The sequence below is a fragment of the Streptomyces sp. ISL-10 genome, from assembly GCF_018614575.1.
Taxonomy (GTDB): domain Bacteria; phylum Actinomycetota; class Actinomycetes; order Streptomycetales; family Streptomycetaceae; genus Streptomyces.
The window spans coordinates 230,687-346,029 of record NZ_JAGGOJ010000010.1; the positions used below are offsets into that span (position 1 = coordinate 230,687).

Sequence of the window (115,343 nt, forward strand, 5' to 3'; positions counted from 1 at the left end):
GGCCCGCTCGGCAGCTCCGGCCGCGGTGACGAGTTCCTCCACGCACGCCACGTCCACCTCGACCACACCGCGAACCAGCCCGTAGCCGTACCGGTCGCGCCTGATCACCGGGTTCGGGCACTCCCCGAGACGCAGGCTCTTGCGCAGCCGGTACACATAGACCGGTACGACGTTGCCGCCCGGCGACTCCATCCCCCATACGCCGTCCAGCAGTTCCTGCCGGCTGACCGACCGGTCAGGGCTCAGCGCCAGCGCCGCCAGCACTGCCTGCTGCCGGACCGGGCCGACGTCCACGGGCCGCCCGGCGAGCCACGCCCGCAAAGGCCCGAGCAGGGAGACCCGAAGCCATGGACCGGGTGCGGGGTCAGTCTGCCGACGGACAGTGATCTCGGGTGCCACCGCCTGCCTGCGCGGACCCTGTCCGGGCACGACCAGACCGCAGTCGAAGGCATGCACGATGGCAGCGGTCCGGTCAGGCAGTCCCAACTTCACCAGGATGCACCGTAGTTGTTCCGCCACCACATGTTCCGGAAGCGCGAGCCCGTCGGCGATCTCGGCGTCCCCCAGGCCGCATCCGAGTGCGTAGAGCACCTCTCGCTCGCGAAAGGTGAGGGCAGCGACGCTCGGGCTTCCCTGGAGTGCGGTTGTCGTCGGCATGGCGGTTCCCCGTTCTCCGGACCGGTTCGATCCACTCGATCCGGTCGATCCCGTCGATGCCGTCGACGGTCGCCGAGGTGGAGGAAACGTGGACAGGCCATTGAGGCGGTCATATGTGGCCGGTGACCGCGCTAGAGTCCCTCACCTGCGAAAAGTTGACATCTTGGGGGGAAGGGCCGTGACTTGTGGCCAGTGAGTTCGGTGAGGTGCTGCGGCGGCTGCGGGTCCAGGCGGGGATGACCCAGGAGGAGTTGGAGAGGCGTTCCGGGGTGAGCGTGCGCACCATCCGCGGTCTGGAGACCGGCAAGCGCCCCAACCCGCGCATGACGACGGTGCAGGAGCTGGCCAAAGCGCTGCCGCTACGGCCCAAGGAGCGCGAGGAGTTACTGAGCGCCGCCGTCCCCCGGAACGCGGACGACGGCCGACCAGGCGAACCCACCGACGAGCCCGCGACCGGCCGGCCGGATCCGAGGCAGCAGGCCTCGGAAGAGCCGGCTCCGGCACCGCCCGACGCGCCGACCGAACCCGCAGAGCAACTCGCGAAGCAGGTGGCCGCACGCTGGCGGCGCGAAGAGGAACAACGCCAGGTCCAAGACCCGTTCCCACTCCCCGTCCGCTGGCGGACAGCCCCCGAGACACTGACCGACCACTGGGCCAACATCCTGCGACTCCCCGCGCGAGCCACGGCCGACCCCCTCGACCTGGACGGCCAACTGCACGAGGTCACCGACACCTACCGGCGCATCCCCTCCGGACGGCTGGTGGTACTGGGCAGATCCGGCTCGGGAAAGACGATCCTGGCCCTGCGCTTCGTCCTCGACCACCTGAAATCGCGCAGCCCGCAGGAACCCGTGCCGGTGATCTTCAGCATCGGCGCCTGGAATCCCACCACCATCACCCTGCGCGACTGGCTGACCGCCCAACTGACTCGCGATCACCCCGGCTACGCCGCACGGGGCCCCGGCAGGGAAAGCCTGGCCTCCGCCCTGGTCGAGTCCGGCCGCATCCTCCCCGTGCTCGACGGCTTCGACGAGATGGCCGACGGACTGCGCCGCCCCGCGCTGGAAGCCCTCAACGCCACCACCCTCCCCCTCCTGCTCACCAGCCGCCCCGCCGAATACGCCGCCGCGGTCGCCGAAACCGATGTGCTGACCTCCGCCGCCGCGATCGAACTCACCGACCTCACCGTCGACGACCTGGCCGACTACCTGCCCCGCACCACCCGCAAAACCGGCCGCGCGAACCCCAGCGCGAACGCCTGGGACCCCGTACTGACCGAACTGCGCGAACAGTCGCAGGAACAATCCACGTCCCCCCTCGCCACGGTCCTGACGACCCCGCTGATGGTCGCGCTCGCCCGCACCATCTACAGCGACACCCCCGACCACGATCCGGCCTCGCTCCTCGACACCAAGCGATTCGGCAGCCCGGAGAAGTTGGAAGACCACCTGCTGGACAACTTCATCCCCACCGTCTACCGCCACCGGCTCCACCGGAGTTCGGCCGGCAGGCCACACCGCGGCTTCGACCCCGAACGCGCCCGGCACTGGCTCGGCTACCTCGCCCACCACCTGACCCGGCTCAAGACACCCGACCTCGCCTGGTGGCGACTCGGCAACGGCATGCGCCGCTCCACCCGCACGCTCGTCACCGCCCTCGTGACCGGACTGGCCATCGGCCTCGTCGACGGCACCGTCAGCGCCGCCTTCCACGGCTCGTTCACGGGCGCCACCGTGGACGGGATGCTCGTCGGGTTCCTTGCCGGCCTCATGTTCGGGCTCGTCCACTGGTTCACGTACTCGGTCAAGGGCAAGCATGTCAGGCCGTCCGCCGTGCGCCTGCGGATCCGCGGCAGACCAGGGCCCATCACATGGACGACCGGCCCCCGACTGGTGATCGGAACACTGGGCGGGGCGATCTTCGGCTTCGCCTACGGATTCGTGGTCGGCATGGTGCACGCGTACGCCTGGAAAGCCGGACTTTCGACCGGGCTGCACATCGCGATCGTCGACGGGACCGTCTACGGCCTGGTCTTCGGCGCCGGTGCCGGACTGACCTTCTGCCTCCTCGGCCTGCTCGAAACCCCGCTCGACCTCGACTCCGCAGTCAACCCACGCAGCCTCCTGAACACCAACCGCGGCACCGTGATCACCCAACTGCTGGTGTGGGCACCCGCCTTCGGCGCAGTGGTCGGATTCGGCAGCGAAGCAGCGGTCGACCTCCTGCAAGGGCCACTGGGCCCACTCGTCTGGCCGCCCGACGCCAGCCTCGTGCTCGGCATCATCAGTGGCCTCGGCGCCGCTCTCGGCTACGCCCTCACGCTGACCGCCTGGGGCCAGTGGCTCGTCCTCACCCGCATCTGGCTGCCGTTGACCGGACGTCTGCCCTGGGCGGTGACCACGTTCCTGGAGGACGCCTACCAGCGCGGCGTACTGCGCCAGGCCGGCGCGGTCTACCAGTTCCGCCACGCCCGCCTGCAACACCACCTCGCCCACGCTCACCGAACACTCCACGCTCCCGGCCGGCCGGGCCGTCGCAGCGAGCGCCCCCAACGCCTCGGGTTTCACGACGATTTCATCGCTCCTCCCTAGCGTCTGGCACCACAGCACCAGCCAGAAACTGCCATCGGACCCAGGGGGACACCCAATGCCGAACACCAACCGACTCATGCGCCGCGCCAAAACCGTGGCCCTCGCGGCGGCAATGACGGCCGCCGCCGCCCTCACACCCACCGCCGCGCACGCCGACGAGCCCCCTCGCCACTACTACATCGAACTCGGCGGCACCGGCTCCGCGGCAGACGCGCCCGGGTGCACCAGGACGTACTACTACGCCAACCAGCACCTGGACGGCGGAATCCCCGTCCCCGTCTGCTACCCGGCCAGCGCCGGCCCCTGGCTCAACGGCCAGAACACGCCGGACGTGGCCGCGCCGAGCTACGACAGCAGCGTCAAGCAGGGATACGACAACCTCCTGGCCGCCGCCGAGGAAACCCACCGCAAGGACCCGGCCGCACGCCTCACGATCGTCGGCTACTCCCAGGGCGCGCAGGCCGCCGACCACGTTCTGGAGACAATCGCCAACGGCGGCTCCGACATCCCGCGGGAACTGGTCAACGGCATGCTGTACGCCGACCCGAAGCAGCCTGACACCGGCCTGTGGGCCAAGGTCCCCAAGGGCTTGGGCGCCCTCGGCTTCACCTCCACCGGCCCTGGCCCCAAGGAGTTCCCGGGCGTCCCGGTCGCCCGCTTCTGCATCCGCGGCGACATGGCATGCGATGCCACGTCGCCCGTAGCCGCCTTCGACTTCTTCCTCACCGACAAGCACAGGCGCTACGCGAATGACGGAGACGTCATGACCCAGACCCTCGCCAACGACGGCGCCGACGGAATCTTCTGGTACTAGTCTCTGGTACTGGCCTCGATCTTTCGTGACGGCCCGTCGGTTCCTCCGGCGGGCCGTTTCCGTTGCTTGGGCCTGTCCACCGCCTGGAGGCCGGCCGGCCGCACGGCGGGGGTGCGCGGACGCACAACCGCCGGTCGGTCAGCCCCACATCCCGAAACCGAGCTCTTCGAAGAACGTGCTCCCCTTCCCGTCCTCGCCGGTCAACGGAGTGCCCTCGCCAAAGCCGGCCGGGCGTCGGTCGGCCCCGGCGGCCGGCCTGGAGGGCTCGTGCCCGCTCGGCGGCACGCAGCACCGGGCAGGCCGATCAGCGTACAGCGTACGCAGTGATGCGCAGCGATGCGCCTCGCTTGCTCCGAAGCAGGTGTGACCGAGCCGCCGCGCAGTGTGAACCGGTCCCCCGGTGCCGGACGGCGTGCCGTCGCCTCCTTGTCGGCGTAACGTCCCCAGTGGGACGGGGCCTGTGCACCCCCCGCTCCGCGGGGTGGACGAGCGGCGCCGGTGCGACCCGCCGGTGCTAGGTCACCGCTTGTGGCGCCCGGGCCGGCGCACCCGGTGGACCACCCGCCCCGGACAACGCTCCGCGCCGCTGGAGGTGTCTCGTGACCAGCACGGGTGGTCCGGCCACCTTCACCAAAGGGGTGGATGCCGCTGTCGCGGAGACGGTGCACAGAACCGGTGCCACCATCGGTGCCCTGTACGTGTGCGCGCCGGATGAGGCGGTGCTGTTGCTGGAAGTGCTGTGCGGGGCACCGGCCGACTTCGCCGCCCCGTGGGCAAGGGTCCCGGTGGCCTCTCCCGCCCCCGTGGCCGACGCCGTACGCGATGGCCGCCTCGTCTGGGTGGGCAGTCAGGAGGAGATGGCCCGCGCCTACCCGCGTACGGCGGTTGCCCTGCCGTACCCCTGCGCGGTGGCCGCCGCCCCCGTCACCGGCACACGGCGGTGGGGGTCGCTGCTGTTGATCTGGCCCGCCACCCGCCCGCCCCATATGAGCCGGCGGGAGCAGGGCCACATCGCTTCCAGTTGCCGAAGACTGGCCCGGCTCCTGGAGGAAGCCGTGGAGTCCGGGCAGGGACCGGTCCCCGGTGCACAGCCCCGCGTACTCCCCGTCGCCTCCGGCATTCGGGCCGGGCGACCGGCACCGGCCGCCGCCGACTTCGCCGAGCGGCTGCCCGGCGGATCCTGCGCACTGGACCTGGAAGGCCGTATCACCTTCCTCACCTCGGGGGGCGCCGAACTGCTGGACCGCGACGCCGATCAGCTGCTGGGCACCCTGCCCTGGCAGTCGCTGCCCTGGCTCGACGATCCCACGTACGAAGACCGCTACCGGGCCGCCGTGATCAGCCGCGAACCCGTGATGTTCACCGCCTGCCGACCGCCGGACCAGTGGCTGGACTTCCACCTCTATCCGGACGCCAGTGGCATCAGCATCCGCATCGTTCCCACCGGCGCGCAACCCCCGTCCTCCCCTGCGCCGCGGTGGTCCGCGCACACCGCCGCCGCACCGGCCCGTGCGGGGCAGCTCTACCAACTGATGCACCTGGCGGCCACGCTGACCGAGGCGGTCGGTGTGCAGGACGTCGTCGATCTCGTGGCCGACCAGATCATGCCCGCCTTCGGTGCCCAGGGTCTGGTCCTGTCCACCGCCGACGCCGGCCGGCTGCGGATCACGGGGCACCGCGGGTATCCGGCTCAGGTCATCGAGCGCCTCGACGGCCTGCCGATCGACACGCACTTCACCCCGGCCGGGCAGGCGCTCACCAGTGGCATCCCTTCGTTCTTCGCCACCGCGCAGGAGATGCGGCGGATCTACCCCGAGGCGCAGACGATCAGCGGCAAGCAGGCCTGGGCCTTCCTGCCCCTGATCATCTCCGGCCGCCCGGTGGGCTGCTGCATCCTGTCGTACGAACATCCGCACACGTTCTCTGCCGAAGAACGCGCCGTCATGTCCTCGCTCGCCGGGCTCATCGCGCAGGCCCTGGACCGCGCCCATCTGTACGACACCAAGCACCAGCTCGCCCACGGCCTCCAGCAGGCGCTGCTGCCGCACACACTTCCCGAGGTCGCCGGGCTGAACGTCGCCGCCCGCTACCTGCCGGCGACCCGCGGCATGGACATCGGCGGCGATTTCTACGACGTGATCCGGCTCGGCGACACCGCTGCCGCGGCCGTCATCGGGGACGTCCAGGGCCACAACGTCGCTGCGGCCGCCCTGATGGGACAGGTCCGCACCGGCGTCCACGCCCACGCCACCCTCGGCTCGTCCCCCGACGAAGTCCTCTCCCGCACCAACCGGCTCCTGAGCGATCTCGACCCCGGCCTGTTCACCAGCTGCCTCTACGCCCACATCGACTTCGCCCGGCACCGGGTTCAGCTCGCCAGTGCGGGCCACCCGCCACCGCTGCTGCGCCTGCCCGGCCACCGGACGCTGCCTGTCTCCGTCACCCCCGGCCCGCTGTTGGGCATCGTCCCCCGCGCGAGCTACCCCGTCACCGAGATCCCGCTCGTCCCGGGACTGCTGCTCGCCTTCTACACCGACGGTCTCGTCGAAGCGCCGGGGACCGACCTCGACGACTCCATCGCACAGCTCGCGCGCCGAATCGACGACGCCGGCGAGGGGGACCTGAATCGCCTCATCGAGAGCGTGCTGCGGCAATCCGGCCCCACCCGGCAGCGCACGGACGACATCGCGCTCCTGATGCTGCAGTCCGGGAACCTCCCGTCAGACGGGCCCGCCTGACGGCAGCCGAGTCGGACACTCACGCCCCGTGCGGGTGCGGGCACCCACGGACGGCGGCGAGCGCACCGCAGATCCGCGCGGCGGCGCGGCCTCGGACGACACCCGTGGCCGGCCCCGAGATCCCGCCCCGGGCCGGATCCGCTGTTTCGGCTCGATGCCCGTGGGCACCAGCGCTCAACAGGGACGCACCCGATACGGAAGAGGGAGTCGGCCCGATGTCTACAGGAACACTTCTGGCGATCATCATTCCCATCGCAGCGGTGGTCGCCCTGATCGCACTGGCCGTGGCAATGACCATGCGGCGACGCCGTCGCCTGCGTGAACGCTTCGGCCCCGAGTACGACCGCACCGTCGAGGAAGCCGGCGGCCGGCGGGCTGCCGAACATGAACTCACTGCCCGTGAGAAGCGCCATGCGTCACTCGACATCCAGCCCCTGGCCGAGGGTGCCAGGGACCGCTACGCCCGGGAATGGGTCGGCGTGCAGGAGGAGTTCGTGGACCGGCCCGTGGATGCCGTGCACGACGCGGACCGGCTCGTGACCTCCCTCATGCACGAGCGCGGCTACCCCACCGAGGGGTACGAACAGCAGATGAGGGACCTCTCGGTCCAGCACGGCCGCACGCTGGAGCACTACCGGGTCGCACATGAGATCAACACGCTGAGCACGGCGCAGCGCGCCACCACCGAGCAGCTGCGGGGAGCCATGGTGCACTACCGGGCTCTGTTCGACGAGCTGCTGTCCGACGGAGATCAGGCCGGGCCCGCCCGGGCCTGATCCGCACGCATTCGCACGGGAGAGATCATGCGGGACAAAGACGCGACAGGGCCCGCCGAGAGCGGACTGACCACTGAGGACATCGCCCGGGGCCCAGGCGGCGGAACGGGCGAGGGACAGGATGCCGGGCCACCGGTCTACCCCGGCGAGGAAACCGGCGGCACCGCCGACACCGGTGACACCGGCTTCACAGCCGACGCCGCCGGCACCGTCACCGCGCCGGAAACGGGCGGCGCGCCCGCACCGGCCGAGGAAGAAGCGGAGAGCACCTCTGCGGCGACCCCGGGCGACGCGGCGGAAGAGGAGTTGCTGGCACCTGAGGACAAGGAGAGTTTCCGTACCCGCTGGCAGGCGATCCAGAACGACTTCGTCGACGACCCCCGCGAGGCCGTGCACTCCGCGGACGCGCTGGTGGCGGACGTCATGCAGAAGCTGGCCGCGACCTTCGCGGAACGCAGGGAGGGCCTTGAGGAGCAGTGGAACCGGGGCGAGCAGGCGGACACCGAGAGCCTGCGCGTGGCGCTGCGGGAGTACCGCTCCTTCTTCAACCGGCTGCTGGCCACATGACGGCGCCGGCCGCTTTCGTGAACACCCCGGGCTCCGGCCGGTCCCCCGGCCGGAGCCCTCGTGGTCGCCCAGCCGGCTTCGGCTACCAGGCCTGCATCGGCTCCCCCTCGACGAGCTGCGAGACGAAGCCGGTCGGTCCCTTCGCCGGCTCGCCCAGGACCGTCACACGGTGCATGACGCGGTCGACGTCGAGGTGGGCGAAGTCGGTCGGGGCGAAGTGGCAGGTGCTGCGGTTGTCCCAGAACGCGATGGAGCCCGGCTCCCAGCGGAAGCGCACGGTGTACTCGGCGCTGGTCATGTGCTGGAAGAGCAGCTCCAGGAGATGGCGGCTCTCGAGCTCGGTGAATCCGGTGACGCGGGTGGTCGAGCCGGGGCTGACGAACAGGGCCTTCTCGCCGGTCTCGGGGTGGACGCGGACCACGGGGTGGACGGCGACCTGCGGGTCCTCGCAGTAGATCTTGAGGATCTCGCGGTCGCGCTCGTCGGAATGGCGCAGGTGGACCGCGGTGAAGAAGGCGTGCTCGGCGGTCAGCTGGTCCACGAACTCGCGCAGCGGGGCGGAAAGGGCCTCGTAGGCGGCGACCGTGTTGGTCCACTGGGTGTCGCCGCCGAAGGCCGGGGTCTTCTCGGCGCGCAGGATCGACATGTCGGGCGGGTTGACGGACTGGGTGAGGTCGCTGTGCCAGCCGGCGAGGGGGGAGAGCCACTTACGGCGGTAGTGCTCCTCGAAGTCGGCGCCGTAGCGCTCGGTGTCGGCCTTCGGGTCGACGGTGAGGATCTCCGGATGGCCCTCGGGGTGAACGCCGTGCTTCTTGCCGGCGCGCCGGGTGAGGGACCCGAAGCGGCGGCCGAAGGCTATGTGCTGGGCGTGGTCGATGTCCTGGTCGCGGAAGAAGACGACGCGGTGGGTGAGGACGGCACGGCGGATCTCGGCCACCGTGACGTCGTCGAGCTCCTGGCGCAGGTCGACGCCGGAGATCTCGGCTCCGATGCGGCCGGCCACCTGCTGGACGGTGATTCTGGTGGGCTGCACGGTCTGGGTCACGGTTCTGCCTTTCACGAGCGGTTTGCAGTGAGCGGTTGCAGGAGCGGTTTGCGCGATCGGTTCACACGGACGTTCACGGGAACGGTTCGCACGGACGTTCACGGAACGGTTCACACGGCACACGGACGGTTCACACGGACGTTCATGGAACGGTTCACACGGACGGTCGGTCTCGGACACGGATCTCAGGTGGCGTGGGCCACCCACTGCATCCACAGCGGGAGCAGGAGCAGCGCGACGACGGAGCTCTTGACGACGAGCGCGGCCGACATGTCGACGCTCACGTCGTAGCGCTGGGCGAAGATGAACAGGTTCTGCGGAGCGGGCATCGCGGCGATCAGGACGAGGTAGTTCAGCCAGTCGCCCTCGACGCCGAAGCCGTAGCGGCACACGGCGAAGGTCAGCAGGGGGAACGCGACGCACTTGAAGGCGATGATCCACATCTCCTCCACGGTGGTGCCACGCACCTTCAGGCCCGTCCCGCCGAGGTGCAGTCCGAGGGCGAACAGCGCCACGGGTGAGGCGCTGTCGCCCACGAAGGCGAAGCTGTCGAGGACCACCCCCGGCAGACGCACGGGCAGCAGGTTGAGCACGATGCCCGCGTTGCAGGCGATCACGACGGGGGTCATCAAAGAGGCGACGACGGCCGCCCGGAGGCGTCTGCCCCGGCTGCCGGTGCGGTCGGGGCGGCCCAGTTCCATGATCGAGATGATGATCAGGGACAGGACGCAGACCTGGAAGAGGAGCACTGGAAAGATCGGCGCCGCGTTCCCGAACAGCATGATGAACACCGGCACGGCGAAGTAGGCCGTGTTCACCTGGACGGCCGCCATGATCCGCAGGGCCACACCGCGGGGATCGCGTACGCCGAGGGCGAAGGCCAGCGCACCGGTCAGGACGACGGCGACGCCCGCGGCGGCCGCGTAACCCGTGATCGCCCGCCAGTCGAACAGGGCACCGAGATCGCTGCTGTAGATGTTGCCGAACAGGAAGCAGGGGACCGCGAAGAGGAAGGCATAGTCGGCGAAGACCTTGGAACTCTCGGCCGGCACCACCTTCCGCTTCGCGAGGAGGACCCCGCATCCGAAGGCCAGCAACACCGGTGCCAGCTTCTCCAGAGCCTCTACCGCTCCCATGCACGTGCCCTTGCTTTCACGGCTCCGTCTCAGGGGCCTTGTCCTGTGTGGCGCAGGTGATCAGGAGGCCCACGCATTCGGCACTTCCACATCGCTGCGGCCCTCAATCAGTTCCCGGTAGCCGGTGATCAGTCTGCGGATGATCTCGTTGCCGCTCAGGTCGTAGTGGTGCTCGTCGATCCGGGCGACGGGAAGGATCTCGCAGGCGGTGCCGCAGATGAACGCGCCGTCCGCCTCACCGGCGAAGCGGGGTGCGAGGTCGCCGACGGCGCAGGCGATGCCCTCGTGCGCGGCGATGGCCAGCACGCAGGCCCGTGTGATGCCCTCGATCGTGCAACGGGTCGTCGGGGTGTACAGGGCGTCGCCCTTGGTGAAGAACAGGTGCGCGCCGGTGGCCTCCACGAAGTTGCCGTTGTCGTCGAGCAGCAGCGCGTCGTCGAAGCCGGCCCGCAGGGCCTCGTTCTTGCTCACCGTCCCGATCATGTAGTTGCCGGCCGCCTTGCTCTTGACGGGCGCGTACTCGGGGGACGGTCTGCGGTAGCGCCCGGTGACCAGGGAGATGCCCTTGTCGAGCGCGTCCGCCGCCGCGTAGTAGCCCTCGGGCAGTTCCCAGGCGGCCACCGAGGTGTGCACGGACGTCTTGAGCGCGGCGGTCTGGATGATCTCCGAACCGCGCCAGGCGTTCATTCGGATGTAGCCCTCGGTGATGCCCGCGGCGGCCACAACGTCGAGGGTGGCCCGGTGCAGGGTGTCGTCGCCGTACTCGAGGTCGAAGTCGAGGATGCGCGCCGAGGCGCGCAGCCGCGCGATGTGCTCGGTCAGCATGAAAGGCCTGCCGCCGTAGACGCGGACGCCCTCGAAGATGCTGGAGGCGTAGTGCAGTCCGTGGCTGAGGACGTGCAGAGTGGCGTCGGCCCAGTCGACGAGGCCGCCGTCGTACCAGATCCTGCCGGTGCGCCGGTCGAAGGGGATCACGGTGTCCCCTTCACAGCGCGAGGTCGAAGAGCGGGTGCTGGAGATCGCCTACCAGGGCGACGAAGCGCCGCTGGTGCTGGGTCAGGCTGCGCACCGACACGCCGTGCAGGGCGAGGCGGTTGATCGGGTACATCACCAGGGTGTTGCTCTCGTACGGGACGGTGGTGACCTCCTCGACGTACTGCGGTTCGATGTCGAAGCGGTTGTCGCCGTACTCGGAGGCGCTGGTGTAGAACGTGTGCGCCTCGGTCCGGTACTTGTACAGCACCAGGTTGCCGCCGTCCGCGTCGTCCTCGGGCAGCCGCATGTAGAACAGGCCGCCGAAGAGCTTGTACGGCTTGTCGACATGCGGTCCGCGGTAGGCGGAGGGCTTGCCGGTGACCGCCGAGTTGATGACGGCCGTGCAGTCCATCAGGATGTCGTGCGTTTCGAAGGTGTCCCGGTGGCGGCGGCCGACGCGCAGGTCGCGCAGCGGGCCGAGCCGGTCCTCGGCCGTCGGCAGGTTGGCGAGCAGGTCCTCCTGGAACAGGTCGAGGAACTCCGCGTAGAAGGCGGGCGAGGAGTGGTAGGTGACGAAATCCTTCCAGACCTGCGCCATGTTCCCATCGCCGAGGATGAGTTCGGACATGTAGTTGTAGCGCTCGTTCGAGGTGATCGGCTTGCCGATCCGCTCGGCGATGTACTCCCCGGTCGGCATCGACTTCGCGAGGGCGTCGTACAGCTCCTGCGGCAGCGCGTTGCGCACCACGATGTGGGGGAACGGATCGCGGCGGATGTCGTCCTCGGTGACATGGGCCAGGAGCGAGGTGATGGCGGGCTGGGTCTCGGAGGTGTCGGTCATGGCCGGCTCTTTCCTAGAGTGTGCGGGGTGTGAGGTTGCGCGCGGAGAGCCAGGTCTCCAGCATCAGCAGCGACCAGAGGGGCTCGGCGGCGTGTGCCCCCGGGCTCTCGGTCTGCAGACGGAACAGGTCGCGGACGGTGTCCTGCCGGACGTAGTCGCGGCAGCGGGCTCCGGGGCCGAGGACGAGGTCGCCGATCATGTCGTACAAGGCCTCGCCCGGCTTGATCATCGCCACGATGGGCAGCGTGAAGGGCTGTTTGGGCCGGTTGACGACGCTCGCGGGCACCCAGCGGCGGGCGGCCTCGGCGACCGGCGCCTTCACGGTGTCGCCGGCCACCTTGATGTCGGCGGGCAGCGCGTGCGCCAGGCGCATCACCGACGGCTGGAGGAAGGGAATGCGGGCCTCCACCGAGTGGGCCATGCTCAGATGGTCGACACGGCGCAGGATGTAGTAGGGGAACCGCTCGAACTGGTCGTAGCGCAGCAGCGTTTCGAGTTTGCCGTGCTTCCCCGAGCGCACCCGGCGGTCGAGCTCGTCGCCGTTGCGGTCGCCGAAGAAGCCGCCTGCCGCGTTGACGTGCGCCAGGTATTCCGGGGTGTAGAGCCGCTGCAGGGTCGTCGTGTGGGCGGCTGCCATGGTGCCCTGGTACGCGCGGTGCCAGGTGGCTGACCCGTCCCGGTCGGCCTTCACGAAGCGGGCGTAGCCCGCGAACAGCTCGTCGGCCCCGTCACCGGTCAGCGCGACCTTGAACCCGGCGTCGTGGACGGCCTCGAACAGAGCGAAGGTGCTGAGGCTGTGCGGGGCGTTGTTGGGCTGGTCGAGGTGGCGCACGAACCGCTCGACGAGGGCGGGGAAGCCGGCCGGGTCGAGGAGCACCTGGTGGTGCGTGGTGCCGCAGTGACGTGCGACCTCCGCGGCGAAGTGGCGCTCGTCGGCGGGCCAGTCCCCCTCGTAGGCGATGTTGAACGAGGCGACGTCGGACACCAGGTGTGCGGCAAGCGCCGTCGTATAGCTGGAGTCGAGGCCGCCGCTGGTGATGACGCAGACGGGAACGTCCGCGTCGAGCATGCGGCCCAGTTCGCGGCGCAGCACGTCGTCGAGCATCACCGCCGCCGCTGCGACGGTCGGCACGCCGTCGGGCCAGTCCGGCTCGGCGGGCTCAAGCGTTGTGCGGGTGACCGATAGTCGCCCGCCGGCGAAGCGCAGTGTGGAGCCGGGCTCCAGGGTGCGGACCTTGGTGTAGACGGTGCCGGGACCCCAGATCGCCCTGCCGCCGAGGTAGCGGTCGACGGCGAGCGGGTCGATCTCGTCCGGGAAGTCGGGGAAGCGGCTGAGCGCCCCCAGTTCGGAGGCGAAGCAGAGGCGGCGGCCGTCGGCGGACAGGTGGTAGTAGAGCGACTTCATGCCGGCGTGGTCGGTGAAGAGCTTCAGGCACGGCTCGTCGCGGCGGTCCACGACCGCGATCGCGAACATGCCTTCCAGGCGGGAGACGAAGGCGTCGCCGTGCAGCTCGTACAGCGGCAGCAGTATGTCACCGTCGCAGTCGCCCTCGAAGGAGTAACCCTGCGTGGCGAGTTCGGCGCGCAGTTGGCGGTGGTTGTAGATCTCGCCGTTGAACACACAGGACAGTCCCTCGCGTGTGAAGGGCTGGTGGCCGTGCGCGATGCCCTGGATCGCGAGCCGGTTGTTGCCCAGCGCCCAGCCGTCACCGAGCTGCGCCGTCTGCTCGTCCGGCCCGCCCTCGCGCATCGCGCCGGCGACGGCGTTCAGCACATCGGGGGCGACGCGTTCGCCGCCGAAGCAGCCGTAGATGCGGCACATGGGTCACACCTCCGTTCGGGGGCGGGCGCCGGCCGGCGCGAGGGCGCGGTCGGCGGTGCTCTGGCGGGCTGCCGGGTAGTGGCGGCCGAGGAACTCTGTGACGATCTCGACCTGCCGCAGGATGTCGTCGAGCTGCGCCGGGGTGGGGCTCACGCCGTGTCCGTCGAGCGCGCTGTTGCCCGTCTTGAGGTAGACGGGAGCGGCGAGGCGGACGATGTCGGGCGCCTCGTAGGTGCGGATGAACCCGCCGGACATCCGGGGGTTGTCCACGTGGCAGTCCAGTGGGATCGTCACGGCCTGGCGCAGTGCGGCGATCATCGGCAGCGTCAGGTCCCGTACGGGGTTGAAGCTGTTCGCGCCGAGCATCTCCAGCATCTGGGCGGAGGCGGGATTGCCCTGTCCGCAGTGTGCGGAGACCTTCAGGTGGATGTCGTCGGGCAGGTCACCGGCGGTGCGCAGCCGTCCCAGCAGCCACAGCAGTCCCTCGTCGTAGACGACGAATCCGCGTACGCCCAGGTCGAGGCCGCGCTTGACGTCCTCGACGGCGCGCACGATCTGCTCCTGGCCGCGCAGCCGGTAGCCGATCCGGCTGCCTTCCGGTGTCTGGACGCTGGCCCCGATGTCGTAGCCGGCGCGGGGGCCGACGGACATGAGGATCTCTGCGCCGTACTCCTTGCCGAGGGCGACGTACTCGCCGATCTCGCGGGAGGTGTGCCGGTACATGCCTCGGGTCTCGGTGATGCGGTTGATGGTGAATCCGCGGCGGCGGCTCTCGCCGAGCAGTGTCTGGGCGGCCTGCACCGAATTGACCGTCGGCACCTCGATACGGAAGTGGCAGCCGTCGGCGAACGCGTCGCCGGAGCCGGTCGTGCACTGCAGGTCCCCTTCGGGAAGTCCGAGCCTGGCGAGCTGCGCCCGGGTCTGCTCGTAGAAGGCGGTCGTTGACGTCACCGGGTCACCTCGATACCGAGCCGGTCGGCCGTGCGGCCGACGATCTCCTCGGCGATGCGGATCGATGTCGTACGGTCTGCGTGCACGACCTGGACCTCGCCGAAGTTGCCGAGGTTGCCCCGGCAGGGAAGAAGCACATCGCCCTCGGGAAAGCGGACCGTGAGCGAGTGCAGGCTGTCGCCGTAGTCGGCGGCGGCCCAGTCCAGTTCGGGCACGTGGTCCGGCTTCGGTGTGGTGTCCGCGGCGCCGAACCACCGGACGGTCGCGTAGTGCGTGAAGGCGGTCGGGCCGCGCTCGATCTGCTCGTTCAGGTGGATGCGGACGAGAAGTTCGAAGATGTCGCCGCCGCCGGCGAGCCGGAAGAGGTTCGGCAGGCAGGAGCCCATGATGCGCGGGTTGAGCTCGATGAGCCGGGGCGTGCCGTCCGCGCCGAGCATGACCTCGACGTGGAAGATGCCGAGCTTCAGGCCGAGTGCGCCGACGACGGCTTCGGCGAACTCCATGACGCGGTCGTGGTCATCGGCACCGATCCCGGCGGGGATGGTCGTGCCGGTCTCGAGCGCCTCGTGCCGGTGCCAGGTGGACCGTTCGCTGACGGCCAGGCGCAGGAACCTGCCGTGCGAGAGGCCGAGTTCGGCGGAGAGGAACCGCCCGCTCAGGTATTCCTCGACGAGGATGCCCAGTTCGTAGGAGCCGCCTGGCGCGGCTTGAGCGATGATCTCGCGCAGCTGTTCCTCGTCCGCGACGACATGGGCGCCTTCGCTGCCCGAGCCCCGTGCGGGCTTGACGACGACGGGATATCCGGCGGCGGAGGCGAATGCGGCGGCCTCGTCGAAGCCCGCGACGATCGCGTGCCGGGTGGTGTCCACTCCGGCTGCCGCGAGAATCTCGCGGCAGCGGTTCTTCTGCTTGGCGGCGTCCGCCGCGCCGGCGTCCGTGAAGGGCACACCGATCTCTTCGGCGATCCTCGCGACCGGGACCACCAGTGCGTCGACGGTGGCGACGAATCCGTCGATCGGACGCTCCGCATGGACGCCGAGCACCCGATCGCGCAGGGCGTCGATGTCGGTGGCGTCCTTCAGGATGTGGACCGTGTCGACGAACCGGGCGTACGGGGAGGTGTCGAAGTCGACGTTCTGGGACTGCTCCATCAGCAGCGAGCGGATGAGCGTCACATGGTGGCCGAGCCGCTTGGCGGCCTCGAACGCCGGGGCGTTTCCGGTCTTCCAGGTCACGAACACCACGTGCTGGGCGACGGGTTGTCCCGCGTACGGCTCTGTCATCGCGTCTTCCTCGCGAATCGCTGGCCGATCCGGACGTAGCCCGGGATGTCGGTACCAGGTGTGGGGATGAAGGAGATGGAACCGGCGAGGATGTTCTTCTTCGACATGGAGCTGAACCCGCCCGCGCCGGACAGGACGAGGTCGCCTTCGTCGAGCCGCTGCCATGTGCCGTCCGAGCGGCGTTCGGAGTACTCGTACTGAAGATGGCCGGTGCCGCGCAGGACGTTGAGCCGGTAGCCGTCCGAGGTGTACAGGCCAGCGCAGTCGTCGAGTTCCATCTCGAACGGCCGCCCGGTACGGATCAGTCCTTCACCGGTGAGGGCCCGCAGCAGGTCCTCGTACAGGCCGAACGCCGGGTAGGCGTTGGCCAGCAGCAGCAGGAAGGAACGCTCTTCGGGGAAGATCTGGATGAAGTTGTGGTGGCCGCTGCCGTTGGAGTTGAAGCCGAAGGCGGACGGGCCGAACATCAGCCATCCCAGACCCCAGGCGTGCATGAAGTGGTGGCCGGGGACGGGGATCTGGGGGGTGCGCATCTGTTCGGCGAGCTCGGCGGACAGCAGCCGTTCACCGCCGGGTGCGACACCGTCGTCGATCGCGAGCAGGGCGATCTTCGCGAGTTCCTCAAGGGTGAGGCAGACGGAGAACGAGCCGGCGGCGTCGTCGGCGACGGTCTGCGGCGGCGGGTCGTGCCGCAGGTAGCTCTTCGCCTGTTCGTTCCACACATAGCCGACGGAGACGGTGCCCTCGTAGTGGCCTTCCTCGGTGAGGGTTTCGGGGATCTCCTTGATGCCGAGCGGGGCGAGCATGAGTTCGTTGACGGCGCGGCGCCAGGGTATGCCGAGCAGTCTCTCGATCAGGGCGGCGACGATGGAGGTGCCCACGGCCGAGTACGCGAAGACCTCGCCCGGCTCGAAGAGCTGGCCGTATCCGGCCAGCGTGCCGATGTAGGTGTCGAGGTCGGGCAGGTCGGTGTCGTGCCAGACCTCGTAGGAGTCGTCGACGCCACTGGTGTGGGAGAGCAGGTGCCGCAGCGTGACGTGCACGGTTTGGCCGTCGCGCCGCCGGAACGCCTGCGGCAGCAGCTCGTCGAGCGGCTGATCGAGCCCGACCAGGCCCCGGTCGACGAGGCGCAGTGCGACGAAGGCCAGCATGGGCTTGGTGATGCAGGTGACACGCTGCCGGGTCGCGGCTGTGCAGGCGGCGGCCGTGTCGGTGTCGGCGACCCCGTGGTACGTGAACTGAAGGGTGCCGTCCAGGAGGACGGCGGCTCCGGCTCCGGGGACGCCATGGCCGCGCCCCGATTCGCGCAGCGTCTCCGCGACGGCGCGCAGCCGCCCCGCGGCGCCGGTGGCGGCCCGGGGGTCGGGCGCCTGCGCGCGCTTGCGGCCCAGAAGTGCGGCCTGGTCGGCGAGGGTGCGGTGTTCGTAGATCTCGGAGACGCGTACGGACCGGCCCGCGGTGTCCGAGAGGCGGGCGGCCAGCAGGTTGGCCAGCAGGGAGTGCCCGCCCACGGAGAAGAAGTCCAGGTCACGGGAGATGTGTGCCAGGCCGAGGAGTTCGGACCAGACGCGTGCGACCGCGATCTCGTCGGGGTCGTCGCCCGTGAACGCCGCCGCGGCGTCCAGTCCCCAGTCGATGTCCCGGGCGGCCAGCGCCTTGCGGTCGACCTTGCCGTTGGGCAGCCGGGGCAGCCGGTCCTCGGCGATGATCTTGGCGGGCTGCATGTAGTGCGGCAGCTTGGCCCGCAGGTGGCCGCTCATGGTCTCCACGGCGACGGTGCCGCCGTCCAGGCCGACGTAGCACACCAGCCGGGTGTCGCCGCCGGTGCGTACCGCCAGGGCGGCGACGTCGCGGAGGCCGACGATCTCCCGCAGGACGGACTCGATCTCGCCGAGTTCGATCCGGAAGCCGCGCACCTTCACCTGGTTGTCCTTGCGGCCCAGGAAGCGCAGTTCGCCGTCCTCGGTCCAGCGGGCCAGGTCGCCGGTGCGGTAGAGCCGGCCCCCGGGCACCGCGAGGTGGGCCGGAGCGGGTACGAACGCGGCTGCGGTGCGCTCGGCGTCGTTGATGTATCCTCCCGCGACGCCGTCGCCGCCCAGGTGGAGTTCGCCGGCCGCACCGTGCGGCACCAGCCGTCCCTGGGCGTCCAGCAGGTACGCGACCGTGTTGTGGATCGGTACGCCGATGGTGGGGGCAGCGGCCGTGGGGCCGGTGAAGCACTTCCAGGTGGAGTACGTGGTGTCCTCGGAGGGCCCGTAGAGGTTGTAGAGCCGGTCGATGCCCGTGCTCTCGAAGGCGGCGTTGACGAGCTCCTTGGACAGCGGCTCACCCGCCACGTTCAGGACGCGGGTCGAGGCGGGCACCGCTGCGCGCTGGAGCAGGACGTTCAGCGCGCTGGGCACGGTGTTGACGAGGGTCGGCCGCAGCCCGTCGTCCTCGGTGAGTGCGAGGACGTTGTCCACGACGACGACGCAGCCGCCCCGGGTGAGCGGTGCCCACAGTTCGTACACCGACAGGTCGAAGTTGAGCGAGGTGGAGAACAGCACCCGCGCCAGCTCCTCGGGGCCGTACCTGTCCTCGGCCCAGGCGAGGAGGGCGACCACGTTGCGGTGGCTGATGACCACGCCCTTGGGCAGGCCGGTCGATCCGGAGGTGTAGATGAGGTGTGTGGTGGCACCCGGGTCGACGGTGAGGTCCAGGGGGCGGCCGTCCTCGGCGGCTGCCTTCTCCCACAGTTCCGTCCAGGGCAGCGCCACCACTCCCCCGCCGTCGAGCCAGCCGGGGGCGTCGCCGCCGTCGTGGACGACGGCAGCCATGTCGGCCGTCGCCGCGATGGCGCTCAGCCGGTCCGCGGGATAGGCCGGGTCGAGCGGGACATACGCGCAGCCCGCCTTGTGGACGGCGAGCAGAAGGGCGACGCTGCGATGCGTGCGGGCCACGGACAGACCGACGCGGGAGCCGGGGCGGATCCCGCCGGCGGCGAGCGCACGCGCCAATCGGTTGGCCTGCTCGTCCAGTTGACGGTACGTGAGCCGGGTGTCCTGCCACTCGACGGCGGGCGCGTCCGGGGTGCGGGCGGCCTGTGCCTCGACGAGGGCGTGCAGCGGGGTGTCGGAGGCGTACGGGCGAGCGGTGTCGTTGAGCCCGGACAGCAGGTGGCGGGTCTCCGGCTCGGAGAGCAGGTTCAGTTCGCCCACGGGCGCCTCGGGGCGGTGGGCGGCGTCGCGCAGCAGGGTGTCGAGGTTGGCGGCCATCCGGGCGATGAGTTCGCCGGTGAAGAGCCCGGTGTCGTAGTGCAGCGTTAACCGCGGTGCTGCGGAGGCCGGTTCGGCCACCAGGACCAGGGCGAATCCGTCGGGGACCGCGGCGGTGGTGCCGTCGTGTTCGACGTAGGCCGCGCGCAGGCCGGTGCCGAGGTCCGCGGGGACGCCGGGTGAGGCGCTCCGGGCCGCTTCGCGGTAGCGGGTGCCGAGGACGGATGCCAGTGCCGGGAACGTCAAGCACTCAGGGGCACATGAACGGACGGCGACGGGCCGGCCGACAGGAGCGCCCTCCGTGCCGCCCGCCCGGGCCGACACGATGTCGTCCTGGCCGCTGTAGCGGTGCAGGAGCACCGTGAACGCGGCGTGGCAGAGGTCCGATGCGCCGGACCGCGCCGGCGCGAGGCCGGCGCAGGACCAGGAGTGCGTACCCGTGCCCGCCGCTTCCGCGGAACCGCTGCCGGCGTCCCTGACGGGCAGCTGGAGGGCCGGCGCCGCACCCGCCGGCACGCCGGCGGATGGGACGGCGGAAATGTCGCCCACTGTCATGATTCCCCTCGTCGGATTTTCTGCGCTTGTCGTGCCGGGTGCGCAGCATCCGTGTGCGCGCACGCGTGCCGAATTCTTTTCCGGCAGAAGTGCTTTTCGATCCCCGCCACAGTTCCGCATGGCCGCAGCGGGATCCATTCATTTTTTCCGTACCACGCGCGGGCCGCATTAAGGGCCACGCGGGGAATTACGTCAGCCGAATGATGAGTCTGAAAAAGAGAGGCGCCGCATTTCCCCCTGACGCGGCAGGACCAGGCACTGAGTCGGCGGGGACCGCCCGCCCCTTCACACCGCGACGGGGTCGGGCGCCGGCTTACCGCTGCGCCGGGCCCAGTTCACGACGAACGGCATGGCGGCACCGACCAGGGCGAAGCCGACAGCCATGACCATCCAGCCGGCGGTGCCGTGCTCAATGGCGAGCCAGGTCAGCAGGGCGGGAGCGATCATCTTGCCCATGTCGGAGCCCATCGCGTACGTGCCCTGGTACTGGCCCTGCGCGTGTTCGGGCGCCAGCCCGAACGACATGCCCCAACTGCCCGCGGACTGCCGGATCTCGCCGAGGACGTGGGCCAGGGCACCGACGAGGAGCAGGACGCAGGCGAGCCCCGCGGAGGCGCCGCCGGTGAGGGCGAAGACCACGCAGGCGACCGCGAGACACCACGATCCCGCCCGGGACGCCTTCGCTGCCGCCGCCGGCTCGTCGGTGCCGCGTGCCGCTCTGACCTGCAACAGAACCACGGCGACGGTGTTGGTGAGCAGGATGACGGCGATCATCCAGCGCGGTGCGCCGGTGCGGTGCAGGATCCACAGCGGCAGGACGACGTCGAGGAGCAGGTTGTGCATGGACAGCAGCCCGTCCAGCACGACGAAGGTCAGGTAGGGCCGGTCCCGCAGCACGACCAGCGCCGGGCCGGGCCGGGCCGGCTGGGGTGCGACGGCGGGGAGCAGCAGCGTGAGCAGGCCGGTGACCAGATACGTGGAGGCGTTGAAGACGACGGCCAGCTTGTACGCCCAGACCGAGTCGAAGGCCAGCAGCATGCCGGCGAGCGCGGCGCCGACGGACACGCTGATGTTGCTCGTGGCCCGGAGGTAGGCGCGGACGGAAACGCGGTCCTCGGGCGGGATCAGGCCGGCGACCATGGCCATCCGCGCACTGCGGCTCGCGCTGTAGGCGACGGCCTGTACACACACCACGAGCACGTACATGCCGAAGCCCTGCACGGCGAGGAGCGCTGCCGTCAGGGGCCCGAGGGCGATGAAGGACCAGATCTGGACGGCCCTCGGACCGATCCGGTCGGCGAGGTGGCCCGTGGGGGTGCTCACCGCGAGGGCGACACCGGCGGCCACGCCGACCCCGATGCCGAACTGGCCGGGCGACAGGTGCAGGACGGTGGTGGCGTAGATGGCGTTGAGCGCCATCCACAGGCCCTGCCCCATGGTGTGCACCAGCGTGATGCCGGTGAGGGTGCGCGCCGGTCCGCGCGCCGGAAGTAAGCGGCTCAGCATGGTCCGCCCGTACCGCGGTCCGGGCTGCCGGACGTCCGACCAGGAGCCCGGCGATGTCGCCGGCCTCCTGCTTTTGTGCACGTCAGGATCCCTGACACGTACGCCCCCACCTCTCGTTCAGCACCATTGCCAACGACAAGATTCGGGAAATTCCCCCGTAATCCGGAGCCAAGATCGTCGGCCCCGCCGGGGTCTATCGAATCCGGGCACACGCCATCGTGTCCAGGAAAGCAGTCTGTGATGCCCGTCACAGTGAATCGATATTCACTCGGCGGCACATTATTGAGAAAGCAATGACGGGGATTGTCGCTGTTACCCCATCTACCGGCGGGTACATCCCTGACGGCACCGGCTCCCTGGCCGCCGCGGCGTGTTGGCGCCCCCACGGGCCTGATCCGGGCGAGGCCCGCAGCGGCCTCGGCGAGCGGCGCGGCACCGTGCGCAGCGGCACTGGGCGCGACCGGCCCCCCAGGTGACCGCGCCTCAGGTCGCGGCCCATCTCACCACCCCGAACCCGCCGACCAGGGGGTCCTGCCGTGGCGCGAGGCGAGCGCGGCGTGATGGTCCATGTCAGCACGCCGGTCGGGCAGTTCTCCTCCCCGCGTGCCGCTGACGGCTACCGGGCGCACGACGGCCGGGCGGTGATGCGCGGCGTCCACGACGGCCGCCATCCAACTGGCCGTCGGCCTCGATCCGGAGGACGTACGGGCCTGCCGAGCCTGGCCGGGGGCGTGGCCGCTGCACCTCCCTCGGAGAAGGACCTGCGCATCGTGAGGAAGCGGACGGCCGTTCTCAACGACCGCATCGCGCCCAGGCCGAGGCCCGCGACCGGCTGAAGGCGGGGCTGCCGCCGTACGACGGCGACCGGACGCGGTCAAGGGGCCCCGCGTCATCGGCTGCTCCGGCGACGTACCGCTCGGCAGGGCGACGCCGAGTCCCCGCACCGCGCAGCTGATGTCAAACCCCTCCGCTAGCTTGACGCCATGACGGATTTCATACTGGTGGCAGGTACGTGGCTCGGATCGTGGGCGTGGGACGAGGTGGTGCCGGGGCTGCGTGCGGCAGGGCACGGCGTCCACCCGTTGACTCTGTCCGGCCTCGCGGAGAAGCGTGGCCTCCCGGCCGGGCAGTCGACGCATGTCCACGACATCGTCGACGAGGTCGAGCGTCTCGATCTGCGTGACGTCGTCCTGGTCGGGCACAGTTACTCGGGCATCCCGGTCGGCCAGGCCGCCGCTCTGATCGGCGACCGGCTGGCCCGCGTGGTCTTCGTCGACTCCAACGTGCCGGCGAACGGCGAGTCGTTCGTGTCCGCCTGGCCGGACGGCCGGGCCATGGTGGAGGCGTCGATCGCCGAGAACGGGGGCTTCTGGGCCCCACTGATCGAGGCCGACTTCGCCGGCCAGGGACTCACCGCCGAGCAGATCGCCCGGATCCTGAGCGGCTCGACGCCACATCCGGGCGCCACGCTCACCGAGCCGGCCGTACTGGCCCGGCCGCTGGGGGAGCTGCCTGCGACGTACGTCAAGTGCCTGCTGGACTGGGCCGTGCCGAGTGACGACGTGGTGGAGCTGCTCAAGGGCGAGCATTGGCAGCTGGTCGAGATGGACACCGGCCACTGGCCCATGTTCTCCCAGCCACGGGACTTGGTGCGCGTCCTCCTCGATGCGGCGGGGCAACGCCCGCAGCAATAGGCGCCGTCGGCGCGGCGCGACCGGTCCGGGACCGGCCGTCGTCCCCCGCGGCGGGCTGGCCGGTCAGGGAGCGGCCCGGGTGTCGGAGCGACGGCCCCCCAGGAGCGGGGCCGCGCGGAGCAGGACGCGCAGCACCTCGGCGGCCGCGCGAACCCCGGGCCGGAGCGGCCCGCACCGGGCTCAAGAGTCCATGCGGCCCCGTGAAAAGTCCATGCCCTCCCCGCCCCGCCTCTCGCATTCTTGGTCTGTCCATGCCCCAACTCGTCGACAAATGCGCCGAGTCGACGGCTCGGCGCTCCTCGTCAAGCCCCGTACAGCCACAGTTCACCGGAACAGCAGCCTCGGCCTCTTCCCTTCCCCTCGCCGCTCTTGGAGGATTCCGGTCGCTTCTGTTTCCCAACCCCCCAAGAGGCCACACATGCCTGACATCAACCGGCGCCGTTTCCTCCAGATCGCGGGCGCGACGGCGGGCTTCGCCGCGCTGTCGAGCAGCATCGAGCGCGCCGCGGCCATCCCCGCGGCCCGCCGCACCGGCACCATCCAGGACGTCGAGCACATCGTGGTGCTGATGCAGGAGAACCGTTCGTTCGACCACTACTTCGGCGCGCTCAAGGGCGTACGGGGCTTCGGCGATCCGCGTCCGGTAACGCTCCCCAGCGGCAAGTCGGTCTGGCACCAGGCGGACGGCAAGAAGGAGACGCTCCCCTTCCATCCCACGGCCGACGATCTCGGGATGCAGTTCCTCCAGGGGCTCAATCACGACTGGGCGGGTGGTCACAAAGCTTTCAACAACGGCAGGTACGACCAGTGGGTGCCCGCCAAGACCCCGACGACGATGGCCTACCTCAACCGGGACGACATCCCCTTCCACTACGCGCTCGCCGACAAGTTCACCGTGTGCGACGCCTACCACTGCTCGTTCATCGGGGCCACCGACCCCAACCGGTACTACATGTGGACGGGCCACACCGGCAACGACGGCACCGGCGGCGGCCCCGTGCTGGGCAACGAGGAGGCCGGGTACGGCTGGACGACCTATCCCGAGCGGCTGGAGCAGGCGGGAATCTCCTGGAGGATCTATCAGGACACGGGCGACGGCCTGGACGCCGCCGGTCACTGGGGCTGGATCAGTGACGCCTACCGCGGGAACTACGGCGACAACTCGCTTTTGTACTTCAACCGGTACCGCAACGCCCGGCCCGGCGACCCGCTCCACGACAAGGCCCGCACCGGCACCGACGTCAAGAACGGCGACGGGTACTTCGACGGCCTGCGGGCCGACGTGCGGGCGGGCACGCTCCCCCGCATCTCCTGGATCGCCGCCCCCGAAGCCTTCACCGAGCACTCCAACTTTCCCTCGAACTACGGTGCCTGGTACATCGCGGGCGTCCTGGACGCGCTGACGTCGAACCCGGCGGTGTGGAGCAGGACCGCCCTGTTCATCACCTACGACGAGAACGACGGCTTCTTCGACCACATCGTGCCCCCGTACCCGCCTGCCTCCGCCGCGCAGGGCAAGTCCACCGTGGACACCTCCACCGAGTTCTACGAGGGCGGCAGCTCCTACGCTGCGGGCAACTACGGCCTCGGTCCGCGTGTGCCGATGCTCGTCGTCTCCCCGTGGAGCACCGGCGGCTATGTGTGCTCCGAGGTCTTCGACCACACCTCGATCATCCGCTTCATGGAGCGCCGCTTCGGCGTGAGCGAGCCCAACATCTCCCCCTGGCGCCGCGCGATCTGCGGGGACCTCACCTCCGCCTTCGACTTCGGCACCGAGGACACCGCTCCCGTGACCCTGCCCGACACAGCGGCGTACGAGCCGCCGGACCACGAGCGCCACCCCGACTACCGTCCCACGCCGCCCGCCGTGGGCAGCCTGCCGGCGCAAGAGCCCGGTGCGCGACCCACCCGGGCACTGCCCTACGCGCCCTACGTCGACGCTGCCGTCAACACGGCCGACGGCCGCATCGCCCTCGCCTTCGGTCCGGGGGCCGCGGCCGGAGCGCAGTTCTACGTCACGTCGGCGAACCGCACCGATGCGCCATGGACGTACACGGCCGAGGCGGGCAGGGAAGTCTCCGACACCTGGAACTCCGCCTACTCCAAGGGCACGCACCACCTCACCGTGCACGGCCCGAACGGCTTCCTGCGCGTTTTCAGGAGCCCGGGGAAGACCGTGACACCCGAGGTGAGGGCCCGCCACAACGCGGCGACGGGGAACCTGGATCTCACGCTGACCAACTCGGGCACCGCTGCCGCGAACGTCACGATCCGCAACACCTACGGCGGCGCGTCCCGGACGCTCGCGCTGCCCGCCGGGGGAAGGGTGACGCACACGGTGGATCTGAGTGGCACCGGGCGCTGGTACGACGTGTCGGTGGTGTCCGACACGAACACCGTGTTCCTGCGCCGTTTCGCCGGTCATGTGGAGACCGGCGCCCCGGGGGTGAGCGACCCGGCGATCCGCACGGCCTGACCCGTGCCGGCATCCGGGCGGTCGCCGACGCGGCCGCCCGGATGCCCCTGCGGCGCATGGAGGGCCGTTACGCTCTTCACGTGTACACGACGCGGATCTCCCGTCATGTGAGGGCCCCTCGCTCCGCCGTCTACCGGGCGCTGCTCGATGCGACCGCGATCGCACGGTGGCGGGTGCCGGCCGGAATGAGCAGCCATGTGCACGAGTTCGACGCCCGCGAGGGCGGCTCGTTCCGCATCTCGCTCACGTACGAGGCGCCGGACGCCGTCGGCAAGTCCGGTGCGTGTAGAGACACGTACCACGGCCGCTTCGTGAGGCTGGTGGAGGACGAGCAGGTGGTCGAAGTGTTCGCGTTCGAGACGGCGGATCCGGCGCTCGGGGGTGAGATGACGATGACGACGACGCTCACCGAGGCGGACGGCGGCACCGAAGTCCTCGTGGTGCACGAGGGAATCCCGGACAGTGTGCCCGCAGCCGACAACGAGACGGGCACGCGGATGGCGCTCGACAACCTGGCCCGGCTCGTCGAGGCCGGCCCCGCGTGAGCTGTCGGCCGTACGGCGGCGGGCGAGGGCGAAGTCGTCGGCCCTGCCCGCCCTCATGATCCCCGACGGCGGTCCTGCCGTCGGGCCGCAGCACCGTCCCGTACCCCTCTCAGTAGCCGGCATACAGGGAGGCGGCCGCCGGGAGAACGCCGGCCGTCAGCCGTCCACGGGCAGTCCGTAGGGCTCCTTGATCCGCTTCATGATGATCTGCGAGTTGACCTCGGTGACGCCGGACAGCGCGGTCAGCTTCTCGATCCACAGCTGCTCGTACGCGCGCAGGTCTGCCACCGCGATCCGCAGCAGGCACCCCGGGCTGCCGAACAGCCGGTAGGCCTCGACGACGTCGGGGATGTCCTGGAGCGCGGCCTCGAAGGCCTCGACCGCCGCACGGTCGCGCTTCACCTCGATGGAGACGAGCACCTCGAAGCTGCGCCCGACCGCCTCGGGGTCCACGACCGCGCGGTAGCCCCGGATCACGCCGTCCTGTTCCAGTTGCCGGACACGGCGCATGCAGGGCGAGGGAGTCAGGCCCACCCGCTGGGCCAGTTCCTGATTGCTGAGGCGCCCGTCGTTCTGAAGCTCGCGCAAGATTGCGTGGTCGATCGCGTCCATGACGCAATCATCCACCACAGTCACGCCGGACAGCGAGTCGAACTAGCAATCATATTGCGGGACAATCCTTCTATCATTGCGTTCGCTGCTCCGTAGTGCACGGAACAGCCATGGGACGTGGCCCGGCCGGGCCTGGAGCCGACCGGGCCACGTGTTCCCCACGCGACCCACAGCCCCGACAGGGCACCGACGAGGAGAAGGCAGATGGGACGGATCGTCGTCATCAGCACCGGCGGAACCATAGCCAGCCGCTGGCAGGGAGCCGGGTTCGCCGCCGACGCCCACGGCCAGGAGGTCATGGCGACCGCGCCGGTCCCCGAGGGGGTCGCCATCGAGATCGTCGACCTGTTCAGCGTCAACAGCCCCCGCCTCACCACCGCCCACCAGCTCACGCTGCTGCGCACCGTGCACGAGGTGCTCACCGACCCGGACGTGGACGGCATCGTCGTCACGCACGGCACGGACACCCTGGAGGAGTCGGCTTTCCTCGTCGACCTGCATCACGACGACCCGCGCCCGGTCGTCTTCACCGGCGCTCAGTTGCCGCTCGACGCCGCCGACGGCGACGGGCCCGGCAACCTCCACGACGCGCTGCTGACCGCGGCGACGACTCGCGGCCTCGGCGTCGTGATCGCCTTCGACGGCAAGGTGCATGCCGCCCGGGGCACGGTCAAGACCCAGACGCTGGCGGCAGACGCCTTCGCCGACCCGTCCGGCGCCCGCGTCGGCAACGTGGGCTTCGGACGGGTCTCGGTCCTCCGTCTGCCCCAGCGCCCCGCCGGCCTGCCGCTCCCGGAGATGCCCCACACCCCGCCCCGCGTCGACATGGTGATGCACCACTGCGACGCCGACCCGTTCCTGCTGAACGCGGCCGTCGACGCGGGTGCGCAGGGAATCGTCCTGGTGGCCACCGGCGCCGGCAACGCGACCCCCGAGACCGTCGAGGCCGTCGCCTCCGCGCGGTCGCGTGGCGTGCTCGTCGCGCTCACCACACGTGTCCATGCCGGACCGGTCTCCGAGATCTACACGCACGGCGGGGCGGTCGACCTGGTGGCCGCCGGGGCCGTGCCCGCCGGCACACTGCGGGCCGGGCAGACTCGTATCGCGGTGCTCACCGCCCTGCTCGCGGCCACCGACCCCCAGGAGCGCGACGAGGTACTGCGCCACGCGCTCGTCACTCCCCTGCCGGCCGACGCCGCCTCTCCGGCCGCGCTCACCCGGGCCTAGCCGCCTGCCGGCCGGTCCCTGCCCACGCGGCGCACGCGGGCACCGCCGGCCTCCTCTCCCCCTCTTCCTTCCCTCTTCACCCTTCGCCCCGACTCCGCGTACCCACGCGACAGGAGAGCCCGAACCTCCATGGCCACGCACCAGGACCCCGTCCACGCCGGAACCCGCAGCGAGCACGATCTGCTCGGCGACCGGGACGTACCCGGCGACGCGTACTACGGCATCCACACCCTGCGGGCGGTGGAGAACTTCCCCATCACCGGCACGCCCGTCGCCGCCTACCCGGACCTCGTCACCGCACTGGCCTGCGTCAAGCAGGCGGCGGCGCTCGCCAACCGTGACCTCGGTCTGCTGGACGGCCGCAAGGCGGACGCGATCGTGAGCGCCTGTGAGGAAATACGGGCCGGGCGGCTCCACGGCGAGTTCGTGGTGGACGTGATCCAGGGTGGTGCGGGCACCTCGACGAACATGAACGCCAACGAGGTCGTCGCCAACCGCGCTCTGGAGCTCCTAGGTCACCGCAAGGGCGAGTACGGACAGCTGCACCCGCTGGAGGACGTCAACGCGGGCCAGAGCACCAATGACGTCTACCCGACCGCCGTCAAGATCGCGCTCGACTTCACCGCACAGCGGCTGCTGGACGCCATGGAGGTGCTCCGCACGGCGTTCGCTTCGAAGGCGGAGGAGTTCGCGGACGTCCTGAAGATGGGCCGCACCCAGCTCCAGGACGCGGTGCCCATGACGCTGGGCCAGGAATTCGCCACGTACGCCGTCATGCTGGCCGAGGACCAGAGGCGCCTGGCCGAGGCACGCGAGCTGATCCGCGAGATCAATCTCGGCGGCACCGCCATCGGCACCGGGCTCAACGCCCACCCCGATTACGCCGCGCTGGCCTGCCGCCATCTGCGCGCCATCACCGGACTGCCCCTGACGGTCGCCGCCGACCTCGTCGAAGCGACCCAGGACGCCGGGGCGTTCGTCCAGCTGTCGGGCGTGCTGAAGCGGATCGCCGTCAAGCTCTCCAAGGTCTGCAACGACCTCAGGCTGCTGTCCTGCGGACCGCGCGCGGGCTTCGCCGAGATCAACCTGCCGTCGGTGCAGGCGGGGTCCAGCATCATGCCGGGCAAGGTGAACCCCGTCGTCCCCGAGGTCGTCAACCAGATCGCCTTCGAGGTCATCGGCAACGACATCACGGTGACCATGGCCGCCGAGGCCGGCCAGCTCCAGCTGAACGCCTTCGAACCGGTCATCGCCCACAGTCTGCTCAAGAGCCTGACCCATCTGCGGGCCGGCTGCCTGACCCTCGCCGAACGCTGTGTCACCGGAATCACCGCCAACCGCGAGCACCTCGCCGATCTCGTCACCCGGTCCATCGGCCTCGCGACCGCGCTGAACCCGCACATCGGGTACGAGCAGGCCACCGCCGTCGCCCAGGAGGCGCTGGCGACCGGCCGGAGCGTCCATGAACTGGTGCTCGACAAGGGGCTTTTGACCAGCGCTGAGCTACAGCTCGTCCTGCTTCCCGACAACCTCGCGCGTCCCCACGTCAATCCCACGCGTCCCCACGTCCCGGCCGCGGCGACGGGTGGGCCGGTCACCGGCTGAGCCGCGCGCCTGCGGGCCCCGGCGGGTGGCTCTCGTTCGCGGGAGCCACCCTTGCGGCGTTGCTCCGGAGCGCCCCCGAGCGCTCGGCATAGGGTCCGGTCCGCGGCCGTTGCGCAGCGGCCCGGCCCGGAGCCGGGCCGTGCCGTGCCGGGGCCGGGAGCCGTGCGGGGAGCCGTGCCGGTTCCTGCGGCCGTCTCGCCGACGAAGGGGTTCGCACATGCCGGCACTGGAGATCATCGAGGCGCCGTCCGTCCTGGGGCTCCGGCCGTCCGGCGTCCAAGACCTTCCCGAGGCCCTGCTGGACGCCGGGCTGGCGACCCTTTTGGGGGCCGTACGGGCCGGGAGGATCGAGGCTCCGGCGTACGACCCGAGGCGGGACGAGGACACCGGGATCCTCAACGCCGCCGGTATCGCGCGGTATTCGGTCGAGCTGGCGGACGCGGTCGACAACGTGCTGCGGCGCGGCGGGTTCCCGCTCGTGCTCGGCGGGGACTGCAGCATCCTGCTCGGCAATCTCCTCGCCCTGCACCGCCGCGGACGCCACGGTCTGCTCTTCCTCGACGGCCACACCGACTTCTACCAGCCGTCGGCGGAGCCGGCCGGTGAGGCGGCCTCGATGGAGCTGGCCCTGGCAACGGGGCGTGGCCCGCGAATCCTCACCGACCTCGAAGGCCGCGGACCGCTGCTGCGGGACGAGGACGTCGTCGCCTTCGGTTTCCGCGACGAGGCCGAATCCGCAGAGGCCGGGATGCAGCCGCTGCCGCGGCGGCTGCACGCGATGGGGCTCGGCCGTGTGCGCGCGACGGGCGCCGCCACTGCGGCACGGGTGGCGGTCGAGAGGCTCACCGCCGAGGAGACGGCCGGGTTCTGGGTGCACCTCGACGTGGATGTCCTGGACGACGCCGTCATGCCGGCCGTCGACTACCGGCTCCCGGGCGGGCTGACCTGGGAGGAGTTGGAGGCGGTGCTCGGGACGGCACTGGCCGACGAACGGGCGCGGGGCCTGGACGTCACCATCTTCAACCCCCGCCTGGATCCGGGAGGAACGATGGCCACGCGCCTCGTGGAGTGCCTGCGCCGGGGGTTGTCGGCACGCACCGGCTGAGCGGCAGCCGCCCGGCGCCTCCTGGGTCACCGCGATCCACCAAAAGGTGCATGCGATGCTAGAAAGGTCATGATCGGGCCGTCACCTCGGCCCGGCCTCAGGCCGCCCGGCCGCCGCATCGGAGGTCCGCCCGCCACGGACGTCAGGTCCCGGGAGGAGACCCATGAACCGGCACAGGCTCGACAGGCTCGACGCCTCTCGGCGCTCCCTGCGCGGCGGCCCACAGTCCGTGCTCGGTTCCCGCACCGTGGCCGGGCAGGTCCTCTTCCTCCAGGTCGTGGTCGCGGTGCTGCTGATCGCGGCCGCCGTGATCGCCCTCGTCCTGCAGGCGCGGCACGACAGTGAGCAGGAGGCGCAGAACCGGTCGCTGGCCGCGGCCGCCTCCTTCGCCCATGCTCCGGGAATCGTGGCCGCTCTGCGGTCCCCCGAGCCCACCGCCGCCCTCCAGCCCCTCATGGCCAGTGCCGGGCGGGAGTCGGGGGTCGACTTCATCACGGTGATGGCGCCCGACGGCACCCGGTACGCCGACACCGATCCCAGCCTCGTCGGCAAGGTCAGCGAGAGGGTCGAGCGGGCCGCGGCCGGGGAAGCGTTCACGGAGATCTTCCAAGGAGCTCCGAGCGACGCCGCACGGGCGGTCGTCCCCGTCACGGCCCCTGACGGTTCGGTCATCGGTCTGGTCGCTGCGGGTGTGCAGATCGAGAACGTCGGCAATGCCGTGGACCGGCAGCTCCCGATGCTCCTCGCCTCTGCCGCCGCCGCGCTCGCACTGGCCACGGGCAGCGCTGCCCTGGTGAGCCGGCGCCTGCGGCGGCAGACACACGGCATCGGCCCGGCCGAGATGACCCGGATGTACGAGCACCACGACGCGGTCCTGCACGCGGTGCGCGAAGGCGTCCTGATCATCGGCGGCGACCACCGTCTGATGCTGGCCAACGACGAGGCGCGCCGGCTCCTGGAGCTGCCGCCCGACGCCGACGGACGCCCCGTCGACGGGCTGGGCCTCGACACGGCCATCGCCGATCTGCTGGCCTCCGACCGTCCCGTGACCGACGAGGTCCATCTGGCCGGGGACCGGCTGCTGGCCGTGAGCACGCGGCCGACCGCCCCGTACGGCGGGAGCTCCGGCAACGTGGCGACGCTCCGCGACACCACCGAGCTCCGGGCGCTGGCCGGCACGGCCGAGGTGGCCCGGGAACGGCTGAAGATCCTTTACGAGGCCGGTGTGCGGATCGGGACCACGCTGAACGTGGTGCGCACGGCGGAGGAGCTGTCGCGGGTGGCGGTTCCCCGATTCGCCGACTTCGTCACCGTCGAGCTGCCCGAGGCGGTGCTGCAGGGGGACGAGCCCTCGCCGGCGCCCACGGCGATGCGCCGCGCCGCGCTGAGCGGCATTCGGGCGGACCATCCCTTCCAGCCGGTGGGAGACGTGATCCATTTCGTCGCCCATGTCACGCCGATGGCCGCTGCCATGGCCGGAGGTCACGCGGTGCTCGAGGCCGATCTGACCGTCGCAGACGCCTGGCGGGCGCAGGACGAGCAGGGTGCCGACGACGCCCTCGCCTACGGCGTCCACTCGCTGATCACGGCACCGCTGCCGGGCAGCGGCGGGGTGCTGGGCATGGTCAACTTCTGGCGTTCGGCGCGGCCCGATCCGTTCGAGGAAGAGGATCTGTCCTTCGCCGAGGAGCTGGCCGCCCGCGCCGCTGTCGCCATCGACAACGCCCGCCGCTACACCCGTGAGCACCGCATGGCCGAGACGCTCCAGCGCAGCCTGCTGCCCCACGTGCTGCCCAGCCAGGGCGCCCTGGACATCGCGTACCGGTATCTGCCCGCGCAGGCCCGGGTGGGGGGCGACTGGTTCGATGTGATCCCGCTGCCCGGGGCGCGGGTCGCGCTCGTCGTCGGCGACGTCGTCGGCCACGGGCTGCACGCCGCGGCGACCATGGGCCGCCTGCGGACAGCGGTCCACAACTTCTCCACGCTCGACCTGCCCCCGGACGAACTGCTGACCCGTCTCGACGAACTGGTCAGCCGCATCGACCAGGACGAGCCCGTCGATGACGGCGAAGGGACCACCGGAGCCACCTGCCTGTACGCGATCTACGATCCGGTCTCCGGCCTGTGCAGCATGGCGACGGCCGGGCATCTGGCGCCGGCCCTGGTGCATCCGGACGGGAGCGTGCAGTTCATCGAGGTGCCCGTCGCGCCTCCGCTGGGCCTGGGCGGACTGCCGACGGAGGCCACGGAGGTGCACCTGCCCGAGGGCAGCCGGCTGGTGCTGTACACCGACGGCCTCGTCGAGCACCGCAGCCGGGACATCGACGCCGGCCTGGAGGCTCTGCGAGCGGTGCTGTCCGACCACGCCGACCGCGCGCCCGAGGACATCTGCGAGGCGGTGATCAGCACCATGCTGCCCACGGCGCGCCGCGACGACATCGCCCTGCTCGTGGCACGCACCCGCCTGCTGGATCCGGACCGGGTCGCCACATGGGACGTCCCCCGCGACCCCGCGGCCGTCGCTCCGGTGCGCAACGCCTGCAGCCGCCGGCTCCAGCAGTGGGGGCTGGACGATGTGGGCTTCACCACGGAACTCGTGCTGAGCGAATTGATCACCAACGCGATCCGTTACGGCTCCGAGCCGATCCATGTACGGCTTCTGTACGAGCGCACCCTGGTCTGCGAGGTCTCCGACGGCAGCAGCACGTCGCCCCACCTGCGCCGTGCCGCCACCACCGACGAGGGCGGGCGCGGCCTGTTCCTGGTGTCCCAGTTGGCGTCTCGGTGGGGAACGCGGTACACACCGACGGGGAAGGTGATCTGGACCGAGCAGTCCCTGACGGACGGTCACCTGCCGCAGGAGCTGCTGCTCGGTCTGTGACGCTGCCTGTGTGCCGCCTGCGATGTGACGCACCGGTCGACGCGTGCGGAGGGTGTGCCTGGTGTGCGCCGCGGTGACGGCAGATGTCAGGATGCAGTCATGAGCAATGTGTACTTCGACATCACGATCGACGACCAGCCCGCCGGCCGGATCGTCTTCACCCTGTTCGACGACGTGGTCCCCAAGACCGCCAAGAACTTCCGCGAGCTCGCCACGGGCGAGCACGGCTTCGGCTACGAGGGCTCGTCCTTCCACCGTGTCATCCCTGACTTCATGCTCCAGGGCGGCGACTTCACGGCCGGCAACGGCACGGGCGGCCGGAGCATCTACGGGGAGAAGTTCCCGGACGAGAACTTCCAGATCAAGCACACCAAGCCGGGCCAGCTCTCCATGGCCAACGCGGGCCCGAACACGAACGGCTCGCAGTTCTTCATCACCACGATCGTCACCGACTGGCTGGACAACAAGCACGTCGTCTTCGGCGAGGTCGTCGAGGGCATGGACGTGGTGAAGCGGATCGAGTCGCTGGGCTCGCGCAGCGGCGCGGTCAAGTCGAAGGTCACGATCGCCAAGTCGGGCGTTCTCGAAGGCTGATCACGGACGCGATCGTCACACGCCCGTGGTCCGGAACCGGCCGAACGGTTCCGGACCACGGGCGTTTTCGGCCGGGGGCCCGGTGCGCGGGACGGCGAGCGGCGCTGCGAGGCGCCGTGCCGGCCGTTGCTGTTGTCGTCGTCGCCGGTGCCGTCAGCGCCGGGCGCAGGTCCAGGCGCCCATGCCCTGGATCTCCGCGAGTCTCCTCGCCGTCGCGATCTGCTCCGACTTCGTGGCCAGATCCGCGCGCGGCGCGTATCTCAGGCCTCCTGCGGCCCGCCAGCTCGAACGGGTGAACTGCAGACCCCCGTAGTGCCCGTTGCCCGTGTTCGCCTGCCAATTGCCGCTGGACTCGCACCGGGCGATGGCGTTCCAGTCGACCCGTGGGCCCGACCGGGCGGCGTCCGCGTGGGCGCCGGGAGCGGCCAGCAGCAGGACGAGTGAGGCGGAGGCAGCAACGTACAGGCCTGCTACGACGCGGATTCGTGTTTCGGAGGCGTTGTATTGACGAGGCATCAGGCGCCTTTCTGAACGGCAAACCTGCCACAGCGACGGGGCAGGGTGTCCATGACCATAGATGCAGGTGACGAAGGCGGCACGCATTGTTGCATCCATCGGGTGCCGCGCTCGCCGTACGGGCGGGTCTCGGGTCGGGTTGTCACGAGCATTGTGGTGACCTGAGTGCCCAGCGGCCGAAAGGCCGCATCTGCGAGCGTGTCGCACCTGGTCAGAGGCGGTAGGACAGCTGTAGCCGCAATGGGTTTCGCGTGCGACGGTAGCCCGCATGGAGGGGACAGAGCACACACACGACGACCACGCACACCACCACGGCCCCGCCGGTGGGTGGTCCCGCATGCGTCACCGGGCCGCGCACCTGTTCCGCCCGCACTCCCACGAGTCGGCCGTCAAGGTCGACCGGGCGCTGGAGGCGTCGGCCCAGGGCATCCGGACGCTGTGGATCTCGCTGGCCGTCCTCGGCGCCACGGCGGCCGCGCAGGCGGTCGTGGTGGCTCTGTCGGGCTCGGTGGCGCTGCTGGGCGACACCGTGCACAACGCCGCCGACGCCCTCACCGCGGTGCCGCTGGGCGTCGCTTTCGTCCTCGGCCGCAGAGCGGCCACGCGCCGGTTCACCTACGGCTACGGGAGGGCGGAGGACCTGGCCGGCATCGTCATCGTCCTGACCATCGCCGCCTCGGCGGCGTTCGCCGCGTGGTCGTCCGTGGACCGGCTGCTGCACCCCCGGGAGGTGAGCCACCTGCGCGCGGTCGCCGCGGCGGCCCTGATCGGCTTCGCGGGCAACGAGTGGGTCGCCCGCTACCGCATCCGCACCGGCCGCAGGATCGGCTCGGCGGCGCTGGTCGCCGACGGGCTCCACGCCCGCACCGACGGCTTCACGTCGCTGGCGGTCCTGCTCGGCGCCGGCGGCGCGGCCCTGGGCTGGCGCCTGGCCGACCCGATCGTCGGCCTCGCCATCACCACGGCGATCCTGCTGGTGCTGCGGGATGCCGCCCGGGAGGTCTTCCACCGGGTGATGGACGCGGTCGACCCGGCCCTGATGGATGCGGCCGAGCAGTCGCTGAAGGGCGTACGTGGCGTGCGGGCCGTGGGTGAGCTGCGGCTGCGCTGGATCGGGCACCGCCTGCGGGCCGAGGTGGCCGTCGTGGTCGACGGCCGGCTGACTGTGCTCGAAGCGCACAGGGTGGCCGTGGACGCCGAACACGCGCTGCTGCACGCGCTCCCCCGGCTGACCGCAGCCCTGGTCCATGCCGACCCCGCGCCCCTGCCCGGCGCGGCCGACCCGCACGCACCGCTCACCCACCACGCGGCATGATCCGCCGGCGCCTCAGAGCCGGTCCGAGCCTTGGATCCGGTCCGAGGGAAACTTCTGCTCCGTCCAGATGATCTTGCCCGAGCTCGTGTACCGCGTGCCCCACCGCTGCACGAGCTGGGCGACGATGAACAGCCCCCGGCCGCCTTCGTCCTCGACCGTGCTGTGGCGCAGATGCGGGGAGGTGTGGCCGGCGTCGGCGACCTCGCACAACAGGGCCCGGTCGCGGATGAGGCGCAGATGCAACGGCCCCTCGGCATATCTGATGGCGTTGGTGACCAGCTCGCTGACGACGAGTTCGGTCGCGAACGACAGTTCGTCCAGGCCCCAGTCGCTCAGCTGACCGGTGACCAGTTCGCGTGCGCGGCCGACCACGACCGCCTCCGCCGGAAGCTGCCAGACGGCGACCTGGGAGGTGCCGAGCTGACGCGTACGGACGAGGAGCAGGGCGGTGTCGTCCGCCGACGAGCCGTCGGGCCGCAACTCGGTCACCGCCCGGTCGCACAACTCCTCCAGCGGACGCGCGTGGCCGCCGCCGAGTACCCGTCCCAACCGGTCGAGCCCCACGTCGATGTCGCGGTCGCGCGCCTCGACCAGGCCGTCGGTGAACAGCGCGATCAGGCTGCCCTCCGGCAGCTCCATCTCCATGGCCTCGAACGGCATTCCCCCGAGCCCCAGCGGCGGTCCGGCCGGCAGGTCGGGGAAGACGCAGGAGCCGTCGGGTTTCACGATCGCCGGCGGCATGTGCCCGGCGCGCGCCATCGAGCAGCGGCAGGAGACCGGATCGTAGACGGCGTACAGGCAGGTCGCGCCGATGGCCACATCCGGCTGTGGGATGACCGGGGCGCCCGTGCCCGCCGCTGTCGCGACATGGGACTCCGCGGTGTTGTCCAGCAGGTCGGGCTGTCGTTCCGGCGACCGGCCGACCAGATCGTCCAGCCGCGTCAGCAGTTCGTCGGGCGGCATGTCGAGCCTGGCGAGCGCCTCCACGGTCGTGCGCAGCCGGCCCATGGTGGCCGCCGCCTGCAGTCCGTGGCCGACGATGTCCCCGACGACGAGGCCGACCCGTGTGCCGGAGAGCGGGATGACGTCCGTCCAGTCGCCGCCGACCCCGGTCACGGCGTCGGTGGGCAGATACCGGTGGGCGACGTCCACCGCGGGCTGCGGCGGCAGGTGCTGGGGCAGCAGCTGGCGCTGGAGGGTGAGCGACGCGACGCGTTCGCGGGTGAAGCGGCGGGCGTTGTCGATGGACACGGCGGCGCGGGCGGTCAACTCGTCCGCGAGCGCGACCTCGCCGTTGTCGAAGACGGCGGGACGGCCGGTGCGCACGAAGGTGACCAGGCCCATCGTGCCGCCGCGGCTTCGCAGTGGCACGACCAGAGTGTTGTCGTCGAGCACCCGGCCGCCCGACGACAGACTGCGCAGCTGTGGCGAGCCGCGTGGGTACCGCACGAGGCGGACCGGCTCGCCCTCGCGCCCGGGCAGCGGGTCGCCGTCCTCGGCGTACGGCACCGGCGTCACGGCCTCCGCTGCGGACCGCGGGTCCGAACCGGTGGCGACGCGGACGAACGCCGCGCCGGTCGGCACATCGGTGGCCGGGTCCCCGCCCTCCAGCACGGCACGCTCGACGTCGACCGTGACGACGCCCGCGAAGTCGGGCACGGCCACGTCCGCGATCTCCCGTGCCGTGACGACGACGTCCAGCGTGGTCCCGATCCGTCGTCCCGCCTCGACGAGCAGGGCCAGACGGTTCTGGACCTCGTAACGGTCCGTGATGTCGAAGGCGTCCTCGCACACCCCCAGCACACGACCGTCGGCGTCCAGGAGCCGGTAGTACGAACACGACCAGACGTGGTCCTTGCCCGGATCGCTGGGCATCGGGCCCCGGAAATGCAGGTCGATCACGGGTTCGCCGGTGTCGATCACCCGTTGCATGACGTCATCGAGCGTGCGCCCGCCCATGGTCAACAGGGTGCCGTCGGGGTACAGCTCATCGGGGGCCTTGCCGCGGTACTCGGCGAGCGGGCGGCCCATTTCGAGGTCGTGTGCCGTGTTCGCCCAGGTCAGCCGCAGATCGGTGTCGTAGACGGCCAGTCCGATCGCCGACTGGGTGGTCAGACCGTTGAGCATGGCCTTCCGGGTCTCCGACAGGCGCAGGCTCTCCAGTTCGGCTATCACCAGGATCCGCGTCGCCGCACCGCCTCCCGCGAGCGGGCACACGAGGACGACCACTTGCAGCGAACGGCCGTCCCGGTGCCGGGCCAGGCGTGTGTCGCTGCCACTGGGCGGGAGGTCGTGCACCGTGCGACCGGGCTTCTCGACCGGGTGGGCACCCAGGAGCATGTCGACGGGCCGCCCGATGACCTCCTCGCCCGAGTAGCCGAGCAGGGAGGCGGCCGCGGGACTCCACCCGATGACCGTGTTCCAGGCATCGAGAACCACCGTGGCCGCCACGGCGACGTCGAGAGGGCCACCCAGCTCAGCACTCTCCGGAACGCTCCATGCGGTCCATATGTTCGCCGCGTGCCACGGACTCGTGGCGGCTGAACCGGCAGTGTTCATGACCTCCAGAATCCACCCCGGCTCATACGCGCACAAGCCGCGCCGTGACGGCGTCGCCACCGGGCCGTCCGCGCGGGGTCGTCACTGTGCGAGTTCGGCGGCAGGGCCCATGACGATCACGGGCTGCTTGTCGGGGTCGAGGGCGCGCAGCAGTTCCCGCATGGCTTCCCGGGGCAGCGAGATGCACCCCTGGGTGGGACCGGCGTGGTCGACATGGATCCACACACCGCCGCCCCGCTCGGTGCCCAGCGGCCTCTCCCTGTCCAGCGGGGTCGTGCCCGGGATCCGGTTGTAGTCGATGGCCACCACATGGTCGAAGGAGCCCTCCAGGGGTTCGCCGAGGAAGCCGGTGCCCAGGGCGGCGAATTCCTCGTTCTGGTCGTAAGGCAGCAGGGCCCCGGGGTCCGGCAACCGACCGCCCGCATTGCCGAGCCCGAAGACGCCGATCGGTGTGCGCAGATCACCCTCCCAGTGCTCGGACGTCCAGCCGCGCAGGGCGTTGTGCGCGGGCCACGGTCCGGCGGTGCGGCGCCACCGCCGTGTCCCGTCCTGTTCGTAGAGCACTGCGGTGGCCACGCTGGTGTCCGGCGTCTCCCCGATGACCACCAGGGCCTGGCGCGTGCCGCCGGGGATACGGGAGCCGGTGGCCGGCCCGACCCCGGGAAGGCGCCCGGCCACGGCCCGGGGCCGGGCGTCCTCCCTGGTGGCGTGCCTGCCGGGCGGCCCGGCAGTCGGCGGCGGTGCCGAGAAGGCGGCGGAGGCGGAGGGCGGTGCTGACGGCGAGGCAGGTGTGCGCGGTTCCTCGGTGCAGCCGGCGAGCAGCGGTGCCAGGCAGAGAAAGGGCACCAGCCACCTTGCGGCGCCGTTGTGGGGGGTGAGGGGCATGGGACAGCATCCTCCGGCGCTCGGGGCACAACGCGGCAATGCCTACCCGGTCCGCGCCCGCCTCTGTCACCCGGACCGCACACTCACTCGACCGGGGCACCGACCGCCTGTCCGGACTACGGGTGGCGCGGGGTGCTGCGACGGACCCGGGCGAGAGCGAACACCGTGTCGTCGGTCGGAGGACCCAGCAGCAGGTTCTCGACCAAGCGGTCCGCGGTCTCCTCCAACTGCCCGGTGGACCGGGACAGTTCGGCGAATACGGCGGCCAGGCCCACCTCGATGTCCTGGCCGCGGGCCTCGATCAGATGGTCGGTGTACAGCGCGAGCGTGGCGCCTTCCGGCAGGTCGATCCACATCGCGCCGAAGGGGTGACCACCCACACCGAGACCGTCGACGCCGAGGACGGCGTCGACGGTCTCCGACAGTGCAGTCCGGGATGGAGCACGAGCGGAGGGCGGTGACGTGCGCTGCCGATGCAGGCGCGCCCGGTGGCGGGGTCGTAGAGGATGTGTCCTCGCAACCGGGGACCCGCCGACGTGCCGGACTCGGTTGACCCCGACGAGCGGCCCGGCCGATGGGACGGCCGGGCCCGCCACTCCTGTCAGCTTCCGGGCGCCCCCGGCCCGGCCCCCGTCTCCGCCGCGGCTTCCGCCTTGGCCAGCTCCGACTTGCGGTAGGAGTAGGCGAAGTAGACGACAAGCCCCAGCAGGAACCAGACCGCGAACCGTGCCCATGTCTGCCACTGCAGGAACGTGATCAGCCAGACCGAAAAGATCACGCCCAGCGAGGGCACCACCGGCATTCCCGGGCAGCGGAAGGTGCGCGGCAGGTCGGGCCGGCGGTAGCGCAGCACGATCACGGCGATGCACACCACCACGAAGGCCAGCAGGATGCCGATGTTGGTGAGTTCGGCGGCCTCGCCGATCGGCAGAAAGCCCGCGATGGCCGCCGAGGCGAAGCCGACGATCCACGTCACCCGGGTCGGCACATGTCGGGTCTCGTGCGTCTTCGCGAACCATTTCGGCAGCAGCCCGTCCCGGCTCATGGAGAACCAGACACGGGTGACGCCCAGCATGAACGTGAACATGACGGTGAGGATGCCGATGATGGCACCGACCGCGATCACGTTGGCGAGCCCGGCGAGCCCCACCGACTGGAAGGCCGTGGAGAAGCCGCTCTCCCTGTCGATGTCGCGGTAGTTCTGCATGCCCGTCAGAACGAGGCAGGCGAGCACATAGAGCACCATCGAGATGGCCAGCGAGTAGACGATCGCCTTCGGCATGTGCCGCTGGGCGTCCTTGGACTCCTCGGCCGCCGTCGACATCGCGTCGTATCCGAAGACCGCGAAGAACACCGTCGCCGCTCCGGTGAATGCTCCGCCGACACCGTACGGGAAGAAGGGGTCGTAGTTGCCGGTGTCGATGTGCACCACTCCGACGCCGATCACCAGCAGGACGACGAGCACCTTCAGCACCACGACACCCGTCTCGAAGCGGGCCGCGTTCTTGATGCCGAGCGTGAGGAGGTAGGCGATCAGCAGGCAGAGCAGCACCGCGAACAGGTCGACCCTGTGTCCGTCACCGGTGCCGGGCGCGCCCAGCATCCAGGCCGGCACCTCGGCGCCCATCGACTCGATGAGGAAGTTGAAGTACCCGGAGATGCCGATCGCCACGACGGCCACGATCGCCGTGTACTCCAGCAGGAGGTCCCAGCCGATGAACCAGCCCGCCAGTTCGCCGAGGACCGCGTATCCGTAGGTGTACGCCGACCCGGCCTTCGGGATCATGCCCGCGAACTCGGCGTACGAGAAGGCGGCCGCGGCGCTGGCGACACCCGCGACCAGGAACGAGACCAGCACGGCCGGACCCGCGGTGCCGTTGGCGACGGCACCGGCCAGGCTGAAGATGCCCGCGCCGATGATGCCGCCGACGCCGATGGCGGTGAGCTGCCAGAGCCCGAGGGTCCGGGTCAGCCGTTGATGGACGTCGGGCTCTTCGATCTGCTCAATGGGTTTGCGGCGCAAAACGCCGTGTCCCATCCGGTACCCGGCCATGGGCGTCACCTTCTTTGCGGACGGCATCGCTGACGCCCGATCATGATGGCCGAGGTGTCCCGCCGATGGAAGTGGCCGCGCTGGTGCCGCCTCCCCGGAATCGATCCGACCGGAGGCCGCCTCGGTGTCGCCGGCCGGCGCAAAGAATGAGTCGTGCGGCCGGGAGGCTTGGCGTATTTGTGATCTGTCATCACAAGGTAATGCGCTGGTAAAGTCCCGGTAGTGGCGGCCGAGCAGAATCGGACCGCAGACGGCGGTCGCCCCAACCCCGAGCGGTCGCCGCGAGGAAATCGGGACGCGAGGCCAGGCGCCCACCCCGACGCCCTGTCGACGCGTCGACCAGTAGACGCGTCGACCAGTAGACACGTCGACCAGTCGAGAACATGCCCATCTGACCCGACCACACCGCACCGCGGCGCACGTCGCGATGCAGGAGGCAGGCCATCATGCAGTCGCTCATCGACCACGCCCGGTCCTTCGCGGAGCACGTCGCCGGCAACGCGCAGGAGTTCATGCCCCTCGCGGACGGCCAGGCCCCGGAGGTCCTCTTCATCACCTGCTCGGACTCACGCGTCGTCCCCGCGTGGATCACCGGCGCCCGCCCCGGCGAGTTGTTCGAACTCCGCACGGCGGGCAACATCGTTCCGGCCTACCCGCCGCAGGGCCGGCCCGCCGGCGAGGCGGCCACCATCGAATACGCGCTGCGTGTGCTCTCCGTCCGCGACATCGTCGTCTGCGGACACTCCCACTGCGGCGCGGTGGGGGCCCTGGTCCGCGGCGACGATCTGTCCTCGATGCCCGCGGTGCGGGAGTGGCTGGAGCACACCACACGCGTGCAGCGCTCCGCCGAGGACTCCCCCGACCTGGCTCGGGCCGTGCAGCAGCATGTGCTTGCGCAACTGGAGACACTCCGCGGCCATCCCGCTGTGCGGGAGGGCCTCCAGGACGGCTCGCTGAGGCTGCACGGCTGGTACTACGAGGTGCACACCGGCACCGTCAGCGTCCACCGGCCCGGCACCGCCGACGTATTCGACGCGATCTGACGCTCAGCCCAACGCGGCTGCCCCGGGGCTGAGTTCGGCCCTGACTCCCCCCTGCACACGCGTGACACGGAGGCGCACGCCCCGGTCGCCGTGCCATGCACGTTTCCCCCACCTCCTCCGCGCACCGGCCCGCCACGGCCGGGCCGGACCGTACCTTGAGGACCCTCGCCCGTGGTGTCACCTACTCGTCCCTTCGGCATCATCAGCCCCCAGGTCGTACGACGCGACCTGCTCGCCTCCGTCGTCGTCTTCCTGGTCGCACTGCCCTTGTGCGTCGGTGTGGCCGTCGCCTCCGGCGTGCCCGCCGAGCTCGGCCTGATCACCGGCATCGTCGGCGGTCTCGTCGTCGGCGCGCTGCCCGGCAGTTCCCTCCAGGTCAGTGGCCCGGCAGCCGGGCTGACCGTCCTCGTCCTCGAAACCGTCCAGGAACACGGCCTCGGCGCGCTCGGTCCGATCGTGCTGGCCGCCGGAGTGCTCCAAATCGCCCTGGGAGCCGCGCGGTTCGGCCGGTGGTTCCGTGCCATCTCCGTCTCCGTCGTGCAGGGCATGCTGGCGGGCATCGGACTGGTGATCGTGCTGGGGCAGATCTACGCCATGGCGGACACGGCGCAGCCGAGCAGCGGCCTCGGCAAGCTGGCCGGTCTGCCTGGACTCGCCGCCGAGATCGCCGCAAGCACCGCCGCCCTGTCGGCCTTCTCCATCGGCGCGGCCACTGTCGCCGTGCTGGTCCTGTGGCCGCGGCTGCCCGCGCGGGTGCGTATGGTCCCCGGCCCGCTGGCCGCGGTCGCGCTCGCCACCGCAGTCACCGCCGGGACTGGTCTGTCGCCGGCGACGGTCGAGGTCAGCGGGCTGTTGGAAGCCGTCCGGCCGCCCGGCGCGGAGGACTTCGGGCAGCTCGGCAGCACGGCGGTCATCGGCACGGTGCTGGCGTTCGCCCTCATCGCCTCGGCGGAGAGCCTGTTCAGCGCCGCGGCGGTCGACCGCATGCACGGCGGTCCGCGCACCGACTACGACAAGGAACTCATGGCGCAGGGTGTGGGCAACACTCTCTGCGGTGCGCTCGGCGCGCTGCCGATGACGGCGGTGATCGTGCGCAGCGCCGCCAACGTCCAGGCCGGTGCCCGTACATCCCTCTCCCGTATCGCGCACGGTCTGTGGCTGCTGCTGTTCGCGGCCCTGCTCCCGGCCGTCATCGGCCTCATCCCTCTGGCGGCGCTCGCCGGTGTCCTGGTCCACGCCGGATGCAAGCTCGTCCCCGTGAAGGACCTCCTGCCGCTGTGGCGCGCACACCGCGGTGAGGCGGTCCTGCTGGCGGTGACCGCCGTGGCCGTCGTCGTGACGAATCTCTTCGAGGGCGTGATCCTCGGCCTGTTGCTCGCGGTGGTGAAGTCCGCGTGGGAGACCTCGCACGTCCACCTCGGCACGCGGCGTCTTACCGGGGGCCGCATCGTGGTCACACTGACGGGCAACGCGACCTTCCTACGACTGCCGCGCATTCTCGAACAGTTGGAGGAACTCCCGCAGGACCGGCCGATCGAGCTCGACCTCGCGGGTCTGCGCCATCTGGACCACGCCTGTCGCGTCGCCCTCGAGAGCTGGGCGCACCGGCACAACAACGCGGAGACCGAACCCGTACGGATCCGCCACGCGGAGACCACCGGCGCGCTGCTGCCCTGACGAAGCCGAACGACCCCGGTCGCGCCCCTGAACGGCCCCGGCGCGCGGCGGTGTTCGGACGCGACACCGCTCGCGCGGCCGTCCGGGCCGGACCGTGCGCCGGTCCGGACGGCACCGTGCTCCTAGAGTCCGCCGGTGTACGCGAGCAGGTTGGGCGTGCCGGCGAGGTCACCCTGGACGGCCCCGGGCGTCGCGTTGCCGGTCAGCCAGGTGCTCAGCGCCGCCTGGCCGGTGTCACCGTGGGCGCTCTTGTACAGCGCCGCGATCCCGGCGACGTGCGGCGTCGCCATGGACGTGCCGTTGAAGGTGGCGATCGTGTCGCCCGGCTGGGTCGACACGATCGCCGAGCCCGGTGCGTAGAGGTCGATGCATGCGCCGGTCGACGAGTAGGACGCCCTGCCGTCCGCGCTCGTCGTCGCGCCGACCGCCGTCGCCTGCGTCAGCGCGCGGGGCAGCCGGTCGCAGGAGTCGGCGCCGGTGTTGCCGCCGGAGGTCGCCAGAAACACACCGGAGTCCATCATCGCCGTCAGCGAGGCCGCGAGGGTGTCCGACCATGTCCAGTTCCACGACGTGTTGGCGACCGCCGGCTTCTGGGCGTTGGCGGTGACCCAGTCGATGGCCTCGATCGTCGCCGATGTGCGTCCGGAGCCTCGGCAGTTGAGGATCTTCACGGCGTGCAGGCCGGCGCCCTTGGCGACGCCGTAGGTCCGGGAGCCGATGGTGCCCGCGACGTGGGTGCCGTGACCGTCGCAGTCGGTGTCCTTCCGGTCGATCACATTGAGGTCGAACTGCGCGCGCCCGCCGAAGTCGGGGTGGGAGACGTCGATGCCGGTGTCGATGACGTACGCGTGGACGCCCGCACCGGTAGCGGTGGAGGTGTAGCTCGTGGACAGCGGCAGGTTCCGCTGGTCGACACGGTCGATGCCCCAGGACGGCGGGTTCGTCTGCGTGTCGTCGTGGGCCTGGTCGACCCACGCGTCCTGCTCGATGCCGGCGACGGACTTCTCGCGCTGGAGCGCGCGCAGCTGGCCCTGGGTGAGGTCGGCGGCGAAACCGTTCACCGCGGTGTCGTAGACGAAGCGCGGACTCACGGACAGGGCCTTCGCGAGGCCGCGGGGGTCGGCGCCCGGCTTCAGCCGCACGATGTAGGCACCGCTGATCGGCCGTACTGTGCCGGTGGCCTGCGGCGCGGTGACGGGCACGGTCGCCTCGGTCGAGGCTCCGTTCGTGACGGACTGCCGTCCGGTCGCGGCGGCCGCGCCGGGCAGAGACAGCAGCATCGATGCGGCGGTCGCGGTGACGACGGCGAGGATGCCGGGGCCGGCGAGACGGGATCTGACCGATATGGACATGCGGCGCATGGGACTCCTTGTCGGAGGCGGGCGAGGTGGGGTTACCACTGACCGAGCGCGGAGATTACATGCCCATGCCATGAGCGCAACAGATGTCGGACAGCCCGGCCCGGCGAAGCCCTGGGCTCCGGACGGCGTCCGCAGATATCAAGGAAATGGGTCGATAATGCTGCAACCATTCCTTTTCGCGGCGTGTCTCCTTCAGTGACACCGCAGTCCCCGCACAGGAAGAAATGGGGGACACCATGCAGCACCGGTCACGTCTCGCGGCGGTCGCCGCGAGCATTCTCCTCACCGCCGGGATCGGAGCCACGATCCCCGCCTCCGCCTCGCAGTCCGCGGCACCGTCCTCGGCCAAGTCGTCGGCCCCGGCGACCGCCCTGGTCACCAACGCGCGCTGGGGCGGCCACAGCACGTTCGACAGAATCGTCATCGACATCCGCGGCAAGGTGCCGCCGGTCACCGTGACAGCGGTGAAGGCGCTGCACTACGACGGCCTGGGGACGAAGGTCCCGCTCGCCGGAAAGCACTTCCTGGAGATCAGACTCTCGCCCGCCGCCGCCCATGACGACAAGGGCAGGTCCGTCTACAAGGGGCCGCGGCTCACCAAGATCGCGCTGCCCGCCCTCAAAGGCATCGCGCTGACCGGCGACTACGAAGGAGTGGTCACCTTCGGAGCCGCCTTCCACACCAAACCCTCCTACACGACGCGCACGCTCCACTCGCCGGAGCGCTTCGTGCTCGACATCCATCACCCGCGCAGCTGCGGCAGGTGAACCACGGGGTTCCGGCCCTCCCGGCCGGAACCCTCCACCGACCGGGTCCGCCGGTCCCTGCCCGCACGGCCTCCCGCATCCGGCCCGCCGTATCGGGCTCTTCCGGTGGATTTGGCTGGTATCGCACGGCGATTGCGCCGCTCACGGCGCGCCCGCCCCCTATCGTGCCGGCATGAGTGCACACTTCGATGTCGTGGTCCTCGGGGCCGGTCCCGGTGGTTACACGGCGGCGGTCCGCTGCGCCCAGCTGGGGATGTCGGTGGCGGTGGTCGAGGAACGGTACTGGGGTGGTGTGTGCCTGAACGTGGGGTGCATTCCCTCCAAGGCGCTGCTGCGCAATGCCGAGTTGGCCCATCTGTTCACCCATGAGGCGAAGACCTTCGGGATCCGCGTCGAGGGCGGGGTCGACTTCGACTACACCGAAGCGTTCCGGCGCAGCCGGAGGGTGGCCGACGGGCGCGTCAAGGGTGTGCACTACCTGATGAAGAAGAACGGCATCACCGAGTACGACGGGACCGGGGTCTTCACCGATGCGCACGCCATGCGCGTCCGGGCCGCCGACGGCACGGAGCAGAGCATCGATTTCGATCACTGCATCCTCGCCACGGGGGCCACGACGAGGCTGCTGCCGGGCACGAGCCTGAGCGAGCGGGTCGTGACGTACGAGGAACAGATCCTCAGCGACCGGCTGCCCGGCAGTGTCATCATCGCGGGCGCCGGTGCGATCGGCGTCGAGTTCGCATACGTCCTGCACAACTACGGCGTGCAGGTGACGCTCGTGGAGTTCCTGGACCGGGTGGTGCCGCTGGAGGACGAGGAGGTCTCCGCCGAACTCGCCCGCCGGTACCGCAAGCTGGGTGTCAACGTCCTGACGTCGACGCGTGTCGAGGCGATCGACGACTCGGGCCCGCAGGTGCGCGTGCATGTGACGACGGGCGGGCAGCGCCAGATCCTCGAAGCCGACAAGGTGCTGCAGGCCATCGGCTTCCAGCCGCGCGTGACCGGTTACGGCCTGGAGAACACCGGTGTGCGATTGACCGATCGTGGGGCGGTCGATGTCGACGCGCGCTGCCGCACGAGCGTTCCTCACATCTTCGCGATCGGTGATGTGACGGCGAAGCTGATGCTCGCGCACGCGGCCGAGGCCATGGGCATCGTGGCCGCCGAGACGATCGCGGACGCGGAGACCATGGAGCTCGACTACATCATGATCCCGCGTGCCACCTACTGCCAGCCGCAGATCGCCAGCTTCGGCTGGACGGAGGCGCAGGCGCGGGAGCGCGGCTTCGACGTACAGGTCCAGAAGTTCCCCTTCACCGCCAACGGCAAGGCCCATGGACTCGGCGACCCCGCCGGCTTCGTGAAGATCCTCAGCGACGGCCGGCACGGGGAGCTGCTGGGAGCCCACCTCATCGGCCCGGAGGTCACCGAACTGCTGCCGGAGCTGACGCTGGCGCAGCAGTGGGACTTGACGGTGCACGAAGTGGCCCGCAATGTCCACGCGCACCCCACCCTCGGCGAGGCGGTGAAGGAAGCGGTCCACGGACTGGCCGGCCACATGATCAACATGTAGGCGGCGAGCCGCCGGTGCCCGGCAGGGAAGTCCCCCACCGGGCAGAGTGCGGCAGGGAAGTCCTCCCGGCGTGCAGTGCCCGGCGGGGAAGGAGTCAGCCGAGGGCCCGGTCGAGGTTGAACGCCGCGCTGATGAGCGCCAGATGTGTGAAGGCCTGCGGGAAGTTGCCGGTCTGTTCGCCGGTCCGGCCGATCTCCTCGGCGTACAGACCGACGTGGTTGGCGTAGGTGAGCATCTTCTCGAAGGCAAGCCGGGCCTCGTCCAGGCGTCCGGCGCGGGCGAGCGCCTCGACGTACCAGAAGGAGCAGATCGAGAACGTGCCCTCCTCCCCGCGCAGTCCGTCGGGGCTGGCCTGAGGGTCGTAGCGGTACACCAGGGAGTCGGAGACCAGGTCCTCCCCCAGCGCGTCGAGGGTGGACAGCCATTTGGGGTCCGTCGGTGAGATGAACTTGGCCAGCGGCATCATCAGGACGGCCGCGTCGAGGACGTCCTCGCCCTCGTGCTGGACGAACGCGTTCCGTCGTGCCGACCACCCGCGGTCCATGATCCGCCGGTAGATCGTGTCGCGGGCGTGCGCCCAGCGAGCCATGTCAGCGGGCAGGCCGCGGCCTCTCGCGATCCTCATCGCGCGTTCGATCGCCACCCAGCACATCAGCTGCGAGTACAGGAACTTCTTGCGTCCGCCGCGGGTCTCCCACACGCCCTCGTCCGGCTGGTCCCAGTTCTCGCAGACCCAGTCGACCAGGTCCACGACGGTGTCCCAGTGGGCGCTGGACAACGGCTGCCCCCACTTGTCGTAGAGGTACAGGCAGTCGATGAGGGCACCGTAGATGTCCAGTTGGAGCTGGCCGACGGCGTCGTTGCCGATACGGACCGGGGCAGAGCCCTCGTGGCCTTCGAGGTGCGTGAGTTCCTCCTCGGGGAGGTCCCGCCGGCCGTCGATGCCGTACATGATCTGCAGCCGGCCGCTCGTGCCGTCCGTGCCTCCCGTGCCGCCGCTGCCGTCCGTGCCTCCCGGGGCGGCGGCTTTCTCGGAGAGGAAGCTGACGAAGGCCTCGGCTTCGTCGGTGAAGCCCAGCCTGAGGAGTGCGTAGATGCAGAAGGCGGCGTCGCGGACCCATACGTAGCGGTAGTCCCAGTTGCGCTCGCCGCCGATCTGTTCCGGCAGGCTGGTCGTGGGCGCCGCCACGATCGCGCCGGTCGGCGCGTAGGTGAGGAGCTTGAGGGTGAGCGCGGAGCGGTGCACCATCTCCCGCCAGCGGCCGCGGTAGCGCGACCGGGACAGCCAGCCGCGCCAGTACCGCACGGTGGCGTCGAACAGGTCCTCCGCCTCGGTCTGCGCGCAGGGCCGGGGCTGTACGGCGCCGCCGATCCGGTCGAGCGCGAAGACGGCGGTCTCGCCCTCGACGAGTTTGAACGAGCAGCAGGCGTCGCGGCCGTCGATCTCGACCGGCACCGTGGATGTCAGGGCCAGAGAGAGGTCCGGCGAGTCGAAGAGGGTCTGGCCGCAGCGGGTGCTCACCGAGTGGTCGCGCCTGCCGTAGTCGAACCGGGGCGCCACCCTCGCGGTGAACGGCAGCGAACCGCGGACGCAGAGCACCCGTCGGATCAGCCGGTGCCGGTCCGCCTCCCGCGAGTCGTCGACGACGGGCATGAAGTCCTGGACCTCGCCGACGCCGTCGTCCGCGTAGAAGCGGGTGATCAGAATGTTGGTGTCGGGGAAGTAGAACTGCTTCGTGCGCACCGGCACGTCAGGGGCGAGGGCGAACGAGCCTCCGCGGTCGGCATCGAGGATCGACGCGAAGACGCTGGGGGCGTCGAAGCGGGTACAGCAGTACCAGTCGATGGTGCCGTCCGTGCCGACGAGCGCGCTGCTGCGCAGGTCGCCGATCAGACCGTGCTCGGCAATGGGGAGATAGCGCGGGGCGTTCGCCCTGCTGGGGCGGCAACTCGCAGTCTCGGCAGCCACACGAGCCTCCCGTGACATCGCAGGACACCCGCGTCTCAGTCTAGGACCGGGCGTCGGCGACGGCGAGCCGCGCCCGTCGGGTACTCGGTCGGCTGCGCCGTGTCAGTCCTCGCCCTGCATCGGTTTTTCGATTCCCTTGCCCGGTTCCACCGCATCGCGGCGGCCTTGTGACCGTGCCTCGTCGAGCCGTGCGAGGGCGGGATGGTGCAGGTCGAAGGCAGGCGATTCGGAGCGGATCCTCGGCAGTGCGACGAAGTTGTGGCGGGGCGGCGGGCACGAGGTGGCCCACTCCAGGGAGCGCCCGTAGCCCCAGGGGTCGTCGACGTCGACGCGTTTGCCGATTTTGGCGGTCTTCCACACGTTGTAGAGGAACGGCAGTGTCGAGATGCCCAGCAGGAAGGCTCCGATGGAGGACAGGGTGTTGAGCGCGGTGAAGCCGTCGGCGGCGAGGTAGTCGGCGTAGCGGCGGGGCATGCCTTCGGCAGCGAGCCAGTGCTGGACCAGGAAGGTGGTGTGGAATCCGACGAACAGGGTCCAGAAATGGATCTTGCCGAGGCGTTCGTCGAGCATGGTGCCGGTCATCTTCGGCCACCAGAAGTGGAAGCCGGCGAACATCGCGAACACGACCGTGCCGAAGACGACGTAGTGGAAGTGCGCCACCACGAAGTAGGTATCGGTGACGTGGAAATCCATCGGTGGTGACGCCAGGATGATGCCGGTGAGACCGCCGAAGAGGAAGGTCACGAGAAAGCCGATCGACCACAGCATCGGCGTCTCGAAGGACAGGGACCCGGTCCACATCGTGCCGATCCAGTTGAAGAACTTGACCCCTGTCGGCACGGCGATCAGGAAGGTCATGAACGAGAAGAACGGCAACAGGACGGCACCTGTCGCGAACATGTGGTGGGCCCACACCACCACCGACAGACCCGTGATGGCGATGGTGGCGCCGACGAGCCCGACATAGCCGAAGATCGGCTTGCGCGAGAACACCGGGATGATCTCGGTGACGATGCCGAAGAACGGCAGCGCGATGATGTAGACCTCCGGATGACCGAAGAACCAGAACAGGTGCTGCCACAGCAGCGCGCCGCCGTTCTCCGGACTGAACACCTGCGCGCCGAAGCGGCGGTCGGCCTCCAGGACCAGCAGAGCGGCCGCGAGGACCGGGAACGCCATCAGGACGAGCACCGAGGTGAACAGCACGTTCCAGGTGAAGATCGGCATCCGGAACATGGTCATGCCGGGTCCCCGCAGGCAGATGATCGTGGTGACGAAGTTGACCGCGCCGAGGATCGTGCCGAACCCGGCCAGCGCGAGCCCCATGATCCACATGTCTCCGCCCACGAACGGCGCGCGTACGCCTCCGCTGAGCGGGGTGTACGCGGTCCATCCGAAATCCGCCGCGCCCTGTGGTGTCAGGAGACTGCCCAGCACGATCAGGCCGCCGAAGAGGAACAGCCAGAAGGAGAACATGTTGAGACGGGGGAACGCGACGTCCGGCGAGCCGATCTGCAACGGCATGACGGCGTTGGCGAATCCGGCGAACGTCGGGGTGGCGAACAGCAGCAGCATGATCGTGCCGTGCATCGTGAACATCTGGTTGTACTGCTCGCTGCTGATGATCTGGAGGCCGGGCCGCGCCAACTCCGCCCGGAGCAGCATCGCCATCACACCGCCGACGACGAAGAAGAGGAACGACGCGATCAGGTACAGGTGTCCGACCTTCTTGTGGTCCGTGGTGGTGATCCAGGAGATCACCACGGCGCCCCGTCCGCGGTGCGGAACCGGTAGCGGTGTGACGGGCTGCTCGGTCGGCGTCGCCATGGAAACCCTTCCGTGTCAGGCTCGGCAGAGCACGGCCCACCGGACGGTGGCCGGGCCCGGTGTGCCGTCTCCTGACTACCCCCTGCTCACCGGGTGGCGCCCGACGAAACGGCGGCGCGTAAGAGTGACCGTTGTGCCGCTGGTCCGGGCCCTCGGGCGGGGCCCCTTCAGGATCCGCACCGTCGAGGAGTCACGGCACATGACCGCAGGACGATGATGCGCACCCGCTCGGCGCGTTGATGGCCTTCCCCTGGGAGGCGGGTCTCCTGAGCCGCGCCGCAGCGACGATCCACCAGCGGCTCCACATGCCGTGATCCGCTCGCGGCCCGCGTGCAGGGTGGGCGAACCGGTAGGGCAGCCGCGCCGGGCCGGGGCGTACCAGGCGTACGGGACGTCCCGCCGGACCGGCGCACCCGTCGGCGCTCGGAAGTTCCCGGCGAGGGCCGCGGCGGCCCATCGTCTCCCACACCCCCGGGCAGGCGTCGGCGCTGCTCGGCGACGACCCCGACTCGTCGCGCTGTATGTGCCGCCGGGCATGCGGCCGTCCCTGACCGCTCCACTACTCGCCCGCGGCGTCGCCGTCGGATACGTGAGGGTGGCCCGCACCCGAACCCGCGGCCCTTCGTCGGGGCGGACAAGCGGCTGATGCTGGAGATCGCCAGCCGGGCCGGCCGGGGGACAACGGCCGGCGCTTCACCGTGAGCACCGTACGGCCGTCACGCTCCGGCACAGCCTGCTTCCGCGGGCGAACACGGACACGGCGGCGGCGACGGCGACGGCGACGGCGACGGCGACGGCGACGGCGGGCGCCTACCTCGCGGCGGAGGGGACCGCCAGCGTGGGCGGCGACTGGTTCGACGTGATCCCGCTGTCGTCGCTGCGCGTCGCAGCCGGTCTGCCCGGCCGCACCACCGACGACGCAGGGCTCGGGGCGAGCCGGAGGGCTCGCTGTCGGCCGTCCGTGCCGCGGCACCTCGCGCATCGGCCCTCTCCACGCCTCCGATCCGGAGGTGGCGGGGCGCTGGTCCACGCGCGCGCGGCCACCGCTTCCGGCCGCCGTCGCCGTCGACGTCTCCGACCACAACGCGGCCGCGGTGAGGTGATGCAGCGGCTCGGGCACGCGCCCGGTTCGAGGCCGCCCGGGTTACACCCGTCCGGTGTACGAGCTCGACCGGTCGGGACGGTTCGGCATCACCTGCCGCGAACTCGGCCGACCCGCCGCACAGGCGTCACACCGTCCGCCGTCCGCCGTCCGCGCCGAGCAGTGCGTTCGCCCTGGGCGGGCCGGTGAGCGGCGTCCCGCGCCACCATGATCAGTGGATCTTCACAACTGCACGACGGCTTCGACGCCTTCCCAGAGCCCGGACCGGGCACCATAGTGGCCCTCATGGTCGGGTCCGACCCAACGGAATCCGACGCACAGGCACCACCGGTTCCACACGGCCCCACAGGAAGAGGACGACCCCCCGTGACACCTCACAGCGGCACCTTCGGATCCGCCGGCGAGCGTCTGCTGCAGAACCACCTCGGCAGCGCGGAACGGGCCGCCGGATTCTACGGCCGTCAGGTACAGCCCCAGCTCACGCCCCAAATGCGGGACTTCATACGACGCCAGAGCATGGTCTTCATCTCCACGGCCGATGCCGGGGGAGAGTGCGACGCCAGCTTCCGTGCCGGCCCGCCGGGTTTCGTCGTCGACCTGGACCAACGGACCCTGACCTACCCCGAGTACCGGGGAAACGGTGTCCTCGCGAGCGCTGGGAACATCACGGAGAATCCGCATCTGGGGCTTTTGTTCATCGACTTCACCCACCATCACATCGGCCTGCACGTCAACGGAACGGCGCTGCTGCGTACCGACGACGAGCAAAGGCGGGACCATCCGCACCTCCCTGTCGACACGGCTCCCGGACGCCGCCCCGACCTGTGGGTCCACCTCGTCGTGGAAGAGGCGTACGTGCACTGCTCGAAGCACATCCCGCACCTCGAACCGGCCCAGCGCCCGCGACTCTCCGCGGACCACCGCCCCAAGGACGCCGAGTACTTCGTCGCCCCACGCCCCTCGGCGCCGCCGGCCTGCGCTCTGGTCCCCGACCGCGACTTCGGCGCCGAGCCCGCCCGGGACCATGTGAGGACGACTCCCTGACGGCTGCCGCCGTGGTCATGTCTCCGGCAGGGGCTGCTCGGCCCAGATCGTCTTGCCGGTCGGGCCGTAGCGGGTGCCCCAGCACTCGGTGACGCTCGCGACCAGCATGAGCCCGCGGCCACCCTCCTCGAGGATCCGGGCGCGGCGCAGATGCGGCGCGGTGCTGCTGCCGTCGGACACCTCGCACACGAGCGCCGTGTCCCGGATCAGGTGCAGCTGGATGGGACCGCCGCCGTAGCGGATGGCGTTGGTGACGAGTTCGCTCACGACCAGTTCGGTCGTGAAGATGGCGTCGCCGAAGCCCCAAGTCTCCAGTTGCGCGGAGGCGTATTTGCGGGCCGTGGCGACGACGGCCGGGTCGGCGGGCAGGTCCCAGGTGGCGTAGTGGGCCGGGCCGAGCCGGCGGGTGCGGGCAAGGAGGAGTGCGACGTCGTCGTCGGGCCTCCGGTCGCTCAGGAGGGCCCGTACGACGGTGTCGCAGGTGTCCTCCAAGGACGGCTCGGAGTGGGCGAGGGTGTCGCGCAGGACGTCGAGCGCGGCATCGATGTCGCGGCCGGGCAGTTCGATGAGACCGTTGGTGTACAGGGCCAGCAGGCTGCCCTCGGGGATCTCGAATTCGACCACCTCGAACGGCAGGCCGCCCACGCCGAGAGGCGGTCCGGCCGGCACACCGAGGAGCACGGCGGAGCCGTCGGGGCGGACGAGTACGGGTTCGGGGTGCCCGGCCCTGGCAATCGAACACCGCCCCGAGACGGGGTCGTACGCCGCGTACAGGCATGTCGCCCCGACGACGGACGATGTGCTCCCGCTGTCCTGCGCCTCCTCGCGATCCAGCTTGAGGACGAGGTCGTCGAGCTGGGTGAGCAGTTCGTCCGGCGCCAGGTCCACGTCGGCGAGAGTGCGTACGGCGGTGCGCAGGCGGCCCATGGTGGCCGATGCCTGGACTCCGTGGCCCACGACATCACCCACGACCAGGGCGACCCGGGCACCCGACAGCGGGACGACGTCGAACCAGTCGCCGCCGATGCCCGCCCCCGTCGCGCTCGGGAGATAACGCGAGGCGACGTCCACGGCGTGCTGCCGTGCCGTCCGGCGGGGCAGCAGACTGCGCTGGAGTGCCAGGGCGGTGGCGTGTTCGCGGGTGTAGCGGCGGGCGTTGTCCACACAGACCGCGGCACGGGAGACGATTTCGCCCGCGAGCAGGAGATCGCTGTCGTCGAATCGCTCGGCGGTCCGGTGGCGGCAGAAGATCGCGATGCCCAGGGTGGCGCCGCGCGCCTTGAGGGGTGCCACCACCATCGAGTGGATCCCATGGGTACGCATGCTCCGGGCCTGTGCGGGATCGGCCGCCCACCACCGCCGCAGGGCGTCGCCGTCGATCACGTACCGTGCCGCCTCGCCCTCCACCAGGGCGCGGCCGAGTGCCGAGTCGCGGGCGCAGGTATGGCGCTCCCCCAGCGGTACGACCGACTCGGGGCAGCCCTCCAGGACCGAGCTCTGGGCCACGCGGCGGAAGACGAGGGCGTCGCCGCCCGTGGCCGGCCTCGCCTCCTCGCCCTCCATGACACCCGCCAGCAGGTCCACGGTGGCGAAGTCGGCGAAGCTCTCGGTGGCCAGCTCGACCATTTCCTCGGCGGTGCGGCGCAGGTCCAGCGTGCTGCCGATGCGCATGCTCGCCTCATTCAGCACGGCCATGCGGCGTCGCGCCCAGAACTGCTCGGTGGTGTCGATGGTCACCACGCAGACGCCCTGCACCGCGCCCGTGCGGTCCTTCACCGGGGACAGCACGGCCACCCACGCGTGGTCACCGTCCCCGGGCAGCAGGCGCGTCTCGTACGTCCTGGGCTCTCCGGTTCCCAGCACCTCCGCGACAGCCGCGTCGAGGCCCTCGGCGCCCTCGAGCAGCACGCCCGGCGCCATCTCTCCGGGCAACAGCCCGCGCAGGTCCTCGCGGGACCTGTCGATCGAGGCCCTGGCGGCCGTGTTGGCCGAGACGAGGCGCCTTCGGCGGTCGAAGAACGCCACCGGCACCGGAAGCTGCTCCAGGATCCAGCCCGGCAGTTCGGACAGGGCCCGGCCGTCCCGTGCGTTGTTTCCGTTGGGTGCGGGCCCGTCGGAGCGGCTGCGTGCGGGCTCGTCGGAGCGGCCCGAAGCATGGGAAGGGGGCGGAGGGGGCGAGCCGGATCCGGCCGGTGCCGGAGGTTTTCCGGTCACCGCCGGTGGCCGGGGCACTCCGTCGTTCGCGCCCGGCCGTCCGCTCGCGCGGATGCCCATGGGCCCACCACTTCGTCCTGCGCCGCTCGGACCGCCGAACCGCGGACCCGTTCACGGCTCTGATCCCAGAATGCTCCCTGACCGGTGAGGCTCAAAATGACGAGGCGCACGGGGCGTGTCCCTCGCGCCGCCCTGGGAACTGGTGCTGGTCTGCATGGTCTGCTGCGCGATGGCTCGCCGGCGCGAGGGCCTGAGGGGCGCGCCGGGGACCGGTGCCACCGGCGGCGGCGTTGCGCGGCCCGACGATGTTGTGCCGCGGGAGAGTGCGGTCGGTGCTCGCCCTTCAGGTCTCGGGGGATGCGGGCATCTCCTGGCACGGCCGGGAGGGCTCTCAGGCGTGGCGGATGAGGAGAGCCGTGATGTTGTCGTCGCCGCCCGCGTCGAGGGCGTGCCCGACCAGCGAACGGGCTTCTTCGAGCAGCTCGTCGCCCCCGCCCGTCGCCTGCGGGCGGCGGGTGAGCACCGCCCGCAGGTCATCCGCACCGGGCAGGCAGCGCCACAGGCCGTCGGTGCACAGCAGCAGACGACCCGGTGCGCGCGGCCGCCTGCTATGGACCTGTGGTGAGGGTTCGTCGGCGCCGGCCCCCAGCCAGGAGGTGATCACCTCGTGTTCGCCCGTGTCGTCCTCGGTGAGCAGCACTCCCGGCCCCTCGTCGGGCAGCCAGTAGGCACGGCTGTCGCCGACCCCGGCGCTCCAGATCCCGTCGGGGTGCGCGACGGCCGCCACGAACGTGCACGCGGGGGCGGCGTCCGGCGATGCGGCCAGCGCCGCGACGGCGTGAAAGGCGCGCAGGGAGGCATCGGCGAGTGCGGTTTCCGGCACGGCGCCCGCGTGCAGCCGTGCGGCCAGTACGGTCACGCCCGTTTGGGCCCCCACCCGGGCAGCGCGCTCCGCCAGCGGCGACATGGACACTCCGTCGCACACGGCGGCGACCGTCCATGTGCCGGTGGTGTCCAGTGCCATCTCATCCGCGTTGACGGCGCGGCGCCTGCCTCGGTCGCTGACTCCTGCCGCGCGGCCGCCCGCCGTGATCTCCACATGGGCGCGGTACGCCGGCTGCGCCGCTCCGCAGTCCCAGCACCAGCCGTCAGGGGCCACCGTTCCGCCGCATCGCACACAGCACGCCAAGTCGTTCATCGATCAGGGATCCTGTCACGCCGCGGGGCGCGACGGCACCCCTGCCGACTGCTCACAGCGGCCCTCTGCCGACGCGCCCGTGCCCGAGCCGGGGCGCACCCCCTGCGGCCTGCGCGCCGGTATCTGCGTCGTGTTCTCGGCCCCGCCGGCCGGAGCGACGGGCTGCGGGTCGCCCTGTGCGTCACCGCGAGCGCCGTCGTGGCCCTCACGCTGCGCGCCGATCAGTGGTACTGGCTGCCCGCGACCGCCGCGTTCCTGGTCAAGCCGGATCTCGGTCCCCTGTTCTCCCGTACGGTCAACCGTTTCGCCGGGACGGTCGCCGGCGTGGCGGCCTTCGGTGCCGCGTCTTCCCTGTTCGCGGGAGGGTGGTGGCCCGTCGTCACCGCTGGTTTCGCAGGTGCCCTGCTGCCGGTGGCCACGCGGCATTTCGCCTTCCAGACGGCGGTCGTGACCGTGCTGGTCCTGTCGTTCGTGCACGTCGGCGGGGATACGGAGGTCGCCGGCCAGCGGCTCCTCGACACGTCGATCGCCTGCGGCATCGTGCTCCTGGTCGGCCATCTGCCCCGCCTGGGCGACCCGCGTCGGCGCGTACGCCATCGTGCCGCGGTGGCGGTGCGCCGCACCGAGCAGTACCTGCGTCACGTCCTGACCGCCGCTCCGGGAGAGCCGACCGGGCAGCGCCTCGCACTTCGTCGGGCGGCCTACACGGCCCTGGCCGATGCCCGGTCCGCCGCGGGGACCGCCGCCGCCGAGCTGCGGCCCGGCGGCGTCCCTGACTGCGACTGGCAGCCGCTGCTCACCACGACGGAACGCGTCGCGGACGCGACCACCGCGTACACGGTCCATCTCGCCTACGGGCCCCGACCGCCGACCGCCGCCGTCCACCGGCTGGCCGACGCCCTGGCCGCCGCTGCCGGCGCACTGACCCACACGAAGGACCTCGAAGCCGACGTCGGCCGGGCGACGCGGAGACTGCGAGCGCAGCTTCGGCGCAGCGGCCTGGAAGGGCTTGCGCGGGAAGAGACGATGCTGACGGTCCCGGACGGGCGCACCGGTCGCGGCCGCGCCCCCGTACGGATTCCGTGAGGTGGCCGGAGGCCGTACGCCTGCGTCGGGCTCCGGCGGAGCCCTGCCCGCCCCGCACGCAGCCGAGGCGGACCCCGCGCCCGATCACACGGCACCGCGCCCGACCGGCGTCTGGCCCGACCAGATGCCGTACGTGAGTGGTCGGGCCCACCCGGCACGCTGCCGAGCAGGACCGGACGCCGACCCGCGGAGCCGCGCCGCGCCGCGCGGGCATTTGCCCCGACCGGAGGTCTACGCGAGCGGTCGGGCATCGGTCGCGGCCGTGTCCGCCCCGGTACGGCCAGAGCCCGTAGCGGGAGCCCACCGGTCGCGGGCCTGCGCCGCCCCGGCCGTCCGGGCCGGCCCGGGTCCGTACGGACACTCCACTCCGGCACACCGCCCCCGCGCCGGACACGCGGGCGGACGCACCGGACGCCGCCGGACACCCGGCCGGGCCCGGGACGCGGCCAGGTCGGCCCCGGCGGACGCCGGCCCGCACCGGCCGGTCGGAGCGCCCACCGGGCACCCACGCACCACAGCCCCGCACCCGCAAACTCGGGCACCCCGGACGCGGGCCCTGCACATGCACAACCCGGGGCCCCGGGGAAGCATGGAAGCGTCAGCCTGCAAGCCGCCCGGGACCCCGGGTGGCCCGGAAAGCGGTGAAGCGTGCAACCACACCCGCCGACGGCACCGGCAGGGCGATGAGCAGCCCGGACCGGCTCCCGGCGCCCTCGTTCCTCAAGGCCGTGTTCGACGCCCTGGGCGCGGGGATCTACGTCACGGATGCCGAGGGCCGTGTCACGGCGGCCAATCCCTGGGCGCAGCGGATCCTGGGGCGGTCCGAGGACGAGACGCGGGGGCACGATCTGCACGACCTGCTCCACCGCGATGCGGACGGCAGGCCCGTCCCCCGCGAGGAGTGCCGGGTTCTCGAAGTGCTGGCCGACGGGCGGCCCGCCGAGGGGAGCAACGACTATTACCTGCGGGCGGACGGCACCGTGACACCGATCATCTGGGCGGCCACGGCGCTGATGCAGGACGACCGGGTCGCCGGTGCCGTGATCGTCTTTCACGACTTCACCCTGCACCGGGAGACCGCCGAACGGACGGCCGCCCATCTGGCGGCGCTGGAGGAGCTGACCGGTCGGATGAGCACCGTGGCAGGCATCTCCACCGTTCTCGTCTCCACCTTGGACATCCCCGAGATGCTGCGGCGGCTCGTGCGGCTGCTGGTGCCCGAACTCGCGGACTGGGCCGCTGCGGATCTGATCCAGCCGGAAGGGACCCAGGAGGTGCAGCGCCTGGCCGTCCACAGCTGGCACGACCACGAGGCCGCGCAGTCACTGGAGGGGCCACTGCCGCCGCTGCCCACGAGGTCTGCCGGGGTGCTGTCGCGGGTCCTGCGCCATGCGGAAAACGTCCTGCTGGATGCCGCAGACCTGGCCGGTCAACCGGATTCTCCCTTCGCGCAGGCGCACCGGGAGCTGTTCGACCACCTCGGCGGGCACTCGGCCGTCGTGGTGCCGCTGTACACGCGCCGCAAGGTCTACGGTGCGCTCACCGTCGCACGCACGGCCGGCTCTCCGGCGTACACCGAGGCGGATGTGTTGGTACTGGCCGACATCGGCCGCCGGGCCGGGCTGGTCATGGACAACGCCCTGCTGTTCTACCAGCAGCGCCATGTCGCCGAGACCATGCAGCGTCAGCTGCTCACCCCACTGCCGCAGATCAACCGGCTGCGGATGGCCGCCCGTTACCGGCCCGCCCAGAGTGCCGCGGAGATCGGCGGCGACTGGTACGACTCCTTCCTCCTCGCCGACGGGGTCACCACCATGGTCATCGGCGACGTCGCCGGGCACGATCTCCAGGCGGCTGCGCACATGGCCGAGGTCCGCAACATGCTGCGGGCGCTTGCGTGGGACCGGCAGGAGCCGCCCAGTCTCATCATGCGCCGCCTCGACGAGGCCATGACGCACACCAGTGACGCCCCGATGGCGACCGCGATCCTCGCCCGCATCGAGGGCCCACCGGGAGGGCCCTGGCGGATGCACTGGGTCAACGCGGGCCATCCGCCTCCGTTGCTGGTGACCGACGACGGTCACGCCCGTTTCCTGGAGGAGGGGCACGGGCCCCTGCTGGGGATGACGTCCGCCCTGCACCTCGGCCTGAACTGGCCCGACGCCCGGGTGGAACTGCCGCCGCGATCCACGCTGCTGCTGTACACCGACGGGCTGGTCGAGAGCCGCTCACGGCCCATCGACACGGGGCTCGCGCTGCTGCGACGGCACGCGTCCGCGCTGGCGCGCCGTGAGGTGGAGGACTTCTGCGACGAGTTGCTCTCCCGGATCGACCCGAGCGGCGACGACGTCGCCCTGCTCGCCCTGCGTCTGCCCTCCGCGGGAGAGGGCGCTGAAGACGAGGAACCGCAGCCCCCGCACCCGGCGCACAGCCCGGCCGCCGACGACCGGGCCGCTCCCGGCTCCCGCGTCGAGTACACACCGGTGCGGAACGCCGACGACGAGGTCCGACGGGAGCCCTGATGCGCCCGGGCGCGCGGCTACGGCCGCCGCCAGTCGTCCTCCCTCAGGTGGGAGCCCGCCATCGGCCCCATGCGGAGCATGCCGCCGTCGACCGCCCACGACGCTCCGGTGACGTACGTTGCGTCCGCGCCGGCGAGGAACGCGATGACCGCGGCCACCTCGCGGGCGTCGCCCGGGCGGCGCAGCGGGATGCCGGGCCGCTCGGCACGGAGCACGTCGGCGTCCTCCTGGCCGGTCATGGGTGTCGCGATCTCGCCGGGAGCGACGGCGTTCACCGTGATGCCGTGCTCGGCCAGTTCGAGCGCCATGACCTGGGTCAGCAGGCCGAGGCCGCCCTTGGCCGCGCAGTAGGGCGCGGCTCCCACGCGGGGCTGGTGCTCGTGGACGGAGGTGACGTTCACGATCCGGCCGCCGTCGCCCTGGGCGATCATCCGGCGTGCGGCCCGCTGACTGCACAGGAAGGGTCCCACGAGGTCGACGTCGACGACCTGGCGCACGGTGTCCAGGTCGAGTTCCAGGAAGGGGACGGCGGTTCCTGTTCCCGCGTTGTTGACGAGCACGTCGACGCGGCCGAGTTCGTCGGCCAGCTCGTCCACCACCCCGGCGGCGTCGGGTAGTCGGGTCAGGTCCATCTGTGCCACGACCGCCTTGCGGCCGTGGGCGCGTACCTCGTCCGCCGTCGCCTCCCCGCCCTTGCGGTCGGTGTGGAAGGTGATGCCGATGTCCATGCCCGCCGCGGCGAGACGGACCGCGGTGGCACGGCCGATACCGGAGTCGGCGCCCGTCACGATGGCGACCGGGGCGGGCTGACGTTCCTGGTGAGTGCTCATGGCTCCTCCGTCGCTGGTCGACGGCCGTGGCGGGGCAGGCAGGGCAGGGCAGGGCAGCGGTACGGGTACGGCTCAGGTCGCGCGCCGTCGCTCCTCGTCGCTCCACTTGCGCGTGTCTCGCGGCTCGACGTACGGCTCCTCGGCCACCGGATGTCCGCCCGCGACGGCCCGCTGCCGGCTCATCTCGGCGTCGAACTCCAGGCCCAGCAGCATGGCGAGGTTGGTGATCCACAGCCACACCAGGAAGACGATCACTCCGGCGAGGGTGCCGTACGTCTTGTTGTACGAGCCGAAGTGGGCGACGTAGAGCGCGAAGCCCGCCGAGGCGATCAGCCAGATCACCACGGCGAGGAAACTGCCCGGCGTGACCCAGGAGAAGCCGCGGCCCCGGGCGTTGGGTGCGGCCCAGTACAGCAGGGCGATCAGCAGGCTCACCAGCACCACCAGGACCGGCCACTTCGCGATCGACCACACGGTCATGGCGGTGTCACCGACGCCGAACGCCGTTCCCACCTGCCGGGCGATGCCGCCGCTGAGGACGACGATCAGCGCGCTGGCGCACGCCAAAATCATCAGCGCGACGGTCACTGCCAGGCGCACGGGCAGGAGCTTCCAGGCCGGCCGGCCCTCGGGCATGTCGTAGACCGCGTTGGAGGAGCGGATGAAGGCCGCCACATAGCCGGAGGCCGACCAGAGCGCTCCCAGGAGGCCGACGACGGCCACGACCGAGCCGACGCCGGCACTGTCCTGCAGCTGTGTGACCGCATTGGTGATCACGTCGCGTGCCGCCCCAGGGGCCAGTTGCTGAAGGTTGTCCACGACCTTCTGCGTGGTGTCCGCTCCGGCGATCCCGAGCAGGGACACGAGGACGAGCAGGGCGGGGAAGAGCGCGAGCACGCCGTAGTAGGTCAGCGCGGCAGCCCGGTCGGCGAGTTCGTCGTCCTTGAACTCCTTGACGGTCCGGCGCAGCACCTGTCCCCAGGACTTCTTGGGCAGCTGCGCGGGGCTGTCGGGAACATCCGGTCCAGTGTCCCCGCGATCGTCTGCGGCCGGGAGGGTGTCGCCCCCCGGGCGGGGGTCGTGGCCAGGGCGCGCGTTCTCGTCGGCGCGGGGGTCGTGGCCGGCACGCCCGGCGCGCCTCCCGCCGCCGCGCGGTGCGGCGGCGGGGGCCGCGGGCGTGCCCTCCGCCTCCGGTGCATGAGTACGGCGGGCCCGGCGGGCCGTCATCGGTGCCTCCTGCGCCGTGCCAGCATCATCAGCAACAGGACCACGGCCGCCCCTGCGGCGAGCGAGGCCGCTTTACCGCGCGGCGTGCCCACGGTGGCGCTGACCTGTTCCTTCGCGTGCTCCGTCTTCGCCGCCACCTGTTCCCTGGCGTGCTCCGTCTTCGCCGCCACCTGTTCCTTCGCGTGCTCCGTCTTCGCGGCCACCTGTTCCTTCGCGTGCTCCGTCTTCGCGGCCACCTGTTCCTTCGCGTGGCCGGTCTTCGCCGCCACCTGTTCCCTGGCCCCCTTCGCGGTCCTCTTGGCTCGCGCCTTCACGTCCGTCCTCGCGGCCAGTTCTTCGACGGTCCGGCCGAGTTCCTCGCGGGAGTGTTCGACCTGGGCCCGCAGCTCCTGCAGCCCGGGCCTGCCCGTGTTGTCGGGGGAGGGAGTGCCGCTCATCGGTGTGCCCTTTCCTTGATCTCCTCCATGTCGGCCCTGACGCTGTCGATCGTCTGCCGCGGTGCTGGCGGGGTCGCCTGCTTGACGTTCTTCCTGCCCGCGACGGCGAGGACCGCGGCGACGAGGAAGAGGACACCGGTGACGATCAGCGCGGATGCCCACCAGGGCAGGACCAGCGCCAGTGCGATGATCGCCGTCGCGCTCAGGGCCTGGAGGCCCAGGACGGCGAAGAGGCCTGCGCCGCCGAACAGCCCGCCGCCCACGCCCAGCCGCTTGCCCTTCTCGGTCATCTCCGCCTGCGCGAGACGCATCTCGGCGCGCACCAGTTGCGAGATCTGCTGGGACGCGTCGGAGACCAGGGCGCCTATCGGCTCGTCGGCTCTGGTCCGATGGATCTGACTCACGGTCCTCACCGCCTTCCGTGTCGTGGCCCGTCCTCTGCAATGGGCACACCCCCGGGTACCCAGGAAGGATGGCGCCACGCACGCCGTGCCGGAAAGGCCCGGGAGGCCGCCGCCGTCAGTCGGGCAGGGCGGTGTGGCCGGGGTGGCGACGGGTGCGGCGGCGTTCCTTCATCTCGGCCTCGTACAGGTGGTCCCGGCCCGCCGCGAGCCGGTCGCGCACCTCGAGTTCGACGGCGGCGAACGGGCGGTAGTAGGTGGCGTTGTAGGCCTCGACGATCTGGTACGTCCAGTGTCCGGGGATCACGTTGCGGCCCAGGATCTCCCGCTCGACCAGATCGGCCTCCCGATGATGCCCGGCCTCGCGGAGCAGCCGTACGGCGTCGTCGAGGCCGAGGTCGGCACGGCCGGTCAGCTGGTGGAACGCGTAGAGGTGGCCACGTGCCCGTTCCGTGGTCTCCAGCGACTTCGACAGGGCTCCGAGTGCGTCCACCGTCGTGTCGCAGACGCCCGGCGGGCGCTGATGCTGCGGATCCGGTCCGTCGTGGTCCACGCTGTGACGGCCTGTGCTCATGTTCGCCCGCTCCCCACGCTCGCTGCTGTTCACCGGCGGTGCGCTCCGCGCCCTGGGGTGAGCGCAAGCGGTTCATACGGTATGCGAAGGATCAGCCGATTCTGCGTATCGGGTGCCGACCGTGGGGCCGCTCGCTCGGCCGTGGAGATGTGCGGTGGACGCGCTGAGCGGACGGGGCGCGTGCCACCCCGCTCCGAAGCCGGGGACGACGGCGATGTCGTCGCGGTGGAATACCCGCGGGTGCACCGGCCGCATCGGTCATGACGGCCCCGGTCCGGGGGCGGCGCCGCGCAGCGCGGAGGGGCTGGTGCCGAACCAGCGGGCCACGGCGCGGCGCAGTGTCCTGGCGTCGCTGAAACCGAGCAGGCCCGCGATGTTGTGCAGGGGGAGATCACTCGCCGTGATCAGTTCTTCGGCACGGACCAGGCGTACGGAGTCGACGAGCGACTCGTAGGAGGTGCCGTGCTCGGCCAGGCGGCGGCGCAGGGTGCGCTCACTCATGCCGAGGGCGAGCGCCTGCTGCGCGAGCGGCGGGACATGGGGCAGGCTGCGGGCGACGGACACCTCGAGGCCCTGCACCAGGTCGTGGCGTTCGCGTCCCTGTGCGCGGGCCGCGTCGAGGAGGGCGAGGACCTGCGCGAGCGTGTACGCGTCGGCGCCCGGCAGCGGTGTGCGCAGCCAGTCGGTGCCGAAGACGATCCGGTCGTCGGGGGCGTCGAAGACGACGCGGCAGCGGAAGTAGTCCTCGTAGGCGTCGCCGTACGGCGGGCGGGGGTGGCGTACGGCGACCGTGTGGGGTGCGAACTTCTCGTGCAGGGAGTCCCGGACGAGGGCGACCACACTGGCGAACGCCTCCTCCAGAAGGAACGCCCGCAGTTCGGAGTCGGTGTAGCGGGCGGTGGCGAGAATCGCGGCGCCGCCGGGCACGGTCGCGGTGCGGTAGTCGAGCATGGAGCCGGTGACGCCGTGGTAGCGCACCCCGAGGTCGAGCGCGTCGTGGAGGGTCGGGCTGGCGAGCAGGCCGAAGCCCACCAGGCCCCAGGCGGTGACGCGTTGGCGGCGGCCCACGGCGAGACCGAGCGCGGGATCGTCGAGGTCGCGCAGAGCCTCCCGGATGACCGAGCTGCCCTGCCGGTAGGAGATGCGCTGGCCGACGGCGCTCAGGGCGGCCTCGCTGAGCCCGGCCCGGCGCAGGGCGGGGCCGAGGTCGTGTCCGCGCTCGGCGGCGACCAGGGTGAGGTAGCGCAGCAGGTGCGGGGTGATCGTCGCCGATCCGTACCGGGGGTCGGCGAGCGGCCGGGCCTGCGGTGACGGGCCTGTCATGGGGTCTGACGGGCGTGTCATGGGGTCTCACCTCCGGGCCGTCACTGTAGGGATCACGACGGCGCGCGGACAGGGTTCGTGGCCGCCGAAGTCCCGTTACTGGCCGGTCGGGTCCTCTCCCCCGACGCGCCCCGCCCGTTACCGTCTGTCACACCCGCGATGAACAGCACCTGTTGACACCTGCGAGGGAGAAGGCATGCGGTTCCCCACAACGCGCTCGAGGGCAGTCTCCCTGCTGCTCGCCGGATCGCTCGGCGCCCTGACCCTGGCCACCGTACCCGGCGCCGTTCCCGCCGGCGCCGCCGCGCCGCAGAGCACGGCCGGTGACGATGCGGTGTATCTCGTCGGCCGGGGCATCGCCGATGTGACCGGTGAGGCCGCCGAGGTCGGCATGATGGGCTACTCCAGTTTCGAGCAGAAGGCGACCGGCATCCATCAGCGGCAGCGCTCACGGGCGTTCGTGGTCGCGGACGGGACCGGCGGCAGCCGGGTCGTCTATGTCAACGCCGATCTCGGCATGATCTTCCAGTCGGTGCACCAGGGGGTGCTGGCGAAGTTGAAGCAGCGGTACGGCTCGCTGTACACCGAGCGGAACGTGCTGCTGTCCGCGACCCACACCCACGCCGGTTCCGGCGGGCACTCCCACCATGTCGCGTACAACCTGGCGTCGCTCGGCTTCCAGAAGGCCACCTACCGTGCGATCGTCGACGGCATCGTCGAGTCGGTGGTGGAGGCCCACGATGACCTGAAGCCGGGGACGATCGCCCTCGGCCGGGGCGAGTTGACGAACGCGAGCGTCAACCGGTCCAAGGTGGCGTTCGACCGGAACCCCGCCGCAGACAAGGCGGCGTTCCCCGGCGCGATCGACCCGGCGATGACGGTGCTGCGATTCCGGCAGGGCGGCAGCGACATCGGCGCGATCAGCTGGTTCGCCACCCACAACACATCGCTCACGAACAAGAACACCCTCCTCAGCCCGGACAACAAGGGTTATGCCGCCTACGAGTGGGAGCACGACGAGAAGGGCGTGCGCTACCTGGACGACACGAAGGGTTTCGTCGCCGCGTTCCCCAACACCAACGCGGGCGACATGTCGCCGAACCTGAACCTCAAGCCGGGCTCGGGGCCCACGGAGGACGAGTTCGAGAACACCCGGATCATCGGCGACCGGCAGTTCACCAAGGCGCGGGAGATCCACGACGCCGCGCGCACCCCGGTGGCAGGCAGCGTCGACGCGCGGATGCGGTTCGTGAACATGGAGGAGGTGACGGTCTCCGGCAGGTACACCCCGGACGGCAGGGAGCACCGCACCTGCCCGGCGATGGTCGGCGCCTCCACCCTGGCGGGCAGCGTGGAGGACGGGCCCGCGATTCCCGGGTTCACCGAGGGCATGAACAGTCCCGTCGCCAAGCTGCTGGAGCCGTTCCGCATCGAACCGCCCGAGTGGCTGGTGGGCTGCCAGTATCCGAAGGCGAATCTGGTGCCCACGGGTCTGATCTCCTCGGTGGTCCCGGCGACACCCAAGGTCCTGCCGGTGCAGATCGTCAAGATCGGGCAGCTCTACCTGGTGGCGGGCCCGGCGGAGTACACGATCGTCTCCGGGCTGCGCATCCGCAGATCGGTTGCCCAGGAGCTCGGCGTGCCGGTGGAGAACGTCGTGATACAGGGCTACGCGAACGCCTACAGCCAGTACGTGACAACGCCGGAGGAGTACGACCTCCAGCAGTACGAGGGCGCGTCGACGCTCTACGGCCGCCACACGCTGGGCGCCTTCCAGCAGGAGTTCAGCAGGCTCGCGGCCTCGCTGAGGGACGGCACGGACACGGACCGCGGCCCGGCACCGCCCGACCTGTCGGACGGCCAGATCACACTCCAGACCGGTGTGGTGATGGACAACCCGCCCTCGGGCACGGCGTTCGGCGACGTGCTGACCGAGCCCGCCGGGTCGTACGCGCCCGGCGAGACGGTGACGGCGGAGTTCGTGACCGGTCATCCGAAGAACAACCTCCGCCGCGGCGGGTCGTTCCTTGAGGTGCAGCGGCTCGTGGACCGGCAGTGGGTGCGTGAGCGGGACGACGGCGACTGGGACACCACCTACCGCTGGGTGCGGATCAACGGCGTGGCCGGCACCTCGAAGGCGGTGATCACCTGGAGGCCCGCGGCCGGGACTGCTGCCGGGACCTACCGGATCGTGCACCATGGCGACTGGAAGAGCCTGTTCGGCAAGGTCACCGCGTTCACCGGCGTGACGAAGCCGTTCACGGTCCGCTGACCCGGGCCGGGCCACGGAGGGTGAAGGGGCCACCGGCCGGTCCGGCCGGTGCCCCCTTCGGTGTCAGTCCGCCGCGGTGAGCTGCTCCAGCGTGCGCTCCAGCCCCGGCAGCGCGGATCGGGCTTCGTCGGTGTCCGAAGACGACACCTCCGCGATCAGGGCGCGTACCCGGGCAACGGCCTCGTCGGCGCGACGCAGTTCGCGCTCCGTCCAGGCCGTGCGGACCACGCAGCGGACGCGCTCGTCCAGGACGACGGGGCCGAGAGCCGCGTAGGCGGCAGCCGCCTTGTCCAGCAGCTCCACGGCTTCGCCGCGGACCCGGTCCGCTTCAAAGACGTGCTCCGCGTCGGACGGGCCCGCCGGATCCTGAACCGCGTCGTCCGCGCCGGCGACCGCGTCGTCGCCCTCGCCCTGGTCCTCGTCCTCGTCCTCGTCCTCGTCCTCGCCCTGGTCCTCGTCCTCGTCCTCGTCCTCGTAGAGCGGCTCCAGGAGCAGTTCGGCCGTCTGCGCCCAGGTTCGCGCACGCTCCACAAGGAGTTCGGCGCTCGGGTCGTCGCCGTCGACCGCCTCCAGTGCGCGCGCCATCAGATCCCGCGCGCCGTCCGCCCTGCCCTGCTGGACCTCCAGCCAGGCCAGGGACCGCAGCACCCGCGCGCATGCGCCCGGTTCGCCGACGGCCTGCCACAGACCGGCGGCGCGGTGGTAGGCGGCCGACGCCTCGTCGAGCAGTCCCGCGCCCGACAGGCACTCGGCGGCCATCGTGGCCAGTTGGGCGTGCGGACGGTCGTCGTCCCAGCCCTTGGCCACGTCCGCGGCGAGCAGATACTGCTCGGCTGCGGCCCGGTGGTCGCCGAGCGCGCGCAGACTGCGGGCGAGCACGTCGCGGGACTGCACCGCCTGTTCGTCGCCGAGCCGCACCAGGTCGGGCAGGGCCGACTCCATCACTTCGGCCGCCTCGGCCGCGCGGCCCGAGGCGGCGTACGCCTGGGCGAGGACATGCCGCGCGTAAGCGCCCGAGACCGCGGTGTCGCCCGCGGCGTCGAACCAGTGCGACGCCTCAAGGGCTTGGGCAGCCGCCTCGTCCCCCTTGCCGTCGATCTGCTGGAGAACCTCCGCCAGGGTGAGCCGTATCCTCCCCAGCTCCTCCGGCGCGACGAGTTCGGCGCTGTGCTCCAGGGCGGCCCGAGCGCTCTCCTCAGCCTGCTCAGGGTGCCCCAGGAGGTGCAGGAGGGAGGCGCGGCGGGCCAGGGGCTCCGCCGCGTCCCAGGGGCGGCCGGCGTCGAGGCAGCGCTGCGCCGCCGAGGCGAACAGGGCATCGGCCCCGGCCGCGTCCCCGCTGCGCCACGCCTGTTCGGCCCGGGCCTGCTCGGCCTCGGCCACCAGGTCGTCCACGCCCGCTGCGCCGACACCCGCACCCTCACCCGCGCCGTCGCCGAACTCGGCGACGAAGGCGGCCAGACCGGCGTCGAGGCGCTCGTGGACATGGTGGTGTTCTTGGTGTTCTTGGTGTTCGTGGCCGTGCTGCTCCTCGTGTCCTGCGTCGCCACCGCTCTCGCCGTGGGTGAGGACGGGCTCCAGCTTGACGCCCGTCAGCGCGACCGACGCGATGCGCCGCCGTCTGGTCGGATCGGCCGGATCCAGTGCGCGCGCCGACGCCTCGGCGGTCGTCAGGAGTTCACGGACCTCCTCGGGTGATGCGTCGCCCTGAACTGCCGCGTAGAGGACGCGCAGCTCGTTGAGAGCGGCGCGGCTGGGGTCGCCGACCGCGCGGTAGGCCGCGACGACCTGCTCGAACAGCCCCCGGGCCATGGGTGCCTCGCCCTTGCGCGCCACACTGAGGGCCTGGTGCTCCTGCACCTCGGCCGCGAGCAGCGGATCGGGTGCGTCCTCGCCGGCGGATACAAGCGCCTCGATACGGTCCCACAGGGACGCCGCCCGGGGGTGGCCCTGCGCCCTCAGCGCCCGTGCTTCCGCGGCCAGTTCGGCCACGGTCGGGTCGGGCCGGGCGTCGGCCACGGTCGAGTCGGGCCGGGCCGGGGCGGCGGGCACGGACACAGGCGTGACAGGTGCGGCCTGTGTGAGGTGCGTGGTCCGCACCCCCAGGGGCAGACGATCGGTGAGCGGCTCGCGCTCCAGCCGCTCGGCGAGCCGGCGCGAGACGACATCGCTGCCGTTGCGCGCGTCGAAACGGTCCGCGATGGACCGGGTCTGGGCGTCCAGGAGGTCGTGGAGTTCGGCTACGGTGCGCCCGGCTCCCCCGTACGCGACAGCCGGTTCGTCCGCCAGACCGAGTCGCAGCAGCCGGCGCAGCAGGACGAGCACCCCGGTGAACAGCTGCTGCCGAGCCCAGGGGTTGCCGTCGGAGGCGAGGTGGGCGGCATGCTCGGCGAGCAGTTCGAGGCCGCGGCCCTCGTTGCCGGTGAGGGCGCAGAACTCGATGTGCTGGCCGATCGAGGGCAGGAGGCTTTCGTTGCCCCGCGTCATGCGGTATCCGCGCAGGTGGTTGGCGCGGGCCTGGTCGATACGGCCCGTGCGCACCAGGGGCAGGAGGGACTTGGCGAGGACGCGGTGCGGCTCCTCCATGCAGCTGGAGTGGCCGCCGAGGACGGGCTCCCAGATGCGCAGGGCCTTGTCGTCCTGGCCCTGATCGAGCCAGAACTGGCCCTGCTCGTTCAGTTCGCAGGCGTGGCAGTTGGCCATCCGGTCGCGGTCGGCCGCGGTCCACGCGGCGAACGCGCGGGCGGCGCGCACGGTGTCGCCAGTGTCATTGGCGAGCTCGAACTCCGCCTGGCGCACCGCCCGTTCGCTGAAACCGGCGATGCGGTAGCGGCGCTCCATCTCGGCGAGCCACTGCTCCATGGTCGCTAGCGGCATCTCGGGGAGCGTCAGCATGCCGGAGCTGACCCACTTGAACATCCAGTGGAAGGTGTGGGTGTCGTGGGCTCCGAAGGCGGCGGGGTCGCGGTCCCATTCCTGGAGGAGGCGCGCGAAGGGGACCATCATCTTGCCGCGCTCGGTGCTGTACTCGTACGCCTTGATCAGGCCGAAGAGGGCCCTGCGGATCACATGGCCCTCGCCGGTGGACTCGGCCGCCGCGACGAGCTCCTCGGCGCGTGCGTTGCGCAGGAGGCCGTTGGGCGCGGACTCGTTCTCCCACAGGGCGCGCTGGATCTCCTCAACGCTCGGGTGAGTGGTCACTTGTCGCCCTCCTCGGACGTGTCGGTCTGCCGGGCGGTGACGGGGTGCGTGGCCCACTCGAGGAGGCCGAGGAAGGCGCGGTTGAGCAGTGAACTGTCGGCGGGGCGCAGCGGGCGCTGGGCCATGAGGAGAGCCTGTCCGTAGAGCGACTCGACAGCGGTTCCGGCGAGTTCGCCGTCGGTGATGGCGGCGATCCGGCGGACCAGGGGATTGTTGTGGTTGAGGACGAGGCGTGCGCGCGGCGCGGAGCCGCGCAGTGCGCCGAGGATGTCGCTCCACAGGGCGTCCGCGCCTTCTTCGGCGGCTGCGCGGTCCCGCTCGTGGCGGGCCTGGCGGTCGTCGAGGAAGAGGGCCGGCACGGTCACGGGCTGGAAGGCGCGCAGGGTGACGTCGCAGCCGAGGGCGTCGAGCCGGGTCCTGGCTGTGGCGAGGAAGCCGGCGAGGGCGAGCTCCTGCCGCGGCTCGACCGGGTCGAGCTGCGCGGTGACGGCGCCCGCGTCGAGCTCGCTCACGGTGACGTCCTGCCTGACCTGCGGGAGAAGCGCGATCAGGTCGGCGTCGTAGGTGTATCCGCCGTTGACGACGCCGAGGCCGTGGGCCGCGGCGATGGGCGAGACCTGGCGGAACTCCTCGACGGTAGGTGTGAAGTGGACGTGCGGGTGAGCGCTGACGAACTCGTCGAGGGTGACCTGCCCGTCGGTCGTCTCGAACGGCAGCCAGGGCAGCATCAGGGCGAACAGGTCCGCGTCGTGGCGTGCCATCGACTTGACGCCCAGGTGGTGCACGGCCAGGAAGGACGCTAGCCGGTCGGGCTCGCCCGCGGCGAGCTCGGCGAGCCACTGGCGGATCCGGACGCCGAGCGCCTCGCGCACGGCGGCGAGTGTCTCGTCGTCGTACAGGTTCTCCCGGGACGCCGTGGGGCGCAGGGTGTCGGTGTCGAGGACGACGCGGACGAAGAACGCCCAGTCGGGCAGGAGGTTGTCCGCCCGGTCGGTGAGCAGCATGCCTTTGAGGTAGACCCGGTGGACGGCGCGGTGGGCGGGGCTGGTTGCGGCGGGCAGCACGTAGGCCACGCCCCGTACGCCGGCGACCGGCAGGTCGAGGTCGATGGAGTCCAGCGGGCTGAAGCCGAAGACGCGGGAGCAGTGCCCGGCGAGCGCGACGCGGCGTGCGGTCGGTGTCGGGTGGGGGCGGTCCCAGGCGGCGGGCCGTTCGGTGACGGGCCGGTCCGTGGCGTCGGGGCCGGTGAAGGTGACGTCGTGGGGAAGCAGCGAGCCGAAGTTCTGGGCCAGTTCGAGGACGCGGTCGGGGTCGGTCCACTCCTCGGCGCCGATTCGGGGCTCCAGCCGGACGGTGGTGCCGGGCTCGGGGTGCGCCTCGTGCGGGAGGGTGCGCACGGTGTAGGAGCCGTCGTCGGTGGCGAGCCATTCGACGGGCGGCTCGTCCGGCTTGCGGGCGGAGCGGGAGACGACGCGGATCTGCCGGGCGACGACGAAGCAGGCGAGCAGTCCGATGCCGAACTGGCCGAGGAACTCCTGCCGTGCGTTCTCCAGGCCGTCGCGCTTGGAACTGCGGCCGATGGTGGCGAGCAGGGTGTGCACCTCGTCGGAGGTGAGGCCGATACCGGAGTCCTGCATGACGACGGCGTCGCCGGTGGCGGTGAGGCGGATCCGCTGCGGCGCGCCGGGGTCGTGGGCGAGGCGGGCGGTGACGGCGTCCACGGCGTTCTGCAGCAGCTCGCGGACGTAGACGCGGGGACTGGAGTAGAGGTGGTGGGAGAGCAGGTCGACGAGGCCGCGCAGGTCGACCTGGAAGGAGTTGACCGACGGCGCGGCGGTCGCGGGCCCGGGCGCCGCGGGCGCGTGGGCCGGACTGGTCGCGGATCCGGGCGGAGGTGCCGTAGACCCGGGCGGAGGTGCCGCGGATCCGGAGGGAAATGCGGCGGATTCGGGCGAGTGCATGTTCATAGGCGCATGGGGCGACCGCACGGCTCCGGACGGTCGCCGTGGGTGCGGGTCGGGCGATCGCGGGGTCCCCCCCTCACGAATCGCGATGGGCCCGGCCCTGGTCCCGGCCGTGCGGATACGCGGGCATGCGGGCACGCGCGGCACGGTCGAGGAGGACTCGGAATTGATGACCATGGTAAGGACGGCCACTGACAATGCCCATAGGGTTTCGCTCCCGATCGTCCACCTGACGACTGTGCGGGCGGGCGTCGTAGGCTGGTGTCATGACGGAGCGCAAGCCGCCGGGCGTGAGTTTCGAGTCCTTTGTCGACAAGCAGATCCGCGACGCCGCCGAACGGGGCGAGTTCGCGGAGCTGGCCGGTTTCGGCAAGCCCCTGCCGGACGGGGACGCCGCCTACGACGAGTTGTGGTGGGTCAAGCGGAAGATGCACCGGGAGGGCCTGTCCGTTCTCCCACCCGCCCTCGCGCTGCGCAAGGAGGCGGAGGACGCGCTGGAGAAGGCCGTTCGGTCACCGTCGGAGTCGGCGGTACGCCGCATCGTCGCGGAGATCAATGAGAAGATCAGGGCGATGCTGCTGCGTCCCCCGCCGGGACCGCCGCTGGGACTGAAGCCCTTCGACGCGGACGCGGTCGTCGAGGAGTGGCGGCGGGCCCGGTCCTGAAAAAGCGGCCGCGCGGCGGCCCCTCCGGTCCGCAGGAAGGGCGAGCCGGCGGGCCTTCGGTCCGCCGGCCCTGACGGGCGGGGGAGTCTGCGAGCGGGGCGGAACGCTTCGTTTCCCTTGACGGGCGGAGGCCAATGCCTGGGGAACCGGGGTTTGACCGGCGAGGGTCATGCCCGGGGGCGGGGCCGCTCCCCGGCCGGCGGTCAGACCGGTTCGGCGCCCAGCCACGCCGCGACGGCACGAGCGATCGGCTGCCCGGTCTCCAGCTCGATGAAGCCGAACTGACCGCCCTGGTTGCACTCCAGGAACCACCATGTGCCCTCCGCGTCCTCCGCGAAGTCGAAGGCCCCGTACGCGATATCGGCGTGCTTCTTGTAGGTCTCGACGGCCCGGGCGATCGGTACGGGCACCTCCACGGGCTCCCAGGTGTGGTCCGTGTCCCCGAACCGGCCGTCGACCTGATCGGCTTCGGCGACCTTGCGTGCGGCGAAGTGCGTCTCGCCGACGCTGGTCAGTCGGATGTCGGCGCGTTTGGGGATGTAGCGCTGCAACAGGGTGGGGGCCGCGGCGACGCCGGAGAAGTCGGCGTCGGGCGGGACCAGGGTCGTGGGCAGCGCCATGGGCGGGTCCCCCGGCGACTTGCCCGAGACGGATTTCACCACCACCTGCCGGTACTGCTCGGCGAACTGGCGGGCGATCGACGGATAGGTGGTGACGAGGGTCGCCGGCACCGGGAAGCCGCTGCGGTGGGCGATGCGCATCTGCCACGGCTTGCGCCGGGCCTTGGCGGCGGCGCTCGGATGGTTCATCCAGCGCGCCGCCGTGGAGTCGAGCATTCCGTACAGCGCGTGGCCGCTCTCGTCGGTCAGCCAGGCGGAGGGCTCATCGGCGTGTGCCGCAGGTTCGCCCGGCCTGCGGACCCATACCGAGCGCAGCCCTTCGACACTGGCCACGCGCCCGCCGGTGGACAGGTAGCCACGGAACTCCCCCCTTACGTACTCCGCGGACAGGGCGACGTCGCCGGGCAGGTCGCCCGGGTCGAGCCGCACGAGCGGCACGCCCTGTTGATGCAGTTCCGCCACCACCAGATCCGCGGTGACGTCCTCCTCGCACGTCAGAACCAACACCGTCACGGCGCGCGGTCCGGCTCAGTCGTCGAAGTGGGTCGCGGAACCCGCCTTGGACGTCGTCGTCCCCGCGGCGGCGAGCAGGGCCCGGTCCGCGATGGCCGGCCGCCCGTCGGGCAGGACGTTCAGCTGAAGCGCGGAGTCGTACGAGTAGGTGGCCAGGGCCGGGGCCGGCTCCGCGGGCCGTGCATAGGTCCACGCAAACGGTTTCATCTGCTACTTCCTCCCCTGCCCGTGCGGTCCGCCGGGCTCTCAAGTGACAGTACGTGACAAAGACGTCATAGTCTCAACACATAGAGTGACATTGTGAAAGTTGTTCACCGAAAAACCTTCGGATCCGAACCTGGCCCGCCGGAGACACGCCCCGCCGGAGCCATTCAGACAGACGCGTCACACGCCTCAGGGGTTTCAAGTCTTGGCCATGACGTGACGCAGATGACACGGCAATAGCCTCAAAGTACCGTAAGAGCCCCGCCGTTGAGAGAGGCGTGACGCGCGCATGTCTCAACAGCGGGGCTCTGGCTTGTTGTCAACCAGCCTGCGGCGAACCGCGGTTCGGCAAGCCGTACATCACGCGCTCGACGGACGCGTACGTCGCCCCGTGATCCGCCAGGGCCTCCGCGACCACACCAGGCCGGGCGGCGAGGGCGAGCAGCAGGTGCTCGGCGCCGATCGTGCGGTCACGCCGGCCGAGCGCGATCCGCAGCGACTTCTCCAGCACCCCCTTCGCGCCTGCCGTGAAAGGGCGATGGCCGGATCGCTTCCGGCGTCGGCCCGGCGTGCCGTACGCGAGCACACCCGCCCCATGAGCCTCCTCCGCGCTCGCGACGATCCGGTCGACATCGATACCGATGCCCGCGAGCGCCGCCTCGTCGGCCCTCGTCATGCCCCCGCGTCGGCGGGCCTCGGCGAGCGAGGACTCCAGGGCGTCGCGCCGGTCGAGGACCCCGAGGGTCCGGAGCGCGAACTCGGCCCGCCCGCCCGGCAGATCCAGCAGCGAGAGCAGCAGGTGCTCGTCGGTCACGGTCGGTGCGTCCGCCCGCTCGGCGCAGGCGACGGCACCGGTCACCACGGCCCGCGCATCGCGGGTGAATCGTTCGAACATCACTGCCTCCCGTACTTCTTGTGGACGGCCTGGCGACTCACTCCCAGTTCCGCCGCGATGTCCTGCCAGGACCAGCCCTGATGGCGGGCGCTTCGGACCTGCACGGTCTCCAGCTGCTCCAGGAGCCGGCGCAGCGCGGCGACGGCTCGCAGCCCGACGCGGGGGTCCCGGTCGCCGGCCCGTGCGGCGAGATCGGTTGCTTCGGTCATGACGTCAACCTACGTTGACATGTGTTTGAGCGTCAACCTTGATTGACACCTATCGCGTGGACGTGTCGGACACCGGGCCGGACCCCACGATGGACAGGGTGGGCAGTCGACCGAGGAGCGGAAACCGAGGAGCGGAACATGAAAAGCGCCGACCTGCTGGCAGACGCGTTCGACCGGGTGCGCGAGGTGGTCCACGAGGCCGTCGAGGGGCTCTCGGCCGACGACCTCGCGGCCCGGCTGGACAAGGGATCCAACTCGGTCGCCTGGCTCGTCTGGCATCTGACCCGTATCCAGGACGATCACGTGGCCGATGTCGCGGACCGGGAGCAGGTGTGGACCGCGCAGGGGTGGGCCGGCAGATTCGAGCTGCCGTTCGCCGATTCCGCGACGGGCTACGGGCACAGGTCCAAGGACGTGGCCGCTGTGCGCCCGGACTCCCCCGACCTGCTGCTCGGCTACCACGACGCCGTCCACGAGGAGACGCTGCGCTTTGTGCGCACCCTCGACAACACGGCGCTCGACCGGGTCGTCGACACGTCCTGGTCCCCGCCCGTCACCCTGGGCGTGCGCCTGATCAGTGTGATCTCCGACGACCTCCAGCATGCCGGGCAGGCGGCGTTCGTCCGCGGCAGCCTCGGCCGACGGCGGTCCTGACGCGCCGCCGGTCCCGGCCGTCGACGGTTGACGCGCCGGACGCCGGTCACGTTCCGTCGCACGCTTGTCATGCCACTGTGGCGGCGGCTCCCTCGCTGGTCGCCGCCGCCCGCAGGTGTCACGCTGGGACGGGGGTCTTCGCCCGACGACTCGGGAGGGCCGATGGGACGTGACGTCCCGGCGCTGGTCTTCACCCGTGAGGACCGCCGCCGCTACCGGAACAAGATGCAGGCCTGTCTGGACACGTTCGCCCACATGCTGCGCGGGGCGAAATTCGAGTTCGAGCGGCCCCAGGTGGGGCTGGAGATCGAGCTGAACCTGGTCGACGACAGCGGCGAACCGGCGATGCGCAGCACCGATGTCCTGGAGGCCATCGCGGACCCGGCGTGGTCGACCGAACTGGGCCGGTTCAATCTGGAGATCAACATCTCGCCGCGCAGGCTGACGGCCGGCGGCCCCGACTCCTGGGAGCAGGAGATCCGCGACGCCCTCAACCATGCCGAGGAGCGCGCTTCGCAGGTCGGGGCGCATCTGGCCATGATCGGCATCCTGCCGACGCTGCGCCGCAGGGACGTAACCGAGGCGGCCCTGTCCGACAACCCGCGCTACCGGCTGCTCAACGAGCAGGTGTTCGCCGCGCGCGGTGAGGATCTGCGCATAGAGGTGGACGGCGTCGAGCGGCTGCGCACGTACGCGGACACGATCACTCCGGAGGCGGCGTGCACCAGCACCCAGTTCCATCTGCAGGTGGCCCCTGAGGAGTTCCCGGCCTACTGGAACGCGGCGCAGGCCATCGCCGGTGTACAGGTGGGGCTGGCCGCGAACTCCCCGTTCCTGTTCGGCAAGGAGCTCTGGCGCGAGACCCGCATCCCGCTGTTCGAGCAGGCGACGGACACCCGCCCGGAGGAGATCAAGGTGCAGGGCGTACGGCCCCGGGTGTGGTTCGGCGAGCGCTGGATCACCAGCGTCTTCGACCTCTTCGAGGAGAACGTGCGCTTCTTCCCCGCCCTGCTGCCGGTGTGCGACGACGAGGACCCGCAGGAGACCCTCGACGGCGGCGATGTGCCGGAGCTGTCCGAACTGACCCTGCACAACGGCACCATCTACCGGTGGAACCGTCCGATCTACGCCGTCGACCACGGCAAGCCGCACCTGCGCATCGAGAACCGGGTGCTCCCGGCGGGCCCGACGGTGGCCGACATCCTCGCCAACGGCGCGTTCTACTACGGCCTGACGCGCGCGCTCGTGGACGAGGAGCGGCCCGTGTGGTCACGGATGTCGTTCCAGGCCGCGGAGGACAATCTGCACGCGGCGGCCCGGCACGGGATCGATGCCCGTCTGTACTGGCCGGGCATGGGTGAAGTCCCCGTGTCCGAGCTGGTGTTGCGGCGACTGCTGCCGCTCGCGCACCGGGGCCTGGAAGCCTCGGGGATGGACGCGCCGTGGCGGGAGCCGCTGCTCGGCATCATCGAGCAGCGCTGTGTGACCGGCCGCAACGGGGCGGTGTGGCAGGCGGAGACGTTCCACCACATCGACCGGACCAGCAGGGTCGACCATCACGAGGCGCTGCGGCTGATGACGCAGCAGTACCTCGACTACATGCACCTCAACGCCCCGGCACACACCTGGCCGGTCGACTGACCGCCCCGAGAGCCCGGCATCAGCAAGGGCCGGGCGGTGCCGGGACCTCGTGCGCGAGGTGCCGGGAGACGGGGCCCTGTGGGGCCTGGGCGGACGGGCGTGCCGAGGGGCCGGCGACCGTTGGAAACCGCCGTGGGACCCGGCCCCTCACCAGTGCGCTCCGTGCGCGGCGGCTGTCACACGTCGGGGTAGATGTCCCCCGTGCTCATGCCGGACTCCTGCTCCGACTGGGCCTCAAGCCGCTGGGCCTTCTCCTTCAGCCGCTGGCGCTCCTTCGGGTCGCTGCTGCGCTCGGCGGCGGCGTTCAGCTCCTTCGCCTTCTCGCGCATCTGCCGGACCCGGCCGCGGGACTCGTCCGAAACGCTCATGATCACTCCTCGTGTTCCGTTTGAGCGGGTGTCCTCAGCGAATCAGCGCTCGGCGACGGGCGCATCTCGAGGCCGCCGGGGCGGCCGTTTCGGGCGGTGACGACCTCTTGCCGCGGTGTGTGCGGGCACGCTTCACTGTCGATCACCCCACAGGAGAATCCACCCACCCACACCGAAGGGTCTCCCTTGACTGCCCTGCCCCTACGTCCGATGGCCGTCACCGCTGCGGCCTGCGCCGTCGTACTCGCCGCCGCCCTGCCGTCGTCGGCGATCAACTCGTACAACGCGACGCCCGCGCCCGAGCGCACCGAAGTCGGTGCGCTGGTCGCCACCTGGGACGCCGACAACGATCCGGCGACCCCGGATCGCGTCGACTGGGTCTGCTCCGGCACCATGATCGACAAGGACACGTTCCTGACCGCCGCGCACTGCACCACCGACTGGCCCGAGAACGTGAAGTTCTATGTCTCCCTCGACCAGGACGTGCAGTCCGGTCTCGACAGGGCCGCCGCCCAGCACCCGGGCGACCCCGCGGCCGTGGCGCGGGCCGTCGGCGTCCAGGGCACGGCCCACAACCACCCGGAGTACCCGGGCCCGGCCGCCGACACGCACGACATCTCGGTGATCCAGCTGTCCGCCGCCCAGGTGGGAGCGCGCTGGTCGTTCACCCCGGCCTCGCTGCCGAAGGCCGGTGCTCTCGACGCTGCCGGAGCGCAGGGGCTCAAGGACACCTCGTTCCTCGTCGCCGGTTACGGCACCGAGGAGTCCCGGCGAGGTCCCGGCGGCCACACCCACCCGGGCGGAGGCGTCCGGATGAAGGCGCCGGTCACTTTCGACGCGCTCAACAACGCCTGGATACGCCTGGCGATGACCGCGCCGCAGGGCAACGGCGGTGCCTGTTACGGCGACTCGGGCGGCCCGAACTTCGCCGTACTGGGCGGGAAGCGGACCCTGGTGTCCACGACGATCACGGGTGACTCGCCGTGCTACGCGACGAACGTGACGTACCGTCTGGACACGCCGGGCGCCCGGGAGTTCCTGTCCCCCTTCACCCGGCTCCCGTAGCGGCCGCAGGCCCCGGCGACGGGGTGTGACCGTGGTGGGGGGCGCCTTGCCGCGCCCCCCACCACCCGCGCCCGGCCCGGCGGCGTGGCGCACGGTCAGGCGCTGCGGGCCAGGGCGTCGCGGGCGGCGTCGTGGGCGGCGCGCCGGTCGTCGGTGACCAGGCCGATGCGGGTGCGGCGGTCGAGGAGGTCGGATTCGTCGAGGGCTCCTTCGTGACGGACCGCCCAGACGAGTTCGGCGCCGGTGACGGGGTGGCCGGGAATCACGGGCCGTGCCAGGGACGGGTCCTTCAGGCCGAGGGCGTGGACGGCCGGAGCTTCGGCGCCGTACCGGCGGACGAGGCGGCGGGGCACGTCGAGCAGCGCGAGGGCGTGCGGGCTGTCGGCGCCGACGAGCGGGACACCGGCCGTGCGGCATGGGCCGCAGGCGAGCCCGCGGGCGAGGACGGCGGCGTCGACGGCGTCCTGGGCCATGCGCCGGTAGGTGGTGAGTTTTCCGCCGACGACGGTGACGATGCCGTCGGGCGAGGTGAGGACCGCGTGCTTGCGGGAGATGTCGGCGGTGCGGCCGGGGCCGCCGTCCGTGTCGAGCAGGGGGCGCAGTCCTGCGAACGCTCCGATGACGTCCGCGCGGCCGACGGTGACGTCCAGGGCGGAGCCGAGGACGTCGAGGAGGAAACCGATGTCCGTCTCGGGCACATCGGGCACATCGGGAACGCTGCCGTCGACCGGTTCGTCGGTCAGGCCGACGTAGACGCGGCCGTCGCCCTGCGGGAGGACGAGGACGAAGCGGTTGGTCTCGCCGGGGATCGGGATGTGCATGCCCGCGGAGAGGCTGCCGAGATCGTCCGAGCGCAGCACGAGGTGGGTGCCCCGGGAGGGGCGCAGCCGGATGTCGTCGACGAGGCCCCCGGCCCAGACCCCGGCGGCGTTGATGACGGTGCGCGCGCGGATGCGCAGTTCCTCGCCGGTGGTCTCGTCGCGGACGAGCGCACCGGTGCCGGTGAGTGCCACGGCGCGGACGCGGGTGAGCACGCGGGCGCCGTGGGCGGCGGCGGTCCGGGCGATCGCGGTCACCAGGCGGGCGTCATCGGTGAGTTGGCCGTCCCAGGACAGCAGTCCGCCGCGCAGGCCGGTGGCGCGCAGGGCGGGCGCCAGGTGGCGGGTCTCCACTGCGGACAGGGCGCGCGGTGCGGGCAGGGTGGCGCGTGAGGTGCGGGCGGAGGCGCGCAGCAGGTCGCCGGCCCGGAAGCCGGCCCGGGCCAGCGCGGCCTGGCCGCGGCTGACGAGCGGGGTCAGGGGCAGGACGAAGGGCTGGGCGCGGACCAGGTGGGGGGCGGTGCGTTCCATGAGGACGCCGCGTTCGACGGCGCTTTCGTGGGCAACGTCGAGCTGGCCGGTGGCGAGGTAGCGCAGTCCGCCGTGGATGAGCTTGGAGCTCCAGCGTGAGGTGCCGAAGGCGAGGTCGTGTGCGTCGACGGCGGCGACGGTGAGGCCACGGGAGGCGGCGTCGAGCGCGGCTCCGGCTCCGGTGGCGCCGAGGCCGACGACGAGGACGTCGACGTCGGTGCCGTCGGCGAGTTCGGCCAGTTCGCGGCGGCGCCGTGCGGCGTTGAGGGAGGAGGCGGACAGAGCGCTGCTCGGGCGGTTCATGGGGTGAGGGTCCTCTCCAGTAGGGTCCGCAGCTCCCCGAGGAAGGCGGTGTCGCTCAGGTGGGGGTCACCCTCGTCCGTCATCGTGCGCAGCGAGAGCGCGAAGGACTGGACGACGAGCAGCAGTGAGCGCGCCTGCAGGTCGGTGTGCACGCGGCGGACGGAGCCGTCCTCGTGGCCCTCGGCGAGCGCCGTCGTGATGAGGCCGAGGAGGGCGTCCTGGCTGGCGCCCCGGCGGTCGAGGACGTAGGGCAGGAGCAGTTCGGGGTCCACGTCGAGGATCTTGTGGAACAGCGGGTGGGCGCGGAACTCGGCGACCCCCGCGACGAGCCCGTCGACGATGCGCGCCCGGACGGGCGTGCCGGCGGCGTCGGGCATGGCCCCGACGGCGACGGCGATCCACTCGCGGGTCATCAGGTCTCCGACGAGCGTGCGCACGTCGGGCCAGCGGCGGTAGATCGTCATCCGGGACACCCCGGCGCGCCGGGCCACGTCGGTCAGGGTCGTGCGGCGTACGCCGACGGCGAGGACGCAGTCGCGTGCCGCGTCGAGCACGGGATCCGCGTCCGCATGGTTGTGACGAATGGGCGTCATCTGTCACAGTGTAATGCAGTGCCGGCCGCGTGGCAGTGCACCCCCGCGAAACCGACGGTGAGGAAGACCGAAGTGGACATGTTGTGGAGCGGCTGGGGCGACCCGGCCAAGGCGGCCCCGCTGCCCGGCACGGTGATCGGCCTGCTGCGCGATCTGCTCGGCGTCACGCCGCGCGAGAGCGGCCCGGCGTCGCTGGACGCCGTCGAGGTGCCCGCCTCCCCGCTCCAGGACGGGGTCCGCGAGGCGCTGACCGCCTGCGTCGGCGGTGACGCGCACATACGGCTGGACCCCGAGAGCCGCATCCGGCACACCCGCGGCAAGTCCACCCCCGATCTGCTGCGCATCCGCGCCGGAGACGTCGACGACATCCCGGCCGCGGTCCTCCTGCCGGGCGACCACGACGAGGTACTGGCCGTGCTGCGCACCTGTGCCGAACACGGCCTGTCCGCCGTGCCGTTCGGCGGCGGCACATCCGTCGTCGGCGGACTCGCTCCGGAGGGGAAGCGGCCGTTCGTCGCGCTCGATCTTCGCCGGCTCGACCGGGTCCTCGCCCTCGACGAGGTCTCCCGCACCGCCACCGTCCAGCCGGGCCTGCGCGGGCCCGAGTGCGAGGCGCTGCTCAACGAGCGGGGCTGGACCCTCGGCCACTTCCCGCAGTCGTTCGAGTGGGCCACCGTCGGCGGATTCGCCGCGGCGCGCTCCAGCGGCCAGGCCTCGGCCGGCTACGGCCGCTTCGACGAGATGGTCCTCGGCCTCACGGTCGCCACCCCGGAAGGGACGCTGGAGACCGGCCGGGCGCCCCGCTCGGCGGCGGGCCCCGATCTGCGGCAGCTGATCCTCGGCTCCGAGGGCGCCTTCGGTGTGATCACCGCGGTGACCGTACGCGTCCGGCCGCTGCCCCTTAAGCGGATCTACGAGGGCTGGCGCTTCGCGTCCTTCGAGGCCGGGGCGGCCGCGCTGCGCCGGCTCGCGCAGGACGGACCCCGGCCCACGGTGCTGCGGCTCTCGGACGAGACGGAGACGTTCATCGGCCTGGCCCAGCCCGACGCCATCGGCGCCGGGACCCCGCAGGGTGCCGGATGCATGGCGATCGCCGGCTACGAGGGCACCGAGGAGGACACCGCGGCCCGGCGCGCGGCGGCGAGGGAGGTCCTCCTCGCCTGCGGCGGCGAGTACATCGGCGAGGAGCCGGGCGACCGCTGGGAGCACGGCCGGTACAACGCCCCTTACCTGCGCGACGCGCTCCTGGACGCGGGCGCGTTCGCCGAGACGCTGGAGACGGCCGCGTTCTGGTCCGCCGTGCCGGAGCTGTACGCGGCGGTGCGCCAGGCGCTCACCACGGCGCTGACCGATGCGGGCACCCCACCGCTGGTCATGTGCCACATCTCGCACGTCTACGAGAACGGCGCCTCCCTCTACTTCACCGTCGTCTCGGCGCAGGGCGACGACCCGGTCGCGCACTGGGAACCGGCGAAGCGGGCGGCCAACGACGCGATCCTGGCGGCGGGCGGCACCATCAGCCACCATCACGGAGTCGGCACCGACCACCGCGACTGGTACACGCGGGAGATCGGCCCCCTGGGCGTCCGTATGCTGCAGGCCGTCAAGGCCGAGACCGACCCGGCCGGAGTGCTCAGCCCCGGCGTCCTCCTTCCCGTCCGCTGATCCGTCCCTGCCGTCCGGAGGCGCAATCCATGCGACAGTTCACCGCCGTCGTCAACCCGACCGCGGGCGGTTCCAGCGGCACGGCCGCCCTGCTGCCCCTCGCCCGGCTCCTGCGGGAGGGCGGGGCGCGGCTCGACACCCTGTACAGCCGCAGCCTGGAACACGCCCAGGAGCTCGCCCGGCAGGCCGGGGCGCAGGGCCATGTGGTCCTCGCGGTGGGCGGCGACGGGATGGCGGGGTGCATCGGCGGGGCGCTCAGCGGCACGGACACCGTGTTCGGCCTGGTCCCGGCGGGCCGCGGCAACGACTTCGCCCGCGCCCTCTGCCTTCCCACCGACGCCCCCGGGCTCGCCCGGGTGCTGCTGCACGGCTCGCCGCGGGCCGTGGACACGATCGCGGTCGAATCGGCTGCGCATGCCGGGATCTCGGTCCTGGGCAGCGTGTACGCGGGGGTCGACGCGGTCGCGAACCGCCACGCCAACACCTCCCGGCTGCTGCGGGGCGCGGCGTCGTACTACGCGGGCGGGCTGCGGGCGGTCGTGGCGTGGCGGCCCGCGTCGTACCGGATCACGATCGACGGCGTGCCGCACGAGCGCCGCGGCTACTCGGTGGTGGCGGCCAACTCCGCCTTCTACGGCTTCGGCAGACAGATCGCGCCGGGAGCGCGGCTCGACGACGGGATGCTGGACGTGGTCGTGATCCAGGACGCGCCCAAGCGGCTGTTCTTCACGATGATGAACGAGCTCAAGACCGGCGCGCACGTGGCGCGGCCCCAGGTGGAGATCCTGCGGGGCAAGGAGGTCCGGATCGAGGCGGACCGAGCGATCCCGTACGGGGCCGACGGGGAGGTCGACGCGGTCCTGCCGGTGACCGCGAGGGTGCAGCCGGGGGCGCTCAACGTCCTGTGCTGAAAAGGTTCCGCCCCGCCAGTAGCGATCAAGCGGCAACAGTGTGACGTTGGATGCATGAGCTGGGCATCCTGGACTACTCCTGGCGTGTATTCGGGCCGCGGCGGCGTGCTCACCGAGGAGGTCGGCGTGGTCACCGGCGATCTCACCGTGCACACCACCTGGGTCGACGGCGAGGCGTCCGTGACGGTGCAGTACACCGGTGCGGCCGACTGGTTCACGGTGTCGGGAAGTCCGGCGCCGTGCCCGTCGGAGGCCGCGAGCCGCGATCTGCACGATGCCGTGATCGCGGCGGTGCGCGGCCCCACGACCGCCACGGTGCCCGCACTGCCGCAGGCGTCACCCGGTGTCGGCGGCTGACGGCCCGGTGGTGAGGCGGACGGTGCCTGACCGGGCGCCGTGGACGAAGGCGCGGACCCGGTAGGAGGCGTTCTTCTCCTCGGGCAGCGTGATCAGCCCTGCGGAGTTGACACCCGGATCGACGACGAGGACGGGGGCGTATCCGGCCGCCGCGCGGGGGCGTGACTCCAGCAGGAATCCGTCCTCGTCCGCGGAACGGTCCGTCCAGGTGAAGAGAATGCCGTTCGCATGCTTGACCGTCGCCCTGAGCCCGGCGGGTGCGGCGGCGGGGTCGCCGACGGGGCGTGAGCGCGGCGCCCGGCGGTGCGCGTCGGTCCGCGGCGGCAGCCAGTCGTGAGCGGCCGCCTCGTCCTCGCCGGTCAGCCCCCCGGGCGGGAGGCCGACGCCGACCGCGCCCGAGGCCGGGCCGTGGAAGGCCCGCAGGCGGTAGAAGAAGGGCGTGCGGGGCATGAGATCGGGATGGCGGTAGGCCGTGACGCCGGGCGGGAAGTAGCGCAGCACGGTGTACGGCCCGCCCTCCTCGGTGGCGAACTCCAGCACATGTCCGGCCGCATCGCCGTCGCCGCCGCTCCAGGTCAGGTCGATGTCGGTGGGCGAGGCGAGGACTGCGCGCAGGGCCGGGCGTGCGCCGTCCGGAGAGGCCGGCGCCTGCCGGACCGCGCCCTTCTCCGCCGAGCACCCCGCCACGGCCGCGAGAGCGAAAAGGGCGGCGGCCGCCGCCACGGCGCGGGACCCGCACGTCACCGCAGCCTACTTCCGCCAGAAGCGGATGCCGCTCCAGACGACGGTCGCCGGCCCGTTGCCGCTGTTGGTCCGGTACGCGCCGAACTTGTCGTAGAAACTGCCACCGGGGCTCGACGCCGTGTGCGCGAGCGACCCGTTGATGTACGTACGGTGCGAACCACCCACCTGGTGAACGGTGTTGACGCGCACAGTGGCCCCGACGGCACCGGCGCCCGAGAGCGTGTCACCGCCGTGGACGGCGTACAGCCGCCCGCCGCGCTCGACCGCGAGCATGAAGTAGGGGCCGGAACCCGACTCGTGGAAGGTCTGCTTGAGACTGATCCGTGTGCCGCTGAGACTGCTGATCCGGAAGTAGCCCTCGAACTGCCGGGTGCCGCCGGTGTAGGTGGCGTACCGCCGCTCGGCGCGCTGGTCCCCGCTCGCGGTGGCACACGTGAGCCTGAACGTCAGCCCGTCGATCTGCCCGCACCCGCGCTCCTGCTCCAAGTACGAGGGCGACACGGAGACCCATCCGCCGGGCTCCATCTCGGCGGCCGCGGGCGGCGCGGCGAGGAGGGACGCACCGAGGACGGCGAGGAGGGGCAGGGTGCGTAGGTACGTGGACGTGCTGACCATGTCTCACTTCCCTGAGGTGTGGGGGTGCCCAGCGGTTCATGTGACTGAACATCGGCCTGGAACCTGAATGGGGAGTGCCGTTGAAGATAGGACTGGACCAAAGAACCGTCAAGGGGCCGGGTGCGCCTCATCTCCGCTCGTCCCGGCCACCGGTGCGCCGCACCACGCGCAGCAGGTACGCGCGGCGGTCCAGGGGATCGTGGTCTGAGCGCGGCCGGGTGGGAGGCACGCCCCGGCAGGGGCGGTAGCGGGCGAAGGAGCTCTCCAGCACACCCTCGCCGCTGGTCAGTCGCGGCAGTTGACGCTCCACCCCGTGCACTTCGGCGGCGGGCAGTTCGCCCTGGATGACGTACGAGGAGCCCTTGACGACCGACACCCGCGGGACGGCGCGGTGCCGCGTCAGCATGGGCAGCACGGCTGCGACCATGTCCGCCGGGATCTCCAGGCGGAAGTCGTGCAGGGGCTCGTGGACTTCGGTGCCCGCCTGCCGGAGCGCGCTCATCAGCACGAGCGGGGTGAGGTGTCGGAAGTCTCCGGCCGTGCTGGACATGCTCTTGTCGAAGACGGCGTGGGCGTGACTCTGGCGGGGCGCGTAGCCGGAGTGCGTCAGGGTGACGACGCAGTCCGGGATCTCCCAGCCGTACAGCCCCTGGTGGAGGGTCTCCCGCACGGTCTCCTCGACAGCCTTGATGAACGCGTAGGGCATGGAGCCGAGTTCCACCTCCAGCCGGAACTCCACACCGCAGCCCGGCGGCGCCGGTTCGGCCCGCAGTCCGACGGTGGCGAGGAACGGATTCGGGTCGACGTGCAGGAACTCCACGGCCGTTCCCGTCCCCACCAGTCGTTCCACATGGATTGTCGTCGTCTCGCAGAAGTCGACGCCGATGCCGAACTCGTCGGCGAGGGTGGCCTGGACGACCTCCTTCTGCACCTCGCCGTAGAGGGACACCGAGATCTCCTGCCGCAGCTCGTCCCGGCGCAGACGGATCAGCGGGTCCTGCTCGGCCAGTTGGGTCAGGGCGGCGTGCAGGGCCCCCCGGTCGCCCGGCCGGCGGGCGACGACGATCGTCTCCAGCGTCGGCGGGGCGAAGTGGTGGCCGGCGGTCCGCGCCGGTCCCGGTGCACCGATCGCGTCGCCGACGCGGATCGCCGAGAGCCCTCGCACAGTGGCGATCCGGCCCGCCGAGACGGACTCGCGCGCCATGGCCGCGCCATGCTCGAAGACCCTGATCCCGGTGACCTTTCCGTCTGTCCCATCGCTGCCGAAGGACAGCGTGTCCCGGACCCGTACGGTGCCGGAGAACATCCGGACGTATGCGGTCTTCTCCCCGGCCGGGCCGCGTTCGACCTTGAACACGGTGCCCGAGACAGGGCCGTCTACGTCGGCCGGTGCGGTCGGCAGCAGTTCGGTGATCGCGCCGATCAGCGCGTCGGTCCCGGCGCCGGTGATCGCCGAGCCGAAGAGCACCGGGTGCACCAGCCCGCTCCGGGTCTGCGCGGCCAGCGCGCCGCGCAGCCGGACGTCGGGCACCGCGTCCGCGGTGCCGTCGACATAGGCCGCGAGGAGGGCGTCGTCGTGCTCGGCGAGGAGTTCGGCCAGCTCGGACCGGAAGGCGGGACCGGTGCGCCGGCGGCTGACCGCACCGTGCGTGCCGATCATGTCGGTTGAGGTCGTCGCGATGTGCGCCGGCGTCAGCTTCTCGCCGATCGCGTGCAGCAGGCTCTCGTATCGGGCACCGCCGCGGTCGATCTTGTTGACGAAGATCAGCGTGGGGATGCGGAGCCGCTGCAGCGTGCGCATCAGGATGCGGGTCTGCGCCTGGACTCCCTCGACCGCGGACACCACGAGCACCGCGCCGTCGAGGACGCCGAGGGCCCGCTCCACCTCGGCGATGAAATCGGGATGTCCGGGAGTGTCGATCAGATTGACCGTGACATCGTCGACGTCGAACGTGGCGACGGCGGCCTTGATGGTGATGCCGCGCAGCCGCTCCAGATCGAGCGAGTCGGTCCGCGTGCTCCCGTCGTCGACGCTGCCGAGCTCGTCGACCGCGTGCGCGGCGTGGAGCAGCCGCTCGGTCAGGCTTGTCTTGCCGGCGTCAACATGCGCCAGGATGCCCAGATTCAGCGTGTGCACGAAGTGTCATGTCCTTGAGTTGGGGGGCGTTTCCTTCCGGGAGGGACATGAGAGTTCCGCGCATGATCAGTGCTCCTGAATCGGTCGTGGCAGCCGTTCGTCCGGCGCTGTGCAGTGCAACGCCGTGCAGTGCAGCAGAGGTGAGTGCGGGCGGACAACCGAATTGACGCGGCCGGACCGGGCGGCGGCACCGTTCCACCCGCGCTGACGCGGGGCTCCGGTGGTGGGTGAGAAGCCTGTTCGGGACGGACCGACTGGACGAACGGCTACTCGCTCCTCCCTCCGACGGTGACGACCGTACGGCCCCCGCCGCGGGACACGATCCTTCCAGCACGGGCTTGAACTGCGTGCAGTCCGTCGCTGTCCAGGCGTGACGACCAGGGACAGCGGGCGGCAGTGGCTGTCCGCGCTCAAATGGAGCTTCGTGGTGAACCCACCGCGCGAGCGGCCAGGCCCTCACCTCCCGCACCACCTCCACCAGCCGACACCCCGGCCCATAACAGGGCCGCTTCGCGTTCGTCACCACCTCTGTCTCCAACGGCCTCGCCGCGTGCGAGAACGCGCGTACCGGGGCCTTCGACCTGCTGATCCTCGGCATCGGGCTGCGACCACGGACGGGGGCCGATGCGTCGGGGCGTCCGGGAACGGCTCCGGCTGAGACCGGAACGGCACAACCCGCGCGGCAGCCGGTCGTCCCGCCCGTTTCCAGTTTTGCCGAGTCGGCAAGCTTCTTTGCCACAGGGCCGAATCGGGCGGAGTATCGCCGGGAAAGGGAGGTACGAAGATGACCGCTTTCGCAGAACCGACAGGGGCCGCAGGGTCTTCGGGCACGAGGCCGCGCTACGACGTGGTGGTCGTCGGCGGCGGCGCGGCGGGGCTGAGCGGGGCGCTGACGCTGGTCCGCGCGCGGCGCTCGGTGCTCGTGGTCGACTCGGGCCGGCCGCGCAATGCCCCGGCCGGGCACGTCCACGGCTTTCTGACGCAGGACGGCGTGCCGCCGGCGCAGTTGCTGGCGGCGGGCCGCGACGAGGTGGCCCGTTACGGCGGCGAGTTCGTCCAGGGCACCGCGGCGTCGGCCGAGCGCCTGGACAGTGGGGGGTTCCGCGTCACGCTCGACGACGCGTCCACCGTCGTCGCGGCCCGGCTGCTGGTGGCCACCGGCCTCGTCGACGAGCTGCCTGATGTGCCCGGAGTGGCGGAACGGTGGGGCCGCGATGTGCTGCACTGTCCGTACTGCCATGGCTGGGAGGTGCGCGACCGGGCGATCGGCGTCCTGGCCACCGGCCCGCTCGCGGCACAGCAGGCGCTGGTGTGGCGGCAGTGGTCCAAGGACGTGACGCTCTTCCTGCACACCGGACCCGAGCCGGGCGACGAGGAGTACGAACAGCTGGCCGCCCGCGAGATCGCGGTCGTGGACGGTCGGGTGACCGGCCTCGACGTGGCTGCCGGCGACACCGACGGCCGGCTGCGCGGCGTCCGGCTCGAGGGCGGCCGTGTCGTCGGGTGCGCCGCCCTGGTCGTCGCCCCGCGGTTCACGGCTCGCGCCGGCGTGCTCGCCGGTCTCGGCCTGGAGGCGGTCCAGCAGCGGCGGAACGGCGCAGTGATCGGCAGCTGCGTCCCGGCCGACGAGAGCGGTGCGACCGATGTCCCCGGGGTGTGGGTGGCGGGCAATGTCACCGCCGGCCTGGACAAGGTCGTCGGCGCGGCGGCCGCCGGGGTGCGCGCCGCGGTGGCGATCAACATCGATCTGATCAGCGAGGAGACCCGCCGGGAGGTCGTCGCCCGGCGGTCCCCCTTCTCCCCGCAGGCCGAGCGAGAGGTCTGCGAACGTGTGCTCGGCGAGCGCAGGCACGGCCTGAGCGCACCACAGCCGGGCAGCAGTTCCCACCGACACAGCACCGAGGAGCACCCACCGATGATCGAAGGCCATGAGGGGAGCGCGGAGTTCTGGGACGCCCGCTACCGCGAGAGCGAGCGGATCTGGAGCGGCAATCCGAACGTCGCCCTCGTCCGTGAGGTCACCGGGCTGCGGCCCGGCACCGCACTCGATCTGGGCTGCGGCGAGGGCGCCGACGCGATCTGGCTCGCGCAACGCGGCTGGCGGGTGACGGCTACCGACGTCTCCGCGGTCGCACTGGAGCGTGCGGCCCGTCACGCCGAGGAGTCGGGGGTCGCCGACGCGATCGAATGGCGCCGGCAGGATCTCGCCGTGTCGTTCCCGGACGGGGAGTTCGACCTGGTCTCCGCGCACTATCTGCACTCCCCGGGCGACCTGCCGCGCGAGGGCATCCTGCGCAGCGCGGCCTCGGCGGTCGCGCCCGGCGGCGTCCTGCTGGTCGTCGGGCACGCCGGTCCCGCCTCGTGGGAGCGGGCCGCGCACGAGGGTGTGCCCTTGCCGACGCCGCAGGAGGTCCTGGAGTCCCTGGAGCTGTCCGCGGACGGCTGGGAGGTGCAGCGCTGCGAGGAGTTCGAGCGGCTCCAGAACGACTTCCAGGGGCGGCCCGGCACGCGTAACGACAATGTGCTGAGGCTCCGCCGCCTGCCCGGCTGAGCAGCGGTGGGACGGGGTCCAGTGCCGGCGGGGACGGGGCCGCCCCGGCGGCGACGGCCGATCGCCGGCAGCCGGGGCATCATCCTGCCGGCATCGCGACGGTGGCCGACGCCCAGGACGATCTGCGGCTCGGCGCCGGGGCCGTCTCCGTCATCGCCTTCGACTTCGACTTCGACTTCGACTTCGACTTCGACTTCGACTTCGACTTCGACTTCGACTCGGCTGCGACTCGACTTCGAGACGAACCTGGTCTTCGACTTCTTCGTCACCAAGGAGCGCGTTCAAGCCTCCTACGAGCTGCCCCCAAGCCCGGCTGCACCTACGCGGCGTTTCTCCTACGCGGAGTTCTCCCAGGCGCTCCCGCTCGCCACCCGGCAGCCCGGCCGGCAGCACGACCTGGCCATCGCCTTCGACAAAGCGGCGGGCAAGGCCGTCCGGAAGGCCGACGGCCGCGAGGTCCTCCGCGTCGACGTCCTCGGCCGCTCCCGGCCGAGGACGGCCTTGGGGACCACCGGTGCAGCCATTGACGCCAAGCAGTTGATCTTGGGCCTCCAGCACGGATGATCAGTCCGGCATGTGGGTTCGATCGAAGATCGACGATCACTGGCAGGGCCTGGCTACGTTCCGTGCATGCCGGTGGAATTTTTGACTGCTGAGCAGGCCGAGGCGTACGGGAAGTTCGCCGAGGAGCCGACGAGGACCGAGCTGGAGCGGTTCTTCTTCCTCGACGAGGAGGACCTGAAGCTGATCGCGAAGCGACGCGGTGACCACAACCGCCTGGGCTTCACCCTCCAGATGTGCACGGTCCGCTACATCGGGCTGTTAATGGAGGACCCTCCGACGCCTTTGGGTTCGAGGTGGTCTGGAGCCAGTCGGCGACCTGCTTGGTCAGGCGTTATTGGACCTGGGGCCGGCGTGCGAAGTGTTCGACGGCGCGGGCGAGTTGGACAGGCCGAGGATGCGGTGGCCGGGCAGGTAGCCGACGTGGGCAGTGCCGACGACGGGCAGCATGTGATGCTCGCACACTGATCGGACGGGGATGCTGCGTGCCAGCACCAACTGGTCGTAGCCCTCGTCGTTGGGGAAGGTCGTCAGGTCGAAGGGGCGGGGGCTGAACAGTTCGGCGTAGGCGCGGGCCATGCGGCCGGGGGTGCCCAGCATGCTTTCGGTGTTGGTTTCGATGCCGAGCGCTTTGAGGAACTGGGCGGCGGCGCGCTCGGCTTCGGCCAGGTCGATACCGCCGGTGTCTTGGACGACGCGCAGCGGGGTGATGGCCGGCAGCGTGGTCTGGGGCGCGGGAATGCCGGTGAACCGGGTGGGGAGGTCGGCCGTATCTGATGCCGAGGCCGTGGCCGGTGTGGCGAACTCCATGACGTTCTCCCCGGAGTAGGAAGAAGGCCCTGCGGGCGGCAGGTGACGGCGGTTCTCAGGGGCGCCGTGCGCTCGCGGGCGGTGAAGAAGCAGGCTGGAGGCGGACGCAGCAGTGGCCGGGGCCGGGCTGAAGGCATGCCTGGAGGCTGCTTTCGTCGAATCCTTCCAGCACGCCGCGGAGCAGGTGGAGGTTCATGCCGCACACCGTCTGGGTGTGCTCGCGGGCGAGCGCATGGAAGGGGCAGTTGCCCAGGACGATGGCGTCACCGTCGTAGCGCGGTTCGAATCCGTTGTCTTCCAGCAGGCCGAAGACGCCCGCTGGTTCTTGTCCGGCGAGCCGTGTGCCCAGTTCGTGGGCTTTTCGGTGCAGGACGATCCGCACCGGTTCACCGGTGGCCTCGGATTCCTCCAAGGCCTGTGCGAGGAGTCGTCCGGCCAGTTCGTAGTGCCGCTCGGGCAGGCTGACGGTGACCTGCTTGGTGGAGCGTTTGTAGAGCTTGGCGGGCCGGCCCGCTCCAGGGCCGGTGCGTCCGCTGCGCCGCTCGTAGACGGCGACGAGCAGTGATTCGTCGACCAGGCGGTCCAGGTGGAAGGCCGCAGTCTGCCGGGCAAGGCCGAGGGCCTCGGCGGCTTCGTCGCGGCTGACCGGTCCCGGCTGGCGCACGACGTGGTCGTAGAGCCTCCTGCGGGTCGGCTCGTCGAGAGCGGCGACGGCGGAGACGTCGGGGCGGGGTGCTTCTTTCGAGTGGTCCACGAACACCAGTGTAAAACCCAAAGCCATTGACTAAAGAAGGTTTACCCGCTTCTATAGTTAGTGAAAGTTGTCGATAGAAGGAAGGGCGTCATGTCGTCCGCAACCACAACCTCCACGTCCGCCACCCCCCGGCGGGCCGCGCTCACCGACCCCGGCTACCAGGCGTTCGTCATCCTGCGCACCGGGTTCACCGTGGCGCCGATCCTGTTCGGGCTGGACAAGTTCGCCAACCTGCTCGTCGACTGGCCTACCTACCTCGCGCCCTGGATCAACGACATCGTTCCGGGCAGCGCCCAGGCGGCCATGTACGCCGTCGGAGTGATCGAGATCGTCGCGGGTCTCGCCGTCGCCCTCGCCCCGCGCTTCGGGGGCTGGCTGGTCGCCGGATGGCTCGCCGGCATCATCGTCAACCTGCTGACCATCCCCGGGCACTACGACGTCGCGCTGCGCGACTTCGGCCTCCTGCTCGGCGCGGTCGCCCTCGCCCGGCTCGCCCAGCGCTACCACGGCCGGCCGCAGCCGCACTGACAGTCCGCGGAGCGCACAGACGGCGAGGAGGCGGGTGAGCGTCAGGGGGCTCGCCCGCACGCGATGCGGTGCGGCCTCGACAGCCCGGAACGCAGTACGCACCTGCCCGGCAATCGAGTCGCCGACGTGGTCGCCGGCCTCCCCGCGTGTGAGGGAGTTCTGTGCCTCGCCCGCAGACGATCCGGGCGGCACGCAGAGGGCATGGCCCGAAGCGACGCGAGGGAGAAGGTCATGAGTGAGAACCTGGACCGGCTATCTGCCGGAGGCGTAGCGGTCTGGCTGGATGATCTGAGCCGGGAGCGGCTCGCTGGTGGCCGGCTGGCGGACGTGGTGGGTGAACAGCGGGTGGTGGGCATCACCAGCAATCCGACGATCTTTGCCAAGGCGATCCGCTCGGGTGCCCGCTACGACGAGCAGGTCGGTGATCTCGCCCGGCGCGGGGTGCGGGTCGAGGAAGCCGTCAGGCTGCTGACCGCGTTCGACGTGCGCTGGGCCTGCGACGTACTGCGACCGGTGTACGAGGCCAGTGACGGGGTGGACGGGCGGGTGTCGCTCGAGGTGGACCCGCGCGTCGCCCACGACACGGCGGCGACGGTCGCCGAGGCACGGGCCCTGTGGTGGCTGGTGGACCGACCGAACCTGTTCGTGAAGATCCCCGCCACGCAGGAGGGCCTGGAGGCGATCAGCACGGCGCTCGCCGAGGGCATCAGCATCAACGTGACGCTGATCTTCTCTCTGGACCGCTACGACCAGGTACTCGCCGCCTTCCTGGACGGCATGGAAAGGGCGCATGCGGCGGGACGTGACCTGGTCTGCATCGCGTCGGTGGCGTCCTTCTTCGTCAGCCGGGTGGACACCGAGGTCGACAGCCGACTGGACAAGATCGGCACGCCCCAGGCGCGGGACCTGCGGGGGCGGGCCGCGATCGCCAACGCCCGCCTGGCCTACCAGCACTTCGAGCAGGCGCGCGCATCAGACCGATGGAGGGCCCTGGCGGCGGCCGGGATGCGTCCGCAGCGCCCGCTGTGGGCCTCCACCGGGGTGAAGGACCCCGCCTACGTCGACACCCGCTACGTCGACGAACTGGTGGCGCCAGGGGTGGTCAACACCATGCCGGAGCACACCCTGCGCGCGGTCGCGGACCACGGCCGCATCGAGGGCGACACCATCCATGGCACGTATGCGGCAGCCCAGCAGGTACTCGATGACCTGGAGGCTGTCGGAGTGTCCTATGACGACGTGGTGCGCGTGCTGGAGGAGGACGGCATAGCCAAGTTCACGTCCTCCGGCAACGAGCTGTTCGAGCAGCTGGATGCCGAACTGCACCGCAAGCGCCCCGCCGCAGTCTGATGCAGCCGGGTCGCCGGTCGGACGATCCAGGGTGGACCATCCTCCTGGGACCACCGGTCGCAGACACACCCGGAATCACTTGAACCGCTCTCAGCGCGGCGCTATCGACGACGATGGGCTGGCCACATGCGAGGCCGGTAGGGACCAGCTCGCCGGGCGGGCCGCCATCGGTCTGCGGGCAGAGCGACGCAGCAGAGGAGAGGACATGGCCGCGAACACAGGATTCGTGATCGTCGGAGCCGGCCTGGCTGGTGCGAAGGCAGCACAGACCCTCCGGGAAGAGGGTTTCGACGGGCCCCTCGTGCTGCTCGGAGAGGAGAGCGAACGTCCCTACGAACGGCCGCCGCTGTCCAAGGGCTACCTGTTGGGCAAGGAGGAGCGTGAGACGGTCTACGTCCACCCTTCCTCGTGGTACGCCGAGCACGATGTCGACCTGCGCCTGGGCGCCACAGCGACCGCGATCGACCCGGCCGGACATCAGGTGGCCCTCGCTGACGGCAGCCGCATCGGCTACGCGAAGCTGCTGCTGACCACCGGCTCCTCACCGCGCCGCCTGCCGGTGCCCGGAGCCAACCTCGACGGCGTCCACTACCTGCGTCGGCTCTCCGACAGCGACCGCATCAAGGAAGCCTTCGGATCCGCATCACGCATCACGGTGATCGGCGCCGGCTGGATCGGCCTGGAGACCGCGGCCGCCGCCCGCGCGGCCGGTGCGGAGGTCACTGTGCTGGAGACGGCGGAACTCCCCTTGCTGCACGTACTGGGCCGCGAGGTGTCACAGATCTTCGCCGACCTGCACACCGATCACGGAGTCGACCTCCGATTCGGCGTCCAGGTCACCGAGATCACCGGCGAAGACGGCCGGGCGAGCGGCGTGCTGCTGGCCGACGGCAGCCGCATCGACGCCGACGCGGTCGTCGTCGGGGTCGGCATCACCCCCAACACCCAGCTCGCCACAGCCGCCGGCCTCGACGTCGACAACGGCATCCGCGTCGACGCACACCTGCGCACCTCCCACCCGGACATCCACGCCGCCGGGGACGTCGCATGCGCCTTCCACCCGCTGCTCGGCAAGCACATCCGCGTCGAGCACTGGGCCAACGCCCTCAATGAGCCCCAGACTGCGGCCAAGGCGATGCTGGGTCAGGACGTGAGGTACGACCGCGTCCCGTACTTCTTCACCGACCAGTACGACCTGGGCATGGAGTACACCGGCTATGTGGAACCAGCCGGCTACGACCAGGTCGTCTTCCGCGGGCGGACCGACACCCGCGAATTCATCGCTTTCTGGCTCTCCGAGGGCCGGGTACTGGCTGCCATGAACGTCAACGTCTGGGACGTCACCGACCCGCTCCGCGCCCTCGTCACCTCCGGGAAAACGGTCGACCCGACGCGGCTCGGCGACCCTGACGTACCCCTGAGCAACCTTCTCGACCGGCCCGACGCGACTGGACGATAGCCCGGAGAAGGTGGACTCAAGGTGACAGCCCCACCTCCCGCATCCGGCCGCACCCCGACCGACCCGGACACCGCACAGCCGGTACGGGCAGACGGGTACGCGCAGTTGCGGGACTACGCCGTGATCGGGGACGGCCGCTCCGCCGCGCTCGTCGCCCCCGACGGCTCGGTGGACTGGCTGGCCTGGCCCGACCTGGACTCGCCCACCCTGTTCGCCGCCGTCCTCGACCAGGCCCGCGGCGGCACATTCCTCCTCCAGCCCGACGTGCCCTACACCGCAGCCCGCCGCTACCTCCCCGGCACCAACGTGCTGGAGACGACGTTCACCACCGCGCACGGCACGGTCCGGCTGACCGACGCCCTGACCCTCCTCGACAACCTCTCCCTGGCGCCCGGCCGGGAACTGGTCCGACGGATCGAGGGCCTCGCCGGCAGCGTCCCCATGCGCTGGAGCGTCCGGCCGCGCTTCGAGTACGGCACCCGCGCACCGCGCATGACCCGGCGGGCCGGGATCCCGGTGGCGACCTCGGGGCCCGATGCGGTCGCTGTCTGCACCTGGAACGCGGGAAAGCCGCAGTGCACGGACGAAGCCATCACCGCCCGATTCCAGACCGATGCCGGTACCCGGGCCCTGATCGCCCTGACCTACGCACACCAGGAACCGCTGGTCCTGCCCACTCGCGCCGAGTGCGAGGACCGCCTGGACAAGACCACCGCCACCTGGCGACAGTGGGCCGACAATCGCACCTACACCGGACCATGGCGCGAGGCGGTGATGCGCAGCGCCCTCGCCCTCAAGCTCCTGGTCTTCGCACCCTCCGGCGCAGTCGCCGCCGCCGCGACCACCTCACTGCCCGAGGAACTCGGTGGGAAACGCAACTGGGACTACCGCTTCAGCTGGATCCGCGACTCCGCCTTCACCCTGGACGCGTTCCTCAAGCTGGGCTGCGCGCCGGAGGCCACCAGCTACTTCTGGTGGCTGATGCACGCCTCTCAACTCACCCACCCCCGCCTGCACGTCCTGTACCGCCTCGACGGCGGTGCCCGCACACGCGAGCGGACCCTGCCCCTGTCGGGCTACCGGGGCTCGGCGCCCGTGCGCGTCGGCAACGCCGCCGCCGGGCAGCTCCAGCTCGACACCTACGGGGAACTGCTGCAGACAGCCTGGCTGTACACCGCCGCAGGCCGAAGGCTCGACGCCGATATTGCCCGCAGGCTGGCCGAGATCGCCGATTTCATCTGCACCGCCTGGCAGCAGCCCGACGCAGGCATCTGGGAGGTACGCAGCGATCTTGAGCACTTCACGCAGTCCAAGATGATGTGCTGGATCGCCCTCGACCGCGCTCTCGACCTGGCGAGGCGGCGGCTGATCCCCGGCCGGCACTCCGCGCGTTGGCGGCGAGAGCGACAGGCCATTGCTGAGTTCGTTGAAGCCCGCTGCTTCAGCCCACGTCTGAACAGTTACGTGCGCTCCGCCGGCAGCGACGACCTGGATGCTGGCCTTCTGCTCGGTCTGCTCCACGGCTATCGCCCGCCCGACGACCCGCGCATGCGCGGCACCGCGGCCGCCATCCAGCGCACCCTCCAAGACGGCCCCTACGTCAACCGCTACCTGGGCCCCGATGGCCTTCCCGGCAGCGAGGGCGCCTTCCTCGCCTGCTCATTCTGGCTCGCCGAAGCGCTCGCCCTGGGCGGTCGCGTCAATGAAGCCGCCCACCTCATGGACCAGCTCGTGGCCCTCGCCAACGACGTCGGCCTGTTCAGCGAAGAGGTCGACCCCACTACGGGCATCTTCCTCGGCAACCTGCCCCAGGGCCTGACCCATCTAGCTCTGATCAGCGCCGCCTGCACGATCGGGGAAGCCACACAATGAGCATCTGGGCCGCACTGGCCGGCGGGTTCGTCGGCACCCTCGTCCTGACCACCGGCCTGCGCGCAGCCAACGCCGCCAACCTCACCCGCATCGACCTGCCATTCCTGCTCGGCGCCGCCTTCACCAGCAACCGGACCCGCGCCAAGGCCCTCGGCTACGGCGTGCACTTCGTCAACGGCCAGGTCTTCGCCCTGCTCTACTACGCGGTCTTCGCGGCCATCGGCTACAGCAGCTGGTGGCTGGGCACCGTCTTCGGCCTCGTTCACGGCCTGTTCGCCGCCACCGCGCTGGTCAACATCCTGCTGCCCCTCGTGCACCCGCGCATGGGCACACCCCACACCAGCGCCCCCGATGTCGCGCTGCTGGAACCACCCGGCTTCCTCATGCTCAACTACGGCCGCGGCACTCCCACCGTCACGCTCGCCGCACACCTCGCCTACGGCACCATCGTCGGAGGGTTCCTCGCATGGCCCGAGTGAGGGAGCCCTTGGCCGGCGCTGCTCAGGCCGTGATCAATGCCGACGCCACCGGCTGTAACGATTTTCCCCACGGCCGGGGTAGGTCGCCCTGGCGGCGTCCAGCCCGTACGGGTAAGTCCGGGTCAGGAACGGATGCCGTCACATCATGGCGGACGTATTGTCCGCGTATGGGTGACGTGCGGTGTGACTTGTGGGGTGCGAGGCTGCCCAGTCCGGCGGTGACCCGCGGGCGCCGGTACTGTCGGCCGGCGCACCGGCAGGCGGCCTGGCGGGCCCGGCGCCGGTGGCAGGAGGCGGAGCCCGCGCGCGAAGGGATGACCGCGGCCGGTGAGGTCCTGCTGCTGCACGTCAAAAGCGTTGCGCGGCGTTCCCTGGTGCCGCCCTCGCCGGGTTCGCCCGCGGGCTGGAGCTGCGCTGCCGTGGGCGCGGTTTCCTGACTTGGCCGGGCAACTGGTCCAGGCAGCGGTGCTGGCGGATCGGCGGGCAGGGGCGAGCTGGGCGCAGATAGTACGAGAAGGTCTTCAACGAACTCCTCGGCGCCGCCACCCGGCTCGACAGGCTGCGCCGCATGGAGGGCGGGGGCGTCGACCCGCACGCCACCGCGGCCATGCACGCGGTCCGGTTCGCCGCCACCATCTTGTGGCCGACCGTCCCGAACACCCCGCCGCCCACCTTCCGCCACGACAGCGAGCGCCTGCTTCAGCTGGCCGCCAACTGGCGTGAGGCGGCACTGGAACTCGGCGAGTTCACTCCACCACACCCCACCCTGCGGCTCGTCAGCGAGCCGCCGCCGCCCTCGTAGCTCACCGCTCCAGGCCAAGATCAACTGCTTGGAGTCAATGGCTGTTCGGTTGGTCCCCAAGGCCGGAGGACCAGCCGCCTGATCCTCGCCCACGGCGGCACCCGGGGGAGCCTCTCGCCGCGTCAGCTGCCCTGCGGCATCGGCACGTTCACGCTCCTCGACGGCAGAGGGCCCCCGACGGCCGCGGCCCGGTGAAGCTGAGCGACCGGCCCGACCACTACGACGACCCGGACCACGGCGCCCGTGCCCCGAGCGGTTCCCCGACGAGGCGAGCCGGCCCGGCAACCGGCTGTGGGGTCAGGGCGTGCAGCTCCAGGTTGGCCAAGGTGCCATCGCCTCACGGCCGGGCACGCTCTGACGCCGCGAGCGGCAGCCCCGGCAACGCCGCAGGGGGCGGCATCCGGCCGGCGGGCCGGATGCCGCCCCCTGCGGCGTCTGCCTCAGCGCGCCGGGGCCCGCCACTTCAGCAGTCCGGCCACCAGGGCCGCCAGCAGCGACCCCGCCACCGGGGCCAGTACGTAGACCCACAGCAGCCCGGTCGTGCCGGAGACCAGCGCGGGTCCGAACTGGCGCGCCGGGTTGGCGCCGCCGCCCGAGAGCGGTCCGAGAAAGATGATCACGGCGGCGACGCAGGCGCCCACCACCGCGGGCAGGTGCCTCAGCAGGTGCGGGCGCGTCCCGGCGAAGGCCACGATCAGCATGATCACGGCCATGGCGCCGGCCTCCGCGGCAAACACCGCCCCGGTGCTCCAGCCGGCAGCCGGCGTCAGCGCGGCGTCCCCGACCCGGGCGGCCGCGTCACCCCACACCAGGCGCGCCAGACCCACGCCGGCCACCGAGCCGGCCAACTGCGCGACGACGAACGGCAGCACCGCCTGGACAGGGAAGACCCGCAGCAGCCACAGCCCGATGCTGACGGCCGGGTTCAGGTGCCCGGCGGTCTCCCGGCGCATGGACGGCCCGAGCACGATCACGACGATCACACCGACCAGCAGACCCATGGCCACGAGCTGGCTGGTCAGCGTCGGGAAGAGATCCGCGAGGGGCGTGCCGGGTCCCGCCATCCAGCGGACGGCCGTGACCACGGTGAACAGCATGCCGGTGGACAGCGCGAACTCGTAGAGGGCGGTCTCCAGGACGCGGGGTACCCGCCTTCGCTCGCGTACGGGAGGTTCCCGTCGATGTCGTCGATGCTGCCGGCGCCGTGTCCGCCTCAGCGCGCGTAAAGGGGGTTCCCGTCGATGTCGTCGATGCTGCCCGCGCCGTGTCCGCCTTCGCACGCCTACGGGAGGTTCTTCGGTCCGTGGACCGGTTTCGAGGAAGGTCCCACTCATGCTCGGAATGTGCGGCCCCGCCCGGGCCCGGGCAACGTCGGGCGCGTCACTTCGTCAGGTGCCGCGGATCCGAAGAGGTCCCGGTCACCTGACGAAGTGAACCGGCGCCGATGGACCGGTCCTTCCGCCGTGCAGCACATTCATGCCAGTCGGCCAAGGAACCTGGCCCGGCCTCCCCTTGACGAGAGGAACCGATCACCTATGTGCGGCCTTGCCGGATGGGTTAGCTTCCAGCGCGATCTGACGGCGCACACCGATACCGCGTCGGCCATGACAGGCACCATGGAGTGCCGCGGCCCGGACGCGGGTGGGCTGTGGACCTCGACCCACGCGATCCTCGGCCACCGCCGCCTCGCGATCATCGACCTCGAGGGCGGAAAGCAGCCCATGGTCGCCGACGCCGACGACGATACGCAGCCGGTGATCACGTACACCGGCGAGGTGTACAACTTCCAGGAGCTGCGCGAGGAACTGCGCGGTCTGGGCCACGAGTTCCGCACCACCAGCGACACCGAGGTCGTCCTGCGCGCCTACGTCGAGTGGGGCGCCGACTTCGCCGAACGCCTCAACGGCATATACGCCTTCGCCATCTGGGACCCGCGCACCGAGGAACTGCTCCTCATCCGCGACCGGATGGGCGTCAAGCCGCTCTACTACTACCCGACCGCCGACGGTGTGCTCTTCGGCTCCGAGCCCAAGGCGATCCTGGCCCACGACGAGGCCGAGGCCGTCGTCGACGCCGAGGGCCTCAAGGAGATCTTCAGCATCGTCAAGACCCCCGGGCACGCCGTCTACAAGGGCATGCACGAGGTCAAGCCGGCCACGATCGTCCGCTTCACCCGCGAAGGCCGCAGCGAGAGCACCTACTGGGAGCTGAAGGCCCAGCCCCACACCGACGACCTCGACGCCACGATCACCACCGTGCGCGACCTGCTCGAGGACATCGTCGAGCGCCAGCTCGTCGCCGACGTCACCGTCGGCACCCTGCTCTCGGGCGGCCTGGACTCCAGCGCCGTGACCGCGCTCGCCGCCAAGGCCCTCACCAAGCAGGGCATCGAGCAGCCCATCCGCGCCTTCTCCGTGGACTTCGTCGGCCACGACGAGCGCTTCGAGGCCAACGTCCAGTGGGCCGACCCGGACACCCCGTTCGCCGTCGAGGTCGCCAAGCAGGTCGGCGCGGAGCACATCATCGTCGAGCTCGACAACGAGGACATCCTCGACCCGGAGGTGCGCAGCACCGTCCTGCGGGCGCAGGACCTGCCGGTCTCCACCGGCGACATGGAGTACTCGCTCCTCATCCTGTGCCGCGCGCTCAAGGAGCAGATGACCGTCGCGCTGTCCGGCGAGGCGGCCGACGAACTCTTCGGCGGCTACACCTGGTTCCACGACAAGGAGGCCGTCGAGTCGGACAACTTCCCGTGGCACCACCCCTTCGAACAGGCCGGCGGTATCGGCGCGCTGAAGACGGTGGGCCTGTGGGACAAGCTCGGCCTCACCGAGTACGTCAAGGAGCGCTACACCGAAGCGCTGGAAGAGGTCCCCCGCCTGGAGGGCGAGAGCGGCATCGAAGAGCGGATGCGCGAGGTCACGTACCTCAACCTGACCCGCTGGGAGAACTTCCTGCTGGACCGCAAGGACCGGATCAGCATGGCGGTCAGCCTGGAGGTGCGCGTCCCGTTCACCGACCACCGCCTCGTGGAGTACGTCTACAACACCCCCTGGGCGATGAAGACCTTCGACGGCCGGGAGAAGAGCCTGCTGCGCGCCTCCATGCGCGGTCTGCTGCCGGACTCGGTCCTCGACCGCAAGAAGAACCCGTACCCCTCCACCCAGGACCGCAAGTACGAACTGGCTCTGCGCGAGCAGGTCGAGTCGCTCCTGGTCGAGGGCGCCCCGGTGCTGCAACTCGTTTCCGAGGCGGACATCCGCAAGCTCCTCGACGTGCCCGAGGGCTCCTACGGGGTCGGCGGTCCGTGGAGCGCCCGCGCCGTCCTGGAGCGCCTGATCGAGTTCAACACCTGGGTCACGGAGTACGACGTCCGCGTCGAGCTCTGACCGGCGTGCGGCGGCCGGGGGGCCGGGCGCGGCGCGCCCGGCCCCCCGGCCGCATGAAGCCCGTACTCGTGAAGGACGTGAAGGAACGGACATGGTGAACGACACCGCCGCCCCGACGGTGACCGTCTGGTCGGACATCGGCTGCCCCTGGGCGAGCCTCGCCCTGCACACCCTGCACGCCGCCGCCGAGCGGCGGGAGCTTGCACTGATCATCGACCACAAGGCGTTCCCGCTGGAGCTGTTCAACCGGGAGCCCACCCCGAAGTTCATCGTGGACCCGGAAGTCCAGGCGATCGCCGCGCACCGGCCCGAGCTCGGCTGGCGGCTGTGGAACGGCCCGGCGCACGCCTACCCCGTGACCACGCTGCCGGCGCTGGAGGCGGTCCAGGCCGCCAAGGAGCCCGGGATCGGCGGACTGCGGGGCAGCGACGAGCTGGACAGCGCGCTGCGCAAGGCCTTCTACGGCGACAGCAAGTGCATCAGCGTCCACGCGGTGATCCTCGACCTCGCCGAGCAGTGCGAGCACGTCGACGCGCAGGCCCTGGCGGCGGCGCTGGCCAGGGGCAGCGGACGCGCCGAGGTCTACGAGCAGTGGGCCACGGCCCAGGGTCCGCGGATCCAGGGCAGCCCGCACTTCTTCGCGGCCGGCGGATACGCCTCTCACAACCCCGGCGCCACGTTCACGTGGACGGGATCCCCCTACGAGGGCGGCCTCCCGCGGCTGGACGACTACAGCACCGCGTGGGCCGATGAACTGCTCGACACGATTCACCGAGATCAGTAGACAAAGAGGAGCTCGATCATGTCCGCACGATTCGCTGGAAGGGTCGCCCTGGTAGCGGGAGCCGGCGACGGCATCTGCCGGGCGGCGGCAATCGCGTTCGCCCGGGAGGGCGCACGCGTGCTGGTGGCTGGGCCTGACCCGGAGGAACTGGCGGGCACGCTGAAGCTGATCCGCGATGCGGGAGGTGAGGCCGACAGCGTCGTGGCGGACATGACGCAGGGCGGCTCGGCCGCCGCCGCGGGCATGGTGGCGGCGGCGGTGAAGCGGTTCGGCGCGCTGGACATCGCGTTCAACAACGCGACCGTCACCGGGCCGAACAGCAACGTCGCCGACATCGCCGAGGACGTGTGGGCCGACATCCTGGCCGCCAATCTCACGGGGGTCTTCATGGCGATGAAGCACGAACTCGCACACATGGAGTCGCGCGGTCGCGGAGTGATCGTGAACACCGCCTGCAACATGGCGAGCAGCGGGCGGCTGGTGGGCATGAGCGCCTACGCGGCTTCGAAGGCGGCGCTGAGCGCGCTGACCCGTACCGCCGCGCACGAGTACATCGGCAAGGGCATCCGGATCAACGCGATCAGCCCCGGGCCGGCGCACGAGGCGGGGGCGAACCACGCCGACGGGGCGACCGCCGCGGAGGTCGCCGAGACGGTGGTGTGGCTGTGTTCCGACGAGGCCGCCTTCGTCATCGGCCACGACATGGTGCTCGACAAGAAGACCGTGGTCTGAGATTCCCGACATACCGCTCGTCGCTGCCGGTTCCTGCGGGGACGAGGCCGCCCCGCGGCGGACGGCCGATCGCCGGCAGCCGGGGTCCGGCCCGGCGGGGACGGGCCTGATCAGCCGGACAGCCGGGACGGGCCCTGATCCGCCGGACGGCGGACCCCGGCACGGACCCCTGACCGCCTGAAGGCGGTGTGCCGCTCAACCCAGGAACGCCGCGGCGCTGGCGGCGCCGAGGGCCGCGCCTGCCGCCGTCTGCGCGGCCGTGTGGTAGCCGAGGGCGACGCGGGACCAGCACACGGCGACGGCCACCGGGTAGGCGGCGATCCACCACGGCGAGTGGACGAGGGCCGTCAGTGTCACGACCGCGGAGGCGACCGCCGAGTCCACGCTGATCTTCCAGACGGTGTTCACGGTCAGCAGGACGACGGTCATGGCCCAGAGGGCGACCATGGCGAGAAGGATGCCTCTGGGCGCGTGGCCCAGCACCATCGCGGGCGTGCCCGTTCCGATCGAGCCGAGGATCACGAGGAAGATCGGCGCCCGCTGGCCGCGGTCCACGACGTGCCGGTCGCCCCATGTGCCACGCCTGCGCTCCCACTCGATATAGGCGGCGGGGACGATACCCGCGCACAGCGCGCCCAGCAGGCCCCACAGGATGCCGGTCCAGTGGCCGGCGGCGGCCAGGCCGATGCCGGTCATGCCGGCGAGCAGGAGATTGCGGGGCTGGAGGACGTCCGTGACGTGGCGGGCCACGCCAGTGGTCTTCTGGGTGGCGCCGGCGGACACGGCTTCCTTCACAGTGAGGGGCGCAGTACGACTCCCCGCACGAGGGTGGGGGCACGGCACGCGCCGTTCGAACGGCTGACCGCGAGATCGTAGACATCGGCGCGCCTGCCCGGAGCCTCACCCCCGCCGCCCGCCGTCGCGCCCATGCCCGGTGCCTCACCACCGTCGCCCGCCGTCGCGCCCCTGCCGCCGGCCTCGCCCGCACCGTACGCCCCTCCCCTGCTCAGGCAAGCACCTCGGCCGCCACGCGCAGGTCGGCGATCAGCCCCTTGTACGCCGCTTCGCGGTCGTCGGCCCGCAGGACCGCCGAGGGGTGGACGGTGGCGATGACGCAGCCTTCTTCGGCGGCGCGTTCGGGCGGCATCCCTTCCTTCTCACCCGAGACGTCGATCTGGCCCAGCCCGTCCCACGGCGGCAGCGGCAACAGCAGGCCGCGCTGTTCGCTCACCCGGAAGGTGCCGCCGAGGAGCGCCTTTCCGGCGGTCGCGCCCAGCGCCATGACCAGGTCGGGGTCCACCACGCGCAGTTCGGCCGCGAGCCAGGGACGGCAGGCGGTCATCTCACGCAGACTGGGGCTCTTGTGGATGCGGCGTTTGCCGCGCTGCGCGGGCTCGAACTTGAAGTGCTTGACCGCGTTCGTGAAGTACGCCGACCTCTCGTCGATGCCCACTTCCTGCAGGGCCTTGCGCAGCAGCCTGCCCGCCGGTCCGACGAACGGCTCCCCGAGCCGGTCCTCCTGGTCGCCCGGCTGTTCGCCGACGACCACGACCCGGGCCGAAGAGGTCCCCTCGCCGAACACGGTGCCGCTCGCATCGCGGAACAGGGGGCAGCCCTGACAGCCGGCGGCGGCGCGCCGCAGGGTCGGCAGGCCGCCGCGCCGCGGCACGAACGGGCCGGCGTCGTAGCCCTCCCCCAGCCGGGGCTCTTCACTGGTGGTCACGGCTCTCGCCTCCCGCCGTGCGGAGGGTGCGTTCCTTGTCGCCCGGTTACCCCGGCAGGCCCCCGCTACTCGCGCAGCCCGCGCGCGTGGCACCGCCCGCGTATCCGCGAATGATCTGAATCCGGGCTGTTGATCCGGACGATTGCGGGCACTCGCCCCGTATGAACAGCAACAGCCCTGATCCCGACCCACGCACCACCCCAGGTCTCGACTCCGGAGGCAGCGTGCCGCCGGGCGAGACACCGCCCGCCGAGTCGAGCGCCGGTTCCGGCACCGGACCGCGGGAGGACCTTTCCCGCGGCTGGGCCAAGGGACCGCTGTTCATCATCGGCATCGTGGTGGTCCTGTGCGCCGCGTTCTTCCTCGCGTACGCCCTCGTCGTGGCGCTGTGAACCGCGACGGGCAGCGGGACGCGCCCAGGACCGGCTCCGCGCATCCGTCCAAGTGCCCCCGGGCGCCGGGAGGCGGCGTCCGGGACCCGTCCGAGAAGGGAGTGCACCATGTCCGACGGCACCACCGAACAGCACAACCAGGCCCAAGGCGACGAGGCCCGCGGCGACGAGGTGTACCAGCCCACGCACTCGGACGTCCAGAACCGCCCGAGCGACGACCTCGACATGCAGAACGCGATCGATGAGCCCGACCTGGACGACATGATGGCCGAGGGCTACTCCCCGCCGGAGCGCCCCTACGTCGTCGGCCGGCACGGCACCACGGGCGAGGAGCAGCAGACCGGCGAGACGCTGGACGAGCGGCTCGCCCAGGAGACGCCGGACGTGGCTCCGCCGGAGGGCAACGGCATCGGGGACCTCGCGAACGGCGACGGCGAGCCGGTCGACGAATTGGCCGGTGAGGAACGAGCGGGGCGGCTGGCTGCCACCGAGGACCCCGCACCGCGCCGACCCAGCCACGTGGTCGCCCGCGACGTCGGTATCGACGGCGGTGCCGCCTCCGCCGAGGAGGCGGCGATGTACGTCACGCCGGACGAGCGGCTGGGCGCCGACGAGGAGACGGAGGCCTCCGGGTAGTGGGGAGCCAACCGGGAATGAGGCACATCCATGCGTTTCCGTGACCGCAGGGCGGCCGGACGGGAACTTGCTGCGCTGCTTGTCGAGAGGCTGCGCGAGGAGCGGCTGCGTGCCCCTTATGTGCTGGCGTTGCCGCGCGGCGGCGTGCCGGTGGCGGATGAGATCGCCCGGGCGCTGGGCGCGCCGTTGGACGTCGTCGTGGCCCGCAAGATCGGTGCCCCGTTCAACCCGGAGCTCGGGGTCGGAGCGCTGGCCGGCGAGGATCCTCCGCTGTTCGACGCGCGGACCATGGCCATGCTCGATCTGACAGCCGACCGCCTCGGCGCGCAGGTCGCCGCGGAGCGCACCGAGCTCCACCGGTGCGAGGACCTCTACCGGGGCCGGCGTCCTGCTCCCGCCCTGCACGAGCGCACGGCCGTCGTCGTCGCCGACGGCCTGGCCACGGGCGTCACCGCACGGGCGGCGGTGCACGTGGTGCGGGGCATGGACCCGGCGGAGATCGTGCTCGCGGTGCCGGTGTGCTCGAAGGAGTCGGCCGCCGTGCTCAGGGCCGAGGTCGACGACCTCGTGTGCCTGCACACGCCGGAGGCGTTCCATTCGGTGGCGCAGTGGTACGAGGACTTCGGCCAGGTCAGCGACGAGGAAGTGATCGGCATCCTGCGCGCCGCGACGTCCGCCGGGCCGCGGGCTTCCGCACGATGACCCGCCCGCGTGGCCCGGGCCGCGGTGACGCCCCGCCCCGTGCGACGGGCGGGGCAGGCGGACACGGACGGATGTTTTCCGGTGGCGTGAGCCCGAGGAGGCCCGCATGAAGCGTACGGACCGCATCGCCGAGCCCTGGGGCACCCGCACGCCCTACGGCCGTGGAGAGACATGGCCGGTGCGGGTCGACTCGCATCTCGCCGACGGCGTCGGCGCCGACGACGTGGAGCGCTGGGTACCCAGCGCGGCTGTGCTGCATTCCAACGGCGACGGGTTGTATCTCGCCGTCAAGGACGGCGGGATCGTGGGCGTACGGGGACGGCCCGACGACCGCGTCAACCACGGACGGCTCGACCCCAAGGACCTGTTCGCCTGGCAGGCGAACGCCTCGCCGGAGCGGCTGACCCGCCCGCTGGTGCGGGAGGGCGGCGAGCTGGTGGAGAGCGACTGGGACACGGCGATGTCGCGCGTGGTCGCGCGGACCCGCCGGCTCCTGGACGAACAGGGCGCGTCGGCCATCGGGTTCTACACCAGCGGGCAGCTCCTGCTGGAGGAGTACTACACGCTCTCCCTGATCGCGCGCGGCGGGATCGGCACCAACCACCTCGACGGCAACACCCGGCTGTGCACGGCGACCGCCGCCGAGGCCCTGAAGGCGTCCTTCGGCTGCGACGGTCAGCCGGGCTCGTACACGGACATCGACCACGCCGATGTGATCGCCCTGTTCGGGCACAACATGGCCGAGAGCCAGGCCGTCCTGTGGAGCAGGGTGCTCGACCGGCTGGCGGGGCCACAGCCGCCCGCGGTGATCTGCGTCGATCCGCGGCCCACTCCGGTGGCGCGGGCGGCGACGGTCCATCTGGCGCCGAGGCCGGGCACGAATGTCGCCCTGATGAACGCACTGCTGCATGTGATCGTGCGGACGGGCCGCATCGACCGCGACTTCATCGACGCGCACGTGGTCGGCTTCGAGGACCTGGAGAGGTGCGTCGTGGAGTACCCGCCGGAGCGGGCGGCCGAGATCTGCGGGGTTCCGGCCGACGACATCCGGCAGGCCGCCCAACTGCTGGGCGCTGCCGAGCGGTTGCTGTCGACGGTTCTGCAGGGGTTCTACCAGTCGCATCAGGCGACGGCCGCCGCGATCCAGGTCAACAATCTGCATCTGATCCGCGGCATGCTGGGGCGGCCCGGCTGCGGTGTGCTGCAGATGAACGGACAGCCGACGGCGCAGAACACACGTGAGTGCGGCGCGGACGGCGACCTGCCCGGTTTTCGCAACTGGAGCAACGACGAGCACGTCGCCGACCTGGCACGGGTCTGGAACGTCGCGCCGGAACGCATCCCGCACTACGGCCCGCCCACGCATGCCATGCAGATGATGCGCTACACGGAGAACGGCTCGATCCGCATGCTGTGGGTGTCGGGCACCAACCCGGCGGTGTCCCTGCCCGAACTGCACCGCATGCGGGGGGTGCTGGGGCAGAAGCGGCTGTTCCTCGTGGTGCAGGACATCTTCCTGACGGAGACGGCCCAGCTGGCGGACGTCGTCCTGCCGGCCGCCGCGTGGGGTGAGAAGACGGGCACGTTCACCAATGCCGACCGCACCGTCCATCTGTCCGACAAGGCGGTCGATCCACCCGGGGACGCACGGTCCGACCTGGACATCTTCCTCGACTACGCCGCACGCCTGGACCTTCGGGACAAGGACGGCGGCCCGCTGGTGACATGGCACGATCCCGAGTCGGCGTTCGAGGCGTGGCAGGAGTGCAGCCGGGGACGGCCGTGCGACTACACGGGCATCACCTACGACCGGCTGCGCGAGCACGGCGGCATCCAGTGGCCATGTGACGACGAGCACCCCGACGGCACCGAACGGCTCTTCGCCGACGGCCGGTTCTTCAGCCACCCCACGTCCTGCGAGAGCTACGGCCGGGATCTCGTCACGGGCGCGCCGCTGGAGGAATCCGAGTACCGCGCCCTCAATCCGTCGGGGAAGGCCATGGTCAAGGCGGCGGAGTACCTGCCGCCGCACGAGCAGACGTCAGCCGAGTATCCGTATCTGCTGACGACGGGCCGGACGCTGTACCACTTCCACACGCGCACCAAGACGGCCCGCACCCCGCAACTGCAGGCGGCCGCACCGCAGATGTGGATCGAGCTCTCGCGGCGGGACGCCGAGGCCGCCGGCATCGCCGAGGGCGATCTGGTCGAGGCGACGACCCCGCGCGGCAGTGTGCGGGCCCGGGCGCGGATCACGGCGATCAGGGAGGGGGTGCTCTTCCTGCCGTTCCACTACGGCTACTGGGACGACGGTGACGGGCGCGGTGCGGGCCGGCCGCCGAGGGCGGCGAACGAACTGACCCTCACCGACTGGGATCCGGCGTCCAAACAGCCGCTGTTCAAGACGGCCGCCGCCCGTATCCGGCGCATCGGCGCGGGCAGCGGTGCGCAGACCGTTCCGACGAACACCGCCTCCGCTCCCGTGACCGGCGGCATCGCGCCGACGCGCGGCGGCCCCGCGGCCCAGGTGGAGGAGGCCGGCCCGCCGGCGGGCGACGAGGGAGGCACACCATGAGGATCGGTCTGCTGCTGCGCGATCTGCACCACGACGAGAATGCCCTGGCGCACCATCTGATGGTGGTGTCCGAGCGCCATCGCGCGGACCACGAGGTGTATCACCTGGCCCGTGATCTGGCGGGCTGGTCCCACCAGCACGTACGGGCGCTGGCAGAGGCGGGACCGGCGTACGGCGCCGACCTCGACGCGGTCGCGAAGGGCGAGATCTCGGCGGTGGCGAAGATGCGGGAGAGGGCGAGCGAGCTCGCGGGCCGTCACGGGCAGGGGGAGCTGGCGCTGCTGCGCGATCTGCGGAAGGTGTGCACGGACGCGACGGGAGTGCTGACCGACTGGGAGATGCTGGCGCAGGGCGCGCAGGCGCTCGACGACCAGGACCTGCTGCGGCTGGCCGCCACCTGCCGTCCCGACACGCTGCGCCAGGTGCGCTGGGCGAGGGCGATGCTGAAGGAGGCGAGTCCGCAGATCCTGCTGGCGTAGGCCCCTGGCGGGACTCCGGTGACCTCGCGGCAGGCTCTTGCCTTGTCACGCCGCCCTGTTCCCCGCGCGGCCTCCGGCGCGGGAGGTGCCCCCGTAGACCTGCGTGCGCGGAGGCGCCCCCAGCACCGGACGACGCTCCTCGACGGGCAGACTGTGCCTGCCGCGGCACTAGGCGAGGGGGAAGGGCACACCGTGCTCGGCGGCGGGCCGGGGGCCGAAGATGCGCCGTTCCTCCTCGGTGATGGCGACGTCGTTGATGCTCGCCTCCCTGCGCGCCATCAGACCCGCCGCGTCGAACTCCCACAGTTCGTTGCCGTAGGACCGCCACCACCGGCCGCCGGCGTCGCGGCTCTCGTACTGGAAGCGGACGGCGATCCGGTTGCCGTCGTACGCCCACAGTTCCTTGCGCAGCGCGTAGTCGCTCTCCCGCTCCCATTTCCTCGTCAGGAAGTCGACGATCGCCTCGCGCCCGGTGACGAAGACGTCCCGGTTGCGCCAGAGAGAGTCGTGTGTGTACGCGAGCGAGACCCGGTGCGGGTCGCGGGTGTTCCAGGCGTCCTCGGCCGCCTGGACCTTCAGGGCCGCCGTCTCGGCGGTGAAGGGCGGCAGCGGGGGGCGTGCGGTCATGACTCCTCCATCGGGGTGCACGGCGCCCCGCGATCGAGGCGCCGCACCAAGGGAGAACCAACGTTCTCCATCGGTGCTGCTAACCTAGAGAACGATGGTTCTCGCGTCAAGGAGGGGGAGTCGGCATGGACAGCGCGACCGCCAGGCAACGCGCCCTGGACGCGGCCGAGGAGCTGTTCTACTCGCGGGGCATCCAGGCGGTCGGCATGGACGCGATCCGCACCGCGTCCGGGGTTTCCCTCAAGCGCCTGTACCAGCTCTTCCCCAACAAGGAACAGCTCGTCGACGCCTACCTGGAGCGGCGCGACCTCCGCTGGCGCCGAAGCCTCGCCGACCATGTCGAGCGCTCCGCGGAACCCGCGGAGCGACTGCTGGCGGTCTTCGACTGGCTGTACGCATGGTTCCGCGAGCCCGGTTTCCGCGGCTGTGCGTGGATCAACGGCTACGGGGAGCTCGGCGCGACCTCGCCCGCGGTGGCCGCCCGGGCCAGGGCGCACAAACAGGCGTTCAAGGACTATCTGGCGGAGCTGGTGAGCGCCGCGGGCCTGCCCGCCGACACCGCGGAACACCTGCGGCTGCTCGCCGAGGGTGCGATGGCGACGGCCGGGATCCTCGGCGACCCGCACGCCGCGCTGCACGCCCGGCAGGCCGCGGCCCGCCTCGTCGCCGCCGAGGCCGGCTGAAGTCGGGCGGGTCCGGCCGGGGTCGGTCGGGGCTGCCGAGGAACAGCCGTACCATGACACAGCCGCTCATACCGCCCGCCCCAACGGGCCCTGCCAGGGCCCGTGGAGACCGAGTTGTGCGAAGACCTTGGTCAACACCGGCCTGGTTGGCATGCTTGAGCAACCCGCGGCCGAGGCACGTGAACGCGGGGGCTTCGATCCGCCCTACGCGGTTCGCCCAGCTTATGCGGGAGGTGTAGAAAGAGCATATGGCCGGACGCTACGGCCGGACGCGCTCGGTTCTGCGGATGAGAACTGTCGCAGGTCAGGTCTTTCTCCTGCAGGTGGCGATCGTGGTGTTGCTCGTCGCCGCAGCCATGGCGGCGCTCGTGCTCCAGTCCCGCACCGACAGTGAACGGGAGGCCCGCAACCGGTCGGTCGCCGTGGCCGAGACCTTCGCGAACGCGCCCGGCACCGCCGAGGCCATCACCGGCCCGAACCCTACCGCCGTGCTCCAGCCACGCGCCGAAGAGGCCCGCGAGCGCTCCGGGGTCGACTTCATCGTCGTCCTCAACACCGAGGGCATCCGCTACACCCACCCTTTCACCGACCGCATCGGCAAGAAGTTCGTCGGCAACTACGCGCCCGCGCTGGAAGGCCGTATCGTCACCGAGAAGATCATCGGGACGATCGGGCCCCTCGTCCAGGCCGTCGTCCCGGTCAGGGCGAGCGACGGCAGGATCGTCGGTCTGGTGTCCGCGGGTATCACCATCGAAAACGTCAGCGGCGTCGTTGAGGACCAGTTCCCCCTCCTGTTCGGCTCTGCGGCCGGGGTCCTGCTGCTGACGACCGGCGGCACCGCTCTGGTCACCCGCAGGCTGCGCCGCCAGACCCACGGCCTGGGGCCGGCCGAGATGACTCGCATGTACGAACATCACGACGCCGTCCTGCACGCGGTCCGCGAAGGCGTCGTCATCATCGGCGGGGACGGCCGGCTGCTGCTCGCCAACGACGAGGCGCGCAGGCTGCTGGACCTGCCGGCCGATGTGGACGGTGCCCCGGTCGGCGAGCTCGGACTCGATTCGCACACCGCACGCCTGCTGTCCACCGGCCGCATCGCCACCGACGAGATCATCCCGGTCGGCGACCGGCTGCTCGCCGTCAACCAGCGGACGACGGACCAGGCGGGTGGGCCGCCCGGCACGGTCGCGACGTTCAGGGACACCACGGAGCTTCAGGCACTCACCGGCCGGGTCGATGTGGCGCGGGGCCGGCTGAAGTTGCTGTACGACGCCGGCACGGAGATCGGCACCACGCTCGACGTGGTGCGCACCTGCGAGGAGTTGTGCGAGTTCGCCGCCGCCCGGTTCGCCGACTTCGCCACCGTCGACCTGGCGGAGGCCGTGCTGCGCGGCGAGGAGCCGACGGCCACCGGGGTGGACGTCGACATGCGGCGCACGGCGTTCAGCGGCCCCGACGACGCGGCGCTGTACCCGCTCGGCCATGCGATCCGCTTCCTGCGCACGACGCCGCTCGGTTCGGGCCTCGGCAAGGGCGAGGCCGTCCTGGAGACGGATCTGAGCACGTTCTCCGGCTGGCAGGAGCAGGACCCGGTGCGCGCGCCGAAACTGGTCGAGTACGGGATGCACTCCATGATCGCGGTGCCGGTGCGGGCGAGGGGCGTGGTGCTGGGCGTCGCCATGTTCTGGCGGGCCCGGACACCGGAGCCGTTCGAGGACGAGGACCTCTCGCTCGCGGAGGAACTGGTGGCCCGTGCCGCGGTGAGTGTCGACAACGCCCGGCGCTACTCCCGCGAACACACGATGGCCGTGACGCTGCAGCGCAGCCTGCTGCCCCGGGTCCTGCCCGAACAGACCGCGCTGGACGTGGCGTACCGCTACCGCCCGGCGCAGGCCGGGCTGGGGGGCCTCGGCGGCGTGGGCGGCGACTGGTTCGACATCATTCCGCTGCCGGGGGCGCGCGTGGCGCTGGTCGTCGGGGACGTGGTCGGGCACGGACTGCACGCCGCGGCGACCATGGGGCGGCTGCGCACCGCCGTGCACAACTTCTCCAGCCTGGATCTGCCGCCGGACGAACTGCTGTGGCATCTCGACGAACTGGTGGCCCGTATCGACCAGGACGAGGCGGACGACTGCGTGGACGCCTCGGTCACCGGTGCCACCTGCATCTACGCGATCTACGATCCGGTCTCCGGGAACTGCAGCATCGCGCGGGCCGGCCATCTCCAGCCCGCGATCGTCCACCCGGACGGAACGGCCGAGTTCGCCGATGTGCCGGGCGGTCCACCGCTGGGGCTCGGCGGCATGCCGTTCGAGACGCTGGAACTGCGGCTGGCCGCCGACAGCCGGCTGGTCCTGTACACCGACGGGCTCATCGAGGACCGTGAGCGGGAGATCGACCAGGGCCTGGAGTTGCTGCGCCACACTCTGGAGCACAACGGCGGCCGCACGCCCGACGAGACGTGCGAGGCAGTCCTCGCGGCACTGCTCCCAGAGCGCCCGCGCGACGACATCGCCCTACTGGTGGGACGCACCCGCGTCATGACGTCGGACCAGGTCGCCCAATGGGACGTGCCGCCGGACCCGGCCGCCGTGCGGCGGGTACGGGCCGCGGTGTCGCTGAAGCTCTCCGAGTGGGACGTGGGCGAGGAGGCGTTCACCACGGAACTGATCCTCAGTGAGCTGGTGACCAATGCGATCCGCTACGCCGACGGGCCCATCCAGGTACGGCTGATCCGCGACCGCAGCCTCATCTGCGAGG

Annotated in this window: 92 protein-coding genes and 2 pseudogenes (2 of these 94 running past the window's edge); 49 read left to right on the top strand and 45 right to left on the bottom strand. The window is 71.2% G+C overall.

The window, feature by feature from the left end:
- A protein-coding gene (locus J7E88_RS11525) for a BTAD domain-containing putative transcriptional regulator (protein ID WP_215179781.1) crosses the window boundary here: on the bottom strand, positions 1-657 show its 5' portion. 426 nt of this gene lie to the left of the window's left edge; the window shows 657 of its 1,083 coding nt (coding positions 1-657); the start codon lies at positions 655-657; the stop codon falls past the left edge of the window.
- A gap of 185 nt (positions 658-842) precedes the next feature.
- On the opposite strand from J7E88_RS11525, the gene J7E88_RS11530 reads away from it, so the two are divergent.
- The 5 genes from J7E88_RS11530 to J7E88_RS11550 all read left to right on the top strand — a co-directional run bounded on the left by J7E88_RS11530 (position 843) and on the right by J7E88_RS11550 (position 8,143).
- On the top strand, positions 843-3,248 hold the full coding sequence (locus tag J7E88_RS11530; RefSeq protein ID WP_215179783.1) for a helix-turn-helix domain-containing protein: 2,406 nt from the start codon (positions 843-845) through the stop codon (positions 3,246-3,248).
- A 55-nt stretch (positions 3,249-3,303) separates the two neighbouring features.
- Positions 3,304-4,062, top strand: a complete 759-nt coding sequence (locus tag J7E88_RS11535; protein ID WP_251022456.1) for a PE-PPE domain-containing protein — start codon at positions 3,304-3,306, stop codon at positions 4,060-4,062.
- Positions 4,063-4,661: 599 nt separating this feature from the next.
- Entirely contained in the window at positions 4,662-6,800 is a 2,139-nt protein-coding gene (locus J7E88_RS11540; RefSeq protein WP_215179785.1) for a SpoIIE family protein phosphatase, read from the top strand.
- Between the two features lie 215 nt (positions 6,801-7,015).
- Positions 7,016-7,576 (top strand): hypothetical protein, encoded by a 561-nt coding sequence (locus J7E88_RS11545; protein WP_215179787.1) that lies wholly within the window; start codon positions 7,016-7,018, stop codon positions 7,574-7,576.
- 27 nt (positions 7,577-7,603) lie between these two features.
- On the top strand, positions 7,604-8,143 hold the full coding sequence (locus J7E88_RS11550; protein ID WP_215179789.1) for a hypothetical protein: 540 nt from the start codon (positions 7,604-7,606) through the stop codon (positions 8,141-8,143).
- Between the two features lie 82 nt (positions 8,144-8,225).
- Here J7E88_RS11550 and J7E88_RS11555 read toward each other — a convergent pair whose 3' ends face one another.
- The 9 genes from J7E88_RS11555 to J7E88_RS11595 all read right to left on the bottom strand — a co-directional run bounded on the left by J7E88_RS11555 (position 8,226) and on the right by J7E88_RS11595 (position 21,511).
- A complete protein-coding gene (locus tag J7E88_RS11555) occupies positions 8,226-9,188 on the bottom strand; it encodes a TauD/TfdA family dioxygenase (RefSeq protein ID WP_308307470.1) in 963 nt (320 codons plus the stop codon).
- A 185-nt stretch (positions 9,189-9,373) separates the two neighbouring features.
- Positions 9,374-10,324 carry an AEC family transporter gene (locus tag J7E88_RS11560; protein WP_215179793.1) on the bottom strand — a complete coding sequence of 317 codons (951 nt, stop codon included), beginning with the start codon at positions 10,322-10,324 and terminating at the stop codon, positions 9,374-9,376.
- A gap of 60 nt (positions 10,325-10,384) precedes the next feature.
- Positions 10,385-11,299, bottom strand: coding sequence for an aminotransferase class IV (locus J7E88_RS11565; protein WP_215179795.1), 915 nt, complete (start codon positions 11,297-11,299; stop codon positions 10,385-10,387).
- Positions 11,300-11,309: 10 nt separating this feature from the next.
- The gene (locus J7E88_RS11570) at positions 11,310-12,140 is read right to left on the bottom strand and encodes a hypothetical protein (protein WP_215179797.1); all 831 of its coding nucleotides are present in this window, start codon (positions 12,138-12,140) and stop codon (positions 11,310-11,312) included.
- A 13-nt stretch (positions 12,141-12,153) separates the two neighbouring features.
- A complete protein-coding gene (gene asnB / locus J7E88_RS11575; protein WP_215179799.1) occupies positions 12,154-13,962 on the bottom strand; it encodes an asparagine synthase (glutamine-hydrolyzing) in 1,809 nt (602 codons plus the stop codon).
- Positions 13,963-13,965: 3 nt separating this feature from the next.
- Positions 13,966-14,913, bottom strand: coding sequence for a peptidase (locus tag J7E88_RS11580; protein ID WP_215179801.1), 948 nt, complete (start codon positions 14,911-14,913; stop codon positions 13,966-13,968).
- On the bottom strand, positions 14,910-16,196 hold the full coding sequence (locus J7E88_RS11585) for an ATP-grasp domain-containing protein (protein WP_215179803.1): 1,287 nt from the start codon (positions 16,194-16,196) through the stop codon (positions 14,910-14,912). Before J7E88_RS11585 ends, J7E88_RS11580 begins: the two co-directional genes overlap by 4 nt.
- Entirely contained in the window at positions 16,193-20,005 is a 3,813-nt protein-coding gene (locus tag J7E88_RS11590) for an amino acid adenylation domain-containing protein (protein ID WP_215179805.1), read from the bottom strand. Before J7E88_RS11590 ends, J7E88_RS11585 begins: the two co-directional genes overlap by 4 nt.
- A gap of 285 nt (positions 20,006-20,290) precedes the next feature.
- Positions 20,291-21,511, bottom strand: a complete 1,221-nt coding sequence (locus J7E88_RS11595; RefSeq protein WP_215179807.1) for an MFS transporter — start codon at positions 21,509-21,511, stop codon at positions 20,291-20,293.
- A 536-nt stretch (positions 21,512-22,047) separates the two neighbouring features.
- Between J7E88_RS11595 and J7E88_RS11600 the strand changes: the two genes are divergently transcribed.
- The 4 genes from J7E88_RS11600 to J7E88_RS11615 all read left to right on the top strand — a co-directional run bounded on the left by J7E88_RS11600 (position 22,048) and on the right by J7E88_RS11615 (position 26,226).
- A complete protein-coding gene (locus J7E88_RS11600) occupies positions 22,048-22,347 on the top strand; it encodes a hypothetical protein (RefSeq protein WP_215179809.1) in 300 nt (99 codons plus the stop codon).
- Positions 22,348-22,494: 147 nt separating this feature from the next.
- The gene (locus tag J7E88_RS11605) at positions 22,495-23,205 is read left to right on the top strand and encodes an alpha/beta fold hydrolase (protein WP_215179811.1); all 711 of its coding nucleotides are present in this window, start codon (positions 22,495-22,497) and stop codon (positions 23,203-23,205) included.
- Positions 23,206-23,623: 418 nt separating this feature from the next.
- A complete protein-coding gene (locus tag J7E88_RS11610; RefSeq protein WP_215179813.1) occupies positions 23,624-25,681 on the top strand; it encodes a phosphocholine-specific phospholipase C in 2,058 nt (685 codons plus the stop codon).
- An 80-nt stretch (positions 25,682-25,761) separates the two neighbouring features.
- On the top strand, positions 25,762-26,226 hold the full coding sequence (locus J7E88_RS11615) for an SRPBCC domain-containing protein (RefSeq protein ID WP_215179815.1): 465 nt from the start codon (positions 25,762-25,764) through the stop codon (positions 26,224-26,226).
- A 156-nt stretch (positions 26,227-26,382) separates the two neighbouring features.
- On the opposite strand, the gene J7E88_RS11620 is transcribed toward J7E88_RS11615, so the two are convergent.
- Entirely contained in the window at positions 26,383-26,838 is a 456-nt protein-coding gene (locus tag J7E88_RS11620; protein WP_215179817.1) for an Lrp/AsnC family transcriptional regulator, read from the bottom strand.
- A 204-nt stretch (positions 26,839-27,042) separates the two neighbouring features.
- On the opposite strand from J7E88_RS11620, the gene J7E88_RS11625 reads away from it, so the two are divergent.
- From J7E88_RS11625 to J7E88_RS11645, 5 genes are all read left to right on the top strand, one after another.
- Entirely contained in the window at positions 27,043-28,065 is a 1,023-nt protein-coding gene (locus J7E88_RS11625) for an asparaginase (RefSeq protein ID WP_215179819.1), read from the top strand.
- A 129-nt stretch (positions 28,066-28,194) separates the two neighbouring features.
- On the top strand, positions 28,195-29,670 hold the full coding sequence (gene aspA / locus J7E88_RS11630) for an aspartate ammonia-lyase (protein WP_215179821.1): 1,476 nt from the start codon (positions 28,195-28,197) through the stop codon (positions 29,668-29,670).
- Between the two features lie 217 nt (positions 29,671-29,887).
- Positions 29,888-30,775 (top strand): arginase family protein, encoded by an 888-nt coding sequence (locus J7E88_RS11635; RefSeq protein ID WP_215179823.1) that lies wholly within the window; start codon positions 29,888-29,890, stop codon positions 30,773-30,775.
- Between the two features lie 163 nt (positions 30,776-30,938).
- Positions 30,939-33,656: a SpoIIE family protein phosphatase/ATP-binding protein gene (locus tag J7E88_RS11640; protein ID WP_215179825.1), complete on the top strand. Its 2,718-nt coding sequence runs from the start codon at positions 30,939-30,941 to the stop codon at positions 33,654-33,656.
- Between the two features lie 99 nt (positions 33,657-33,755).
- The gene (locus J7E88_RS11645) at positions 33,756-34,250 is read left to right on the top strand and encodes a peptidylprolyl isomerase (RefSeq protein ID WP_215179827.1); all 495 of its coding nucleotides are present in this window, start codon (positions 33,756-33,758) and stop codon (positions 34,248-34,250) included.
- A 153-nt stretch (positions 34,251-34,403) separates the two neighbouring features.
- On the opposite strand, the gene J7E88_RS11650 is transcribed toward J7E88_RS11645, so the two are convergent.
- Positions 34,404-34,766 carry a transglycosylase family protein gene (locus tag J7E88_RS11650; protein ID WP_215179829.1) on the bottom strand — a complete coding sequence of 121 codons (363 nt, stop codon included), beginning with the start codon at positions 34,764-34,766 and terminating at the stop codon, positions 34,404-34,406.
- Between the two features lie 268 nt (positions 34,767-35,034).
- Between J7E88_RS11650 and J7E88_RS11655 the strand changes: the two genes are divergently transcribed.
- Positions 35,035-36,081: a cation diffusion facilitator family transporter gene (locus tag J7E88_RS11655; RefSeq protein ID WP_215179831.1), complete on the top strand. Its 1,047-nt coding sequence runs from the start codon at positions 35,035-35,037 to the stop codon at positions 36,079-36,081.
- A 12-nt stretch (positions 36,082-36,093) separates the two neighbouring features.
- Here the strand turns inward: J7E88_RS11655 and J7E88_RS11660 are convergent, their stop codons facing one another.
- From J7E88_RS11660 to J7E88_RS11675, 4 genes are all read right to left on the bottom strand, one after another.
- On the bottom strand, positions 36,094-38,640 hold the full coding sequence (locus J7E88_RS11660; protein WP_215179833.1) for a SpoIIE family protein phosphatase: 2,547 nt from the start codon (positions 38,638-38,640) through the stop codon (positions 36,094-36,096).
- An 81-nt stretch (positions 38,641-38,721) separates the two neighbouring features.
- Entirely contained in the window at positions 38,722-39,525 is an 804-nt protein-coding gene (locus J7E88_RS11665; protein WP_215179835.1) for a L,D-transpeptidase family protein, read from the bottom strand.
- Positions 39,526-39,641: 116 nt separating this feature from the next.
- Positions 39,642-40,121 carry a SpoIIE family protein phosphatase gene (locus J7E88_RS36765; protein ID WP_308307471.1) on the bottom strand — a complete coding sequence of 160 codons (480 nt, stop codon included), beginning with the start codon at positions 40,119-40,121 and terminating at the stop codon, positions 39,642-39,644.
- A 5-nt stretch (positions 40,122-40,126) separates the two neighbouring features.
- Positions 40,127-41,578, bottom strand: a complete 1,452-nt coding sequence (locus tag J7E88_RS11675) for an amino acid permease (RefSeq protein WP_215179838.1) — start codon at positions 41,576-41,578, stop codon at positions 40,127-40,129.
- A gap of 446 nt (positions 41,579-42,024) precedes the next feature.
- Here J7E88_RS11675 and J7E88_RS11680 point away from each other — a divergent pair, with 446 nt between their 5' ends.
- Both J7E88_RS11680 and J7E88_RS11685 read left to right on the top strand, forming a co-directional pair.
- The gene (locus J7E88_RS11680) at positions 42,025-42,621 is read left to right on the top strand and encodes a carbonic anhydrase (RefSeq protein WP_215179839.1); all 597 of its coding nucleotides are present in this window, start codon (positions 42,025-42,027) and stop codon (positions 42,619-42,621) included.
- Between the two features lie 174 nt (positions 42,622-42,795).
- Complete coding sequence (locus J7E88_RS11685; RefSeq protein ID WP_308307481.1) at positions 42,796-44,298, top strand: SulP family inorganic anion transporter; 1,503 nt, start codon at positions 42,796-42,798, stop codon at positions 44,296-44,298.
- A 122-nt stretch (positions 44,299-44,420) separates the two neighbouring features.
- Here J7E88_RS11685 and J7E88_RS11690 read toward each other — a convergent pair whose 3' ends face one another.
- A complete protein-coding gene (locus tag J7E88_RS11690) occupies positions 44,421-45,659 on the bottom strand; it encodes a S8 family peptidase (protein ID WP_215179840.1) in 1,239 nt (412 codons plus the stop codon).
- Between the two features lie 224 nt (positions 45,660-45,883).
- Between J7E88_RS11690 and J7E88_RS11695 the strand changes: the two genes are divergently transcribed.
- Both J7E88_RS11695 and lpdA read left to right on the top strand, forming a co-directional pair.
- On the top strand, positions 45,884-46,426 hold the full coding sequence (locus J7E88_RS11695) for a hypothetical protein (protein ID WP_374196267.1): 543 nt from the start codon (positions 45,884-45,886) through the stop codon (positions 46,424-46,426).
- A gap of 172 nt (positions 46,427-46,598) precedes the next feature.
- Positions 46,599-47,999: a dihydrolipoyl dehydrogenase gene (gene lpdA, locus J7E88_RS11700; RefSeq protein ID WP_215179841.1), complete on the top strand. Its 1,401-nt coding sequence runs from the start codon at positions 46,599-46,601 to the stop codon at positions 47,997-47,999.
- Between the two features lie 94 nt (positions 48,000-48,093).
- Here lpdA and J7E88_RS11705 read toward each other — a convergent pair whose 3' ends face one another.
- Complete coding sequence (locus tag J7E88_RS11705) at positions 48,094-49,986, bottom strand: glycoside hydrolase family 15 protein (protein WP_215179842.1); 1,893 nt, start codon at positions 49,984-49,986, stop codon at positions 48,094-48,096.
- Positions 49,987-50,070: 84 nt separating this feature from the next.
- Positions 50,071-51,795, bottom strand: a complete 1,725-nt coding sequence (gene ctaD, locus J7E88_RS11710; protein ID WP_215179843.1) for a cytochrome c oxidase subunit I — start codon at positions 51,793-51,795, stop codon at positions 50,071-50,073.
- A 1,468-nt stretch (positions 51,796-53,263) separates the two neighbouring features.
- Between ctaD and J7E88_RS11715 the strand changes: the two genes are divergently transcribed.
- Complete coding sequence (locus tag J7E88_RS11715) at positions 53,264-53,941, top strand: pyridoxamine 5'-phosphate oxidase family protein (RefSeq protein WP_308307473.1); 678 nt, start codon at positions 53,264-53,266, stop codon at positions 53,939-53,941.
- Positions 53,942-53,956: 15 nt separating this feature from the next.
- Here J7E88_RS11715 and J7E88_RS11720 read toward each other — a convergent pair whose 3' ends face one another.
- Both J7E88_RS11720 and J7E88_RS11725 read right to left on the bottom strand, forming a co-directional pair.
- Positions 53,957-56,215 (bottom strand): SpoIIE family protein phosphatase, encoded by a 2,259-nt coding sequence (locus tag J7E88_RS11720; RefSeq protein ID WP_215179847.1) that lies wholly within the window; start codon positions 56,213-56,215, stop codon positions 53,957-53,959.
- A 331-nt stretch (positions 56,216-56,546) separates the two neighbouring features.
- Positions 56,547-57,353 carry a PP2C family serine/threonine-protein phosphatase gene (locus J7E88_RS11725; protein ID WP_251022458.1) on the bottom strand — a complete coding sequence of 269 codons (807 nt, stop codon included), beginning with the start codon at positions 57,351-57,353 and terminating at the stop codon, positions 56,547-56,549.
- Between the two features lie 198 nt (positions 57,354-57,551).
- Between J7E88_RS11725 and J7E88_RS11730 the strand changes: the two genes are divergently transcribed.
- Both J7E88_RS11730 and J7E88_RS11735 read left to right on the top strand, forming a co-directional pair.
- Positions 57,552-58,439 (top strand): FUSC family protein, encoded by an 888-nt coding sequence (locus J7E88_RS11730; protein ID WP_308307474.1) that lies wholly within the window; start codon positions 57,552-57,554, stop codon positions 58,437-58,439.
- A 683-nt stretch (positions 58,440-59,122) separates the two neighbouring features.
- Positions 59,123-60,961: a SpoIIE family protein phosphatase gene (locus tag J7E88_RS11735; RefSeq protein ID WP_215180178.1), complete on the top strand. Its 1,839-nt coding sequence runs from the start codon at positions 59,123-59,125 to the stop codon at positions 60,959-60,961.
- Between the two features lie 17 nt (positions 60,962-60,978).
- Here J7E88_RS11735 and J7E88_RS11740 read toward each other — a convergent pair whose 3' ends face one another.
- The 6 genes from J7E88_RS11740 to J7E88_RS11765 form a co-directional block, all read right to left on the bottom strand.
- Positions 60,979-61,791 carry an SDR family oxidoreductase gene (locus J7E88_RS11740; protein WP_215179853.1) on the bottom strand — a complete coding sequence of 271 codons (813 nt, stop codon included), beginning with the start codon at positions 61,789-61,791 and terminating at the stop codon, positions 60,979-60,981.
- A 72-nt stretch (positions 61,792-61,863) separates the two neighbouring features.
- Complete coding sequence (locus tag J7E88_RS11745) at positions 61,864-63,018, bottom strand: YihY/virulence factor BrkB family protein (protein ID WP_251022459.1); 1,155 nt, start codon at positions 63,016-63,018, stop codon at positions 61,864-61,866.
- Positions 63,015-63,455 carry a DUF3618 domain-containing protein gene (locus J7E88_RS11750; RefSeq protein ID WP_215179855.1) on the bottom strand — a complete coding sequence of 147 codons (441 nt, stop codon included), beginning with the start codon at positions 63,453-63,455 and terminating at the stop codon, positions 63,015-63,017. Before J7E88_RS11750 ends, J7E88_RS11745 begins: the two co-directional genes overlap by 4 nt.
- On the bottom strand, positions 63,452-63,859 hold the full coding sequence (locus tag J7E88_RS11755) for a phage holin family protein (RefSeq protein ID WP_308307475.1): 408 nt from the start codon (positions 63,857-63,859) through the stop codon (positions 63,452-63,454). The genes J7E88_RS11750 and J7E88_RS11755 overlap by 4 nt, the downstream gene beginning before the upstream one ends.
- A gap of 115 nt (positions 63,860-63,974) precedes the next feature.
- Positions 63,975-64,430, bottom strand: a complete 456-nt coding sequence (locus J7E88_RS11760) for a hypothetical protein (RefSeq protein WP_215179859.1) — start codon at positions 64,428-64,430, stop codon at positions 63,975-63,977.
- Positions 64,431-64,688: 258 nt separating this feature from the next.
- Positions 64,689-65,774, bottom strand: coding sequence for an AraC family transcriptional regulator (locus tag J7E88_RS11765; RefSeq protein WP_251022460.1), 1,086 nt, complete (start codon positions 65,772-65,774; stop codon positions 64,689-64,691).
- 175 nt (positions 65,775-65,949) lie between these two features.
- Here J7E88_RS11765 and J7E88_RS11770 point away from each other — a divergent pair, with 175 nt between their 5' ends.
- A complete protein-coding gene (locus J7E88_RS11770) occupies positions 65,950-68,025 on the top strand; it encodes a neutral/alkaline ceramidase (protein WP_215179861.1) in 2,076 nt (691 codons plus the stop codon).
- Between the two features lie 63 nt (positions 68,026-68,088).
- Here J7E88_RS11770 and J7E88_RS11775 read toward each other — a convergent pair whose 3' ends face one another.
- Both J7E88_RS11775 and J7E88_RS11780 read right to left on the bottom strand, forming a co-directional pair.
- Positions 68,089-71,223: a tetratricopeptide repeat protein gene (locus J7E88_RS11775; protein WP_215179863.1), complete on the bottom strand. Its 3,135-nt coding sequence runs from the start codon at positions 71,221-71,223 to the stop codon at positions 68,089-68,091.
- Positions 71,220-73,190, bottom strand: coding sequence for an HSP90 family protein (locus J7E88_RS11780; RefSeq protein WP_251022461.1), 1,971 nt, complete (start codon positions 73,188-73,190; stop codon positions 71,220-71,222). The genes J7E88_RS11775 and J7E88_RS11780 overlap by 4 nt, the downstream gene beginning before the upstream one ends.
- 263 nt (positions 73,191-73,453) lie before the next feature.
- Between J7E88_RS11780 and J7E88_RS11785 the strand changes: the two genes are divergently transcribed.
- Complete coding sequence (locus tag J7E88_RS11785) at positions 73,454-73,852, top strand: DUF1992 domain-containing protein (RefSeq protein ID WP_215179864.1); 399 nt, start codon at positions 73,454-73,456, stop codon at positions 73,850-73,852.
- Positions 73,853-74,055: 203 nt separating this feature from the next.
- Here the strand turns inward: J7E88_RS11785 and tgmB are convergent, their stop codons facing one another.
- From tgmB to J7E88_RS11805, 4 genes are all read right to left on the bottom strand, one after another.
- A complete protein-coding gene (gene tgmB, locus J7E88_RS11790; protein ID WP_215179865.1) occupies positions 74,056-74,985 on the bottom strand; it encodes an ATP-grasp ribosomal peptide maturase in 930 nt (309 codons plus the stop codon).
- A gap of 15 nt (positions 74,986-75,000) precedes the next feature.
- A complete protein-coding gene (tgmA, locus tag J7E88_RS11795) occupies positions 75,001-75,192 on the bottom strand; it encodes a putative ATP-grasp-modified RiPP (protein ID WP_215179866.1) in 192 nt (63 codons plus the stop codon).
- Between the two features lie 316 nt (positions 75,193-75,508).
- On the bottom strand, positions 75,509-76,084 hold the full coding sequence (locus J7E88_RS11800; protein ID WP_215179868.1) for a Clp protease N-terminal domain-containing protein: 576 nt from the start codon (positions 76,082-76,084) through the stop codon (positions 75,509-75,511).
- Positions 76,084-76,293 (bottom strand): HTH domain-containing protein, encoded by a 210-nt coding sequence (locus J7E88_RS11805; protein WP_215179870.1) that lies wholly within the window; start codon positions 76,291-76,293, stop codon positions 76,084-76,086. The genes J7E88_RS11800 and J7E88_RS11805 overlap by 1 nt, the downstream gene beginning before the upstream one ends.
- A gap of 138 nt (positions 76,294-76,431) precedes the next feature.
- Between J7E88_RS11805 and J7E88_RS11810 the strand changes: the two genes are divergently transcribed.
- Together J7E88_RS11810 and J7E88_RS11815 are read left to right on the top strand one after the other, a co-directional pair.
- Positions 76,432-76,947, top strand: a complete 516-nt coding sequence (locus J7E88_RS11810) for a DUF664 domain-containing protein (RefSeq protein WP_215179871.1) — start codon at positions 76,432-76,434, stop codon at positions 76,945-76,947.
- A gap of 162 nt (positions 76,948-77,109) precedes the next feature.
- A complete protein-coding gene (locus J7E88_RS11815; RefSeq protein ID WP_215179873.1) occupies positions 77,110-78,588 on the top strand; it encodes a glutamate-cysteine ligase family protein in 1,479 nt (492 codons plus the stop codon).
- A gap of 176 nt (positions 78,589-78,764) precedes the next feature.
- Here J7E88_RS11815 and J7E88_RS11820 read toward each other — a convergent pair whose 3' ends face one another.
- On the bottom strand, positions 78,765-78,956 hold the full coding sequence (locus tag J7E88_RS11820) for a DUF6381 family protein (protein ID WP_215179875.1): 192 nt from the start codon (positions 78,954-78,956) through the stop codon (positions 78,765-78,767).
- Positions 78,957-79,166: 210 nt separating this feature from the next.
- On the opposite strand from J7E88_RS11820, the gene J7E88_RS11825 reads away from it, so the two are divergent.
- A complete protein-coding gene (locus J7E88_RS11825; RefSeq protein WP_215179877.1) occupies positions 79,167-80,021 on the top strand; it encodes a trypsin-like serine protease in 855 nt (284 codons plus the stop codon).
- 95 nt (positions 80,022-80,116) lie between these two features.
- On the opposite strand, the gene J7E88_RS11830 is transcribed toward J7E88_RS11825, so the two are convergent.
- The gene (locus tag J7E88_RS11830) at positions 80,117-81,673 is read right to left on the bottom strand and encodes a glycerol-3-phosphate dehydrogenase/oxidase (protein ID WP_215179879.1); all 1,557 of its coding nucleotides are present in this window, start codon (positions 81,671-81,673) and stop codon (positions 80,117-80,119) included.
- The gene (locus tag J7E88_RS11835; protein ID WP_215179881.1) at positions 81,670-82,266 is read right to left on the bottom strand and encodes a TetR/AcrR family transcriptional regulator; all 597 of its coding nucleotides are present in this window, start codon (positions 82,264-82,266) and stop codon (positions 81,670-81,672) included. Before J7E88_RS11835 ends, J7E88_RS11830 begins: the two co-directional genes overlap by 4 nt.
- A gap of 72 nt (positions 82,267-82,338) precedes the next feature.
- On the opposite strand from J7E88_RS11835, the gene J7E88_RS11840 reads away from it, so the two are divergent.
- From J7E88_RS11840 to J7E88_RS11850, 3 genes are read left to right on the top strand one after another with little or no spacing between them, the layout of a single operon-like run.
- The gene (locus J7E88_RS11840; protein ID WP_215179883.1) at positions 82,339-83,931 is read left to right on the top strand and encodes an FAD-binding oxidoreductase; all 1,593 of its coding nucleotides are present in this window, start codon (positions 82,339-82,341) and stop codon (positions 83,929-83,931) included.
- A 29-nt stretch (positions 83,932-83,960) separates the two neighbouring features.
- On the top strand, positions 83,961-84,842 hold the full coding sequence (locus J7E88_RS11845) for a diacylglycerol kinase family protein (RefSeq protein ID WP_215179885.1): 882 nt from the start codon (positions 83,961-83,963) through the stop codon (positions 84,840-84,842).
- Between the two features lie 54 nt (positions 84,843-84,896).
- The gene (locus tag J7E88_RS11850) at positions 84,897-85,199 is read left to right on the top strand and encodes a hypothetical protein (RefSeq protein WP_215179887.1); all 303 of its coding nucleotides are present in this window, start codon (positions 84,897-84,899) and stop codon (positions 85,197-85,199) included.
- Here the strand turns inward: J7E88_RS11850 and J7E88_RS11855 are convergent.
- The 3 genes from J7E88_RS11855 to J7E88_RS11865 all read right to left on the bottom strand — a co-directional run bounded on the left by J7E88_RS11855 (position 85,179) and on the right by J7E88_RS11865 (position 88,695).
- Complete coding sequence (locus tag J7E88_RS11855) at positions 85,179-85,943, bottom strand: fibronectin type III domain-containing protein (protein WP_215179889.1); 765 nt, start codon at positions 85,941-85,943, stop codon at positions 85,179-85,181. The genes J7E88_RS11850 and J7E88_RS11855 overlap by 21 nt on opposite strands.
- A 6-nt stretch (positions 85,944-85,949) precedes the next feature.
- Positions 85,950-86,558, bottom strand: coding sequence for a hypothetical protein (locus tag J7E88_RS11860; protein WP_215179891.1), 609 nt, complete (start codon positions 86,556-86,558; stop codon positions 85,950-85,952).
- Between the two features lie 127 nt (positions 86,559-86,685).
- Positions 86,686-88,695, bottom strand: a complete 2,010-nt coding sequence (locus J7E88_RS11865; RefSeq protein ID WP_215179893.1) for a translation factor GTPase family protein — start codon at positions 88,693-88,695, stop codon at positions 86,686-86,688.
- Between the two features lie 784 nt (positions 88,696-89,479).
- On the opposite strand from J7E88_RS11865, the gene J7E88_RS11870 reads away from it, so the two are divergent.
- The 3 genes and pseudogenes from J7E88_RS11870 to J7E88_RS11875 form a co-directional block, all read left to right on the top strand.
- Entirely contained in the window at positions 89,480-91,246 is a 1,767-nt protein-coding gene (locus J7E88_RS11870; RefSeq protein WP_215179895.1) for an FAD-dependent oxidoreductase, read from the top strand.
- Positions 91,247-91,267: 21 nt separating this feature from the next.
- The gene (locus tag J7E88_RS37400) at positions 91,268-91,810 is read left to right on the top strand and encodes a DUF6081 family protein (protein WP_374196268.1); all 543 of its coding nucleotides are present in this window, start codon (positions 91,268-91,270) and stop codon (positions 91,808-91,810) included.
- A 66-nt stretch (positions 91,811-91,876) separates the two neighbouring features.
- Positions 91,877-92,069 (top strand): annotated as a pseudogene (locus tag J7E88_RS11875) (DUF4158 domain-containing protein); the annotation flags it as partial.
- 13 nt (positions 92,070-92,082) lie between these two features.
- Here J7E88_RS11875 and folE read toward each other — a convergent pair.
- A pseudogene (gene folE, locus J7E88_RS11880) lies at positions 92,083-92,617 on the bottom strand (GTP cyclohydrolase I); the annotation flags it as partial.
- A 55-nt stretch (positions 92,618-92,672) separates the two neighbouring features.
- Entirely contained in the window at positions 92,673-93,377 is a 705-nt protein-coding gene (locus J7E88_RS11885; protein WP_308307482.1) for a helix-turn-helix domain-containing protein, read from the bottom strand.
- Between the two features lie 84 nt (positions 93,378-93,461).
- Between J7E88_RS11885 and J7E88_RS11890 the strand changes: the two genes are divergently transcribed.
- The 6 genes from J7E88_RS11890 (at position 93,462) to J7E88_RS11915 (ending at position 99,861) form a co-directional block, all read left to right on the top strand.
- Positions 93,462-93,899, top strand: a complete 438-nt coding sequence (locus J7E88_RS11890; protein ID WP_215179899.1) for a hypothetical protein — start codon at positions 93,462-93,464, stop codon at positions 93,897-93,899.
- Positions 93,900-94,130: 231 nt separating this feature from the next.
- Positions 94,131-95,249: a transaldolase gene (gene tal, locus J7E88_RS11895; protein WP_215179901.1), complete on the top strand. Its 1,119-nt coding sequence runs from the start codon at positions 94,131-94,133 to the stop codon at positions 95,247-95,249.
- Between the two features lie 205 nt (positions 95,250-95,454).
- Positions 95,455-96,708: an NAD(P)/FAD-dependent oxidoreductase gene (locus tag J7E88_RS11900; protein WP_215179903.1), complete on the top strand. Its 1,254-nt coding sequence runs from the start codon at positions 95,455-95,457 to the stop codon at positions 96,706-96,708.
- Between the two features lie 21 nt (positions 96,709-96,729).
- Positions 96,730-98,580, top strand: a complete 1,851-nt coding sequence (locus tag J7E88_RS11905; protein ID WP_215179905.1) for a glycoside hydrolase family 15 protein — start codon at positions 96,730-96,732, stop codon at positions 98,578-98,580.
- Positions 98,577-99,059: a hypothetical protein gene (locus tag J7E88_RS11910; protein WP_215179906.1), complete on the top strand. Its 483-nt coding sequence runs from the start codon at positions 98,577-98,579 to the stop codon at positions 99,057-99,059. The genes J7E88_RS11905 and J7E88_RS11910 overlap by 4 nt, the downstream gene beginning before the upstream one ends.
- Positions 99,060-99,627: 568 nt before the next feature.
- Positions 99,628-99,861 (top strand): hypothetical protein, encoded by a 234-nt coding sequence (locus tag J7E88_RS11915; protein ID WP_251022462.1) that lies wholly within the window; start codon positions 99,628-99,630, stop codon positions 99,859-99,861.
- A 440-nt stretch (positions 99,862-100,301) separates the two neighbouring features.
- Here J7E88_RS11915 and J7E88_RS11920 read toward each other — a convergent pair whose 3' ends face one another.
- Positions 100,302-101,195, bottom strand: coding sequence for an aquaporin (locus J7E88_RS11920; RefSeq protein WP_285427533.1), 894 nt, complete (start codon positions 101,193-101,195; stop codon positions 100,302-100,304).
- Between the two features lie 201 nt (positions 101,196-101,396).
- Here J7E88_RS11920 and asnB (J7E88_RS11925) point away from each other — a divergent pair, with 201 nt between their 5' ends.
- The 3 genes from asnB (J7E88_RS11925) (at position 101,397) to J7E88_RS11935 (ending at position 104,766) form a co-directional block, all read left to right on the top strand.
- Positions 101,397-103,250: an asparagine synthase (glutamine-hydrolyzing) gene (gene asnB, locus J7E88_RS11925; protein ID WP_215179908.1), complete on the top strand. Its 1,854-nt coding sequence runs from the start codon at positions 101,397-101,399 to the stop codon at positions 103,248-103,250.
- 91 nt (positions 103,251-103,341) lie between these two features.
- Positions 103,342-104,034 carry a DsbA family protein gene (locus tag J7E88_RS11930; protein WP_215179909.1) on the top strand — a complete coding sequence of 231 codons (693 nt, stop codon included), beginning with the start codon at positions 103,342-103,344 and terminating at the stop codon, positions 104,032-104,034.
- 18 nt (positions 104,035-104,052) lie between these two features.
- Positions 104,053-104,766 carry an SDR family NAD(P)-dependent oxidoreductase gene (locus J7E88_RS11935; RefSeq protein ID WP_215179910.1) on the top strand — a complete coding sequence of 238 codons (714 nt, stop codon included), beginning with the start codon at positions 104,053-104,055 and terminating at the stop codon, positions 104,764-104,766.
- 195 nt (positions 104,767-104,961) lie between these two features.
- Here J7E88_RS11935 and J7E88_RS11940 read toward each other — a convergent pair whose 3' ends face one another.
- On the bottom strand, positions 104,962-105,549 hold the full coding sequence (locus J7E88_RS11940; RefSeq protein ID WP_308307476.1) for a hypothetical protein: 588 nt from the start codon (positions 105,547-105,549) through the stop codon (positions 104,962-104,964).
- Between the two features lie 223 nt (positions 105,550-105,772).
- On the bottom strand, positions 105,773-106,489 hold the full coding sequence (locus J7E88_RS11945) for a UdgX family uracil-DNA binding protein (RefSeq protein WP_215179913.1): 717 nt from the start codon (positions 106,487-106,489) through the stop codon (positions 105,773-105,775).
- A 161-nt stretch (positions 106,490-106,650) separates the two neighbouring features.
- Between J7E88_RS11945 and J7E88_RS11950 the strand changes: the two genes are divergently transcribed.
- From J7E88_RS11950 to J7E88_RS11970, 5 genes are all read left to right on the top strand, one after another.
- A complete protein-coding gene (locus tag J7E88_RS11950; protein WP_215179915.1) occupies positions 106,651-106,881 on the top strand; it encodes a DUF6480 family protein in 231 nt (76 codons plus the stop codon).
- Between the two features lie 108 nt (positions 106,882-106,989).
- Positions 106,990-107,517, top strand: a complete 528-nt coding sequence (locus J7E88_RS11955; RefSeq protein WP_215179917.1) for a DUF5709 domain-containing protein — start codon at positions 106,990-106,992, stop codon at positions 107,515-107,517.
- A 30-nt stretch (positions 107,518-107,547) separates the two neighbouring features.
- Positions 107,548-108,219 carry a phosphoribosyltransferase gene (locus tag J7E88_RS11960; protein WP_215179919.1) on the top strand — a complete coding sequence of 224 codons (672 nt, stop codon included), beginning with the start codon at positions 107,548-107,550 and terminating at the stop codon, positions 108,217-108,219.
- Between the two features lie 106 nt (positions 108,220-108,325).
- Positions 108,326-110,794, top strand: coding sequence for a molybdopterin oxidoreductase family protein (locus tag J7E88_RS11965; protein WP_215179921.1), 2,469 nt, complete (start codon positions 108,326-108,328; stop codon positions 110,792-110,794).
- Entirely contained in the window at positions 110,791-111,273 is a 483-nt protein-coding gene (locus J7E88_RS11970) for a hypothetical protein (protein WP_215179924.1), read from the top strand. Before J7E88_RS11965 ends, J7E88_RS11970 begins: the two co-directional genes overlap by 4 nt.
- Before the next feature lie 168 nt (positions 111,274-111,441).
- Here J7E88_RS11970 and J7E88_RS11975 read toward each other — a convergent pair whose 3' ends face one another.
- Positions 111,442-111,900, bottom strand: a complete 459-nt coding sequence (locus tag J7E88_RS11975) for a nuclear transport factor 2 family protein (protein WP_215179926.1) — start codon at positions 111,898-111,900, stop codon at positions 111,442-111,444.
- A gap of 125 nt (positions 111,901-112,025) precedes the next feature.
- Between J7E88_RS11975 and J7E88_RS11980 the strand changes: the two genes are divergently transcribed.
- Positions 112,026-112,583 (top strand): TetR/AcrR family transcriptional regulator, encoded by a 558-nt coding sequence (locus J7E88_RS11980; RefSeq protein ID WP_215179928.1) that lies wholly within the window; start codon positions 112,026-112,028, stop codon positions 112,581-112,583.
- Positions 112,584-112,831: 248 nt separating this feature from the next.
- Positions 112,832-115,343, top strand: partial view of a SpoIIE family protein phosphatase gene (locus J7E88_RS11985; RefSeq protein ID WP_215179930.1) — the 5' portion only. Its footprint extends 206 nt past the window's final position; the window shows 2,512 of its 2,718 coding nt (coding positions 1-2,512); its start codon is at positions 112,832-112,834; its stop codon lies beyond the right edge, outside the window.

What these genes read in the sequence shown, in the direction of transcription:
- J7E88_RS11535 (WP_251022456.1), top strand. Translation starts at nt 3,304, where the DNA reads ATGCCGAACACCAACCGACTCATGCGCCGCGCCAAAACCGTGGCCCTC.
- J7E88_RS11545 (WP_215179787.1), top strand. Translation starts at nt 7,016, where the DNA reads ATGTCTACAGGAACACTTCTGGCGATCATCATTCCCATCGCAGCGGTG.
- J7E88_RS11550 (WP_215179789.1), top strand. Translation starts at nt 7,604, where the DNA reads ATGCGGGACAAAGACGCGACAGGGCCCGCCGAGAGCGGACTGACCACT.
- J7E88_RS11560 (WP_215179793.1), bottom strand. Translation starts at nt 10,324, where the DNA reads ATGGGAGCGGTAGAGGCTCTGGAGAAGCTGGCACCGGTGTTGCTGGCC.
- J7E88_RS11570 (WP_215179797.1), bottom strand. Translation starts at nt 12,140, where the DNA reads ATGACCGACACCTCCGAGACCCAGCCCGCCATCACCTCGCTCCTGGCC.
- asnB (WP_215179799.1), bottom strand. Translation starts at nt 13,962, where the DNA reads ATGTGCCGCATCTACGGCTGCTTCGGCGGCGAACGCGTCGCCCCCGAT.
- J7E88_RS11585 (WP_215179803.1), bottom strand. Translation starts at nt 16,196, where the DNA reads ATGACAGAGCCGTACGCGGGACAACCCGTCGCCCAGCACGTGGTGTTC.
- J7E88_RS11590 (WP_215179805.1), bottom strand. Translation starts at nt 20,005, where the DNA reads ATGACAGTGGGCGACATTTCCGCCGTCCCATCCGCCGGCGTGCCGGCG.
- J7E88_RS11595 (WP_215179807.1), bottom strand. Translation starts at nt 21,511, where the DNA reads ATGCTGAGCCGCTTACTTCCGGCGCGCGGACCGGCGCGCACCCTCACC.
- J7E88_RS11605 (WP_215179811.1), top strand. Translation starts at nt 22,495, where the DNA reads ATGACGGATTTCATACTGGTGGCAGGTACGTGGCTCGGATCGTGGGCG.
- J7E88_RS11610 (WP_215179813.1), top strand. Translation starts at nt 23,624, where the DNA reads ATGCCTGACATCAACCGGCGCCGTTTCCTCCAGATCGCGGGCGCGACG.
- J7E88_RS11620 (WP_215179817.1), bottom strand. Translation starts at nt 26,838, where the DNA reads ATGGACGCGATCGACCACGCAATCTTGCGCGAGCTTCAGAACGACGGG.
- J7E88_RS11625 (WP_215179819.1), top strand. Translation starts at nt 27,043, where the DNA reads ATGGGACGGATCGTCGTCATCAGCACCGGCGGAACCATAGCCAGCCGC.
- aspA (WP_215179821.1), top strand. Translation starts at nt 28,195, where the DNA reads ATGGCCACGCACCAGGACCCCGTCCACGCCGGAACCCGCAGCGAGCAC.
- J7E88_RS11635 (WP_215179823.1), top strand. Translation starts at nt 29,888, where the DNA reads ATGCCGGCACTGGAGATCATCGAGGCGCCGTCCGTCCTGGGGCTCCGG.
- J7E88_RS11640 (WP_215179825.1), top strand. Translation starts at nt 30,939, where the DNA reads ATGAACCGGCACAGGCTCGACAGGCTCGACGCCTCTCGGCGCTCCCTG.
- J7E88_RS11645 (WP_215179827.1), top strand. Translation starts at nt 33,756, where the DNA reads ATGAGCAATGTGTACTTCGACATCACGATCGACGACCAGCCCGCCGGC.
- J7E88_RS11650 (WP_215179829.1), bottom strand. Translation starts at nt 34,766, where the DNA reads ATGCCTCGTCAATACAACGCCTCCGAAACACGAATCCGCGTCGTAGCA.
- J7E88_RS11655 (WP_215179831.1), top strand. Translation starts at nt 35,035, where the DNA reads ATGGAGGGGACAGAGCACACACACGACGACCACGCACACCACCACGGC.
- J7E88_RS11660 (WP_215179833.1), bottom strand. Translation starts at nt 38,640, where the DNA reads ATGAACACTGCCGGTTCAGCCGCCACGAGTCCGTGGCACGCGGCGAAC.
- J7E88_RS11665 (WP_215179835.1), bottom strand. Translation starts at nt 39,525, where the DNA reads ATGCCCCTCACCCCCCACAACGGCGCCGCAAGGTGGCTGGTGCCCTTT.
- J7E88_RS11675 (WP_215179838.1), bottom strand. Translation starts at nt 41,578, where the DNA reads ATGGCCGGGTACCGGATGGGACACGGCGTTTTGCGCCGCAAACCCATT.
- J7E88_RS11680 (WP_215179839.1), top strand. Translation starts at nt 42,025, where the DNA reads ATGCAGTCGCTCATCGACCACGCCCGGTCCTTCGCGGAGCACGTCGCC.
- J7E88_RS11690 (WP_215179840.1), bottom strand. Translation starts at nt 45,659, where the DNA reads ATGCGCCGCATGTCCATATCGGTCAGATCCCGTCTCGCCGGCCCCGGC.
- J7E88_RS11695 (WP_374196267.1), top strand. Translation starts at nt 45,884, where the DNA reads ATGGGGGACACCATGCAGCACCGGTCACGTCTCGCGGCGGTCGCCGCG.
- lpdA (WP_215179841.1), top strand. Translation starts at nt 46,599, where the DNA reads ATGAGTGCACACTTCGATGTCGTGGTCCTCGGGGCCGGTCCCGGTGGT.
- J7E88_RS11705 (WP_215179842.1), bottom strand. Translation starts at nt 49,986, where the DNA reads ATGTCACGGGAGGCTCGTGTGGCTGCCGAGACTGCGAGTTGCCGCCCC.
- ctaD (WP_215179843.1), bottom strand. Translation starts at nt 51,795, where the DNA reads ATGGCGACGCCGACCGAGCAGCCCGTCACACCGCTACCGGTTCCGCAC.
- J7E88_RS11720 (WP_215179847.1), bottom strand. Translation starts at nt 56,215, where the DNA reads ATGGGCATCCGCGCGAGCGGACGGCCGGGCGCGAACGACGGAGTGCCC.
- J7E88_RS11725 (WP_251022458.1), bottom strand. Translation starts at nt 57,353, where the DNA reads ATGAACGACTTGGCGTGCTGTGTGCGATGCGGCGGAACGGTGGCCCCT.
- J7E88_RS11735 (WP_215180178.1), top strand. Translation starts at nt 59,123, where the DNA reads ATGAGCAGCCCGGACCGGCTCCCGGCGCCCTCGTTCCTCAAGGCCGTG.
- J7E88_RS11740 (WP_215179853.1), bottom strand. Translation starts at nt 61,791, where the DNA reads ATGAGCACTCACCAGGAACGTCAGCCCGCCCCGGTCGCCATCGTGACG.
- J7E88_RS11745 (WP_251022459.1), bottom strand. Translation starts at nt 63,018, where the DNA reads ATGACGGCCCGCCGGGCCCGCCGTACTCATGCACCGGAGGCGGAGGGC.
- J7E88_RS11750 (WP_215179855.1), bottom strand. Translation starts at nt 63,455, where the DNA reads ATGAGCGGCACTCCCTCCCCCGACAACACGGGCAGGCCCGGGCTGCAG.
- J7E88_RS11760 (WP_215179859.1), bottom strand. Translation starts at nt 64,430, where the DNA reads ATGAGCACAGGCCGTCACAGCGTGGACCACGACGGACCGGATCCGCAG.
- J7E88_RS11765 (WP_251022460.1), bottom strand. Translation starts at nt 65,774, where the DNA reads ATGACACGCCCGTCAGACCCCATGACAGGCCCGTCACCGCAGGCCCGG.
- J7E88_RS11770 (WP_215179861.1), top strand. Translation starts at nt 65,950, where the DNA reads ATGCGGTTCCCCACAACGCGCTCGAGGGCAGTCTCCCTGCTGCTCGCC.
- J7E88_RS11780 (WP_251022461.1), bottom strand. Translation starts at nt 73,190, where the DNA reads ATGAACATGCACTCGCCCGAATCCGCCGCATTTCCCTCCGGATCCGCG.
- J7E88_RS11785 (WP_215179864.1), top strand. Translation starts at nt 73,454, where the DNA reads ATGACGGAGCGCAAGCCGCCGGGCGTGAGTTTCGAGTCCTTTGTCGAC.
- tgmA (WP_215179866.1), bottom strand. Translation starts at nt 75,192, where the DNA reads ATGAAACCGTTTGCGTGGACCTATGCACGGCCCGCGGAGCCGGCCCCG.
- J7E88_RS11800 (WP_215179868.1), bottom strand. Translation starts at nt 76,084, where the DNA reads ATGTTCGAACGATTCACCCGCGATGCGCGGGCCGTGGTGACCGGTGCC.
- J7E88_RS11805 (WP_215179870.1), bottom strand. Translation starts at nt 76,293, where the DNA reads ATGACCGAAGCAACCGATCTCGCCGCACGGGCCGGCGACCGGGACCCC.
- J7E88_RS11810 (WP_215179871.1), top strand. Translation starts at nt 76,432, where the DNA reads ATGAAAAGCGCCGACCTGCTGGCAGACGCGTTCGACCGGGTGCGCGAG.
- J7E88_RS11815 (WP_215179873.1), top strand. Translation starts at nt 77,110, where the DNA reads ATGGGACGTGACGTCCCGGCGCTGGTCTTCACCCGTGAGGACCGCCGC.
- J7E88_RS11820 (WP_215179875.1), bottom strand. Translation starts at nt 78,956, where the DNA reads ATGAGCGTTTCGGACGAGTCCCGCGGCCGGGTCCGGCAGATGCGCGAG.
- J7E88_RS11825 (WP_215179877.1), top strand. Translation starts at nt 79,167, where the DNA reads ATGGCCGTCACCGCTGCGGCCTGCGCCGTCGTACTCGCCGCCGCCCTG.
- J7E88_RS11830 (WP_215179879.1), bottom strand. Translation starts at nt 81,673, where the DNA reads ATGAACCGCCCGAGCAGCGCTCTGTCCGCCTCCTCCCTCAACGCCGCA.
- J7E88_RS11835 (WP_215179881.1), bottom strand. Translation starts at nt 82,266, where the DNA reads ATGACGCCCATTCGTCACAACCATGCGGACGCGGATCCCGTGCTCGAC.
- J7E88_RS11845 (WP_215179885.1), top strand. Translation starts at nt 83,961, where the DNA reads ATGCGACAGTTCACCGCCGTCGTCAACCCGACCGCGGGCGGTTCCAGC.
- J7E88_RS11850 (WP_215179887.1), top strand. Translation starts at nt 84,897, where the DNA reads ATGAGCTGGGCATCCTGGACTACTCCTGGCGTGTATTCGGGCCGCGGC.
- J7E88_RS11860 (WP_215179891.1), bottom strand. Translation starts at nt 86,558, where the DNA reads ATGGTCAGCACGTCCACGTACCTACGCACCCTGCCCCTCCTCGCCGTC.
- J7E88_RS11870 (WP_215179895.1), top strand. Translation starts at nt 89,480, where the DNA reads ATGACCGCTTTCGCAGAACCGACAGGGGCCGCAGGGTCTTCGGGCACG.
- J7E88_RS11890 (WP_215179899.1), top strand. Translation starts at nt 93,462, where the DNA reads ATGTCGTCCGCAACCACAACCTCCACGTCCGCCACCCCCCGGCGGGCC.
- tal (WP_215179901.1), top strand. Translation starts at nt 94,131, where the DNA reads ATGAGTGAGAACCTGGACCGGCTATCTGCCGGAGGCGTAGCGGTCTGG.
- J7E88_RS11900 (WP_215179903.1), top strand. Translation starts at nt 95,455, where the DNA reads ATGGCCGCGAACACAGGATTCGTGATCGTCGGAGCCGGCCTGGCTGGT.
- J7E88_RS11910 (WP_215179906.1), top strand. Translation starts at nt 98,577, where the DNA reads ATGAGCATCTGGGCCGCACTGGCCGGCGGGTTCGTCGGCACCCTCGTC.
- J7E88_RS11915 (WP_251022462.1), top strand. Translation starts at nt 99,628, where the DNA reads ATGGAGGGCGGGGGCGTCGACCCGCACGCCACCGCGGCCATGCACGCG.
- J7E88_RS11920 (WP_285427533.1), bottom strand. Translation starts at nt 101,195, where the DNA reads ATGAGTGGGACCTTCCTCGAAACCGGTCCACGGACCGAAGAACCTCCC.
- asnB (WP_215179908.1), top strand. Translation starts at nt 101,397, where the DNA reads ATGTGCGGCCTTGCCGGATGGGTTAGCTTCCAGCGCGATCTGACGGCG.
- J7E88_RS11930 (WP_215179909.1), top strand. Translation starts at nt 103,342, where the DNA reads ATGGTGAACGACACCGCCGCCCCGACGGTGACCGTCTGGTCGGACATC.
- J7E88_RS11935 (WP_215179910.1), top strand. Translation starts at nt 104,053, where the DNA reads ATGTCCGCACGATTCGCTGGAAGGGTCGCCCTGGTAGCGGGAGCCGGC.
- J7E88_RS11950 (WP_215179915.1), top strand. Translation starts at nt 106,651, where the DNA reads ATGAACAGCAACAGCCCTGATCCCGACCCACGCACCACCCCAGGTCTC.
- J7E88_RS11955 (WP_215179917.1), top strand. Translation starts at nt 106,990, where the DNA reads ATGTCCGACGGCACCACCGAACAGCACAACCAGGCCCAAGGCGACGAG.
- J7E88_RS11960 (WP_215179919.1), top strand. Translation starts at nt 107,548, where the DNA reads ATGCGTTTCCGTGACCGCAGGGCGGCCGGACGGGAACTTGCTGCGCTG.
- J7E88_RS11965 (WP_215179921.1), top strand. Translation starts at nt 108,326, where the DNA reads ATGAAGCGTACGGACCGCATCGCCGAGCCCTGGGGCACCCGCACGCCC.
- J7E88_RS11970 (WP_215179924.1), top strand. Translation starts at nt 110,791, where the DNA reads ATGAGGATCGGTCTGCTGCTGCGCGATCTGCACCACGACGAGAATGCC.
- J7E88_RS11975 (WP_215179926.1), bottom strand. Translation starts at nt 111,900, where the DNA reads ATGACCGCACGCCCCCCGCTGCCGCCCTTCACCGCCGAGACGGCGGCC.
- J7E88_RS11980 (WP_215179928.1), top strand. Translation starts at nt 112,026, where the DNA reads ATGGACAGCGCGACCGCCAGGCAACGCGCCCTGGACGCGGCCGAGGAG.